The sequence below is a fragment of the Jannaschia sp. 2305UL9-9 genome (assembly GCF_041403465.1).
Taxonomy (GTDB): Bacteria; Pseudomonadota; Alphaproteobacteria; order Rhodobacterales; family Rhodobacteraceae; genus Jannaschia.
In genome coordinates this window covers 619,342-734,684 of the sequence record NZ_JBGEHM010000001.1, presented here as the reverse complement: position 1 = coordinate 734,684, position 115,343 = coordinate 619,342, and the positions used below count along the sequence as shown (strand labels likewise).

General features: G+C 63.5%; 97 protein-coding genes and 3 tRNA genes. 60 read left to right on the top strand and 40 right to left on the bottom strand.

What is annotated here, in order from left to right:
- Nucleotides 1-482: 482 nt before the first annotated feature.
- Nucleotides 483-572 (bottom strand) — tRNA-Ser (locus V6N07_RS03560).
- A 137-nt stretch (nucleotides 573-709) separates the two neighbouring features.
- Here V6N07_RS03560 and V6N07_RS03555 point away from each other — a divergent pair.
- Complete coding sequence (locus V6N07_RS03555) at nucleotides 710-1,183, top strand: DUF302 domain-containing protein (RefSeq protein ID WP_371154094.1); 474 nt, start codon at nucleotides 710-712, stop codon at nucleotides 1,181-1,183.
- Here the strand turns inward: V6N07_RS03555 and V6N07_RS03550 are convergent.
- Nucleotides 1,180-2,007 (bottom strand): LysR family transcriptional regulator, encoded by an 828-nt coding sequence (locus tag V6N07_RS03550; RefSeq protein ID WP_371154093.1) that lies wholly within the window; start codon nucleotides 2,005-2,007, stop codon nucleotides 1,180-1,182. The two genes, V6N07_RS03555 and V6N07_RS03550, sit on opposite strands and share 4 nt — an antisense overlap.
- 89 nt (nucleotides 2,008-2,096) lie before the next feature.
- On the opposite strand from V6N07_RS03550, the gene V6N07_RS03545 reads away from it, so the two are divergent.
- The 7 genes from V6N07_RS03545 to mdoH all read left to right on the top strand — a co-directional run bounded on the left by V6N07_RS03545 (nucleotide 2,097) and on the right by mdoH (nucleotide 12,231).
- Entirely contained in the window at nucleotides 2,097-3,242 is a 1,146-nt protein-coding gene (locus tag V6N07_RS03545) for an acyl-CoA dehydrogenase family protein (protein ID WP_371154092.1), read from the top strand.
- Nucleotides 3,239-4,843, top strand: a complete 1,605-nt coding sequence (locus V6N07_RS03540) for a thiamine pyrophosphate-binding protein (protein WP_371154090.1) — start codon at nucleotides 3,239-3,241, stop codon at nucleotides 4,841-4,843. Before V6N07_RS03545 ends, V6N07_RS03540 begins: the two co-directional genes overlap by 4 nt.
- Nucleotides 4,830-6,023 (top strand): CaiB/BaiF CoA transferase family protein, encoded by a 1,194-nt coding sequence (locus V6N07_RS03535; RefSeq protein ID WP_371154088.1) that lies wholly within the window; start codon nucleotides 4,830-4,832, stop codon nucleotides 6,021-6,023. Before V6N07_RS03540 ends, V6N07_RS03535 begins: the two co-directional genes overlap by 14 nt.
- A 161-nt stretch (nucleotides 6,024-6,184) precedes the next feature.
- On the top strand, nucleotides 6,185-7,546 hold the full coding sequence (locus V6N07_RS03530) for a tetratricopeptide repeat protein (RefSeq protein WP_371154086.1): 1,362 nt from the start codon (nucleotides 6,185-6,187) through the stop codon (nucleotides 7,544-7,546).
- Between the two features lie 28 nt (nucleotides 7,547-7,574).
- Entirely contained in the window at nucleotides 7,575-8,870 is a 1,296-nt protein-coding gene (locus V6N07_RS03525) for an OpgC family protein (protein ID WP_371154085.1), read from the top strand.
- Nucleotides 8,867-10,378 carry a glucan biosynthesis protein gene (locus V6N07_RS03520; protein ID WP_371154084.1) on the top strand — a complete coding sequence of 504 codons (1,512 nt, stop codon included), beginning with the start codon at nucleotides 8,867-8,869 and terminating at the stop codon, nucleotides 10,376-10,378. Before V6N07_RS03525 ends, V6N07_RS03520 begins: the two co-directional genes overlap by 4 nt.
- Entirely contained in the window at nucleotides 10,363-12,231 is a 1,869-nt protein-coding gene (gene mdoH, locus V6N07_RS03515) for a glucans biosynthesis glucosyltransferase MdoH (protein WP_371154082.1), read from the top strand. The genes V6N07_RS03520 and mdoH overlap by 16 nt, the downstream gene beginning before the upstream one ends.
- 119 nt (nucleotides 12,232-12,350) lie before the next feature.
- Here mdoH and V6N07_RS03510 read toward each other — a convergent pair whose 3' ends face one another.
- The 6 genes from V6N07_RS03510 to miaA form a co-directional block, all read right to left on the bottom strand.
- Nucleotides 12,351-14,441 (bottom strand): dipeptide ABC transporter ATP-binding protein, encoded by a 2,091-nt coding sequence (locus V6N07_RS03510; RefSeq protein WP_371154080.1) that lies wholly within the window; start codon nucleotides 14,439-14,441, stop codon nucleotides 12,351-12,353.
- Nucleotides 14,442-14,522: 81 nt separating this feature from the next.
- Nucleotides 14,523-15,980: an ABC transporter permease gene (locus tag V6N07_RS03505; RefSeq protein ID WP_371154079.1), complete on the bottom strand. Its 1,458-nt coding sequence runs from the start codon at nucleotides 15,978-15,980 to the stop codon at nucleotides 14,523-14,525.
- A 13-nt stretch (nucleotides 15,981-15,993) separates the two neighbouring features.
- On the bottom strand, nucleotides 15,994-17,040 hold the full coding sequence (locus V6N07_RS03500; RefSeq protein ID WP_371154077.1) for an ABC transporter permease: 1,047 nt from the start codon (nucleotides 17,038-17,040) through the stop codon (nucleotides 15,994-15,996).
- A 100-nt stretch (nucleotides 17,041-17,140) separates the two neighbouring features.
- A complete protein-coding gene (locus V6N07_RS03495) occupies nucleotides 17,141-18,811 on the bottom strand; it encodes an ABC transporter substrate-binding protein (RefSeq protein ID WP_371154075.1) in 1,671 nt (556 codons plus the stop codon).
- 218 nt (nucleotides 18,812-19,029) lie between these two features.
- Entirely contained in the window at nucleotides 19,030-19,872 is an 843-nt protein-coding gene (locus V6N07_RS03490) for an AraC family transcriptional regulator (protein WP_371154074.1), read from the bottom strand.
- Nucleotides 19,873-19,918: 46 nt separating this feature from the next.
- Nucleotides 19,919-20,803 (bottom strand): tRNA (adenosine(37)-N6)-dimethylallyltransferase MiaA, encoded by an 885-nt coding sequence (miaA, locus tag V6N07_RS03485; RefSeq protein ID WP_371155377.1) that lies wholly within the window; start codon nucleotides 20,801-20,803, stop codon nucleotides 19,919-19,921.
- A 101-nt stretch (nucleotides 20,804-20,904) separates the two neighbouring features.
- Between miaA and pyrH the strand changes: the two genes are divergently transcribed.
- From pyrH to V6N07_RS03415, 14 genes are all read left to right on the top strand, one after another.
- Entirely contained in the window at nucleotides 20,905-21,645 is a 741-nt protein-coding gene (gene pyrH, locus V6N07_RS03480) for a UMP kinase (RefSeq protein WP_371154073.1), read from the top strand.
- Between the two features lie 97 nt (nucleotides 21,646-21,742).
- A complete protein-coding gene (gene frr, locus V6N07_RS03475; protein ID WP_371154072.1) occupies nucleotides 21,743-22,297 on the top strand; it encodes a ribosome recycling factor in 555 nt (184 codons plus the stop codon).
- Between the two features lie 79 nt (nucleotides 22,298-22,376).
- Entirely contained in the window at nucleotides 22,377-23,093 is a 717-nt protein-coding gene (uppS, locus tag V6N07_RS03470; RefSeq protein WP_371154071.1) for a polyprenyl diphosphate synthase, read from the top strand.
- Nucleotides 23,090-23,974: a phosphatidate cytidylyltransferase gene (locus V6N07_RS03465; protein ID WP_371154070.1), complete on the top strand. Its 885-nt coding sequence runs from the start codon at nucleotides 23,090-23,092 to the stop codon at nucleotides 23,972-23,974. Before uppS ends, V6N07_RS03465 begins: the two co-directional genes overlap by 4 nt.
- Complete coding sequence (gene dxr / locus V6N07_RS03460; protein WP_371154068.1) at nucleotides 23,974-25,137, top strand: 1-deoxy-D-xylulose-5-phosphate reductoisomerase; 1,164 nt, start codon at nucleotides 23,974-23,976, stop codon at nucleotides 25,135-25,137. The genes V6N07_RS03465 and dxr overlap by 1 nt, the downstream gene beginning before the upstream one ends.
- A gap of 19 nt (nucleotides 25,138-25,156) precedes the next feature.
- Nucleotides 25,157-26,491 (top strand): RIP metalloprotease RseP, encoded by a 1,335-nt coding sequence (gene rseP, locus V6N07_RS03455; RefSeq protein ID WP_371154067.1) that lies wholly within the window; start codon nucleotides 25,157-25,159, stop codon nucleotides 26,489-26,491.
- Nucleotides 26,492-26,594: 103 nt separating this feature from the next.
- Nucleotides 26,595-26,720, top strand: coding sequence for a hypothetical protein (locus tag V6N07_RS03450; protein ID WP_371154065.1), 126 nt, complete (start codon nucleotides 26,595-26,597; stop codon nucleotides 26,718-26,720).
- A 190-nt stretch (nucleotides 26,721-26,910) separates the two neighbouring features.
- Complete coding sequence (gene bamA, locus V6N07_RS03445; RefSeq protein ID WP_371154064.1) at nucleotides 26,911-29,196, top strand: outer membrane protein assembly factor BamA; 2,286 nt, start codon at nucleotides 26,911-26,913, stop codon at nucleotides 29,194-29,196.
- Nucleotides 29,196-29,831: an OmpH family outer membrane protein gene (locus tag V6N07_RS03440; protein WP_371154063.1), complete on the top strand. Its 636-nt coding sequence runs from the start codon at nucleotides 29,196-29,198 to the stop codon at nucleotides 29,829-29,831. The genes bamA and V6N07_RS03440 overlap by 1 nt, the downstream gene beginning before the upstream one ends.
- 63 nt (nucleotides 29,832-29,894) lie before the next feature.
- Nucleotides 29,895-30,362, top strand: a complete 468-nt coding sequence (gene fabZ, locus V6N07_RS03435; protein WP_371154062.1) for a 3-hydroxyacyl-ACP dehydratase FabZ — start codon at nucleotides 29,895-29,897, stop codon at nucleotides 30,360-30,362.
- Nucleotides 30,359-31,156: an acyl-ACP--UDP-N-acetylglucosamine O-acyltransferase gene (lpxA, locus tag V6N07_RS03430; protein WP_371154061.1), complete on the top strand. Its 798-nt coding sequence runs from the start codon at nucleotides 30,359-30,361 to the stop codon at nucleotides 31,154-31,156. The genes fabZ and lpxA overlap by 4 nt, the downstream gene beginning before the upstream one ends.
- A complete protein-coding gene (locus tag V6N07_RS03425) occupies nucleotides 31,153-32,064 on the top strand; it encodes an LpxI family protein (protein ID WP_371154060.1) in 912 nt (303 codons plus the stop codon). The genes lpxA and V6N07_RS03425 overlap by 4 nt, the downstream gene beginning before the upstream one ends.
- Nucleotides 32,064-33,212, top strand: coding sequence for a lipid-A-disaccharide synthase (lpxB, locus tag V6N07_RS03420; protein WP_371154059.1), 1,149 nt, complete (start codon nucleotides 32,064-32,066; stop codon nucleotides 33,210-33,212). The genes V6N07_RS03425 and lpxB overlap by 1 nt, the downstream gene beginning before the upstream one ends.
- 39 nt (nucleotides 33,213-33,251) lie before the next feature.
- A tRNA-Arg gene (locus tag V6N07_RS03415) sits at nucleotides 33,252-33,328 on the top strand.
- Between the two features lie 76 nt (nucleotides 33,329-33,404).
- On the opposite strand, the gene V6N07_RS03410 is transcribed toward V6N07_RS03415, so the two are convergent.
- On the bottom strand, nucleotides 33,405-34,235 hold the full coding sequence (locus tag V6N07_RS03410) for a 3-keto-5-aminohexanoate cleavage protein (RefSeq protein WP_371154058.1): 831 nt from the start codon (nucleotides 34,233-34,235) through the stop codon (nucleotides 33,405-33,407).
- Between the two features lie 297 nt (nucleotides 34,236-34,532).
- Nucleotides 34,533-35,654: an aminotransferase class I/II-fold pyridoxal phosphate-dependent enzyme gene (locus V6N07_RS03405; protein ID WP_371154057.1), complete on the bottom strand. Its 1,122-nt coding sequence runs from the start codon at nucleotides 35,652-35,654 to the stop codon at nucleotides 34,533-34,535.
- A gap of 131 nt (nucleotides 35,655-35,785) precedes the next feature.
- Between V6N07_RS03405 and xylB the strand changes: the two genes are divergently transcribed.
- Nucleotides 35,786-37,252 carry a xylulokinase gene (gene xylB, locus V6N07_RS03400; RefSeq protein WP_371154056.1) on the top strand — a complete coding sequence of 489 codons (1,467 nt, stop codon included), beginning with the start codon at nucleotides 35,786-35,788 and terminating at the stop codon, nucleotides 37,250-37,252.
- 2 nt (nucleotides 37,253-37,254) lie between these two features.
- Here the strand turns inward: xylB and V6N07_RS03395 are convergent, their stop codons facing one another.
- Both V6N07_RS03395 and V6N07_RS03390 read right to left on the bottom strand, forming a co-directional pair.
- Nucleotides 37,255-38,502, bottom strand: coding sequence for an ROK family protein (locus V6N07_RS03395; protein ID WP_371154055.1), 1,248 nt, complete (start codon nucleotides 38,500-38,502; stop codon nucleotides 37,255-37,257).
- 218 nt (nucleotides 38,503-38,720) lie between these two features.
- Entirely contained in the window at nucleotides 38,721-40,172 is a 1,452-nt protein-coding gene (locus V6N07_RS03390) for a CRTAC1 family protein (RefSeq protein WP_371154053.1), read from the bottom strand.
- A gap of 362 nt (nucleotides 40,173-40,534) precedes the next feature.
- Between V6N07_RS03390 and xylF the strand changes: the two genes are divergently transcribed.
- From xylF to V6N07_RS03360, 6 genes are all read left to right on the top strand, one after another.
- Nucleotides 40,535-41,530 carry a D-xylose ABC transporter substrate-binding protein gene (gene xylF, locus V6N07_RS03385; RefSeq protein ID WP_371155376.1) on the top strand — a complete coding sequence of 332 codons (996 nt, stop codon included), beginning with the start codon at nucleotides 40,535-40,537 and terminating at the stop codon, nucleotides 41,528-41,530.
- A 106-nt stretch (nucleotides 41,531-41,636) separates the two neighbouring features.
- Nucleotides 41,637-42,902, top strand: a complete 1,266-nt coding sequence (locus V6N07_RS03380; RefSeq protein ID WP_371154051.1) for a sugar ABC transporter permease — start codon at nucleotides 41,637-41,639, stop codon at nucleotides 42,900-42,902.
- Nucleotides 42,902-43,660, top strand: a complete 759-nt coding sequence (locus V6N07_RS03375; RefSeq protein ID WP_371154050.1) for an ATP-binding cassette domain-containing protein — start codon at nucleotides 42,902-42,904, stop codon at nucleotides 43,658-43,660. The genes V6N07_RS03380 and V6N07_RS03375 overlap by 1 nt, the downstream gene beginning before the upstream one ends.
- A 96-nt stretch (nucleotides 43,661-43,756) precedes the next feature.
- A complete protein-coding gene (gene iolG / locus V6N07_RS03370; RefSeq protein ID WP_371154049.1) occupies nucleotides 43,757-44,764 on the top strand; it encodes an inositol 2-dehydrogenase in 1,008 nt (335 codons plus the stop codon).
- Nucleotides 44,764-44,949 (top strand): hypothetical protein, encoded by a 186-nt coding sequence (locus V6N07_RS03365; protein ID WP_371154047.1) that lies wholly within the window; start codon nucleotides 44,764-44,766, stop codon nucleotides 44,947-44,949. The genes iolG and V6N07_RS03365 overlap by 1 nt, the downstream gene beginning before the upstream one ends.
- A 60-nt stretch (nucleotides 44,950-45,009) precedes the next feature.
- Nucleotides 45,010-46,194: a polysaccharide pyruvyl transferase family protein gene (locus tag V6N07_RS03360; protein WP_371154045.1), complete on the top strand. Its 1,185-nt coding sequence runs from the start codon at nucleotides 45,010-45,012 to the stop codon at nucleotides 46,192-46,194.
- Here V6N07_RS03360 and V6N07_RS03355 read toward each other — a convergent pair.
- Nucleotides 46,172-47,824 (bottom strand): hypothetical protein, encoded by a 1,653-nt coding sequence (locus tag V6N07_RS03355; protein ID WP_371154044.1) that lies wholly within the window; start codon nucleotides 47,822-47,824, stop codon nucleotides 46,172-46,174. The two genes, V6N07_RS03360 and V6N07_RS03355, sit on opposite strands and share 23 nt — an antisense overlap.
- Before the next feature lie 70 nt (nucleotides 47,825-47,894).
- On the opposite strand from V6N07_RS03355, the gene V6N07_RS03350 reads away from it, so the two are divergent.
- The 4 genes from V6N07_RS03350 (at nucleotide 47,895) to V6N07_RS03335 (ending at nucleotide 53,605) form a co-directional block, all read left to right on the top strand.
- Nucleotides 47,895-49,313 (top strand): hypothetical protein, encoded by a 1,419-nt coding sequence (locus V6N07_RS03350; RefSeq protein WP_371154043.1) that lies wholly within the window; start codon nucleotides 47,895-47,897, stop codon nucleotides 49,311-49,313.
- A gap of 209 nt (nucleotides 49,314-49,522) precedes the next feature.
- Nucleotides 49,523-51,730 (top strand): GumC family protein, encoded by a 2,208-nt coding sequence (locus tag V6N07_RS03345; RefSeq protein ID WP_371154042.1) that lies wholly within the window; start codon nucleotides 49,523-49,525, stop codon nucleotides 51,728-51,730.
- Nucleotides 51,717-52,889 (top strand): glycosyltransferase, encoded by a 1,173-nt coding sequence (locus V6N07_RS03340; protein ID WP_371154040.1) that lies wholly within the window; start codon nucleotides 51,717-51,719, stop codon nucleotides 52,887-52,889. Before V6N07_RS03345 ends, V6N07_RS03340 begins: the two co-directional genes overlap by 14 nt.
- Nucleotides 52,886-53,605: a 4'-phosphopantetheinyl transferase superfamily protein gene (locus tag V6N07_RS03335; RefSeq protein ID WP_371154039.1), complete on the top strand. Its 720-nt coding sequence runs from the start codon at nucleotides 52,886-52,888 to the stop codon at nucleotides 53,603-53,605. Before V6N07_RS03340 ends, V6N07_RS03335 begins: the two co-directional genes overlap by 4 nt.
- On the opposite strand, the gene V6N07_RS03330 is transcribed toward V6N07_RS03335, so the two are convergent.
- The 4 genes from V6N07_RS03330 to V6N07_RS03315 all read right to left on the bottom strand — a co-directional run bounded on the left by V6N07_RS03330 (nucleotide 53,592) and on the right by V6N07_RS03315 (nucleotide 68,404).
- Complete coding sequence (locus V6N07_RS03330) at nucleotides 53,592-56,330, bottom strand: condensation domain-containing protein (protein ID WP_371154038.1); 2,739 nt, start codon at nucleotides 56,328-56,330, stop codon at nucleotides 53,592-53,594. The genes V6N07_RS03335 and V6N07_RS03330 overlap by 14 nt on opposite strands.
- Nucleotides 56,327-65,884 carry an amino acid adenylation domain-containing protein gene (locus V6N07_RS03325; protein ID WP_371154037.1) on the bottom strand — a complete coding sequence of 3,186 codons (9,558 nt, stop codon included), beginning with the start codon at nucleotides 65,882-65,884 and terminating at the stop codon, nucleotides 56,327-56,329. The genes V6N07_RS03330 and V6N07_RS03325 overlap by 4 nt, the downstream gene beginning before the upstream one ends.
- Before the next feature lie 289 nt (nucleotides 65,885-66,173).
- Nucleotides 66,174-66,962 (bottom strand): methyltransferase, TIGR04325 family, encoded by a 789-nt coding sequence (locus tag V6N07_RS03320; RefSeq protein ID WP_371154035.1) that lies wholly within the window; start codon nucleotides 66,960-66,962, stop codon nucleotides 66,174-66,176.
- Nucleotides 66,959-68,404 (bottom strand): oligosaccharide flippase family protein, encoded by a 1,446-nt coding sequence (locus tag V6N07_RS03315; RefSeq protein WP_371154034.1) that lies wholly within the window; start codon nucleotides 68,402-68,404, stop codon nucleotides 66,959-66,961. Before V6N07_RS03315 ends, V6N07_RS03320 begins: the two co-directional genes overlap by 4 nt.
- A 378-nt stretch (nucleotides 68,405-68,782) precedes the next feature.
- Here V6N07_RS03315 and V6N07_RS03310 point away from each other — a divergent pair, with 378 nt between their 5' ends.
- From V6N07_RS03310 to V6N07_RS03295, 4 genes are read left to right on the top strand one after another with little or no spacing between them, the layout of a single operon-like run.
- Entirely contained in the window at nucleotides 68,783-69,472 is a 690-nt protein-coding gene (locus V6N07_RS03310; protein ID WP_371154032.1) for a sugar transferase, read from the top strand.
- A 51-nt stretch (nucleotides 69,473-69,523) separates the two neighbouring features.
- Complete coding sequence (locus V6N07_RS03305; RefSeq protein ID WP_371154030.1) at nucleotides 69,524-70,396, top strand: glycosyltransferase family 2 protein; 873 nt, start codon at nucleotides 69,524-69,526, stop codon at nucleotides 70,394-70,396.
- Complete coding sequence (locus V6N07_RS03300) at nucleotides 70,396-71,646, top strand: glycosyltransferase family 4 protein (protein WP_371154028.1); 1,251 nt, start codon at nucleotides 70,396-70,398, stop codon at nucleotides 71,644-71,646. Before V6N07_RS03305 ends, V6N07_RS03300 begins: the two co-directional genes overlap by 1 nt.
- A 14-nt stretch (nucleotides 71,647-71,660) precedes the next feature.
- A complete protein-coding gene (locus V6N07_RS03295; protein WP_371154026.1) occupies nucleotides 71,661-72,728 on the top strand; it encodes an acyltransferase family protein in 1,068 nt (355 codons plus the stop codon).
- A 4-nt stretch (nucleotides 72,729-72,732) separates the two neighbouring features.
- On the opposite strand, the gene V6N07_RS03290 is transcribed toward V6N07_RS03295, so the two are convergent.
- Nucleotides 72,733-73,599 carry a PHB depolymerase family esterase gene (locus V6N07_RS03290; RefSeq protein ID WP_371154024.1) on the bottom strand — a complete coding sequence of 289 codons (867 nt, stop codon included), beginning with the start codon at nucleotides 73,597-73,599 and terminating at the stop codon, nucleotides 72,733-72,735.
- On the bottom strand, nucleotides 73,596-74,060 hold the full coding sequence (locus tag V6N07_RS03285) for a rhodanese-like domain-containing protein (protein WP_371154022.1): 465 nt from the start codon (nucleotides 74,058-74,060) through the stop codon (nucleotides 73,596-73,598). The genes V6N07_RS03290 and V6N07_RS03285 overlap by 4 nt, the downstream gene beginning before the upstream one ends.
- A gap of 194 nt (nucleotides 74,061-74,254) precedes the next feature.
- Here V6N07_RS03285 and V6N07_RS03280 point away from each other — a divergent pair, with 194 nt between their 5' ends.
- Nucleotides 74,255-74,803, top strand: a complete 549-nt coding sequence (locus V6N07_RS03280; RefSeq protein ID WP_371154020.1) for a chemotaxis protein CheD — start codon at nucleotides 74,255-74,257, stop codon at nucleotides 74,801-74,803.
- 177 nt (nucleotides 74,804-74,980) lie between these two features.
- On the top strand, nucleotides 74,981-76,147 hold the full coding sequence (locus V6N07_RS03275; RefSeq protein ID WP_371154018.1) for a M20 aminoacylase family protein: 1,167 nt from the start codon (nucleotides 74,981-74,983) through the stop codon (nucleotides 76,145-76,147).
- A gap of 67 nt (nucleotides 76,148-76,214) precedes the next feature.
- On the opposite strand, the gene V6N07_RS03270 is transcribed toward V6N07_RS03275, so the two are convergent.
- From V6N07_RS03270 to V6N07_RS03240, 7 genes are all read right to left on the bottom strand, one after another.
- Complete coding sequence (locus V6N07_RS03270) at nucleotides 76,215-76,748, bottom strand: ricin-type beta-trefoil lectin domain protein (protein ID WP_371154016.1); 534 nt, start codon at nucleotides 76,746-76,748, stop codon at nucleotides 76,215-76,217.
- Between the two features lie 43 nt (nucleotides 76,749-76,791).
- Nucleotides 76,792-77,754, bottom strand: a complete 963-nt coding sequence (locus tag V6N07_RS03265) for a YHYH protein (RefSeq protein ID WP_371154014.1) — start codon at nucleotides 77,752-77,754, stop codon at nucleotides 76,792-76,794.
- Nucleotides 77,755-77,961: 207 nt separating this feature from the next.
- The gene (locus V6N07_RS03260) at nucleotides 77,962-78,423 is read right to left on the bottom strand and encodes a hypothetical protein (protein WP_371154012.1); all 462 of its coding nucleotides are present in this window, start codon (nucleotides 78,421-78,423) and stop codon (nucleotides 77,962-77,964) included.
- Nucleotides 78,424-78,977: 554 nt separating this feature from the next.
- Nucleotides 78,978-79,835 carry a hypothetical protein gene (locus V6N07_RS03255; protein WP_371154010.1) on the bottom strand — a complete coding sequence of 286 codons (858 nt, stop codon included), beginning with the start codon at nucleotides 79,833-79,835 and terminating at the stop codon, nucleotides 78,978-78,980.
- Nucleotides 79,811-81,562, bottom strand: coding sequence for an ATP-binding protein (locus V6N07_RS03250; protein WP_371154008.1), 1,752 nt, complete (start codon nucleotides 81,560-81,562; stop codon nucleotides 79,811-79,813). Before V6N07_RS03250 ends, V6N07_RS03255 begins: the two co-directional genes overlap by 25 nt.
- Before the next feature lie 8 nt (nucleotides 81,563-81,570).
- On the bottom strand, nucleotides 81,571-82,608 hold the full coding sequence (locus tag V6N07_RS03245; RefSeq protein ID WP_371154007.1) for an SIR2 family protein: 1,038 nt from the start codon (nucleotides 82,606-82,608) through the stop codon (nucleotides 81,571-81,573).
- A 25-nt stretch (nucleotides 82,609-82,633) separates the two neighbouring features.
- The gene (locus tag V6N07_RS03240) at nucleotides 82,634-85,489 is read right to left on the bottom strand and encodes a class I SAM-dependent DNA methyltransferase (protein ID WP_371154006.1); all 2,856 of its coding nucleotides are present in this window, start codon (nucleotides 85,487-85,489) and stop codon (nucleotides 82,634-82,636) included.
- A gap of 85 nt (nucleotides 85,490-85,574) precedes the next feature.
- On the opposite strand from V6N07_RS03240, the gene V6N07_RS03235 reads away from it, so the two are divergent.
- The 3 genes from V6N07_RS03235 (at nucleotide 85,575) to V6N07_RS03225 (ending at nucleotide 86,348) form a co-directional block, all read left to right on the top strand.
- Nucleotides 85,575-85,838, top strand: a complete 264-nt coding sequence (locus tag V6N07_RS03235) for a BrnT family toxin (protein WP_371154005.1) — start codon at nucleotides 85,575-85,577, stop codon at nucleotides 85,836-85,838.
- Nucleotides 85,825-86,040 carry a type II toxin-antitoxin system BrnA family antitoxin gene (brnA, locus tag V6N07_RS03230; protein WP_371154004.1) on the top strand — a complete coding sequence of 72 codons (216 nt, stop codon included), beginning with the start codon at nucleotides 85,825-85,827 and terminating at the stop codon, nucleotides 86,038-86,040. The genes V6N07_RS03235 and brnA overlap by 14 nt, the downstream gene beginning before the upstream one ends.
- 113 nt (nucleotides 86,041-86,153) lie before the next feature.
- The gene (locus tag V6N07_RS03225; RefSeq protein ID WP_371154003.1) at nucleotides 86,154-86,348 is read left to right on the top strand and encodes a hypothetical protein; all 195 of its coding nucleotides are present in this window, start codon (nucleotides 86,154-86,156) and stop codon (nucleotides 86,346-86,348) included.
- 315 nt (nucleotides 86,349-86,663) lie between these two features.
- Here the strand turns inward: V6N07_RS03225 and V6N07_RS03220 are convergent, their stop codons facing one another.
- The 8 genes from V6N07_RS03220 to V6N07_RS03185 form a co-directional block, all read right to left on the bottom strand.
- Nucleotides 86,664-87,701, bottom strand: a complete 1,038-nt coding sequence (locus V6N07_RS03220; protein WP_371154001.1) for a type IV secretion system protein — start codon at nucleotides 87,699-87,701, stop codon at nucleotides 86,664-86,666.
- Nucleotides 87,702-87,703: 2 nt separating this feature from the next.
- On the bottom strand, nucleotides 87,704-88,210 hold the full coding sequence (locus V6N07_RS03215; RefSeq protein ID WP_371154000.1) for a hypothetical protein: 507 nt from the start codon (nucleotides 88,208-88,210) through the stop codon (nucleotides 87,704-87,706).
- 51 nt (nucleotides 88,211-88,261) lie between these two features.
- Complete coding sequence (locus V6N07_RS03210) at nucleotides 88,262-89,821, bottom strand: mobilization relaxase (RefSeq protein ID WP_371153998.1); 1,560 nt, start codon at nucleotides 89,819-89,821, stop codon at nucleotides 88,262-88,264.
- On the bottom strand, nucleotides 89,815-90,243 hold the full coding sequence (locus V6N07_RS03205; protein ID WP_371153996.1) for a plasmid mobilization relaxosome protein MobC: 429 nt from the start codon (nucleotides 90,241-90,243) through the stop codon (nucleotides 89,815-89,817). The genes V6N07_RS03210 and V6N07_RS03205 overlap by 7 nt, the downstream gene beginning before the upstream one ends.
- A gap of 34 nt (nucleotides 90,244-90,277) precedes the next feature.
- Nucleotides 90,278-91,015 (bottom strand): helix-turn-helix domain-containing protein, encoded by a 738-nt coding sequence (locus V6N07_RS03200; protein WP_371153995.1) that lies wholly within the window; start codon nucleotides 91,013-91,015, stop codon nucleotides 90,278-90,280.
- A gap of 361 nt (nucleotides 91,016-91,376) precedes the next feature.
- Entirely contained in the window at nucleotides 91,377-92,045 is a 669-nt protein-coding gene (locus tag V6N07_RS03195; protein ID WP_371153993.1) for a hypothetical protein, read from the bottom strand.
- Complete coding sequence (locus V6N07_RS03190) at nucleotides 92,042-93,217, bottom strand: tyrosine-type recombinase/integrase (protein ID WP_371153991.1); 1,176 nt, start codon at nucleotides 93,215-93,217, stop codon at nucleotides 92,042-92,044. The genes V6N07_RS03195 and V6N07_RS03190 overlap by 4 nt, the downstream gene beginning before the upstream one ends.
- Nucleotides 93,218-93,364: 147 nt before the next feature.
- Nucleotides 93,365-93,454: transfer RNA gene (locus V6N07_RS03185), tRNA-Ser, on the bottom strand.
- Nucleotides 93,455-93,609: 155 nt separating this feature from the next.
- On the opposite strand from V6N07_RS03185, the gene V6N07_RS03180 reads away from it, so the two are divergent.
- From V6N07_RS03180 to phoB, 17 genes are all read left to right on the top strand, one after another.
- A complete protein-coding gene (locus V6N07_RS03180) occupies nucleotides 93,610-94,470 on the top strand; it encodes a hypothetical protein (protein ID WP_371153989.1) in 861 nt (286 codons plus the stop codon).
- Nucleotides 94,471-94,689: 219 nt separating this feature from the next.
- A complete protein-coding gene (locus V6N07_RS03175; RefSeq protein ID WP_371153988.1) occupies nucleotides 94,690-95,400 on the top strand; it encodes a 50S ribosomal protein L21 in 711 nt (236 codons plus the stop codon).
- Between the two features lie 6 nt (nucleotides 95,401-95,406).
- Entirely contained in the window at nucleotides 95,407-95,676 is a 270-nt protein-coding gene (gene rpmA / locus V6N07_RS03170; RefSeq protein ID WP_371153986.1) for a 50S ribosomal protein L27, read from the top strand.
- Between the two features lie 80 nt (nucleotides 95,677-95,756).
- Entirely contained in the window at nucleotides 95,757-95,981 is a 225-nt protein-coding gene (locus tag V6N07_RS03165; RefSeq protein WP_371153984.1) for a hypothetical protein, read from the top strand.
- Nucleotides 95,978-96,580 (top strand): LysE family translocator, encoded by a 603-nt coding sequence (locus V6N07_RS03160; protein ID WP_371153983.1) that lies wholly within the window; start codon nucleotides 95,978-95,980, stop codon nucleotides 96,578-96,580. The genes V6N07_RS03165 and V6N07_RS03160 overlap by 4 nt, the downstream gene beginning before the upstream one ends.
- A complete protein-coding gene (locus V6N07_RS03155; RefSeq protein ID WP_371153982.1) occupies nucleotides 96,577-97,143 on the top strand; it encodes a GNAT family N-acetyltransferase in 567 nt (188 codons plus the stop codon). Before V6N07_RS03160 ends, V6N07_RS03155 begins: the two co-directional genes overlap by 4 nt.
- A 32-nt stretch (nucleotides 97,144-97,175) precedes the next feature.
- Nucleotides 97,176-98,216, top strand: a complete 1,041-nt coding sequence (gene obgE, locus V6N07_RS03150; protein WP_371153981.1) for a GTPase ObgE — start codon at nucleotides 97,176-97,178, stop codon at nucleotides 98,214-98,216.
- Nucleotides 98,201-99,310, top strand: coding sequence for a glutamate 5-kinase (proB, locus tag V6N07_RS03145; RefSeq protein WP_371153980.1), 1,110 nt, complete (start codon nucleotides 98,201-98,203; stop codon nucleotides 99,308-99,310). The genes obgE and proB overlap by 16 nt, the downstream gene beginning before the upstream one ends.
- Nucleotides 99,310-100,569: a glutamate-5-semialdehyde dehydrogenase gene (locus V6N07_RS03140; protein ID WP_371153979.1), complete on the top strand. Its 1,260-nt coding sequence runs from the start codon at nucleotides 99,310-99,312 to the stop codon at nucleotides 100,567-100,569. The genes proB and V6N07_RS03140 overlap by 1 nt, the downstream gene beginning before the upstream one ends.
- Nucleotides 100,570-100,593: 24 nt before the next feature.
- Nucleotides 100,594-101,778, top strand: a complete 1,185-nt coding sequence (locus V6N07_RS03135; RefSeq protein ID WP_371153978.1) for a PLP-dependent aspartate aminotransferase family protein — start codon at nucleotides 100,594-100,596, stop codon at nucleotides 101,776-101,778.
- 26 nt (nucleotides 101,779-101,804) lie between these two features.
- Nucleotides 101,805-102,893, top strand: a complete 1,089-nt coding sequence (locus V6N07_RS03130) for an ATP-binding protein (protein ID WP_371153977.1) — start codon at nucleotides 101,805-101,807, stop codon at nucleotides 102,891-102,893.
- A 106-nt stretch (nucleotides 102,894-102,999) separates the two neighbouring features.
- Nucleotides 103,000-104,040, top strand: a complete 1,041-nt coding sequence (locus tag V6N07_RS03125) for a PstS family phosphate ABC transporter substrate-binding protein (protein ID WP_371153976.1) — start codon at nucleotides 103,000-103,002, stop codon at nucleotides 104,038-104,040.
- 96 nt (nucleotides 104,041-104,136) lie between these two features.
- Nucleotides 104,137-105,606: a phosphate ABC transporter permease subunit PstC gene (gene pstC, locus V6N07_RS03120; RefSeq protein ID WP_371153975.1), complete on the top strand. Its 1,470-nt coding sequence runs from the start codon at nucleotides 104,137-104,139 to the stop codon at nucleotides 105,604-105,606.
- Nucleotides 105,603-106,955 (top strand): phosphate ABC transporter permease PstA, encoded by a 1,353-nt coding sequence (gene pstA / locus V6N07_RS03115; RefSeq protein ID WP_371153973.1) that lies wholly within the window; start codon nucleotides 105,603-105,605, stop codon nucleotides 106,953-106,955. The genes pstC and pstA overlap by 4 nt, the downstream gene beginning before the upstream one ends.
- A gap of 9 nt (nucleotides 106,956-106,964) precedes the next feature.
- Nucleotides 106,965-107,762 (top strand): phosphate ABC transporter ATP-binding protein PstB, encoded by a 798-nt coding sequence (gene pstB, locus V6N07_RS03110; protein ID WP_371153972.1) that lies wholly within the window; start codon nucleotides 106,965-106,967, stop codon nucleotides 107,760-107,762.
- Nucleotides 107,763-107,772: 10 nt separating this feature from the next.
- On the top strand, nucleotides 107,773-108,492 hold the full coding sequence (gene phoU, locus V6N07_RS03105) for a phosphate signaling complex protein PhoU (protein ID WP_371153971.1): 720 nt from the start codon (nucleotides 107,773-107,775) through the stop codon (nucleotides 108,490-108,492).
- Between the two features lies 1 nt (nucleotide 108,493).
- On the top strand, nucleotides 108,494-109,183 hold the full coding sequence (gene phoB, locus V6N07_RS03100) for a phosphate regulon transcriptional regulator PhoB (protein ID WP_371153970.1): 690 nt from the start codon (nucleotides 108,494-108,496) through the stop codon (nucleotides 109,181-109,183).
- Here phoB and choV read toward each other — a convergent pair.
- From choV to V6N07_RS03080, 4 genes are read right to left on the bottom strand one after another with little or no spacing between them, the layout of a single operon-like run.
- A complete protein-coding gene (gene choV / locus V6N07_RS03095; RefSeq protein WP_371153968.1) occupies nucleotides 109,168-110,217 on the bottom strand; it encodes a choline ABC transporter ATP-binding protein in 1,050 nt (349 codons plus the stop codon). The two genes, phoB and choV, sit on opposite strands and share 16 nt — an antisense overlap.
- Nucleotides 110,214-111,050 carry a choline ABC transporter permease subunit gene (gene choW, locus V6N07_RS03090; protein ID WP_371153966.1) on the bottom strand — a complete coding sequence of 279 codons (837 nt, stop codon included), beginning with the start codon at nucleotides 111,048-111,050 and terminating at the stop codon, nucleotides 110,214-110,216. The genes choV and choW overlap by 4 nt, the downstream gene beginning before the upstream one ends.
- A gap of 35 nt (nucleotides 111,051-111,085) precedes the next feature.
- Nucleotides 111,086-112,009 (bottom strand): choline ABC transporter substrate-binding protein, encoded by a 924-nt coding sequence (locus V6N07_RS03085; protein ID WP_371153964.1) that lies wholly within the window; start codon nucleotides 112,007-112,009, stop codon nucleotides 111,086-111,088.
- 59 nt (nucleotides 112,010-112,068) lie between these two features.
- Nucleotides 112,069-112,245, bottom strand: a complete 177-nt coding sequence (locus tag V6N07_RS03080) for a hypothetical protein (protein WP_371153963.1) — start codon at nucleotides 112,243-112,245, stop codon at nucleotides 112,069-112,071.
- A gap of 147 nt (nucleotides 112,246-112,392) precedes the next feature.
- Here V6N07_RS03080 and V6N07_RS03075 point away from each other — a divergent pair, with 147 nt between their 5' ends.
- Nucleotides 112,393-113,148: an autoinducer binding domain-containing protein gene (locus tag V6N07_RS03075; RefSeq protein WP_371153962.1), complete on the top strand. Its 756-nt coding sequence runs from the start codon at nucleotides 112,393-112,395 to the stop codon at nucleotides 113,146-113,148.
- A 346-nt stretch (nucleotides 113,149-113,494) separates the two neighbouring features.
- On the opposite strand, the gene tsf is transcribed toward V6N07_RS03075, so the two are convergent.
- Together tsf and rpsB are read right to left on the bottom strand one after the other, a co-directional pair.
- Nucleotides 113,495-114,370 (bottom strand): translation elongation factor Ts, encoded by an 876-nt coding sequence (gene tsf, locus V6N07_RS03070; protein WP_371153960.1) that lies wholly within the window; start codon nucleotides 114,368-114,370, stop codon nucleotides 113,495-113,497.
- 82 nt (nucleotides 114,371-114,452) lie between these two features.
- Complete coding sequence (gene rpsB, locus V6N07_RS03065) at nucleotides 114,453-115,244, bottom strand: 30S ribosomal protein S2 (RefSeq protein WP_371153958.1); 792 nt, start codon at nucleotides 115,242-115,244, stop codon at nucleotides 114,453-114,455.
- Nucleotides 115,245-115,343 lie beyond the last annotated feature (99 nt).

Here is a 115,343-nt window from a genome sequence, read left to right as displayed (position 1 = left end):
TCCAGAACCTACATGACGTCCTGCGTGCCTGTCTGAGGGGCGCGCAAGAGCGGCAAAGGTCGAACAGCGGCCAGTTGCAGCGACCAAAGCGCATAGTTCGAACAAGCCGTCAGTCTATATCGCCCCCCCCCCTTGGCAAACTTGTATCGAGGGTATGAGGTTTGACAAGTTCGCCGCGCTTTTCGTCGAACATACGGGGCAGGGACCTCAGCGCAGCAGTTGGTATTCAAGGACGGATCGAAGCCATGACACTGTTGCTGGGGATCTCGTTCCCGCTCGGGATCAGTTCACCCGGCTAGGACGGAGGTTGATGGAGCTTGCCGTTCCCCAATCTGCGAGATCCTGCTTGCCATGGAATCCGGCTGGACGACCCGAAACTGTCGACGACTTCCGCGGAACCCCGTGCGCGATGTTTCGCAACCTGCACAATCGTCCGAAAACAATCCTGACAAATCGTTCACATCGTACGTGCTGAAGAGGGGTGGCGGACAGACAGGGATTCGAACCCTGGAGACGGTCTCCCGCCTACACACTTTCCAGGCGTGCGCCTTCGACCACTCGGCCACCTGTCCGTGGGGCGCGATTTAGCTAAGCATGACCGGGCGCGCAAGGCCTTAGATGGCGGATATGTGAAGTTGCGGACGGTTGCCTGTTTGCCGACGGTGGGCGACCGTTGTCGCAACGATGTCCACAACGGGGGAAACGGGATATGTCGATCAAAGCTGGCCTTGCCGCCCTGATGCTTGCCGGTCCGGCCGTAGCACAGGATGTCGCGGATATGGCGCCGCGCGATGGCTGGGTGGTGATCGCGACCGACAAGCCCTTCGACGTCCTCGTTGACGACACGCGGGCAGGGGCCTCTGCCGGGGGGCTGGCGGTCGTCACGATGGCGGGCCCGACGGCGGCCGCCGCAAATCGGCGGATCACGATCCCCGGAAACCGGGTCATTGGCCTCTACAACAACGACTATGCGGTGCGTGTCCTGCGTCTGTCCACGGCCGCGATGATCGAGGCGCCGATGCGGGCCTATGTGACCGAGAATGCGGACGGCACCGCAACGCTCAGCTACAAGCAGCCGTCCGTGATATTGGCCCCCTATGTCGCCGACGCCCCCGGACTTGCCGACATCGGGCAGGAGCTGGATGCCGCCTTCGCGAAGGTGGCCGATGCCGCGACGGACTAGGCCAGCAGCAGTCGCGCAAGGGTTTCCGCCTCAGCATCCAGCGGAGATTCGCTGCGCGTGACGAGGACGAGGTCACGCCAGACCTGCAACGGGATCAGGTCGCAGGATTTTCGTGCGCGCCCGAGATCCACCTCGGGCAGGATGGTCGCGCCAAGACCCGCGTCAAGACAGGCCAGAATGGTGTCGACATGGTCCAGCACGATCCTCGGGGCATCCGACAGCCTTGCGTGGTGCGACGACTCTGCGGCGATGAGGCGACCAATGCCGGTGCCCGGCGCGAACTGAAGGAATGGCGGCCTGTCGTCCGCGCCCTTTGGCACGGCCAGCATCAGGCGATCGCGCGATATCCGAACGTGCCGCGTGCCGCCCATGGGCACCCCCGTCGCCGTTACCACCGCCGCGTCGAGCGCGCCGGAGGCAACCGCTGTCTCCAACGCCTCGGACAGGCCGGTGCGAACATCGAACCGTGCATGGGGCAGCGATGCAGGCGCGTTGGCAAGGAACGACGGCAGCAGGCGGGCCCCGGCACTGGCGACGATGCCAAGGCGGAATCGTCCTGTCAGCGGCACATCCGGTCCCGTCAGAGCGCGCAGCGCATCCTCGGCCACGAGGACATCTTTCGCGGCCTCGGCCACGCGCCGCCCAAGCGCGGTCAGGCGCGGGGGACGAACACTGCGGTCGAACAGCGACGCGTTCAGCGAGGCTTCAAGTGCCTTCATCTGCATGGAGACGGCAGAAAGCGTCATGTGCAGACGCTCCGCGGCACCTTGGAATGACCCGAGGCGCGCGATTTCACGCAAAGTGCGCAGGTCACGGTTCTGCATGTTCGGAAACCTTGAACTTGAAATGCATATTAATTCGATTGTCGTGTAGTAAGCGGTGTCCGATCATCTGTCCAACGACGGAGGGATGGATGACGGATGAGCTGACGCGGGCGCTGACCCTGCTGCCGCAACTCAGGGCCCGGGCCGCGACATGGGACCGAGAGCGTCGGTATTGCCATGACAACGTAGCGGATCTGACCGAGGCGGGGCTGATGGGCATGTCGATCCCGCCGCATCTTGGCGGGCCCGGTCTGTCGCTTGGGCAGATCATTCCCATCGTGGCGGCCGTTTCCGGGGCCTGCACACTGACGGGACGTATTCTTGTCGAGGGGAACATGGGCGCGCTGAGCGCGGTGATGGCCTATGGCACCCCCGCGCAACAGCAAAGGGCCGCGGCGCTGGTGCTTGCCGGTGACAAACCTGCGATCTGCATCACCGAACCGGGCGCCGGATCGGATGCCCGCTCGATGGTGACACGGGCCACGCGGGTGCGCGGCGGATGGCACCTGAACGGCGTCAAACACTGGATCACCGGGGGCGGGATATCGCGGCTGCACCTCGTGTTCGCACGGACGGAGGTCGGCATTCGCGGGTTTCTCGCGTTTCCGGGGCCGGGTTTGACCGTTGCGCGGTTGGAACGGACGATGGGCCTGTGCGGAATGCCGGAGGCGGAATTGCGGTTCACGGACCACTTCGTGCCGGATGACATGGCCCTCCCGAACGCGACCTTCGCGGACCTGATCGACGCCTACAACACACAGCGCGTCGGGGCGGCGACGATTGCCCTCGGCGTCGCGACGGAGGCGGCGCGCCTTGCAGCGGACTATCTGGGCGAGCGGAGGCAATTCGGCCGACCGCTTGCGGACTTTCAGGGGTTGCAGTGGATGCTGGCGGATATGGACACCGAATTGGCCGCCGCCCGTCTGTTGATCGAGGATGCCGCCGCTTCGGCCAATCCGTTCCCGGACCGGACCAAGGCCGCGCGGGCCAAGCTCCTCGCCTCGGAAACGGCAGTCCGCGTCGTCGACCGTGCGCTCCAGATGCATGGCGCCCGCGGCTATGGTGGGGAAACGCCGCTGGAACGGATGTACCGCGACGTGCGGATGTTCACCATTGGCGGCGGCACGACGCAGGTTCTGCGCACCCAGATCGCGGGTCACGTTCTCGGGAGGAAACTGCCCCAGACGCGCGACATGATTGACCCGCCCCGCCGGAATGATATGGCGGCTGAATGAGCACCATTCGCGCCGCCGACGCCCTTGCCCGTCGCCTTTACGCCGCCGGCTGTCGCCGTGCCTTCGGAATGCCGGGGGGCGAAGTTCTGACCCTCGTCGATGCCCTGCAGGATGCCGGGATCGAGTTCGTCCTGTGTCATCACGAAAATGCGGCGGGTTTCATGGCCGAAGGCGGTCATCATGTGGACGGCGCCCCTGCCATCTTGGTGGCGACCGTCGGTCCCGGCGCTATGAACGGGGTCAACGTCGTGGCCAACGCGGATCAGGACCGCGTGCCGATGATCGTGCTGACAGGTTGCGTCGATGCCGATGAGGCCGAGACCTATACACACCAGGTGCTGGACCACCGCGCCGTCTTTGCGCCGATCACGAAGGCGACGTTCACCCTGACGGCCAAGGCCGCGGCGGTGCAGGCCGACAAGGCGGTGCGGATCGCGACGGGCGGTGCCGGCGGGCGTGCGGGGCCGGTGCATGTCGATGTGCCCATTTCTGTCGCGGATGCCCCCGTCGCGGATGATTTCGTGATGTTGCCCGATACGGCACCCGGCTCGATCGGGGCTGGTGCGCTCGCGACCGCGCGCGACTGCCTGGCGCGCGCCGAGCGGCCGATCATGCTGGCTGGCCTCGACGCGGTTCGCGACGATGCGGGCGATGCGATCCGCGCCTTCTGCGAGGCGCATCAGGTGCCGCTGGTCACGACCTACAAGGCCAAGGGGCTCCTGCCCGAGGATCACGCGCTCGCCTTGGGTGGGGCCGGCCTGTCGCCATTGGCCGACCGGCATCTGCTGCCGCTTTTTCGTCAGGCCGACCTGATCATCCTTGCAGGCTATGACCCGATCGAGATGCGCACGGGGTGGCGCAACGTCTGGGATCCGGCGGAACAGCATGTCCTCGACATCAGCCATGCGCCGAATACGCACGGCATGCATCGCGCCGGCCTTGAGGTGGTCGCCCCGGTGGGGCAGGTGCTGGATGCGATGGCCGACGTGTCGCCGCGTCCGGTCTGGTCCGTCGCGGATGCGCGTGCCAACCTGCGGGCGGCGTTCGAAGCCGACGATTGGGGCCCCGATGCGGTCGTGGCCGTCAGTCGGGAGGTCGCGCCAAGGGGCACAATCGCGACGGCGGACAGCGGGGCCCACCGGATCCTGCTGTCGCAGATGTGGTCCTGTGACGGGCCACGGCAGTTGTTGCAGTCGTCTGGGCTCTGTACGATGGGCTGCGCCCTGCCGTTGGCGATCGGCGCGAAACGTGCGGCACCTGATCGTCCGGTCATCGCCTTCATGGGGGACGCCGGTTTCCTGATGGTCGCGGGTGAGCTGGCCTCTGCCGCTGCGTTCGGCCTGCCGGTGGTTTTCGTCGTGTTCGTCGACCGGTCGCTGGCCCTGATCGAGTTGAAGCAGAGACAGCGACAGATGAGCAATGCAGGCGTCGATTTCGGCCATTTCGACTATGCCGCCATCGCGCGCGCCTTTGGCGGACATGGCCGGACGGTCGGCGACCGCGCGGCGCTGCGGTCCGCAATGACAGAGGCGTTGGCGGCCGATACCTTCACCGTCATCGCCGCCGAGATCGACAGGAAAGCCTATGATGGACGCATCTGACGCCATGCCGAAAGGCCCCCTCACCGGGGTGCGCATTCTCGACCTCAGCCGAATTCTTGCCGGCCCGACCTGCACGCAGCTTCTGGGTGATCTGGGTGCCACGGTCCTGAAGGTCGAGAACCCCGGAACGGGTGGCGACGATACCCGCCAATGGGGGCCGCCCTACGTTAAGGACGGGTCGGAAGATACGGATTTGTCGGCATATTTCATGTGCGCAAACCGCAACAAGCTGTCCGTGGCAATCGATATCGCAACGCCCGAGGGACAGGCCGAGATACGCCGTCTCGCGGGGATGGCCGATATCTTCATCGAGAACTTCAAACCCGGTGGCCTTGCCAAATACGGGCTGGATCAGGCCAGTCTTGCAACGGAACACCCGCGCCTCGTCTATTGTTCGATCTCCGGCTATGGACAGACGGGACCGAACCGCGAAAAGCCGGGCTACGACCTGATGGCGCAGGGCTATGGCGGTATCATGTCGATCACGGGCGAACCGGACGGGGAACCGATGAAGGTCGGGGTCGGTATCGCGGACGTGATGTGCGGGATGTATGCGACCGTTGGCATCCTTGCTGCCCTGCGCCATGCGGAGGCGACGGGGCAGGGGCAGCATATCGATGTCGCCCTCGTCGATGCGCAGATCGCGTGGACGATCAACGAAGGCGTTAATACGCGCCTGACCGGCGAGGCGCCCCTGCGGCGCGGGAACGGCCATCCGAATATCGTGCCCTATGGCGTCTACGAGACGTCTGACGGCCATGTCATCATCGCGGTCGGAAACGACAGCCAGTTCCGCAGGTTCGTCGCCTTGTTCGGCTTGGACCATCTGGCAGATGATCCGCTGTTCGCGACCAACCCGGCGCGCATCGTCAACCGGGATGCGCTGGCCGATCATCTGGTTCCGGCGGTGCGCCGGAAATCCACGGACGACATGATCGCGATGCTGGAAGGCGCGCGCGTGCCCGTCGGACCGGTCCAGACGTTGCCACAGGTTTTCGCCTCTGATCAGGCGCAGGCGCGTGGGCTTGCGCTGGACATGACGTCAGATGGCCTGACACTGCCCCTGATCGGCAATCCCCTGCATCTGTCGCAGACGCCCGTGACCTATCGACGTCCCCCCCCGAGGTTCGGCGCGGACAACGCCCGCCTGGAGGCATCCGATCCTTTCTCAGAGGAGTGACGAGCGGGGCCTTGCCTGTTTCCGGGCCGGATGAGCGGCAACATGATCACCTGTCCCTGACGGGGGATAACGTGTCCGTCATATGGACCTTCGGCGTATAGGCGGACGGCGATCCCACGGCTAAGGCTGAAGCAACACTGCCAGCCCGCCGAGGATCCGCCATGACCCGCCATGATGTTTTCGACCAGCCGGTCACCCTGTCCGACGCGCATGCCGTGGCGGAATGGAATGCGATGTGTCTCGCGTTTCTTGCCCATGGCGCGGCCACGCCGGTCCACTTGGGAAAACTTCTCGAGGCGGCGCCCGAATATGCCGCGGGCCATGCGGTCAAGGGCTTGTTCTATGCACTGCTCGGGCGGCGCGAAACCCTTGCAGAGGCGACAAGCGCCTGTGCGAAGGCGCTGAGGCTGCCGCGGGGCAATACCCGTGAACAGGCGCTCGTGACCGCATTGCAGGCGATGCTCGCGCGCAGCCCCTCTCGTGCAATCGTTGCGTTGGAAGGCGTTCTGTCCCAAACGCCATCGGATACCCTTCTGATGAAGCTCAGCCATGCCCTGCGGTTCGTCATCGGCGACGCGCCCGGCATGCGTGCGTCGGTCGAACGGTCCCTGCCGGCCCATTCGCAGGATCATGCGGGGCGCGGGTTCCTGCTGGGGTGCCATGCTTTCGCGTTGGAGGAAACGGGCGACTACGCCGCCGCCGCCCGCGCGGGGCGGGCCGCGCTGGCCGCGACGCCGAACGATGCCTGGGGTCTGCATGCGGTGGCGCATGTTCACGACATGACCGGCGATGCCCCCGGTGGCCTTGAATGGCTGACCGGTCGCGAAGCAGCCTGGCAGCAGTGCAACAACTTTCGGTTCCACGTCTGGTGGCACAAGGCGCTGATGCTGCTGGATCTTGGGCGTCTGGACGAGGCGCTAGCCCTTTATGATGCTGAAATCAGGTCGGAAAAGACCGACGATTATCGCGACATCTCGAATGCGACCTCGCTGTTGTCACGGTTGCAACTGGAAGGCGTGGATATCGGTCACCGGTGGGAAGAACTGGCCGATCTGGCGGAGCATCGAACCGAGGACGGATGCCTGATTTTCGCTGATCTGCACTACCTTCTGGCGCTGACCGGCGATGGACGCGACGCCGCGATCGCACGGATGCTGGCACGGCTGTCGCGGGATGCCGAACGCGCGGGGGATGAGGTCGACGCCCGCATGGCCGTGCCCGGCCTCGCGGCGGCGCGGGGTCTCGAACATTTCGGCGAAGGGGAATATTCCGCGGCGTTCACCCACCTCGTTGCCGCACGCCCCGCGATGCAGGGGGCCGGCGGCAGCCACGCGCAACGCGACGTTTTCGAACGGATGACGATCGATGCAGGCATTCGGGCCGGTCGGCTGAGAGAGGCGGAACAGATTCTTGCCAGCCGAACAATTGCACGCGGCGGATACGAAGATGGCTATGCTGCGGCGCGGCAGCAGCTTATCGCACACGCAGCAACTATCGCTTGCCCGGATTCGGCAGGCGCGTAAGGCTGCACATGTTCAACAGGCTGATGCGATGACGACTACCTCTCCTTCGGCGGCTTACAGCCGCGCCCCGACTGCCCCTGTGACCGCCCCGGTCTCCTCAGCGCGCGATCCACGACTCGACTTTTTCCGCGGCATTGCAATGTTCATCATTCTTCTGGCTCATACGCCGGGGAACGCATGGACGCTGTGGATACCCGCCCGGTTCGGGTTTTCTGATGCGACGGAAATCTTCGTATTCTGCTCGGGAATGGCGTCCGCGATCGCATTCGGTCGGTCGTTCGACCGGTCATGGGCGATGGGCACCGCACGCATCGCGTTTCGCATCTGGCAGATCTACTGGGCGCATATCGGCATGTTCGTCGCGCTGGCCGCCATGCTTGCCGCGATCGATGCCTCGGGCTGGACGCCGGACAAGGTCTATATCGGCACGCTGAACCTGTGGAAGTTCTTCGCCGAACCCGCCCCCCAGCTGGTCGGCCTGATGACGCTGACCTATGTGCCGAACTATTTCGACATCCTGCCCATGTATATGGTCGTGCTGTTGTTCATGCCCGTCTACGTGGTGCTGGCGCGGGTGTCCGTGCTGGCGCTGGCCGTGGTCGTGGTTCTGGTCTGGCTGATGGCGCAGACCGCGCTGATGACGACGCTTGGCCTCGAACAGTTCCACCTCGCCTTCCCGGCCGAGCCCTGGTCCGACCGTGCCTGGTTCTTCAACCCCTTCGGCTGGCAACTTCTGTTCTTCACGGGGTTTGCCTTCATGCGCGGCTGGATTCCCGCGCCGCCGGTTCGTCCGTGGCTGCTGGGCCTTGCGTTGGCCGTGGTGATCGTCTCGTTCTTCCTGTCGTCGGTCGGGTTCCGCCTGTTCCAGACGGATCTGGTCAAGGGGATGTATATTGCCGCCACGGGTTGCGCCGAGACCGGCTTCGGCAGCTGCAACCCGGTCTTCGACTGGCGGCAGGACAACAAGGCCTGGTTCGACAAGTCCGATCACGCGATCCTGCACTATGTCCACTTCCTCGCGCTGGCCTACCTGTTCTGGGCCGCGGCGGGCGAGCATGGGCACCGTCTGGTTGCGAATGGTTCGGGATGGGCCGCGCGCATCTGGGATGAGTTCGTGACGATCGTGATGAAGGTCGGTCAGCAAAGCCTTGCCGTGTTTGTATTTTCCATGGTCCTTTCGCGGGTCAACGGCTTCCTTCTGGATGTCATCGGACGCACGGCCGGGACATGGGCCCTGATCAACTTGACGGGCTTCGGCCTTTTGGTGGCCTGTGCCTACGGGGCGGGCTGGTTCAAATCTCAACCATGGAGGGCGCGCAAATGAACCGTCGTGCGTTTCTGATGGCATCCGTTGCAATGGCGGCCCTGCCTGCGGCGGCTGACATGCCACGTTTCCTTTCGTCCGAACCGTTCGGTCCCGAAACCGTCGTCGAAATGGCCCGCGCGTTGTCGGCCACCCCGTTCGAGCTTCGCCCCTCGGTTCCCGAGGCATGGCGCGATCTGACGTATGACCAGTATCGCAAGATCTGGTTCAACACCTCCAAGGCAATCTGGGAGGGGTCCGATCTGCCCTTCCGGATGGACCTGTTCCACCCCGGTCTTTATTTCCCGCGCGCGGTCGAGGTGGACGTCGTTCAGGGGGACGAGGCGCATCGGTTGGCCTTCGACTATGCCCTGTTCGACAAGACGGATGACGCGCCGGACCTGCCTGTCGACGAGACGATGGGATATTCGGGCCTGCGCCTGCGCCACAAATACCCCGATGAAGCGAACTATCGGGAATTCGCGGTCTTTCAGGGCGCGAGTTATTTCCGGGCGATCGGTGCGGCCCAGAACTATGGCCTGTCGGCCCGTGGCCTCGCGCTGAGAACAGGCGATGCCGAGGGTGAGGAGTTTCCCGATTTCACCCGGATGTGGGTCGAGGAACCGGTCATGGGCGATGAGGCGATCGTCCTTCATGCCCTGCTGGACAGCCCCTCCGTTACCGGGGCCTATCGGTTTGTCATTCGTCCCGGCGCGGCCTGCACGATGGACGTGACGGCGACGATCTTTCCAAGGGTCGATCTGGACCATGTCGGCATTGCACCGCTGACATCGATGTTCCTCTACGATGAAACCAACCGGCCGCGGTTCGATGATTTCCGGCCTGCAATCCACGACAGCGATGGCCTGCTGATCTGGAACGGCAGGGGCGAGATGCTCTGGCGGCCGCTTGCCAACCCGGTGGAGTTGCAGGTCAGCAGTTTCGTCGACGACACGCCCCGCGGGTTCGGCCTGATGCAGCGTGCGGACAAGCTGTCCGACTTTGCGGATCTGGAGGCGCATTATCACGAGCGTCCGTCCCTTTGGGTCGAACCGGGCGAGGACTGGGGGCAGGGCGTCGTGCGCCTTGTCGAGATTCCGTCCGACAAGGAAATCTACGACAACATCGTGGCCTATTGGCGTCCGCGCACGCCCTTGGCCGCAGGGTCCGAGGCACAGTTCAGCTATCGTCTGTTCTGGGGGGATGCGGCCCCGCACCGGCGCGATGTCGCGCGCGTCCACAACACCCATATGGGCCGGAACTTCGACCGGGATCGCTGGCTGGCCGCCATCGATTTCGCCGCCCACCCGGCCCTCGACGGCGATCTGTCGGAACTGACGGTTCATGTCTCGTCGGGCACCGCCGACGTTTCCGAGGGGGTACTTCAACGTAACCCTGAAACCGGAGGGGCCCGAGTTGCGTTCACCTTTGATCCCGGCGACCGCCGCGCGGCGGAGATGCGGGTGCAACTGCTCAAGGACGGAACGACCGTCTCGGAGGTGTGGGTATATAGATGGACGGCTGTGTAAGAACGACGGATCCTTCTGCAACGATGCCACCGGCGTCCCCCTTGGCGCATCCCAAACAGGATCTGCGTCGGGGCTTTCGCGATATGGCCGCCCCGCACGGCGTGCGGGACGCTGCCGCCGCATATTGGCGCGGTGCCGTGTTCGCCCCCGCCGCGCTGGCTACCGCGGCGTTGTTGTGGGCCTTTCTGACGTGGTTCGCGACCGACGGCACGACCTGGGCCGAAGCCTTGCTGACCATGTTGATCGGCGTCGGTTTCTTCTGGATCGCCCTGACCTTCGTGACCGTTCTGGGCGGTGGCTTGTCGTTGACCCGGCCGACCTCCTCCGACGACGGAGAGGTCGCGCCGCTGGACGTTGCCCTGCTGATGCCCATCTACGAGGAGGATCCCTGGCAGGTCTTCGGCAACGCGGCCGCCATGATGGAAGCACTGACAAAGCGATCCGGTTGTCACCGCTATACCCTTTACATCCTGTCGGACACGCGCGGCCCCGACCGCGCACGCCAGGAAGAGGCCGCCTACGCCGCCATTCGGGATCGCCTGCCGGGCGTGCCGATCTGGTATCGGCGCCGGACCGAAAATACCGACCGCAAGGTCGGCAACCTTGCCCAGTGGGTCACGACCTGGGGCGGTGGACACGATGCGATGCTGGTTCTCGACGCGGACAGCCTCATGTCGGCCAGCGCGATCGGCGCCTTGTCGGATGCCTTGTCGCGCGATCCTTCTGCCGGCCTCATCCAATCCTTTCCTCAACTGATCGGCGCACGCACCCTGTTCGCCCGCAGTCAGCAATTCGCCAACGCGATCTATGGGGTGGCGCTGGCCGAGGGGTTGGCCCGATGGACCGGGCGCGAGGGGAATTACTGGGGACACAATGCGATCATCCGCACGGCGGCCTTTGCCTCCTCCGCCGGTCTGCCGCACATGCGCGGGCTGGGCGGCAAGCAGAACCTGATCCTGAGCCACGATTTCGTGGAGGCCGGTCTTCTGCGCAGGGCGGGCTGGTCGGTGCGTTTCCTGCCGCGTGTCCGTGGCAGCTATGAAGAGACACCGCCATCGCTGATCGATCATGTCCTGCGGGACCGTCGATGGTGTCGGGGGAACCTGCAACATCTGGGCCTGCTTGGAACACGCGGGTTCCACGCCCTGTCCCGTTTTCACCTGTTTCACGGTGCCGTGGGCTATCTGTTGTCGCCGCTGTGGTTCCTCCTCCTGACCCTCTGGGCGGCCATCGGCGTGTCCGAGGATCGTTCCGTCATCAACTACTTCTCGCCCGAGAATCCGACGCTGCCGAATTGGCCGGAAATGTCGCCGATCAACCATGTCTGGCTGATGGTGGTGCTTTACGGCCTGCTGCTGGCGCCGAAACTGATCGGCGCGGCGGCCCTGATCGGATCAGGCACCCCGCTTGCGCGACTGGGCGGCGGTTGGCAGTTTGCGGGATCCCTGCTGACCGAGATCGCTTTGTCCATCGCCTATGCGCCGATCATGATGGTGCAACAGACGCTTGCGGTGCTGGGCGCGCTGACCGGGCGGCACGTGGACTGGACCCCGCAAACGCGGTCCGGCGGGCAGTATGGCTGGCGCGTGCTTGCACGGTTCCATGCCGTCGAAACGGGCCTCGGTGCGCTTTTGCTGGTCGGAATGGTGACGGGATACATCTCGCTCTGGCTGTTGCCCGTGATGGCCAGCCTTATCCTGTCGGTCCCGCTATCGCGTCTGTCGTCGATGCCCTTCCCGTCGGGTCTTGCCACCCCTCAGGAAGTCCGGTCGCCGATCGTCGCGCGCCGTGCCGATCGCTGGCGGAGCGAGTTGCAGGCCGCCTTGCGGGCGGGTGTCACACCGGCGGAATAGGCCGCCACCGTTTATGTGACGGGGGCCGCCTTCTGGCCCCCGTCGTCATTTTCGTCAAACGATCCGAATGCAATTGGGCCGGCGCCATGAACCCATTGCGGGCCCATGGCAAAGCGCGGCTATTCGGCGGCGGTCACCTCGATGACAGGCTCCATCGCCGACAGGTCCGCGTCGGACAGGTGGCATTTGACCTGATGGCCCCCGGCAAGGCTGCGCATTGGCGGAACCTCCTGTTCGCACAGGTTGCCGGGCACCTTGTCCTTCCACCGGCAACGGGTCTGGAAAGGGCAACCGGGCGGCGGGTTCATCGCCGACGGAATATCGCCTTCCAGCACGATATGCTTCTTGGTGACCTTGGTGTCGGCAATCGGAACAGCGGACAGCAGGGCCTCCGTATATGGATGATACGGCGGGGCGAACACCTGATCCGTCGTACCCAGTTCGACGACGTGGCCAAGGTACATGACCATGACCCGGTCGCTGAGATACCGGACAATCGAAAGATCGTGCGAGATGAACAGAAGGGTTGTTTTCTGCTCGCGCTGGATTTCCATCAATAGGTCGGTCACCGCCGCCTGCACCGACACGTCCAGCGCGGACACGGGTTCATCCGCCACGACGATGCGGGCGTCACCGGCGAAGGCACGCGCGATACCGACGCGCTGCTTCTGACCGCCCGACAATTGTCGCGGCATCCTGTCCGCGAAGGCGCGCGGCAGCTTCACGAGGTCGAGCAGGTGCAGCATCCGCTCCCACCGGTCCTTGTCGCTGTCACCGTAGTCGAAGATTTCCAATGCGCGCACGATCTGTCGTCCGACCGTCATCGACGGGTTTAGCGTGTCGAAGGGGTTCTGGAACACCATCTGGATATCCGCGACCTGCTTGGTGCTGCGGCCTTCGATTGGCGTGCCCTGGATTTCCTGATTGTCCATCGTGATCGTGCCGTCGGTCGCTGTCTCCAACCCCATCAGCACCTTGGCAAGCGTGGACTTGCCGCAACCGGATTCACCCACGATGGCAAGCGTTTCGGATTCCCGCGCCTCGAACGACAGGGTCTCGTTGGCCTTGACGACCTTGTTGCCACCGCCACCGAACAGGGCGTTGGCCGCGACTTCGTAGTATTTCTTCAGGTTCTCGACCTTGAGGACAGGTGCGCCGATTTCCCGGCTGCCCTGTTCGATCACGGCGGCAAGGGGGGCGTTCCAGTCGATTTCCTCGAACCGCAGACACCGGGATTCATGCGTTCCAGCACCGTCCACGTCGCGCATGAAGATGTGACCCTGATCGCAACGTCCGGCCTCGAAATAATCGCAGCGCGGGCCGAAATTGCAGCCCGGCGGCCGTTCATGCGGCAGGGGGAAGTTGCCGGGGATCGCCACCAAGGGGCGGGAGTTCTTGTCCGCGCCGGGCAGGGGGATCGAGCGGAACAGGGCCTGCGTGTAGGGATGGCGCATCTTGTCGAACACGTCCGAGATCGATCCACGTTCGACCGCCTCGCCGGAATACATCACGCAGATCCGGTCACAGGTTTCGAGAACAAGACCCAGATTGTGCGAGATGAACAGCATCGAGGTGCCGTATTTCTTGCCAAGGTCCTTGACCAGATTGACGATACCCGCCTCGACCGTCACGTCGAGTGCGGTCGTCGGCTCATCGAGGATGAGAAGCGCAGGCTTCGACATCAGCGCCATGGCGATCACGATCCGCTGCTGCTGTCCGCCCGAAAGCTGGTGCGGATAGCTGTCGAGGATCCGGGCCGGGTCGGGCAGCTTGACGTCCGTGACGACCTGCAGCGCCATGTCGTAGGCATCCTTTTCGGATGCGTCGTCGTGCAGCATCGGCACTTCCATCAACTGGCGACCGATCTTCATCGCCGGATTGAGGGAGGCCATCGGCTCCTGATAGATCATTGCGATCTCGTTGCCGCGAATATCGCGCAATTCTTCCTGCGACATCTGGCTCAGGTCGCGGCCCTTGAACTTGATCGTGCCGCCGACGACGGCCCCGTTCTTTCCAAGGTCCTGCATCACGCCAAGCGCGACGGTCGACTTGCCGCAGCCGGATTCGCCGACAAGTCCGACGGCTTCGCCGGGGGCCACGTTCACGGAAAAATCCATTACGGCCGGGATTTCCCGCAAACGGGTGAAGAACGAGATCGAGAGCTTGTCGATCTCGAGGATCGGGCCGTCATAGTCAGGCGTCTTGTTCATGGGTCCGGTCCTTGTCTGTTAAGCAGGACCGGGGGTATCCCCCCGGTCCCCCAAGGTATGTTCATCAGGGTTCGGCGCGGATCAGTCGCGAAGGCTTTCTTCGCGCAAACCGTCCGCCAGCAGGTTCAGGCCAAGCACGAGGGACAGCAGCGCCAGCGCGGGTGCAATAGCCGGGTGCGGATACACCGACAGCAGTTTGCGTCCTTCGTTGATGGTCGATCCCCAGTCGGGGCTTTCGGGCGGAAGGCCGAGGCCGAAGAAGCCAAGGGTGCCCAGCAGGATGGTCGTGTATCCGATGCGCAGACAGAAATCGACGATCAGGGGGCCCCGCGCATTCGGCAGGATTTCCCAGAGCATGATGTACCACGGCGTCTCACCCCGCGTCTGACCCGCAGCAACATAATCGCGCGTCTTGATATCGAGGGTGAGGCCGCGAACGATGCGATACACCGTTGGCGAATTCACGAAGACCACGGACACGAAGACGATCAGGACCTGACCGGGAATGTCGAACAGATCGAGGAAACCGGGCCACAGGCGGAAGAACGCTATCTGCGAGGATTGATCCATGATCAGCGACATGTAGAGAAGCCCCCCGATCGCCATCGCGATCCCCAGATACAGGTTCCGCGTAGGCGGCTGCGTCCGGTAGCGGGAGTTGATCAGCACGCCAGCGAACACCAGCGGGAACATGAACAGCGCAAGCGCCATGTAGTTCGGCAGGCCGGTCGCCACGATTTCCGGCGTGACCAGCAGGTAGAACAGCAGGATGACAGGAAAGGCGAGGATCAGGTTCGCAAGGAACGACAGGATCGTGTCGAGACGGCCACCATAGTACCCGGCGGGCAGGCCCAGCGTGATGCCGACCATGAAGGCGAAGACGGTGGCCAGCGGGGCGATCTGCATCACGATGGTCGAGCCGAGGACCATGCGGCTGAAGACGTCACGCGCAAGGTTGTCGCCGCCCAGCAGGTAGAAAGGATATTCGCCTTCGTCCCCGGTATAGGGCGTTCCGGGCACCTTGTTCTTCATTCCCGACACCTGGGACAGCGGATCATGGGTCGAGATCAGGTCGAAGACCCCCGACCAGATGGCGGTGAACACCCAGAACATGACAAGGCCGAAACCGATCATCCCGATGGTCGAGTCGAAGAGCTTGCCATAGAGGCCGAGCTTGCGCTTGAACGCGAAGCTGACGACGAAGAGGACGACCAGCGATATCCAGACCGGCGTGAAGGCCCGCACCATTCCCCCGATGATGCCGCCGCCCTGCCAGCCGACGACGATACCGGTGACGATATAGGCGACGATGGTCGCAAGCACCGCCCACAACGCGTAGGTCTGGGCCTTCGTCAGCAGGCCGCCAAGGCCCGGTTGCGCCGCGATGGTTCCGTCGGCGTTGACGACGACGCGTTCGGACGTGGTGAAGAAGCTGACCACGATCGCGAGGATCGAGGTCACGATCAGCGCGGTCGCCGCGATCCCGAGAATGGGATCGAGCGTGTTGCCCATGGTGCCGGTCCAGGTGAGGGGTTCCATGTTCGTATACTCCTCAGGCGATGCGAATGCGCGGGTTCAGGAAGACGTAGCCGATATCAGACAGCAGCTGCGTGACGAGAACGACCACGACGGAAATGATGGAGACACCAAGCAGCAGATCGATGTCGTTGTTGCCCGCCGCCTGCACCAGCGTCCAGCCGAAGCCCTTGTAGTTGAACAGGGTCTCGACGATCACGACGCCGTTCAGAAGCCACGGAAACTGCAACATGATGACGGTGAATGGCGCGATCAGGGCGTTGCGCAAAGCATGGCGCAGGACGATCTGGTTGAACGCCACGCCCTTCAGTCGGGCGGTGCGGATGTATTGGGCGGTCATCACCTCGGTCATGGAGGCGCGCGTCATCCGCGCGATGTAGCCCATGCCATACAGTGCGATCGTCAGCACCGGCAGGGTGAAGTTCGCAAAAGTGATGTCGTCAATGGCCGAGGTCGCGGTGCCCTTGAACCATCGCAATCCAACGGCGGAAGAGGCAAAGACCGCGATGAAAATGACGCCCGAGACGTATTCGGGTGTGGCCGTCGTCGCGATCGACACGGTGGACAGCGAACGGTCGAGCTTGGACCCTTCGCGCATGCCCGCAAGCACACCCAGCAACAGCGCGCCGGGCACCATGACCAGCATCACGAACAGCATCAGCCACGCCGTCGCGTTGCCGCGCACGGCAAGAATGCTCAGCACGTCGTCCTGAAACACGGTCGACCAGCCCCATGACCCCTGCAGGACGCCACAGAACGATCCGGCTTCCTCAAGCGATGTGCCGGGGTTCGCACAGCGCGAGTAGACGACTTCGCCGCCTTCTTCGCGTGTGTAATGCGGCAATACACCCAGCCATCGGCCGTACTTGACGAGGACGGGATCGCTGTAGCCGCGGTTGTCCAACCACGACACGACCTGTTCGTCGGTCATCCGTGCGTTCGCCTGGTTCTTTGCCAGCTTCTCCAGGTTCGGAGACAGGTTGGTCAGAAAGAAGACGATGAACGTCAGACAGAGTGCCGTCAGGATCATCACGCCTATGCGACGCAGGATGAACATGGCCATGATTGAGTGCCCCCTGGTTTATCGTATCGCGCCCGATCTTTTGCGGACGTCGAAGAGGGGCCGCGCGAACGATGTCGCGCGGCCCGGATGCATCAGCCGATCAGGCGGCCTTGGCCCACTTGTAGAGCTGCGGCAGGTAGGCGATGTGCATGTCCAGACCGACCCAGCCGTCGCCGGTGTGACGGAAGAGCGAGCGCCAGTAGGGCTGGATCGTGACGCCTTCGTCGATGACGATTTCCTGGATCTTGCCCATCACTTCGCGACGCGCATCGGCGTCCGCGATGGAGTTCGCTTCGGCCAGCAGCGCATCGAACTCTTCGTTGCTGAACGCGAACTCATTCCAGGCCACGCCGGACTTGTAGGCAAGGCCAAGAACCTGCGTGCCAAGCGGACGGTGGTTCCAGTTGGTCGACGAGAACGGGTACTTCGTCCAGTCGTTCCAGAAGGTCGAACCGGGCAGGATGGTCCGCTTGACGGGGATGCCCGCATCACGGAGCTGTGCGGCGACGGCGTCACAGGTATTGCGGCGCCAGTCGTCGTCGATCGAGATCAGCTCATGCTCGAAATCGCCGAAGCCCGCTTCTTCCATCAGGGCCTTGGCCGCTGCCGGGTCGTAGGGGATGCGGTTGACCGTGTCGTTGTACTCGGGGTGGACCGGGCCGACGTGGCAGTTTTCGGCCGTCGATCCCTGACCAGCATAACCAAGCTCCAGCAGGACGGCGTTGTCGCATGCCATTGCAAGGGCCTGACGCACGCGCTTGTCGGCGTAGGGCTTCTGGCCATTGACCTCGGCGTCCTGGTTCGGACGGATGACGATGGTCGATCCGGTCACGACTTCGGACTTGGTCCAGCCGATGCCGTCGAAGATATCGACATATTCGCCAACGTTTTCATACAGGGCGTCGACTTCCTCCGACTCGGCGGCGGCAAGCCATGCAGAGGGGTCCGTGCCGTAATCGATGTACTCGATACGGTCGAGGAACGCGCCCCAACCTGCGTCGTAGCCCCACCAGTCGTGGTCTTCGTTGCGTACGAGGACGGATTTCACACCGACTTCGTGGCTTTCGTTCAGGTAGGGGCCGGTGCCCAGCTGATTGCCCAGCAGGTCGGTCGGATCCTGATCGGGGTGCAGAACGTGGGCCGGATAATCGGCAATGCCCGGGATCAGCGTGATGTCGGGTGCATTCAGCGTCAGGCGCACGGTCAGGTCGTCGATGACCTCGATGGCGCCTTCGGCGGCCATGTTCGTTTCCGGATCGACGATCGAGGTGACGCGCGCGGCCATCGAGTTGCCTTCGGCGTCGGCCTCGGCCCAGCGGCGGAAGTTGTAGGCGACATGCTCGGCGGTGAAGGCGTCGCCGTTGTTCCAGGTGACACCCGGACGCACGTTCAGGGTATAGACGGTGGCGTCGTCGTTGACGTCCCAGCTTTCCAGCAGCATGCCGCGGAAAGACCCGTCGGAGTTGTATTCCACGAGGCTTTCAAGCCACCCGGCCGCGACATAGGACATCTGCGTCCAGTCGAAGGTGCGCGGGTCCTTCAGGGCGCGCACTTCCATCTGCATGCGCAGCGTGCCGCCCTGTGCGGCGTGTCCGTCGGCCTTGGCCGGGGTCGCACCGATCAGAGCGTAGGCCGCCGGAACCGTCACGCCGAGCGCGGTCGCACGGGTCAGGAATTCGCGGCGGTCCATCTGACCGGCCTTGTGTTCGTCTGCATACATCAAGGCGCCGGGGTGAATGCCCTTGGTCAAGCCTTTGTCATGATGTGTCATGTTTGGTCGTCTCCCTGGTTATTTGTGCCGCCGGTTGTCCAGCGCGCGTTTGATGGTCTGGCCGGATCAGCGGCCTGCCGAGGTCATAGTGCCCCTTCCGGAGCAATGGTCAACGCGTCGCGATGATCCGCGATGCCGGAAAGCGACACGCCTCGAACGACGATGTCGCTTTTCGCACATCCCGCGTGGTAGTTCATCGATGACGCAGGGGAAAGCAGTTAGTTTGTCCTCATGCGGCCTTCGGATTGCCGAAACTGGGTTGGGGTTTTTCCGGTCGCCTTGCCAAAGGCGCGGGTGAAATAGGCCGCGGATCCGAACCCCAGCGACTGTGCGATGTTCGCCGCGCTGTGGTCGGTATCGGCAAGCCTGAGGCTGGCGGCATGGATGTGTCGGGCGGTCATGTATTGCGCCGCCGTCATATTGCAGGTCGCCCGCAGGGTCCGCGTCAGGTGGGTCGGTGTGACATCCAGCGCGTCGCCGATGACGGCGAGATTGTCGCCGTTTCCAAGACGCGCCTCCACCTCGCGGGCGAAGCGGCGGGCCAGTTTCGCGGGGCCGCTCGGCGTCTCTGGCGGCGCGTTGCGCGCCTGTCTCTCTATCAATGCCGAAATGAGGATGACCCGTGCGAGGGCCGCGCGCCCATTTGCCGCATCGGTCAGGTCGCCTGCCTGTCCCAACCGGTCCAGCAGGCCGGACAATTCGCTTTGTGCGCTGATGTCGGCCATCCGCAAACGGCGCGGGGTCGCGGGCAGGGGGGCCTCGAAGAGGTCGGGCAGGCAGACAAGCGTCCCCTCGGTCATCGGCGTCGGTTCGATCGAAAAGGCCGTGTTCGCAGGGATGACGATGCAGGATGTCGGTCCAAATCCGCGGGTCTGCGCGTCGATCATCACCCGACCCTGACCGCGCGCGATCCAGATCAGGACGGGCAGGTGTTCTGCGTGGGGCGTCTCCCGGCGCCAGCGGCCCGTTCGCGACAGCGGCGTTATCGGTTCCAGTCGCAGCCCGGCAAGACGTTCCGCCTCGGACAGGTCACGGGATTCGAAGAGACGGATTCGCGACATGTCAGGACCATTGAACAGTCCGGACTGTCTGTCAAAGATCCTGCGCTCAAAGGTCAGCGGCGTTTACGGGTCGCCACGTTTTCATGCGCGCCTTGAACGCGGTGCGCTGTCTTTTGGCATATCGGCGCGTTGCGATGATCGCCCGTTCCCGTGCGGCCGAAAGGGTCAGTTCGCCCTTGAGGTGGGCGATCAGCTCCGGCGCGCCGATGGCCTGCGACGAATTCAGGCCGGGCTGCCAATCCGCAAGGTTTGCCTGCGCCTCCTCCAACGCGCCGGCCGCCAGCATCATGTCGAAGCGCCGTTCGATCCGCGGGGTCAGCCAGTCCTTGGGTGCGTCAATCAGGAAGTGCGCACAGCTGGACAGGGGCAAAAGGGGCGGCGGCGTTTCGGCCTGCCACGCCCGGATGGACCGGCCGGTCGCGCGCGACACTTCCCACGCGCGCAGCACCCGCATGGGGTTGGCGGTATCGATGGTCTGCGCCACTTCGGCTTCCAACTCGGCCACCATCGCGGGCAGGCCGATCGCCTCCAACCTCTCGACGCTTTCGGCACGGATGGCGGGGGGAATCGGGGGGATGTCCGCCAACCCTTCGGTCAGGGCCCGGAAATACAGGGCGGTTCCGCCGACGATGATCGGACGCGGCCCCTCCGTCAAAAGCGGGGCAACATCGCGCAACCATGCGCCGACCGAGTAGCTGTCCGTCCTCGCGACGTGACCATAGAGGCTGTGCGGTGCGCGTCTCAGGTCATCCTCGGGGGGGCGCGCGGTCAGCACGGACCAGTTCGCGAAAACCTGCAACGCATCGGCGTTGATGATCCTGCCGCCACCCACCTCGGCGATTGCCAGGGCCAGCGCGGATTTTCCGCTGGCGGTCGGGCCCGCGATCAGAACAGGTTGGTCCGCAGGTATATTTCGTATCGGTTCCAGCATGTTGCGCGGAAATGTTCCCAGTTCTGCAAAGGCGGCGAGATCGGTTGCCGACACCGCCCTAATCTGGCAAGACGCCTGCGGCAACAGCGCAAGGGGACGTCATGCAGGATCACACGCAGTCAGAGGCCGCCCCGACCTACCGCAGGGTCATGCTCAAGATCAGCGGCGAGGCATTGATGGGCGATCAGGGCTATGGCCTGCATCCGCCGACCGTCGAACGCATTGCCAAGGAAATCCAATCCGTTCACGCCATGGGTGTGGAACTCTGCCTCGTCATTGGCGGCGGCAACATCTTTCGCGGGCTGCAAGGGTCCGCGCAGGGGATGGAGCGGACGACCGCCGATTACATGGGCATGCTGGCGACCGTCATGAATGCGCTTGCCATGCAGGGGGCCCTCGAAAGCCTCGGGCTGCATACCCGCGTCATCAGCGCCATTCCGATGGATCAGGTCTGCGAGCCCTATATCCGCCGACGCGCGGTGCGCCACCTCGAGAAGAAACGCGTCGTGATCTTCGCGGCCGGCACGGGCAACCCGTATTTCACTACCGACACGGCCGCCGCGTTGCGCGCGAACGAAATGGCCTGCGGCGCGATCCTGATGGGCAAGAACGGCGTCGATGGCGTCTATGACAAGGATCCGGCCAAGCACGACGACGCCGTCCGTTTCGACGCGATCACATATGACGATGTGCTTTCCAAGAACCTCAAGGTCATGGATGCCTCGGCCATCGCCTTGGCGCGGGAAAACAAGTTGCCGATCGTGGTCTTCTCGCTCGATGCGCCGGGCGGCTTCCGTTCCATCCTTGCGGGTGAGGGTGTCTCGACGCGCGTCGGCGGCTGAGATCCGGGAAAAACACCGAGAAAACCCGGCGATCTCCTGTCTTTCCTAGGCAAGGCGCAGGGGGTATAGCAGCCAAAAGCCACGCGGGAGAGATGAGATGGCCGAGGAATTCGAGCTCGATACCGATGATATGGAGCGGCGCATGGATGGCGCCCTCGCAAGCCTGCGCGTCGACTTTGCCAGTCTGCGGACGGGCCGGGCCAGTGCATCGATGCTGGAACCGGTGATGGTTGATGCCTACGGCAGCCCGACCCCGATCAACCAGGTCGGCACCGTGAACGTGCCGGAACCGCGCATGGTCACCATCAACGTCTGGGACAAGTCGATGGTCGGCAAGGTCGAGAAGGCCATTCGCGAATCCGGCCTCGGGATCAATCCACAGCTGAACGGCACGATCATCATGCTGCCGATCCCGGAACTGAACGAGGAACGGCGCCGCGAACTGACCAAGGTGGCGGGGCAATACGCCGAAGGCGCGCGCGTCTCGATCCGGAACATCCGCCGCGACGGCATGGATCAGATCAAGAAGGGCGACCCCCCCGAGGATGAGCGCAAGATGTGGGAGCAGGAGGTCCAGGAGATGACCGATCGTTCCATCAAGCGCGTTGACGAGGCGCTCGAAGCCAAACAGGCGGAGATCATGCAGGTCTGATACAGGAATGGTCCCCCTTATGCGGGCCGTTCTCAGCACCGGCATGCGCCCCGCCCGTCACCGGCGAGAGGAACGAGCCATGACAAGCCAAGGCAACGGCCCGCGCCATGTCGCCATCATCATGGATGGCAACGGCAGGTGGGCGCAGCAACGCGGTCGCCCCCGTCTGCTGGGGCACCGGGCCGGTGCCCGCCGCGTCCGCGAGATCATCGAGGCCTGCCCGGACAACAACGTCGAATACGTGACCGTCTTTGCGTTCTCGACCGAGAACTGGAAGCGGACACAGACAGAGGTGTCCGGCCTCATGAGCCTGTTTCGGCGCTATATCGAAAGCGAGGCGCAGACCCTTCTGAAGCAGGAAACGCGTGTCCGCTTCATCGGGGACCGTCTTCGGCTGGACGCGAAGCTTCAGAAGCTGATGAACTGGATCGAGGCGCTGACGGCGCACAACTCGCGCTGCAACCTCACGATCGCGCTGAACTATGGCGGGCGTGATGAAGTGGCGCGTGCGACCAAGCGTCTGTCCATCGACGTGGCAGAGGGGCGGCTCAAACCCGACGATGTGACCGCCGAAACACTGCCGCGGTATCTCGATACCCACGTCTTGCCGGACCCGGATCTGGTGATCCGGACCAGCGGCGAAGCGCGTATTTCGAACTTCCTGCTCTGGCAGTCGGCCTATGCCGAGTATGAATTCGTCGATACGCTCTGGCCGGACTTCACCCGCGACAAGTTCGAGGAAATCCTCGCGCGCTACGGCGGGCGGGATCGTCGATTTGGCGGGGTCAAGAAATGACCGATCCCTCAAGACCACCATACGAAGACCCGGTCGGGGAGGAGCAGGAGCCGCCCCTGTTCGACTTTTCCGACACCGCGCCGTTGGAGCCACAGCTCGCCGGGCGGTTTCAGGATCTGACCCCGCGCCTGATCACCGCTGTCCTGTTGATGATCGTCGGCGGCGTCGCGATCTGGGTTGGTGGTCTGGTCTTCGTGACCCTGATATCGATCTGCGTCGGATTGATGCTCTGGGAACTTGCGACGATGGTGCGCACGGGGCCCAAGCGGGCGCGCCTGATGGCGGTTGTCGGGGGCGGTGCCCTTTTTGCGGCCAGCGTTCTGCCTGTGGGGTTCGGCCTGCCGGTCCTGATGCTCGTGCCGATGATGGCCATTGCCGTGATCCGAAAGCACCGCCGCGTGATGGTCGGCTTTTCCGCCGCCATCGTCCTTGCCGGGCTCAGCCTGACGGAACACCTGACGCAATTCGGCCTGCCTTGGATGCTGTGGCTGATTGCCGTCGTGGTGATGTCGGATGTCGCGGGCTATTTCGCGGGGCGGATGTTGGGGGGGCCGAAATTCTGGCCCCGCGTCAGCCCCAAGAAGACATGGTCCGGCACCATCGCGGGCTGGATCGGCGCGGCCGTCGTCGGTTGGATCTGGGTCGTTTGGCAGAATGCCGGCTGGGAAACGATCGGGATTTCCGTCGCGCTCGCCATGATGGCGCAGATGGGTGACATCGCCGAGTCGGCAGTCAAACGGAAGATGGGCGTCAAGGACAGCTCCAACCTGCTGCCCGGTCACGGCGGCTTGTTCGACCGCTTCGACGCCATGCTGGGCGCCGCGCTGATGCTTCTGGTGATCGAGTCGCTGTCGGAGTTTCCGCCGGTTCCGGGTATCTGATGCGGCGCGTATCCGTCTTCGGTGCAACCGGCAGTATCGGGCAGAACACCCTCGATCTGATCGCGCGGGATGCACAGGCCTATGACGTTATCGCGCTGACCGGTGCGGGAAACATCGATCTGTTGGCGGCCGATGCCATCCGCCTGCGCGCGGAGGTCGCGGTAACGGCCGACGAAACCCGTCTTGGCCAGCTGAAGGACGCCCTGTCGGGCAGTGGGGTCGAAGCCGCAGCCGGCGCGGAGGCCCTGTTGCAGGCGGCGGACCGTCCGACCGATTGGTGCATGTCGGCCATCGTCGGGGCGGCCGGGCTGGCCCCCGGTTTGCGCGCGCTGCGCCACGGTGGCACGCTGGCGCTGGCGAACAAGGAGTCGCTGGTCTGCGCCGGTCCGATCCTGATGGCCGAGGCCGCAAGATACGGCGCGCGCATCCTGCCGGTCGACAGCGAACACTCCGCCGTTTTTCAGGCGCTGGTCGGAGAAGCGCCGGACGCGGTCGAAAAGATCATCATCACCGGGTCCGGCGGTGGCCTGCGCGACTGGCCGCTTGAGAGGCTGCCCTCCGCAAAACCCGAAGACGCAGGCAGTCACCCGAATTGGGACATGGGACAGCGGATCACGATCGACAGCGCGTCGATGTTCAACAAGGGCATGGAGCTGATCGAGACCAAGGAGTTCTTTGGAACGCCCCCCGGCGGGATCGAGACGGTCATTCACCCGCAAAGCCTGATGCATGCGCTGGTGCAGTTCCGCGATGGTGCGTTGATGGCGCATCTGGGTGCGCCGGACATGCGCCATGCGATCGGCTACGCGCTGCACTGGCCGGAACGCCGCGATCTGCCTGTCGCTCGGCTGGATCTTGCCACCGTGGGGCAGCTCGATTTCCTTGCCCCCGATCCCGCGCGCTATCCGGCAATCGGGCTGGCCTATGCCGTCATGCAGGGCGGGGGTCTGCGTGGCGCGGTGTTCAACGCGGCAAAAGAGGCCGCACTGGATCTTTTCCTCGACCGGCAGATCGCCTTCACCGACATGGCGAGACGTGTTGACGCGGTGTTGAACCACTACGAAGGACAGTCATGCCTTGATGCTGCCCCGATCACACTCGATATGGTGCAGGACATTGACCGCGAGGCGCGCGCGCTGACGCGTTCCGACCGTATGGCCTGACGCAGGAGCCCGAGACACGATGGACGCTAGTTTGATCCCGCAATTCGGAGGCCTGATCTGGACTCTTCTGGCCTTTGTCGTGGCCCTGTCCATCATCGTCGCGATCCATGAATACGGGCACTACATCGTCGGCCGCTGGTGCGGCATCAAGGCGGACGTCTTCTCGATCGGATTCGGTCCGATCATCTTCAAGCGGACAGACAGGCACGGGACGCAGTGGCAGTTGGCCGCGCTGCCGCTTGGCGGATATGTCAAGTTCCGCGGGGACGCCAATGCCTCCTCCGTCGGGGACGACGGAACGATTGCCCAGATGACAGCCGAGGAGCGGGCGCAAACGATGACGGGCGCGTCACTGTGGCGTCGGTCCGCGACCGTGGCTGCGGGGCCGGTCTTCAATTTCATCCTGTCCATCCTCGTGTTCGCGGCCTTCGTGGCGTTTTCCGGCACGGCGGTGGACACGCCGGTGGTCGGGCAGGTGAAGTCCATGCCGGCCGAGGTCGCCACCCTTCAGGAGGGCGATCGTGTCCTGGCCGTCGAAGGCACGCCGGTCGAGACGATGGCCGAACTCGGCTCCGTCTCCGGCGCTCTGCCGCCTGCTCCGACCGTGTCCTACGATGTCGAACGGGCAGGGCAGGAGATTACCGTCGACGCCGCCCTGCCGATGCCTGCCCGTATCGAAACCGTGCAGCCGCGGTCGGCTGCCTGGGATATCGGCTTGCGGCCCGACGACGTCATTCGCGCTATCGACGGTCAGGATCTGTATTCCTTCGGTCAGCTTCAGGGCGTCGTCGCCGCCGCCGAAGGCGCGCCCCTGACCCTCGATGTCTGGCGCGCTGGCGAGATGCTGGAATTCACACTCGTTCCCCGTCGCATGGATTTGCCGACACCGGATGGCGGGTTCGAGACGCGGTGGCTTCTGGGCATCACGGGGGCCCTGTTCTTCGATCCGGTCACCGAACGCGCCAGCCCGCTGGAGGCGGTCAGCTACGGCGTGAACCAGACGATCTTCATCGTTCAGTCGTCGTTGTCGGCCCTGTCGCACATCATCACCGGCCAGATCAGCACCTGCAACCTGTCCGGCCCGATCGGCATTGCCGAGGTGTCCGGCGCGGCGGCAAGTCAGGGCCTGGACCAGTTCATCTGGTTCATCGCGGTGCTGTCGACCGCCGTCGGTCTGCTCAACCTGTTCCCGATCCCGGTTCTCGATGGCGGACACCTCGTGTTTCACGCCTACGAGGCCGTGTCGGGCAAGCCCCCGTCGGACCGTAGCGTGCGGGTCCTGATGACGGTCGGCATCGGACTGATGGGCGCCCTGATGTTGTTCGCGTTGTTCAATGATCTCGTGTGTCCCTAATTGTCCACACATGGGGCAGGGCGGTCCAAAATCGCCCAAGGGGTGCCGCATTCCTGCCCCAAAGTGACGGCATCTGAACCTGAGCAGTCTTCAGGGTGTCGTCATGCAGCAAGTCAAGAACGGGTACAGGGGTCTTTCCATCTTCATGGGCCTCAACATTGATCGTTTCCTGTCGGTGTTCGCCATCCTTCTGGCGGTCATCCTTGCTGGCTGGATCAACTCCATCTGATCAGGGCGCCCCGATGTGACACGGCGCACCCAGCCCGGCTGTTTTGCGGGCGGCGCGCTTTGACATCATTCCGGCCCTCCGATAGAGATCGGCCCCAAGAAGATCGCAAATGGGGCGGATGACAATGAACGATCGCGGCGGTGCCTTTTTGCGGGCTGGTCGGGGGCTTTCCCCTCGTGTTCTGAACCTCTTGCGTCTTACGGCCCTGACGTGGCTATCGGTCGTGATCATGGCTGGCGCCGCGCAGGCCCAGAATTTCCGGTTCACATCCTTCGAGGTGCAGGGAAATACCCGCATCGAGACTGCGACGATCCTGACGAACCTTGGCGTGGCCCGGGGTGAGGCGATCAGCGCGGGCCGTTTGAACGACGGCTTTCAGCGGTTGCAGGCAACCGGCCTGTTCGAGCGGGTCGAGATCGTGCCGCAGGGGTCGAAGCTTCTGGTGATCGTCGACGAATATCCGATCATCAACAGGATCAACATCGAAGGGAACGACCGGCTCGACGACGAAGACCTGCTGACCGTCGTCACCAGCACGCCGCGCCGGACCTATTCCCCCGCACAGGCGGAGCGCGACGCCGCCGCGATCACCGAGGCCTATTCCCAGTCGGGTCGCCTGTCCGCGACCGTGGCGCCCAAGATCATCGAGCGGAGCGGCAACCGCGTCGACCTCGTGTTCGAAGTGGCCGAGGGCCGCGTTTCCGAGGTGGAGCGTATCAGTTTCGTCGGCAACCGCGAATTCTCCGATCGTCGCCTTCGCCGCGTGCTGGAAACCAGCCAGGCGGGCTTTTTCCGGCTTTTGATCGGCAGCGACACCTTCGTGGCCGACCGCATTGCCTTCGACGAGCAGTTGCTGCGCGATTTCTACCTGTCCCGCGGCTATGCCGATTTCCAGATCCTGTCGTCCACGCCCGAGCTGAGCCCGTCGCGCGACAGCTTTTTCATCACCTTCCAGGTCCAGGAAGGGCAGCAGTTCCGTTTCGGTGACGTGCGTGCGGTGTCCGACCTGCCCGAAATCGACGTCGCCCGCTATCAGTCGGAGATCAAGGTCGGTCAGGGCGACATCTTTTCACCGCAAGCGGTAGAGCGGACCATCGAGCGGCTGGAACTTCTGGCCACCCGCGATGGCCTGACCTTCATCCGTGCGACGCCGCGCATCACGCGCGATGATCGCGGCCTGTTGCTGGACGTCGATTTCGTCATCGAGAAAGGCGAGCGTCTGTTCGTCGAGCGGATCGACATCGAAGGCAACGCGACCACCCTCGACCGCGTCATCCGTCGTCAGTTCGATACCGTCGAGGGCGACCCCTTCAATCCGCGCGAAATCCGCGCCGCGTCCGAGCGTATCCGCGCCTTGGGTTATTTCTCGCAGGCCGAAGTGACGGCCCGCGAGGGCACCGCCAGCGACACGGTGATCGTCGACGTCGACGTCGAGGAACAGCTGACGGGCACCCTTGGTTTCGGCGTCAACTACTCGGTCGAATCCGGGGCGGGCGTCGCCGTCAGCTTCACGGAGCGCAATTTCCTTGGCCGTGGTCAGACCGTGGACGTGTCCATCGATACCGGGTCGGAAAACACGTCCTCCAACCTCACCTTCATCGAGCCGTTCTTCCTGAACCGTGATCTCGCCCTGTCCTTCGGCGCCTTCTATCAGGAGACATCCGATGACAGTCAGACCTTCGACACGCGCACGGTCGGGTTCCGCACGGGATTGGGTTTCCCGGTCGGTGAATACAGCCGCCTGAACGTTTCCTACAGCATTGCGGACGACAAGCTGACGGCACGCGATGCGACGGAACTGTCGCAGATCCTGTCCGCGGATCAGGGCAGCAACCTGACCTCGGCCGTGGGATACACCTATACCTTCAACACCATCGGCACCGGGCTCGACCCGACGCGGGGCGTGCGTCTTCAGTTCGGGCAGGAGTTCGCGGGCCTTGGCGGCGACACGGAATTCGTCAAGACGACGGCCCTTGCCGAAGCGCAGCGCACGATCGCCAACGACGAAATCACCCTCAAGGCAGAGATCGAGGCCGGTCTTCTGACATCTCTCGGGGACACGAACTCGCTTCAGGCCAACCGCTTCTTCAACCGGCCGGCGATCATTCGCGGGTTCGAGACGGCCGGCATCGGTCCGCGCGACCTGAATGCCGGTGATGATGCGCTTGGTGGCAACCGCTATTTCGCTGCGCGGGTCGAGGCACAGTTCCCGATCGGTTTCCTGCCCGAGGAATACGGCATCTCCGGCGCGGTCTTTGCAGATGTCGGCTCCGTGTGGGGCCTTGATGATACCGCCGGTGGCACCGCAGGCACGCAGGAGGTCGACGACGGCTTTTTCCTGAACTCCGCCGTCGGTGTCGGGATCCTGTGGGATACGCAGATCGGTCCGCTGCGGTTCAACTTCACCCGTGCGGTCAAGAAACGTACCTATGACCGGGTTCAGAACTTCGACCTGACCATCGAAACCCGCTTCTGATGCGCCGCGGGCTTTTCGGAGCCCTCCTGACGGCGGCCATGGCCATCGGAGGGGCGGCGCAGTCGCAGCAGGGCAGCACCCCGGCAATCGGGTTGCCCCAACGCGCTGTGGTCGTGCTCGACCGTGATGCACTGTTCGCGCAAAGTCAGTTCGGCCGCCGGGTGACGGCCGATATCGAGGATGCCAGTTCCGCATTGTCGGCCGAGAATCGGCGCATCGAGGCAGAACTCGAAAGCGAAGAGCAGGCCCTGACCGAACGACGCGAGACGGTGCCGACGGACGAATTCCGGCAGTTGGCATCCGCCTTCGACACCCGCGTGGTCGGCATCCGTCGTGCGCAGGATGCCAAGTCACGCGCCATCCAGCAGCAGTCGGACCGCGCGCAATCGCTGTTCTTCGAACAGGCAAGTCCGATCCTTGTCGCGCTTGCGCGTGAAATCGGGGCCCTCGTCATCCTGGACCGTCGCATCGTCATCGCCTCCGCGGATCAGGTCGATATCACCACGTTGGCCCTGTCCCGCATTGACGAGGCCTTGGGCGATGGCGCCGGTCTGATTCAGCCGCAGGCACCGGAACGCAGGCCCGACGTGCCTGCGCAGCAGCCGCAATCGGTGCCCGAAACCGACGCCGACTGACGGTTGCTTGCCTCCGACCTGCCGCGCGCGGTAAGTCGGTCGAACGAACAGATAGGGGACCCCATGTCGAGCGATGCGATCCAGGCCGAGGCCGATATCCACCTGATCCAGCGGATCATCCCGCACCGGTATCCGTTCCTTCTGGTCGATAAGGTGCGCGACATCGTGGCCAACACGTCGGCCACCGGCATCAAGAACGTGACCTTCAACGAGCCGCATTTCCAGGGTCATTTCCCCGGGACGCCGATCATGCCGGGCGTCACCATCATCGAGGCCATGGCCCAGACCGCTGCCGTGATGGTGGGCGTGTCCAACGACCTCGCGGACAAGGATTTCCTTGTCTATTTCATGGGGATCGACGCCTGCAAGTTCCGTCGCAAGGTAATTCCCGGCGACGTTCTGGAAATGCGCGTGACGGTGACGCGTGGCAAACCGGGCGCAAAGGTCTGGCGGTTCCGCGGTGAGGCGACGGTCGACGGTGAAATGGCGGCCGAGGCTGATTTCACGGCGATGATGGACCTGCCGAAGTGAGCGTCGACCCCTCCGCCGTCATTCATCCTCAGGCCCTGATCGAGGATGGCGCGACGATCGGCGCCGGTGCGTCGGTCGGCCCCTTTTCGATCATCGGGGCGGGTGTGACCCTTGGCCCGCGGGTGGAGGTAAAGTCCCACGTCGTCGTTACCGGCCACACGGATGTGGGCGAGGATACGGTGATCTTTCCCTTCGCATCGATTGGCGAGGTTCCGCAGGATCTCAAGTTCGATGGCGAGGAAACGCGCCTTCATATCGGGGCGCGCAACCGCATCCGGGAACACGTGACGATGAACACCGGCACGGCTGGCGGTGGCGGCGAAACCCGTGTCGGCGACGATGGTCTGTTCATGGCGGGCTGTCACGTCGCACATGACTGCATCATCGGTGATCGGGTAATCGTGGTGAACAACTCCGCGGTTGCCGGACACTGCCACGTCGAGGATGACGTCATCATCGGCGGTCTGTCCGGCATCCATCAATGGGTTCGCATTGGTCGTGGCGCGATCATCGGTGCCCTGTCGATGGTCACCAACGATGTCGTGCCCTATGGCCTCGTGACCGGTCCGCGCGCGGAACTGGACGGCCTGAACCTCGTCGGTCTCAAGCGCAAGGGCGTCGCGCGGGCGGATATTCAGGCTCTGCGCGTCGCGCTCCTGACCCTCAAGCAGGGGGAGGGCACCTTTCACGAACGGGCCGTGCGTCTGGGCGAGGAAACGCAGAGCGACTACGTCCGCCGCATGGTTGCCTTCATCACCGGCGCGACGGATCGATCGTTCCTGGTGCCCAAGTGAGCAAGCTGGCGCTGATCGCGGGGCAGGGCGCGCTGCCCGGTGTTCTGGCCAATGCCCTCGGGCACTCGGGGCGCGCGTGGTTCGCCTGTCATCTCGAAGGTGCGCCGCCCGTCGGTGTGGGCCAGTCGCGCGCCTTCCGGATCGAGCGCCTTGGCAGTTTCATCGCCGATCTGGTGGCACAGGGCGTGCGCGAGGTTTGCTTTGCCGGTGGCCTGTCGCGCCCGCCGCTTGATCCCGGTGCGGTGGATGCCGCCACGATGCCACTTGTTCCGCGCATGATGCAGGCCATTCAGGCGGGGGACGACGCGGCCCTTCGCATCGTCCTGTCGTTTTTCGAAGAAGCAGGTCTGACCGTCGTCGCGGCGCAGGACATCGCCCCCGAGCTGCTTCGGACCCCTGTCCGTGGCACGCCGACCGAACGGGATCGAAACGACATCGCCCGCGCCGCGGCCGTGCATGCGGCCATGGCCGGGGTCGATATCGGTCAGGGATGCGTCGTCGCAGGCGGTCAGGTTCTGGCGGTCGAGGCCACGCCGGGAACCGACTGGATGCTGGCAAGTCTGGCGCAGGCGCCGCCCGCCCCATCACGGCCTGCGCCGTCGGCTGGTCTGTTCGGCGGAGGTCTGCTGGATGACGCCGCCGACTGGCTTAGCGGTGGGGCGCGACCCGGGTCCACCTTGCCGGAGTTCGCGCGTCCGGAAGGGGGCGTCTTCTTCAAGGCAGCCAAGGCCACGCAGGACCGGCGCATCGACCTGCCCACGATCGGCCCGGAAACGATCCGCCGGGTCGCCGCCGCCGGACTGTCCGGCATCGCGATCGAGGACAGCAGCGTCCTCGTACTCCAGCAGGAGGAGGTTGCGGCGCAACTTGCGGCTCATGACCTGTTCCTGACCACCTGGAGCCGCTGATGCGGCTTTTCCTCATCGCCGGAGAGCCTTCGGGCGACAAGTTGGGCGCCGCCCTGATCCGGGGGCTGCGTCACCTCATGCCGCAGGTCGAGGTGCATGGCATCGGCGGTCCGGCGATGGAGGCCGAGGGGCTGGTCAGTCTTTTCCCGATGTCCGACCTTGCGGTAATGGGGCTGGCCGAGGTGTTGCCTCGCCTGCGTCATCTGTTCCGGCGGCGGGACGAGGCCGTGGCGGCCATCGCGCGTCTGGCCCCGGATGCCCTCGTGACGATCGACAGCCCGGATTTCTGTCTGCGCGTGGCGACCAAGGCCAAGGCCGCGCGGCCTGACCTGCCGGTCATTCACTATGTCGCCCCGTCCGTCTGGGCATGGCGGTCCGGGCGCGCCGCGAAGATGGCGCGCAGCGTCGATCACGTGCTGGCCCTCTTGCCGTTCGAGCCGCAGTACATGCGCGCGGTGGGGATGAGTTGCGATTTCGTGGGGCATCCCGTGGTGGCCGAGCCGATTGCCACGCCCGCGCAGGCCAATCTGTTTCGCGAACGCCACGGGGTGGAGGGTCCGCTCGCGCTGGTCCTGCCGGGGTCGCGCAGGGGCGAGGTCGGCCGCCTCGCCCCCATTTTCGGCGAGGCGTTGGAGCAATTGCCAAAGGATGCGCGCGTGGTGGTCCCCGCCGTCCCGCATCTGGCAGATACCGTGCGGCAGGCCGTGCAGACCTGGCCCGGTCGCCCGATCATCGTCACCGAAACGGCCGAGAAACAGGCCGCCTTCGGGGCTGCGACAGCGGCCTTGGCGGCGTCGGGCACGGTCAGTCTGGAACTGGCGGCAAACGGCGTTCCGATGATAATCGCCTATGACATGAACTGGATATCTCGTCAGATCATCGCCCATATGCTCAAGGTCGATACCGTTACCCTCGTCAATCTGGTCAGTGAAAGTCGCGCCGTCCCCGAGTTTCTGGGCGACGCCTGCAAACCCGGGCCAGTCGGGCGCACCTTCGCCGACCTTTTGCGCCTGCCGTCGCAGCGGGACCGACAGCAGCAGGCGCTGGATACCACGATGGATCGACTTGGTCGGGGGGGCGAGGCGCCAGGCCTGCGCGCGGCCCGGTCGGTCGTTATGGCGATTGAGGCGTTTCACGCACGGGAATGACTTGCGGGGGGCAAACCACTCGGCTATCCCGAGCCCAACGCACCCATAGCTCAGCTGGATAGAGCGCTGCCCTCCGAAGGCAGAGGTCTCAGGTTCGAATCCTGATGGGTGCGCCATTTCTCAAACGCCTGTCCAGGTCGCCCGCACCCCTTCGGCCCCGTTTCGGTTTGGCGTCAGGCGTCAGGCCCGCCTTCATGCAGGAGACAGCCCAAGTATAATCCGCGCTTCTTCGACGGTCGCCGGGCGACGATTGTGTTGGTGCAAGATGTCAACGGCCCGTTCGACGAGGGCTGCGTTCGATGGGGCCAGCGTATCACGATCCAGCCTTATGTTGTCTTCCAGCCCCGTGCGCAGATGCCCGCCCGCGGCAGCGGCCCAGTGGTTGACCTCCGACTGGTGCCGCCCGACGCCTGCGGCGCACCACGGCACCTCACCGAACAGGTGCTTGACCGTTTCGACATAGAAATCGAAGACGCGCCTTTCGGCCGGCATGGCGTTCTTCACGCCCATCACGAACTGAACATAGGGGGTGTCCGACAGTTCTCCGCGATCGTGCATCAGCTTGGCCTGATAGATATGGCTCAGGTCGAAGGCCTCGATCTCGGGCTTCACGCCGTGGATCCGCATCTCCGACGCCAGCCACGCGATCAGCTCGGGGGGATTCTCGTAGACGCGGGTCGGAAAATTGTTCGACCCCACCGACAAAGACGCCATGTCGGGCCGCAATGGCAGCATGCCGCCCCGCGCCTTTCCGGCCCCGGACCGTCCACCGGTGGACATCTGGATGACCATGCCCGGGCAGGCCTCCTCGATCCCCTCCTTCAAACGACGAAAGCGGTCCGGGTCCGAGGTCGGATGTCCATCGTCATCGCGTACGTGACAATGCGCAACGCTGGCCCCCGCCTTGAACGCGTCCAGCGTGCTGGCGATCTGTTCGGGGATGGTCACGGGTACGGCCGGGTTGTCGGCCTTTGTCGGAACGGACCCCGTGATCGCAACGCAGATGATTGCAGGATCAGACATCTGAGATCACCGTCCCCCCCCTTGGCCAATCGGTGCCGAAACCAACCGCCCATCCCCCTTGGCGGCTGTTGTCCGACTGTCGGGTCCGATCACGTCCAGAACAGGATCATAGGTGTGTCGACTTCGACCGTGCAAGCCGCGATGCGATGTATCCTGCCAGACGGTTTGCGGGATGGCCGCGCGGACCGGGTCGTCCGACGACGGCCGACGCTTGGCCCGTGCCTGCCATGAGCGGTAATCAGGCGCGCATTGACAGTGATGCTTTCGACTGGCGGTTCCTTGACGCCTGTGAACCCGTCACCGTTTGGCGCGCAGGAATTCCGACAGAAGCGGCAGGCCATCGCGCAGATCCTGCGTCCGATTGGCGAACCCGATCCGGAGCGTTCCCTCCGCCCCCATGACGCCACCGGGCGTCAGCAGGACGCCGGTCCTTTCCAGAAGGTCACGGCACAATTCCTCGGACGGCATGTCGAGATCGTAGTGCAGCAGGGCCGTCGTGCCCGCCGCGGGGCGCACCCATGAGATCCCCGGTTCGGCCGCGACCCAATCGGCAAGGATCGCAAGGTTTTCGCGGGTGATGGACGTGCTGCGTGCCAGGATCCGGTCGGCGTTTTCAAGGGCCAGCGCCGCAAGGTGATCGTCGACCATGCCGACCGAAATGGTCGTATAGTCGCGGTGATGGGACACGGCGTCCAGCACCGCACGCGGCGCCGTGATCCAGCCAAGGCGCAGACCGGCCAGGGAAAAGGCCTTGGACATGCCTGCGGTCGCGACCGCGCGCGGGCTCAGGTCGACGATGGAGGGGCTCTGCCCGTCGCCGTCCTGTGCCGTTCCGCGATAGACTTCGTCCGCCAGCACCGTGGCACCGACCGCGTCCGCAGCATCGATGATGGCCTGCAGCATGTCGGTCGGCATCAGGCTGCCACTTGGGTTGTTGGGGTTCGTGAAGGCGATCACCTTCGTATCTGGCCGGATCAACGTGCGCAGTTCGTCCAGATCGGGCAGATAGCCGTTTTCCGGTCGCAGGATCAGGGGGCTGACTTCTGCCCCGAGGCTTTCGGGAATTGAGACATGCTGCTGATATGTCGGCGTCAGGCTGATGACATGGTCACCCGGTCCGACAAGCGCGCGCCACGCAAGGTCATTGGCACCAATGGTGCCATGACAGACCATGATGTCCTCGGCGCTTCGGTCGGCATACAGCGCGGCAATCGCACGGCGCAGGCGTTCGGACCCTTCGATCGCGCCATAGCTCAGCGGTGTGTCGCGCAGGTCGGACAGCACGTCGCCGTTGCGCCCGGTCAGGGACAGAAGCTCGGACAGGGTCATGGCGGCGACGCAGGTTTCGGCCAGATTGCAGGTGCAGCGCGTCTCATAGGCGTTCATCCAGATTTCAACGCCGAACGGTTCGATTTTCATGCCGTGCCCTTGATCCTGCAGCTACGGCGGCAAGGTGGCCCGGTTCGCCCCTGTCGTCAATTCGCTAGACGGAACGGGCGGCTATGGCCTAGGTCACGGGGCGCACGGCCACAGCCATCAAAGGACACCGCATGTATCTCGGACTGGACCTCGGAACCTCGGGCTTGAAGGCAATTCTAGTGGACGGTGACGGGGCCGTCGTCGCGACGGCGGATGCGACCTATGACAACCCGCACCCGCATCCCGGTTGGTCCGAACAGGATCCGGCCGATTGGATCGCGGCCTGCGAGGCCGTCCTTGATCGTCTGCACGAAACGCATCCCGGTCCGCTGTCCGCCCTGCGCGGCATCGGTCTGTCGGGTCACATGCACGGTGCCACGCTGGTAGGGTCCGACGATCAGGTGCTGCGCCCCTGCATCCTGTGGAACGACACGCGATCGGCGGCGCAGGCGGCCCGGCTCGATGCCGCACCGGGCGTGCGCGCGGCAACGGGCAACATCGTCTTTCCGGGCTTCACGGCGCCCAAGCTGTTGTGGCTCGAGGAGAACGAGCCGGAGGTGTTCGCCAAGATCGCAAAGGTCCTGTTGCCCAAGGATTACCTGCGGCTTTGGCTGACGGGCGGGCATGTGGGCGACATGTCAGACAGCGCGGGCACCGCTTGGCTGGATGTCGGCGCACGCGATTGGTCGGCAACGTTGTTGGACGCGGGCCACATGCGCCGCGATCAGATGCCCGATCTGGTCGAGGGCAGCGAAGCCAGCGGCGACCTGCGCGACGCCTTGCGCAACCGATGGGGCATCGCGGGGCCCGTCGTCGTTGCAGGCGGGGCCGGCGACAATGCGGCGGCGGCATGCGGGGCCGGGTGCTTTGCCGAAGGGCAGGGGTTCGTATCTCTGGGCACTTCGGGCGTTCTGCTGTCGGCCAAGGACAGCTTCGCGCCCGACGCGGCATCGGCGGTTCATACGTTCTGTCATGCCGTGCCGGACCGCTGGTATCAGATGGGTGTCATCCTTGCCGCGACCGATTGCATGAACTGGCTTTCGCGTCAGGTCGGGCGGTCCGCGGGCGATCTGGCCGGGACGCTGCCCGACCGGATCGACGGGCCATCGTCGCTGACGTTCCTGCCCTACCTGTCCGGCGAGCGGACGCCGCACAACGATGCACAGGTCCGCGGGGCCCTGATCGGCCTCGATGTGGCCCACGGACATGCGGATCTGACACAGGCCGTCGTCGAAGGCGTGTCCTATGCGCTGCGCGATTGCCTTGCCGCGCTGCAGGGAACGGGGACGGAGCTGCGATCGATCATCGCGATGGGGGGCGGTGCCCGCTCCCGCTTCTGGTTGGAGACGCTGGCCAGCGTTCTGGAGCAACCCCTGTCGATCCCTACCGGGGGCGAATTCGGCGCGGCCCTCGGGGCGGCGCGCCTCGGGATCGCTGCGGCCACGGGGGAAAGCCTGTCCGCGATCATGACACCCCCCGCAATCGCCGAGGTCATCGACCCGCGCGCGGACCTGACCGAGCGGTATGCAAGCGGATGGCAGAGGTATCGCGGCCTTTATGGTGCGGTTCGTCCGACCCCGGACGAAGCGGCGGTCTGACCTCAGCCACGGCCCAGTTCGATGACGCTCAGATCGGAGATGCGTTCGATCCCGTAGGCGGCGGCGCCCTTGGCCCACATATGATCCCCCCAGTTGTGGACGGCGATATCGGGCAGCGGCGCATCGACCTGAATGGCGTGATCGGCCACCTGCGCCAGAACGCAGGGACGGCAGAGCGGATGCTGCCCCGCGGTTTCGACGGCGAGGATGATCAGCTCCGGGTCGAAGATATTGATCAGGTTGGCAAGGCCCAGAGCAAAATAATGCTCCGCCTCGCGCAGGATCCGGGCGGCGTGGCTGTGCTCGGTCCGGGCCGCCTGCAACAGTTGTGTCAGATCGGCGTAGGCGTGCGTGGTGTCGGCATTCGCCTTTCGCAGCAGGGCATATTCGCCGGCATAGGCCTCCAGGCAGCCATGCTGCCCGCACTGGCACAACGCGCCGCCGGCCGTGACCTTGGTGTGACCGAACTCCGCCCCGCATCCGCGTGCGCCGCGATACAGCTTGCCGTCGATGACGACGCCAAGGCCGATGCCATGCTGGATCGTCACCACGAGGAAATTCTGGACATCGCGCCCTTTGCCGAACAGCTGCTCGGCCTTGGCGACGAGGTTGGCGTCATTCTCGATGAACACGGGGCAGGGCGCGCGCGCCTGCAGGGCGGCGCCAAGGTCGACATTGCGTTCACGCAGTGCCGAGGACCAATGCACATGTGCCCGATGCCCGTCCACCTGTCCGGCAAGACCGATCCCGATGCCCGACACCTCGGCGCTGGCGCGACCGTGGGCGGCACAGGCGGCGTCGACGGCCTGCATGATCTGATCGGCAAGGGCGTCGCCTGTCGACTGGGCTTCGGGGCGCGGCATCTCGTGGCTGCCGATCTCGGCGCCCTCGAAATCGACCAGAAGGATGGTGATTGCCTGTTGTGATACCTTCACGCCTGCGACCAGCCGCGCCGCGCCGCGAATCTTCAAGGCCTCGCGCGGCCTGCCGCGTCCCTGTCCGCCAGTGGCCCCGTCCGGCAGGGTCCGCTCTATCAGGCCCTCCGACAGCAGCTCGGCGGTGATCGCGGTCACGGTGGCCGGGCTTATCCCCGCCTCGCGCGCGATATCGACGCGGGCAATCTGGCCCCTGTAGCGGATGGTGGCGAGCACGCGCGCCCGGCCGGATCGTTTCGGATCCAGGGTGCTGTCGCTCTGGGAACCGCCGGCCGGGATGAGGTCGCCTTGCAGCATCTCTGACTTCCTGATCATCCCGCCGACGTGCGGCACTATACTCGGGCAGGCTTTGTTGCCTGCGGTGGTTCGATATCTGCAACCTGTCCGAACGATCGGGGCATCGTTGCGATGACGACCGCCCCTACAATGCCGATCAGAACGGTTTCGGCAAGCAAGTGTCGGATCATCCCCGTTCCGCCGTGGCCCAGCGGCATGCCCGGCGGGGGCATTCACAGCGAAGGGTGGCGCGTCGTCTATCGATCACGGGCGATCCGTGCGGTCCGGTCCGCCTGCACCGAACGCCATGGCCCCACCGCCCCGTCGGGCCATGTCACGCGAACCTCGGCCCCGGTTGCCGACCCGATTCCGAAGTGCAGGGGCAGCAGGCTGCCGCTGACATGGCCACCGCCGACCGTCCGTTCGATCGTCTGCACCCCGGCTGCGGTGCGCAATTCGATGATAGCCCCGACCGCATCCCGGTTGCCCCCCGGCTGCACGAGGTCGACGGCAACCCAGTGTCCCGTGCCTTCGGTCACGTTCTGCCAGATCTCCATTGGTGCGCGACGGTTCACGACGACAAGGTCGAGCCGCCCGTCGCCATTCAGATCGGCAAACCCCGCGCCGCGCGACCGTTCCGTCGTGGCGATTCCGGCGGATGCGGCATGTTCGACAAAGCGCCCGTCATCCTGCTGCATCAGCAGGGTATTCGGGTCCAGCATCGCCATTCCGGGCATCTGATCGACATTGCCCTTTGCGATGAACAGGTCCGGCCGCCCGTCATTGTCGACGTCGCCGAACTCCGCATGCCAGCCGGTCGACGGGCGGCCATCGTCGCCGACATGGGGGCGGTGCGCGGTCGTCCCGACGTCGTAGCCGACGGGATCGAACCCCACGCCCGTGTTCGTCATCAAGAGCTGATCGCCCATGGAGGTCAGCATCACCTCGGGCAGGCCATCGCCGGTCAGATCACGGCTGGCAATGCCCATCCCCCAGATCATCGTCGCGGGCCATCCATCCTCGGTCGTCAACTCGCGCAGGGGGGACAGCGCCCACATCTGCTCCCGCCCGCCGCTGACGTAGTAGTGCCGGTCGTTGGACACGCGCAGCATCGCATCCCCGTGTCGGGTCCAGTCCGTGAACAGCATCGACAACGGGCAAAAGGACGGATCCAGCGACAGGGGCGGACCATAGGTGTCACCCTCGGGGCGCAGAAGGATGCTGTCGTCGCAGGTGCCGAACGGCCCCTCCGGGTCCGTCGCGTCGACGTAATTTCCGATCGCAAGGGTCGGACGGTCACGGCCTTCCTCCCACGTGGCGGAAAACGCGGTCGACCATCCTGTTCCGGGCGGGATGTTCCATGCGTCGTTGGCAACGTCGAATCGACAGTCGCCACGACCGCGCAAGGCAACGTTCGGGCCGTTCCGCAGGACGAACAGATCCCGCAAACCGTCGCCATCCAAGTCCAAGGGGTAGGCCCCGGTAACACCGGTCAATGCATCCATCTCCACCGGGGCAAACCGGATCGCGCCATCCGCGCCTGTCGTGTTGCGCATCAGGCGGGCGGGCCCGGCGCCCCCGGCCACGAACAGATCCGGCGCCGCGTCCCCGTCGCAGTCGAAGATCGCGACGCCCCCGCCGACGAAATGATCCCATCCGCCGGAATAGACATGCGCATGGGGCAGGGCGGCCGACCGGTCGATGAACAAGGGATCCGCCGAGGCTGACGCAGTCGAACACAGCAATGCTGCAATGCCTGCGATCAGGGAACGGGGCCCGGAATACCGATCGGAACCGCCTGCGCCCGGTCGCGAAGAATTGCACCCCATGTCGTCAGTCCCCCCGTTGCGCGATCACCGAACCTGCTGCCCGCACGACCGAACGGTGGCAGAAAAATGCGCATCGGGACAGCCCGGCGAAACGTAGCTTCGCGAAATATTTTTTTTGACAAATTAAATAACGCTGCTCATACAAGTGGGTGAGTGACCGACGTCTGGGAGGGCGTTTGAAGTCACATCATTCGGGAGGAAATACTGTGAACAGACGTTTTGTACTCGCCGCTGCTGCGGCGATGACTCTGCCCGTGACCGCGGTCTATGCCGACGGCCACGCCATGACCGTTGGCGTCAGCTGGTCCAACTTTCAGGAAGAGCGTTGGAAGACCGACGAAGCCGCCATTCAGGCTGCCTTGGAAGCAGCGGGCGCCAATTACCTGTCCGCCGACGCGCAGTCGTCGTCGACCAAGCAGCTGGCCGACATCGAGTCGCTGATCACCCAAGGCGTCGACAGCCTGATCATCCTTGCCCAGGACGGCGCGGCCATCGGCCCGGCGCTGGACGCCGCCGAGGCAGCGGGCATTCCCGTCATCGGTTATGACCGCCTGATCGAAGATCCGCGCGCCTTCTACCTGACGTTCGACAACGTCGAGGTTGGCCGCATGCAGGCCCGCGCCGTGTTCGAAGAGGCGCCGACCGGCAACTACGTCATGATCAAGGGCTCGCCCACGGATCCCAACTCCGACTTCCTGCGCGGTGGTCAGCAGGAGGTGATCCAGGCCGCCATCGACGCCGGTGACATCACCATCGTCGGCGAAAGCTATACCGACGCCTGGGCGCCCGCCAACGCACAGCGCAACATGGAGCAGATCCTGACCCAGAACGACAACAACGTCGATGCCGTGATCTCGTCGAACGACGGCATGGCCTCGGGCGTGGTTGCCGCGCTGACGGCGCAGGGCATGGACGGCATCCCGGTGTCCGGCCAGGATGGTGACCACGGCGCGCTGAACCGCGTGGCCAAGGGCACGCAGACTGTGTCCGTCTGGAAAGACAGCCGCGAGTTGGGCCGCAACGCCGGTGAGATCGCGGTCGCACTGGCCGGTGGCACCGCGATGGACGCCATCGAAGGTGCCGGCGAGTTCACCTCCCCCGGTGGTGTGACGGTCAACGCGATGCTGCTGGCCCCGCAGCCGATCACGCAGGACAACCTGAACCTCGTGCTGGACGCAGGCTGGATCCCCAAGGACGTGCTCTGCCAGGGCGTGAGCGGTCTGGCCGTCTGCGAATAATCGACGTCGATTGACAATCAGGGCCCCATCCTCGGCGACGGGGGTGGGGCCCTTTTCGATCGAGCGCCCGAAAAGCGGCGCGGATCAAACGGGGGAGGTATATCCGATGGGCAGTGGCCTGGGGAAATTCATCAAGACATTGCAACTGGATACGCGACTGCTGGGCATGATCGGCGCGTTTCTGTTGATTGCGATCGTCTTCAACATCGCGACGGGCGGCACGTTCCTGACGCCGCGCAACCTGTTCAACCTGACGCTGCAGACCGCATCGGTCGCCGTCATGGCGACGGGCATGGTCTTCGTGATCGTCACGCGCAACATCGACCTGTCCATCGGCTCCATTGTGGGCGTGGTCGGTATGGTGATGGGCTTGGTGCAGGCCTTCTGGCTGCCCGAGATCGTCGGCTTCGGAAGCCCGGTCATCGTGATCGTCACGGTTCTGGTCGGTATCGGCCTTGGGATGCTGATCGGCGGCCTGCAGGGCTGGATGATCGGATACCTGATGATCCCGTCCTTCATCGTGACGCTGGGCGGCCTGCTGATCTGGCGCGGCGCGGCGTGGTGGGTGACGCGGGGCACGACCGTATCACCGCTGGACCCGACGTTCGTGAAGCTGGGCGGCGCCTCCGGCACCATCGGCGTTACGGCCAGCTGGGCACTGGCCCTTTCCGGAATCGTCGCGACGATCTGGTTCCTGATCCACACGCGGCGCAAGCACATCAGCCACGATTTCGCGGTCAAGCCCGTCTGGGCGGAGTTCGCCTTGGGCGGCATCATGGTTGCGGCCATCGCGGGCATCACCGCCGTCATCAACGCCTACGAGGTTCCGACCCGTGTGTTGCAGCGCCGGTTCGAGCGCGCAGGCCTGGAAATGCCCGAAGGCTATACCGAGGCGTACGGATTTCCCATCTCGGTCCTGATCGTGATCGCGGTCGCCATTGCGATGACCATCGTGGCCCGAAAGACGCGATTCGGCCGCTATGTCTTTGCTATCGGTGGCAACCCGGATGCGGCGGAACTGTCCGGCATCAACACGCGGATGATGACGGTCAAGGTCTTCGTCCTGATGGGCGGCTTGGCCGGTGTCGCGGCTATCATCGCCTCGGCCCGTCTGGCGTCCGCTGGCAACGACCTTGGCACGCTGGACGAATTACGCGTCATCGCGGCGGCCGTCATCGGCGGCACGGCGCTGGCCGGTGGGGTCGGCACCATCTACGGTGCGATCCTCGGGGCGTTCATCATGCAGTCGCTGGTCAGCGGCATGGGCATGGTCGGCGTCGATGCGCCGTTCCAGAACATCATCGTGGGCGCGGTCCTCATCCTCGCCGTGTGGGTGGACATCGTCTACCGCCGCAAAACCGGAGAAGCCTGATGACCACACCCCTTCTGGAAATGCGCAATATCTCGATCCACTTCGGCGGGATCAAGGCCGTGGACGACGTCAGCGTCCATGTCATGCCCGGCGAGGTTGTAGGCCTGCTGGGCCACAACGGCGCGGGCAAATCGACCCTGATCAAGATCCTGTCCGGGGCCTACAAGAAGGACGCGGGCGAGATCTTCGTGGATGGCAGGAAGGTCGACATCCGCAGCCCTGCCGACGCGCGCAAGCACAACATCGAGACCATCTATCAGACGCTTGCGCTGTCCGATAACCTCGACGCGGCGTCGAACCTGTTCCTTGGCCGGGAAATCACGACCCCTCTCGGCCTGTTGGACGACACGAAGATGGAGAGCGAGAGCCGCAAGATCATGGCGCGGCTCAACCCCAACTTCAAACGCTTCTCGGAGCCGGTGCGCAAGTTGTCGGGGGGGCAGCGACAATCGGTGGCCATCGCGCGAGCCGTCTATTTCAACGCCCGCATCCTGATCATGGATGAGCCGACGGCGGCGTTGGGCGTGCATGAGACGGCGATGGTCGCGGACCTGATCAAGGAGTTGAAGGCACAAGGCCTCGGGATCTTCCTGATCAGCCATGACACGCGCGAGATGATGGACCTGTGCGACCGGGTCTCCGTTATGAAGAACGGCCAGATGATCGGCACCGAACGGGTCGAGGACGTCACCGAGGACGACATCCTCTCGATGATCATCATGGGCAAGAACCCCAAGCGCGAGCCCGTCACGGCCTGACGTATGGCGCCCCCGGATGTTCGGGGGCGCCAAGACCTATGGCATCCCGCAAATGCTTGTCGTAAGCGTATTGCAACCGGTTGCAGGGAGGCATTCATGACCGTCAGATTCGGAGTTCTGGGCGCGGGCCGCATCGGCCAAGTTCACGCCCGCGCCATTGCCGCGACGCCCGGCGCGGCGCTGATTGCGATCGCCGATCCGGTTGCCGCAGCGGCAGAGGCGGCACAAGCCGCGTTCGGGGGGGACATCCGCGACATCGACACCATCCTGTCGTCCGATGATGTGGATGCCATCGTGATCTGCACCCCGACCGATACCCACGCCGACTTGATTGAACGGGGCGCGCGGGCGGGGAAGGCGATCTTCTGCGAAAAGCCGATCGATCTCGATGTCGATCGTGTCGCGGCCTGTCTGAAGGTGGTCAGGGAAACCGACGCGACCCTCATGGTCGGGTTCAACCGCCGTTACGACCCGGATTTCATGGCACTGCGGGGGGTGATCGACGCCGGCACCCTTGGCCCCGTCGAAACCGTCACCATCACCAGCCGCGATCCCGGTCCCCCGCCGGGCAGCTATATCGAACGGTCGGGCGGGATGTTCCGCGACATGACCATCCACGATTTCGACGTCGCCCGCTGGATGCTGGGCGAGGAGGTCGAGAGCGTTTTCGCAACGGCCTCGAACCTCGTCGACCCCGAGATCGGGGCGCTTGGCGACGTGGATACCGCGACGCTGATCCTGCGCACGGCCAGCGGCAAGCAGGCCGTGATCATCAATTCCCGGCGGGCGGCATTTGGGTACGATCAACGGATCGAGGTCGCGGGCGCGCTCGGGGCCGCGTCGGCACAGAACCAGCATCTGGCCCGGATCGAGGTTGCAACGGCAGACGGCTTTACCCGGCCACCGTTGCAGGATTTCTTCATGACCCGCTACACCGCCGCCTATGCGGCCGAGATTGCCGAATTCGTTGCCGCCTTGTCCGAAGGTCGTGCACCCCGGACCAGCGGGCTCGACGGCCTGATGGCCCTGGCCCTGGCAGAGGCGGCGATGCGGTCGCTTGCGTCGGGCAGGGCCGTCGCGGTAGCCGATGTGGTCGGCGCCTGATGCTGGACGCGGATCATCCATTCTTCGCACAGGTCTGGCGGCGGTGGGCGGTCGTTGCCGTCTGCTTCGTCTGGTCCGGGTTCGAACTTTGGAACGGCGCAACGATCTGGGCGGCGGGTTTTGCGGCTTTGGGGGGCTATGCCCTCTGGGCCCTGATCATCAAGCCTTGGCGGGACGGGGCCTGACCGCCATTCTGTCGCCATGTTTCCCCCCGAAGAGGCGGGCAAGACGGAAGGGCGCAGCAGATGAAGATCACGCAGTTCGGCCTATGCTACAGCCCCAACCTCGGCGATGGGGTCATTGCCGAATGCCTTGCCCACGGATTGCGCATGCGCGAACCTTCGGCCGAAATCACGCATGTCGACCTGTCGGGCCGGCAGGCCTTCGGGGCCGTGACGATCGCCAACCGTGAAACGATCCTTGCCATCGTCGACCGGCTGCCCCTTTGGCTGCGACAGCGTTTGGCCCTTTGGAAACTGAACCATGTCGTGGACGGTGTCGAGGCCGATTGGCGAAAGGCGGCGCAGTGCGATCTGGCCGTGATCGGCGGCGGTCAGATCCTGTCGGATGCCAATCTCAACTTTCCGATCAAGGTCAGTCGCGCGGCGCGCCTGCTGTCCGAGACACGGGCACCGACGGCAATCTATGCCGTCGGCGTATCGCGGAACTGGACGCACCGGGGTGCTGCGCTTTTCGGTGATCTGCTGGGCACCGACCTGCGGCTTGTGGGGCCGCGCGACAACGCTTCGGCCGCTGCAATCACCGTCCAGCTGCCGGGCGCGCCCGAGGCGGAGGTGATCGCAGATCCGGGGCTGCTGGCCGCGGAATGCTATGGCCCGCAGGTGTCGGAAGCCGACCTCATCGGCGTTTGCGTGACGGATTTCACACTGCTCGGTCACCACGCGGACAGCGCGATTGCGGGGCAGGCGATTGGTGGCGCCCGGTTCTATTGCGATCTTGTCCGGGCCTTGCGCGCGCGGGGGCACCGTGTGCGGCTGTTCAGCAATGGCGCCGCCGAGGACCGTGACCTGCGACGGCGCGTGGCCGCGCAGGTTGCGGATGACGCGGGCGTCGACGTGCCGCCCGACGCGGAACGCCCTGCGACTCTCGTGGCACAGATTGCAGGCTGTTCCGCCGTCGTTGCGCATCGCCTGCACGCCTGCATCGTGGCGCATTCCTACGGGCGCGCAATTGTCGGGCTGGGGTGGGATCGCAAGCTGCAGTCCTTCTTCGAAGGTGTCGGGCTGTCGGCCAATTTCACCGGGGATCCGTCGATCGACGCGGATGGCATCGCGATACTTGTCGAGGGCGCGCTGACCGATATCGGCATGTTGCAGGCGATGGAGGGTCAGTCGCCGCCCGCCGTGGCCGATGCCTGGGCCGGGATTGATCGCCTGCTGGCCTGTGTCAGGGTGCGCTCCGAAGGGTGAAGCGATAGGCGGTCACATCGCCGGTCGCGGTCTTGCCGGGGCCGACGGCAATTTCCAGCACGTCGCCCGCGCGAAGGGACAGATCGTCGATCGACTGCGTATAGGCGCCCGTCACGTCGCGGTCGGTGATCGTATCACCCGCCAAGGTGACGGTCAGGCTGACGCCATCAAGGCTTCGCTCGGCCGGGCGCAGCATCAGGTCAAGGGACGCGACCATGTCGCGGTCGGCCGTGTATCTGTGCAGGATCTCTTCGGCAAATGCTTCGGTTCCGGCGGGCAGCAGGCTTCGTGACATCAGCCGCAGGTTCGGATTGCTCGCCACCCCGAGGTAGGGCGTCCACGGGACGCCGGGGCGATCCTGCCCGGGGCGGGTGGTCAGGGGCTGCGTTCCGTTCGGGGATCGGCCCAGACGGTCAAAGCCCGACGTCTCGTGCCAGCCGTCCTCCGGGTATGTGAAATCCAGAAACGTATCAGCCACAACATGATGCGGGCCGAACTTGATGTCGTTCCCGACGTCCAGATCGGATTTTCTGACGAGGATCGGATCGGTTTCGGAAAGGGTGAAGGGGGCCGTCAGAACCTGACCCGATGCGCGCGTGACCTGTGCTTCCCCTGCCACGCGGAGGGGGCGTTCGGCCCCCCAGACCACGAGGTGATCATCACCGAAAAGGCAGGCGGTGGTCTGGCGATCCGGCGACAAGTCGCGAACGGGCAGACCCGCCAGCCGCGATTGCAGGCGCAGGAAGGTCTTGCCCGTCGCCGTAACCGCCCCGTCCCGCGTCAGCAGGGGGACATATCCATCGCCGCGCGGGTGCAGCGGATACCACACGAGGCGACGGACCCCCGACAGGGCGGACTTGCACATCGCGCGCAACATAAGGCCCGGCGCGGCCGCGGCATCCTGTGTTCCGAACTCCGTCAATTCGATCGGCATGGTTTCAAGGCCGGGCAGGCGGCGCATGACGGCAATCTGACGGTCGAGCATGTCGATCGGCGTGTCGTAGGGGTGCAGGGCGATGGCATCCATGCGGTCGAAGAGACCCGCATCGCCCAGCAGGGCAAGATAGCCCGTGGGGATGGAATGCACGCCGCCGCCGATGATCCGCACATCGGGGCGCGCGGCGCGAACCTGTTCGGCCACGCTGTCGAACAGGGCGACATAGGCATCGGCGCGCGCCTTCAGACCCGCGTCCCGCAAGGGCCCCGAGACGAAGTTCGCGCTGTTGAACTCGTTCCCGATCTCGACCCCGTCAATCGCCGGAAACCGGGAAACGGTGCGCGCGGCATGGCGGCCAAAGGCGGCGACCGCGTCCGCGCCAAGCGGGGTCGCGCCATCTTCGTACAAGGGGTTACCGTTGTTGACGGTCAGCGACATCCCGGCACCGAATTGGTCCAACCGATCAGGGTAGCGCGCGGTCTGTCCACGAAAGCGGGCGCGCCCGTCCGCCCCTTCGACGTCGGCCCAGTAGACGGCATCCCGAAAATCGCGAATTCCGGCCCGGGTCGCGGCCTCCAGCAGGCCGCGAGGAACGCCCTGACCGAAATTCGACGCCACACCAAGGGTCGGCGCGCGCAGGTCCTGCGCGGATGCCATGCCGGTGCATAGCAGGATGGCGAAAATCCAACGCATGGCGATCCCCTCGACCGTGATCTCGTGAAAACACTTGACCCGCGGGGGCGATCTAAGGCCACCCCTGCCCATGCAATTCTTTCCGACCTCGCTCCTGATTGTCGCGGCGCTGGCCATCCTGATCACCAAGGGGCCACGGCGCGCCTTCTGGGCGTTCATGGTGCTGACGCCGCTGGCGGCGACGGCTGCGTTCAACTTGCCTGCAGTCGGGGGCGCATCGATCCTGTTGGCGGATGTCGCCGCGATGGCAATTTTTGCGTTGATCCTGTTTCGGCCACAGGGGCTTTCGATGTTGCTGGGCACGGTCAAGGTCGGGCAGCCGGGCTTCTGGCTGCTGTTGCTGACGATCTTCGCCGTCGTCGCGACGCTGATCTTTCCCACGCTGTTCCGCGGCGAAACGATGGTTTTCGGCGTGGCGCGCGACGGAAACGAGAACGGTATCGTGTCTTCGCCCCTTCGGCCGTCGACGGGGAACCTGACGCAATTGTTCCGTCATTTCCTTGGGATATGCGTCTTTCTTGCCGCCGCCACGCTGTTCCGGTTGCAACCCGATTCACGGCCCGCATTGTTCGCCGTGTCGGTGGCGACCATCCTGAACGTCATCCTCGGGTGGTTGGATGTCGCGACCTATGCCGCAGGCCTCAGCGCGTTGCTGGAGCCGATCCGGACCGCCAATTACGCCATCCTCTACGACGTGCGGATGGTCGGGCTGAAGCGGATGATCGGTGGTTTCCCCGAGGCGAGCAGTTTCGGGTATTATTCGCTCGGGCTGTTCGGTTTCTGGCTTCACTACTGGTTGAACCGGCGGGGCGACCGGCTGGGCGCGGTGATGGTGGCGCTGACCGCGATCTGCGTTCTGCGCGCGACATCCTCAGCGGCCTATGTGGGCATTGTCGCGTTCCTCGGGCTTTATGGCCTGTCCCTCATCGTCAGCAGTCTTGGGGGGCAGGTCACGCGTCGCGGCGCGCGGATTGCCGGGATGGCCGCGGTCGGCGTCTGGTCGGGCGCGGTCGCCATATTCGCGGCCTACGAGGTCGTGGAGCCGATCCAGGCATTCCTCGACAGGGCCCTGTTCAACAAGCTCGAGGGCGACTCGGGCGTCGAAAGGTTCAGCTGGAACGCGCAGGCCCTGACGAATTTCCGCGACACTTGGGGGCTTGGCGCGGGGCTGGGCAGTGTGCGCGCATCCAGTTGGCCGATTGCGGTTCTGGCCAGCCTCGGGATCGTCGGGGGCGTCTGCTACGCCTTGTTCCTTTTCTCGCTTCTGTTCGGGGCGGGGGCCTGGCGGCGGGACCTGCCGGACATGGTCGTCGCAGACAGCGCACGCGTCGGCTGTATCGCGTTCCTCGTGTCGGCGGTTCTGACAACGGCGACACCGGATCTGGGCCTGACGTTCTATGCCTTCGCCGGCATCGCGGCCGGCCTGTCGCGTGGGCGCATCCTGCAACGCCAAAGTGCGATGACGACCAAACCGGGGGCCGCCGCCTGACACGAACGACGTGAAACGGTCTTTTCCGAATTCCGTGCCAATACCGCCGGTTTTTTCATGTATCGGACGGGGTGTGGACCCGACCGGAGATATTTCGTATTTCCGGACAAGTTTTGCCTTTTTCAAGGGCTAGCCCTTTGGAACCGTGTCGTCCGGGGCCACATGACTGCCGAGCGCCACATCATCGAGGAACCCAAGGGTTGAGCCGAATGACCCATGACGTCAGCGATCAGAGCGGGCCCGCACGCGGGCTCGGCGCGCTTCGGCCCAATGCCGAAGAGCTGTTTGACGGTATCGACCCGAACGAAGTCATCCGCGGTATCTGGCAGGGGCGGTATATCATCCTGCTGTTCGCGTTTCTCGGGGCGGCCCTCGCCGCGATCATCGTATCTCAGATCACGCCGACCTACGCGTCGATGGCGAAGATCCTCCTCGACCCGCGGGAGCGCAGCTTCGTCAGTCAGGATCAGGTCGTTTCGGACCTGCGCCTGAACGATGAGGTCGTCGCCTCCGAAATATCGATCCTCTATTCCAATGTCCTTCTCGGAGAGGTCGCGCGCGAGATCAATGCGTCCCGCCCGGACCTTCTCGAGGAACTCGCGCCCACAACATCCGAACCGTCGCTTCTGTCGCGCATGGCAGGTGCCATCGGTCTTGGCGGCGAGGAGCCCCTGTCCCCCGAGGAGGAGGAACAGGCCTTCACCGACCGGCTGGACGGCCTCGTGTGGATCCTGCGGCAGGCCATCGATGTCTGGCGGGACGGCGATGCCTATATAATCTCGGTCCGGGCCGAGACGGAGAACCCGGTCCTGTCGGCGCTGATCGCGGAGACGGTGGTGTCCAAGTACATCGAGCAGCAGCTCGAGGGACGGCGCCAGACAGCAAATCAGGCCACCGCCCAGATCGAGGAACGCGTCGCCGCCCTGCGCGAACAGGTGCAGGCCGCCGAAGCGGCGGTCGAGGATTACCGCGACGAGACCATTCGGGAGAATGGAAGCAGCATCGAGATCCTTGCCCAGCGGCTTCTGGATCTGAACGCGGAGCTGGTGCAGGCCCGTATCGAACGCGGTGCCGCCGAAGCACGATATTCCGAGATGCAGCGCGCCATGACCGACGGCGGGATCGACGCGTTGTCGACGATGGTGACATCCGAGACGATCAACGACCTGACGAACCGTCGGTTGGAACTGCAGGCTTCGGATGCCGAATGGGCCGAACGGTTCGATGAAACGAACCCGGAGCGTCGCCGCATCCTTGGCCGGATCGCCGAGGTCGATCGTGCCTTGGCCGTCGAAATGGCCCGCGCGCTGGATGCGCAGCGAAACGAATGGCAGGTCGCCGTCGTTCGGGAGCGGACGATGCAGGAGGCCTTGGCCGACGTCGAAGCACGCTATCAGGAGGCGTCGCGCAGCGCGATCGGCTTGCGCCAGCTGGAGCGGGAGACCGAAGCGGTTCGCGACGTCTACAAGGAATTGCTGACCCGCGTCGCCCAGACCCGTACCCAGCAATCCTTTCAGGTGGCAGACGCCCGCGTGATCGAACGCGCGACCGTTCCCGGGTCGCCATCGGCGCCGCGCCCCAAACTGGTGACGATGCTGGGTCTGATCGTGGGTGCGGGCCTCGGCTTTGCGATTGTCCTGCTGCGCCGCCTTACCTCCCGGACGTTCCGGGACCTTGGGGAACTGGAACGCCTGAGCGGACAGCAGGTCGTCTCCGTCATGCCGGAGCAGCGGTGGAAGCGGACGGCACAGGCGCTCAAGGAACTGGGCGCGAACCCGATGGGCGCCACGGCGGAAAGCGTCCGTGCCCTGCGCAACCACCTCAACAGCGGGGCGCAGCGGTCCATGACCCGGTCGGTCAGCCTGCTGTCCCCCATGAGCGGTGACGGCAAGACCACCGCGACCCTTCTGCTGGCCTGTCTGGCCGAAAAGGCCGACGAGATGGTCGTCGTCGTCGATCTGGACCTGCGGCAGGATACCCTGTCCAAGGAATTGGGGCTGGGCCGTCGTCCGGGGGCAAGCGATGTGATGGCGGGCGAGGTGTCGCTTGATCAGGCGATCGTCAGTCTGGACGACTACGGCATCGATATCCTGACGGCCGGGGAAATCGGGGTGACCATCGCGGACGAGTTGCGCGTCGATACCATTCGCACGCTGCTCGATGATCTCAAGGAAACCTATGATCTGGTCCTCGTGAACAGCCCGGCGATGTTGCAGGTGCCGGACGCGACCCTGATCGCCAAGGCCGTCGATCAATGCGTGCTGCTCGTGCGCTACGACAGCACGCCGCGGTCCGCGGTCAAACGCTGTGTCGGGATCCTGCGGGCGCAGCGTGCCCCGCTCGAAGGGCTCGTGATGACCCGTGCCGATGCAGAGGCGATGCAGGACGGCTACCTCTACAGTTATGGCTATGCCTGAGGGTCGCGCGCCACGGGTGGCGATCATTCACTACTGGCTTACGGGCATGCGGGGCGGGGAAAAGGTTCTGGAATCCCTTTGCCGGATGTTTCCGCAGGCCGACATCTTTACCCATGTGGCGGATCCTCCGGCCCTGTCGGACACCCTGCGCAGGCACCGCATCACCGAGACGTTCATCGGCCGACTGCCTGCCGCCAAGCGTCTGTATCAGGCCTATCTGCCACTGATGCCGCGTGCCTTGGAAGGCGTGGACCTGACCGGCTATGACCTTGTGATTTCGTCCGAGGCGGGACCGGCCAAGGGGGTGATCGTACCGCCGGATGCGTTCCACCTGTGCTATTGTCACAGCCCGATGCGCTATCTCTGGGATCAGTATCACGTCTATCGCGATGGCACGGGGCCGGTGCAACGGGCCGCGATGTCGGTCTTTGCCCATGGCCTGCGGCAGTGGGACGTCACCTCTGCTGCGCGGGTCGATGCCTTTGCCGCGAACTCTCATCATGTTGCCGACCGTATCCGCAAGTATTGGCGGCGCGAGGCGTCGGTCGTCCACCCGCCTGTCGCGGTCGAGGATTTCGCCCCGGTCGCGCCCGATCAGGTCGGCAACGGGTATCTGTGGGCCGGAGAGCTTGCGCCCTACAAACGCCCCGACATCGCGATCGAGGCGTTCAACCGTCTTGGCCTGCCGCTGACCGTGATCGGCGGTCCGGAAAAGACCCGCGCCCGATTGGCCGAAACGGCCAGCGACAACATCACCTTTCTCGGCAAAACCTCGTTCGATGTGCTGCGCGATCATCTGGCCCGCTGTCGCGCCTTGATCTTTCCGGGGGAGGAGGATTTCGGCATCGTCCCGGTCGAGGCCATGGCCTCCGGTCGTCCGGTGATTGCCTATGGGCGCGGTGGCGCGCTGGACACGGTGATCGACGGGCAGACGGGATTGTTGTTCCCGGATCAGTCGGTCGATGACCTGATCGCGGCGGTTCGACGGTTCGAGGATGCGCGCCTGCATGAGGTCGAGGCAAGCCGCCTCGTGGCGCATGCCGCCGGCTTCGCCGAAACCGCGTTTCAACGCGGTATCATGGCCGAACTGCCCGAAGGTCTGCGCCATGCCGTCGCCGCGGACGTGCGTGACCGGATCGCGGGGTCGGTGGCGGCGTGAGGCCCGCCGACCCGATCGTTCTGTATCTCTGGCACCTTTCCGGGGTGGCCCCGTCCGATCTGACCGCTTTCGATGCCTGTCTGTCGGCCGAGGAACGAGCACGCGCCGACAGGTTTGTCCGTGCGGCGGATGGGCTGTCCTATCGCGTGGGGCGGGGGCGCATGCGCCAGATCCTTGCGCGGTGGGTTGGTGGCACGCCCGAGGTCCTGCGGTTTCGGACTGGCAGGATGGGCAAACCGTATCTGGAACGCGGCCCGATGTTCAACCTCAGCCATTCCGGCGGCTTGGCCTGCCTCGCCGTTCACCCGGATCGTCGTCTTGGCGTGGATATCGAGATGCCCCGCCCGGTCGAGGAGGGCGTCGCGCGGCGGTTCTTTTCCCCGCGCGAACATGCCGATCTGTCCAGCCTTTCCCCCGATGACTGGCAGGACGCTTTTTTCCGGTGCTGGACCCGGAAGGAGGCCGTGGTCAAGGCCACCGGGATCGGTATGGGCGCAAGGTTGGACGCCTTTGACGTGACGCTTCTGCCATCCGTATGCCCGCAGGTGACCCGCATGGATACGGGCGACACCCCCGCCTGGCAGCTGACCCACCTCGATATTCAGGCGCAGGACGGGCGCCGATGGTCGGGTGCGGTCGCCGTTCCGGACCCGAAGGGCCCCATGCCAGTCGAGATCGCGGAGCAGCCCGAAGACCTTCGGATCACTTGCGCCTGATGGGCCTGTCGATTCCGGCGTCTCGCAGGAAATCGTTCAGCGTCGTCGAGAAGGCATCCATACCGATCCGGGTGCTTTTCGACACGTAGACGCGCGGGATGCTCACCGTCGTCAGCGCCCCGGATACCACCACATCCTCCCATCCGATCGACGGTTTCCAGTTCGCCCCGCTCGGCGTTGCATTCGTGACGACATGCAGAACGGGAAAGGTGACGGGCGCGGGACGATACCGATCGCGTGCCCTCGACATGGCGGAGACGAAGCGTTCCTGCCCTTCCTCCAGGTCCGTGCGCCGTGCATGCCTGATCAGGCGCAGAGCGTGCAAGGCGCGCAGGATACCGGTCCGGTGGAAGATGCCGTAACTGCCCAGCAGGGCAGCGGTCGACAGCTCGCCCCCCCGCCAATCGCGCAGACGCACCTTCAGCATGTGCCTGCGATCCAACCGGCGCAGGGCGCGGTCTTCGTGAATGGCTGCGGCAAATTCCGGCTCCCACACGTCCTTCATGGCAACGGCGACCTTGGCGCCATCTGCCTGAAGCAATCGGGCCGTTTCCAGCGCAAGGTTGCCATGAACGCAGTTGCCATACAGAAGGTAGGGGCCCTCGGGCTGCAGACTCCGCACCTGCGTTTCGTAATGCCTTGCCACGTCGACGAAATCTGCATCTTCGGGCAGCTCCATTTCCGGCATGCGCACGCAGGACACGGGTCGGTCCTGATCCGGCAATGTCGACAGGGCCAGCGCGGTCGCGGCGTTGTTGATCGCGATGAACGGCTGTCCCGTGCCCTCGCGACGCAGGCGCAGAAGGCCGGGGTCGGACGCAGGCGTCGCGGTCTGCCCCCGGCGATCGGCTACGAGGCGGGCGAAATCCTGCAGGACGGGTGTCTCGTACAGTTCCGCCAGATCGATGCTGACGCCCCAACGGTCGCGCAGCCGGCCCAGCAGGCGCAGGACCAACAGGGAATGCCCCCCCATGTCGAAGAAATGCGCGGTTCCCGGCATGTCGGGCGCCTGTAACAGATCGCTCCAGTCCTGCCGAACCTGTGTCAGCGTTTCGCGCGCCGTGGTATCGTCGGGGGCCGACGCGCTGCGCGTTCGTGGCACGCGAAGGACGCTGCGGTTCGGCGCGCCGGTCGATGTCCTTGGCAGGGCTGCCAGAACGCTCAGCCCGGTAACCGTTCCGGGGGGCAAATCCGCCATGATCGCCGCAGGCAAAGATTCCAGCGGAAAGGCCCCGGTGTCCTTCGGGATGACGAAACCGTAGACACCGGCGCCATCGACGACGGCGACCGCCTCCTGAACCTGCGGATGCGCCGACAGGGCGCGTTCTGCTCCGGCCAGTGCCGCATCATGCCTTGCGTCATCGACTCGTGCGGTGCCCCGCACCTTGCCGCTTAGGGGAATGGCGGACAGCGGCGTCTCGGGCGCGTGAAAGGCGGTCGCAAAGCTGGCGACGAAGGTGTCGACGATCGCCTGGGCCGTCTCGGCGGTGAACAATTCCTCGGCGTATTCCAGCGTGATGCGCCAGCCCGTGGGCCGTTCCATCACCGCCATGTCGAGATCATAGAGCGCGCCGGGCGCATGGCTGGGCACCGACTTCATCGCCACGTCGCCATAGGTCCGCGTTTCCATGAAAACGCTTTGCAGGTTGAAGTTGATCGAAATCAGCGGCGTGCGCGACGGATCGCGCGGGGGGTTCAACGCCTCGACCAGTCGGTTGAACGGCAGGCTCTGATGGACCAGCGCGCCTTCGACCACGGGCTTGGCCGAGGCGACATGTTGCGACAGGGTTGCGTCGGGGTCGGCGGCAAAGCGCAGCACCAGATTGTTGATGAAGACGCCGATCAGCGGCTCCAGTTCCTCCTCCAACCGGCCCGCGATCTGGGTTCCGAAAAGGACGTCACGCCCGCCGGTCACCCGGTGCAGCGCGGCGGAGAATACCGCACATCCCAGCGCGAACTTGGACAGGCCCATCGATTGCGCGGTGGCTGACAGGCGGTCGCCGAACCCGTCGGGAAGGTCGGCATTCACATGTGCGACGCGACCATCCTTGCGGGCCGGGCGCGGCATGTCCGATGGGACCTCGAAATAGGCCGCATCGGCAAGCCGTGTCCGCCAGTAAGTCAGATCGTCTTCGATGACGCCGCTGGCGAAATACTCCTGCTGCCACAGCGCATAGTCGCCGTATTGCAGAGCCAGATCATCCTGGTCCTCGCCCGTCAGCGCCGCGCCGAGGTCGCGGCCAAGCACCCTGATCGAGAACCCGTCGAAACAGCTTTGGTGCACGACATAGCACAGGATCGCGCGGTCGCCCGACAGTCGGATCAGCGTGGCGCGGATCAGGCCGGGTTGCGACAGGTCGAACGGGGCGGCGGCCGTCTCGCGCGCGATGGCGTCCACGCGCGCCTCCTGATCGGCCGCGGGAACAGGGCGCAGATCGACGGTGCCCAACTGAAATGGCGCGGTTGCATGAACCCTCTGCACTGGGCCACCATCCGTTTCGGCAAAGGACGTGCGCAGGATCTCGTGCCGCGCGATCACCTTGCGAAAGGCATCCTCCAGATCGGCACTGGCGACGGGGCCGTCCAGTTGCCAGCGCACGGCAACGTTCAGGACGGTCGTGCCGGGCATCGCCTGATCGATGATCCAGCATCGGGTCTGTGACGCGCTCAGCGGGAATTCGGCCAGAATTTCGGGCAGGGGGGCGGATGACGGCGTCATGGTCATGCCGCCCCACCGGTTGCGCGCCGCCGCGCACCATTTCGAAATGCGCTCAGCTTCGGACGGGCCGGCGTCGGCGTATCGCCCCGCGCATCATGGAACGCCGCAAGGGCGCGGATGGAAGGATGTTCGAACAAATGCCGGGCCTCCAACTCCAGCCCCTCGGCCAATTGGCGCGCAGCCAGTCTGAAGATCGTCAGGCTGTCTGCCCCGAGATCCAGAAGGGTCGCGGTGACATCGCCCATATCGCGGCCCAGAACATCCGCCCAGATCGCCGCAAGGCGGTGTTCGGTGGGCGTTTGCGCCGGTGCGGCTGCCGCGACGGTCAGCGCGGGCGCCTCCGGCTGAGGCAGGGCCTTGCGGTCGAGTTTGCCGTTGGCCGTCTGCGGCAGCGCAGGCAGGCTCACCCACGCCGTCGGGATCATGTAATCGGGCAGATCGGCGGACAGTGCGCGCATCAGGGTCGGGGCGTCGATAGTGTCGCCAACGACATAGCCGACCAACTGCGGGTCGCCGTTCGCCCGCTGTCGCAGATCGACGGCGGCCTGACCGATCGCGGGTTGGGCGCGCAGTGCGGCCTCCACCTCACCCAGATCGATGCGGAACCCGCGCAGTTTGACCTGGCCGTCACGGCGCCCCAACAGCGTGATCCGGCCGTCGGCCAGCCGCCGTGCCATGTCACCCGTCGCATAAAGACGACGCGGCTGTCCGCCCAGCGAAACCTGCCGGAACGCATTTGCGGTCCGATCGGGCTGTCCGGCGTAGCCAAGGGCAAGGCCCGCACCGCCGATGTTCAGTTCGCCGACCACGCCGGGGGCGGTCGGTTGCCCGTTTGCATCCAGAACATGCAGTTCCGTGTGCGCGACCGGGTCGCCCAAGGTGATGGGGGCATCCGGCTCTACCCGCGCGACCGACGACCAGATCGTCGTCTCGGTCGGACCATAGAGGTTCCAGACCTCGGCCCCGTCCTTCGTCAGCCTGTCCGCCAGATCGCGGGCCAGAGGCTCCCCCCCGGTCCAGACACGGAACGGCGCGGCGGGGCCGAACCCCGCCTCGGTCAGGATGGACCACAGGGTCGGCGTGGCCTGCATGACGGTGATGTCGCCCGCCGCAAGGCGCGCGGCCAGTTTGAAACCGTCGACGACATCTTCGGCAGGGGCCACCACAACCGTGCCGCCGGCAAGGACCGGGCCGAACAGTTCGAGGATCGAGATATCGAACATCGCCGTCGTCACGGCCAACAGGCGATCATCGGCAGACAGCCCCGGCGTTCCGATCATAGAGGTCAGAAGGTTGACAAGCGCCCCATGCGGAACCTCGACCCCCTTTGGCGTGCCCGTGGACCCGGAGGTATAGATCACATAGGCCGGATCGCTGGCCGCGACATGAACGTCCTGCGGCGTTCCCGCGACCACCTCTGCTGGCGTCAGGCACGGCAACGTGAACCGGTCCAGATCATTGGCCACGATCAGGCGCGGCTGCGCATCGCTCAGGATCTTTTGCAGCCGGGCGTCCGGTTGACGCGGATCCAGAGGCACGAAAACCGCGCCCGCACGAAGGGTTCCCAACAGGGCCGGGACAAGGTCGACACCACGGGCAAGGTTGATCGCCACCCGGTCGCCACGCGTGACGCCGTGGCGTTGCAGTGCGGCGGCGAACGCGCCGCTGCGATCCCACAGCTGCGCATGGGTCAGGTTGCCATCGCTCGCTTCGATCGCCGTCCCGGTGCCGCGCGCCCTTGCAACATTGCCAAGGCAGGCAGGCAGGGGTGTCAGGTCTGCGCCATCTTTCGCGGGTGTCGTATCGGCGGAAACCATCGGCAGCCGTGCGATGGACGCCTCCGGCGTTGCGGCCATGGCGCGCAACAGACCCTCATAGCTGTGCACCCAGGCCGCGATGGTGGCGGCGTCGAACAGATCGCTTGCGTAATGTGTTTCGATCCGCAGGCCATCCTCGGTCGACACGAGGTTGAAGAACAGATCGAAGGTGACGGCGGCCTTCGCATTCGTTTCGAAGGACGCGGCAAGGGGGGCGGGCCAGCCCAGATCGCCCGGTTCCTCCAGGTTGAATTCCACCTCGGTCAGGGGCAGGCGGTCGAGACGTCGCGGAACCTGTGCGACGTCGAGGATTTCGCCGAATGTCAGGCCATCGTGGTCCAGCGCGGCGAAGACGGCGTCGCGCACGGTTTTCAGGTGATCGGTTACCGGCGCCTCCGGGTTTGCCGTGCTGCGGATCGGCAGGAAATTGACGCAATGGCCGACAAGGTTGCCGGGGGCGGCGGCCTGTTGTGCGGCTGTGGGCACGCCGATCACGATATCGGTCGCACCCGACAGCCGATGAATCAATGTCTGCATCGCCGCAAAGGTGGCCGTGAACAGGGTGCAGCCGTGCTTTGCGCCCACCTTCTTGACGGCGTCGACCACATCACGCGGAATCTCGTGGATCAGGGTCGCGCCGGGCCGATCCGCCTGCAGGTGACGCGGGCGGTCGGTCGGCAGGTCGGGCAGATCGGGCGCATCCGCGAAACGATCCTTCCAGAACGCCGCATGTGACGCGTCGCTTTCTGGGGGGCGTTGTGCGTGGCTGGCAAAGCTGGGTGCGGGCGGCAGGTCGGCCGTATCACCCGAAACTTCGGCCGCATAAAGCGCGGCGAGGTCATCGAGGATCAGGCCGAAGGACCAGCCGTCGAGCACGATATGGTGCGCGGTCACGACAAGGGCATGATGCTCCGCCCCCGTTCTGAACAGACGCAGGCGGATCGGTGCGTCCTGCGTCAGATCGAAAGGCCGGCGCGCATCTTCGGCCAGGATCGCATCCATTTCGTCGGTCGAGACGTCCTCGACCAGCAGATCGACCGGGGCCGCGTCATCGACCGTGAAAGACGCCCCGTCCCGCGCAAAGCGCAGGCGCAGGGCATCACGACGGGCAAGCGTCTGATCGATCGCCCGGCGCAGCGCATCCACATCCAGCGGCCCCTGCAACGTAAGCGTGCCGCTTTCGTTGAACGCGGCCGCAGCGAGGCCGCCCAACTGATGCCTCATCCAGATTTCCCGCTGACTCGCCGTCAGGGGCACCGGGCCGGCCACGGATCTGGTGACGGGGCCAGTGGCCACCTCGGCAAGGATGCCGACCGACAGCAACGTATCGAGCGCCTGCTCGAATGCAGCCACGACCCGGTCGACTTCGGCGGGCCCGTGTTCCGTCGTCAGGAACCAGCAGAAGCCGTCCATCACGTGCACACCCTGCAGACGCATCAGCGGATAGAGCAAGGTCGCCCGTGGATCCGCCTCTGTCAGGTCGACGACCAACCATGAGGAGTAATCCTCGATCACATCCGGCAGGCCGCGGTCGGACAGCGCGGCGCGCATGCGCTTCGCCATGTCGGACAGCAGTTTCGGCGTTTCGACCCAAAGCCGATCACCGTGCTGTGCCATGTGGTCGAGCGTCGCCTCGACACCCGCCAGCACGAGGGGGTGGCGCACGAAGGTGCCCGCAACGAAGGTCGGCATCGCCTCGGGGCGGCTGTCGTCCCCGAACGACCAGCTTCCGCCATCGAGGGCATCCATGTATTTCGCGTCACCGGCAACGACGCCGATGGGAAGACCCCCGCCGACCACCTTGCCATAGATCGCCATGTCACCCTGGAGCCCCCAGACGCCCTGCATCCCTCGGGCGTGGGTGCGAAAGCCTGTGACGACCTCGTCTATGATCAGGGCCGTGTGAACGTCGTCCGTTATCGCCTTGATATCGCGCACGAACTGTTCCGGGCGCGTGGCGGGATAGCGGCTGCGCACCGGTTCGATGACAACGGCGGCAAGGTCGTCGATATTGGCGCTGATATACTCCAGCGCCTCATCGCTGGCAAAGGGCAGGACGACGACATTGCCAAGGGCCCCGCGTGGAATGCCGGGGGCAGACGGCAGGGCCGTCGGCGCGCCCATGCCCGGTTTGACCAGCACCTCGTCATGCTGTCCGTGATAGGACTTGTCGAACAGGACGACCTTTTCCCGCCCCGATGCCGTGCGGGCTGCGCGAACGGCGGCGATGACCGCTTCGGTCCCCGTGTTGCAGAAGCTGACGCGTTCGTGCCCGACGGCCTTGGCGAACTTTTCGGCAAGGGGGCCTGCGCGTTCGGCTTGCGGGCCCAGCGCATAGCCCTTTTCCAACTGAGCCGCCACGGCGTCCGAGACGAAGGACGGCGCATGGCCGAACGCCGTCTGGCCGAACCCGTTGACGAGGTCGACCAGATCGTTGCCGTCCGGGTCATGGATATAGGCGCCCTTCGCGCGCTCCGCGACGATCGGAAAGGCCATCTCCTTCCAGTCGACGTGGAACCCGGCGGCGGTGCGCGGGTCGGCCAGAACGGGACGATACCTGTCGGTATAGGATTTGCTGCTTGGGAACTTGGCCGAATACCTGGCCGCAAGATCCCGTGCAAAGGCCTTCTGCGGATCGGTCAGCTCGGCGGTGGAGATCATCTTGATACGCCGACCCGAGGATGGCTTGGCGGCCGGGGCCGCTGCGGCTTCCGGAACCGTGGTCGGTGCCATCGATGGCGAAACGGCCGGGGCCGGGGGCGGCGTGACGGGTGCGATGGTCTGCGCCGGCGCAGTTGCCTGACCGCCCATCGCCGAAAGTTGCTGCGCGAACATCGCCTGCATCGCGGCCAGCTGCGCCTGTACGACCGCCCCCATGTCGCCGGATGCGACGGGCGTTGAACCCGCCGGGGCCGGGGGCGTCGCCATCGGTGCGGGTTCAGCCGCCGCCACGGCGGTCGGGGCAACCGTCACAGCGGGGGCGGCGGGTCCAGGGGCCGCGGAGGGGTTCTCGCTCAGGATATGGGCGGCGAGGGCCTCGGGCGTGCCGAGGTCCGACGTCAGGCGACGGAAGCCGAACTGCACCTTGAAGGTGCGCCCGATCTCTTGCGTCAACTGCCCTAGGAAGAGGGAGTCGAGGCCGAGTTCGAGGAATGAAACCTCCGCATCCTCGGGCGTCAGCTCCATCCCCGACATCTCGGACACGATGTCCAGAAGTTGCGGAAGGACGGTCGGTTTGGCAGCGGGGGATTCGGTCATGGGGGCACCTGTAATTGCAGGAGAAATCGGGGGGAGCGCCTGGCGGGGGCTGGCATCGATCCAGCACCTCTGCCGCGCAAACGGGTAGGATGGCAGAGAGGTCTTGCGCGCCCCTTCCGGCACACCGGCCGAAAGCGTCACGGGCAGACCCGCCTGCCACATGCGCAGGGTCGTCGTGGCGATCAGATCGGCCGCGCGGTCGGCTTGCGACGGGTCGGGTAGCGACGATTGCGCATCGCGATACTGATCCGTGGACAGGCATTGCGCCGTCAGGGCGGTCAAGGTGCGGCCCGGTCCGATTTCCAGCATCACGGGCGGCGCGCCCCGATCGGCCAGTTCGGACAGGGCAGCCCGGAAATCCACGCAGGCGCGTGCCTGCCGACCCCAATAGGTCGCATCGGTCGCCTGTTCCGCCGACAATTCGCGCCCCGTGACGGTCGAAAGGATCGGCCTGTCGGGTGCCTGCAAGGGGATCTCGCGGGCCAGATCGGTCAGGGATGCGATGACGGGGTCCATCATGCGCGAATGAAACGCATGAGAGGATCGCAGGCGCCGGAACGACACGCCGGCCTGTGTCAGGACGGTTTCGAAGTGATCGAGGGCCGAGGTCGGACCGGCCACCACCTGTTGTTCCGGCCCATTGCGCGCGGCAAGGTCGATATCGCCGGGCATCAGGTCCGCCAGTTCTCCGACCGTCGCGGAAACGGCGGTCATGCCGCCTGCGGCTTGCGCCTGCATCAGGTCACCGCGTCGCGATACGAAGCGGAGGGCATCGGCGAAGGCCATCACACCGGTCAGGACCGCGGCCGCGATTTCCCCGACCGAATGGCCGATATACAGATCCGGCGTCAGGCCGCGCGCGCGCCACATCCGGGCGGTTGCGACCTCTGTCAACAGCAACGCCGGCTGCGCGTTCCGTGTCTGGGCAAGGGTTGCGGCGTCGGCCTCGAAATCGGCGGGATCCTCCAGCAACAGGCGGCGAAGACGCGCTGCCTGCTCGGATGGCAGATGTGCCAATCCGGCGTCCATTTCCCGCCGGAAGGTCGCGTCCGTCCGGTAAGGCACCGCCGCCATTCCCGGATATTGAGCACCTTGCCCGGGCATCAGGCCCACAAGGGGGACGGAACCGTCCGACGCAACCGATGTCTTGCGCATCCGGCGCAGGCCCGCGACCGCCTCGGGCAGGTTGCGCGCCACGACGCCGCCTCGGTAGGACCAGACGCGACGCCCGGTCTGCAACGTGTGGGCCACATCCGGCAGGGGCACATCCTGCCGTTCCAGCCGGTCGGCCAGTTCGTTTGCCATCGCGGTCAGCCCCTCGGGCGTCTTGGCCGAAAGCGGCAGGATCAGGGGCGCATCGGTCGTGGGTGTCACGTCGCGCGCGGGCGCCTCTTCCAGAACCACATGCGCATTGCTGCCGCCGACGCCAAAGGCGCTGACCCCGGCGCGCCGGGGACCGTCGGACTGCCAGTCCGTTAGGGTGGTCGGCACCTCGAACCCGGCCTCACCCAGATCGATACGCGGGTTCAGGGTGCGGTGATGGGCCACCGGCGGGATCTTTGCATGGCGCAGCACAAGCACCGCCTTGATGAAGCCTGCGATGCCCGCAGCCGCATCCAGATGCCCGAGGTTGCCTTTGACGGCCCCCAAAGCGCGTTGCCCGGTGGCAGGACCGAAGGCCTGTTTGAGGCCCGCGATTTCGACCGGATCGCCCAGCGGTGTCGCGGTGCCGTGGCATTCCACATATCCGATGTCGGACGGTGTCAGGCCGGCGTCATGGATGGCTTCGGCAATCGCCTCGGCCTGTCCGGTGACCGACGGGGCGGTGTAGGACATGCCGCGCCCGCCATCGTTCGATTGCCCAAGACCTCGGACGACGGCGTGGATCGTATCGCCATCGGCCAAGGCATCGCTCAGCCGTTTGAGGACGACGATCCCGGCGCCGTCGCCGAAAACCGTGCCGTTCGCCTCGGCGTCGAAGGGGCGGCAGGTGCCATCCAGACTGACCATGCCGCCTTCCTGGGCGAGATAGCCGCGACGCTGCGGGAAGGTGATCGACACGCCGCCCGCCAGCGCGGCACCGATGCGTCCGGCACGCAGTGCCTCGCAGGCTTGGATCACCGCGACGAGGCCCGTCGAACAGGCGGTCGTCACAGACATCGCCGGGCCGGTCAGCCCGAGCTTTTGCGCGGTGCGGGCAGGAATGTCATCGCCGACGTTGCCGGCAAGGTTCGTGTAGTCGATCTGAAACCCTGAGGTGAAACTGTCGACCCCGTCCGCATCCCGCAAAAGGTTGCGCAGCAGGTAGGTGGACATGGAAGATCCCGCAAAGACGCCAACGCGTCCTTCGGCGCGGGTGGGATCGAGGCCTGCATCGTCGAGGGCCTGCTGAGCGAGTTCGAGGAAGATGCGCCCCTGCGGGTCTAGACGCGCGGCTTCTGCGGGCAGCATGCCGAAGAATTTCGGATCGAACTGATCGACGTTGTCGAGGATTGCACGGGCCGGGACGTAATCACTCCGTGCGCGGGTCGCCGCGTCGAAATCATCCTCGATCGTGTCGGCGTCGAAACGGCTGATCGTGCTGCGCCCCTCGGTGATCACGCGCCAGAAATCTTCAAGGGTATCGATGCCGGGCAGGCGTGCGGCCATGCCCACGACGGCAATGTCGTGACGGTCGTCGCGACCGGATGTCTGCTGTGCGGCGGGCTTGGCGGCGCTGCCTGACAGGCGTGCGGCAAGGTCCGACAGGCGCGGCGTGTCGAACATCAACGCAATATCGAACCGCGTTCCAAGCATGGCTTCGATCTTTGCATGTGCCTCGATCAGTTGCAGGGACGTGCCGCCGAGGTCGAAAAAGCTGTCCGAGGGCGCGGGGGCCGGTCCGCCGAGAACGTCCTGCCAGATCGCGGCAATGATGGCCGCGTGATCCGTAGGATTCGTGCGCTTTTCAGGCGTGTTGGCCGGGGCAATTCGCGTGGCCAGGGCGCGGCGATCCACCTTGCCGTTCCGGGTCAGAGGAAAGTCATCGCATAGGACAAGGTCACGCGGAAAGACGTGGGGGTGAATGTCGAGCGTTTCATCCGCCATCAGGTTGGCCCGCAGGTCACTGGCCGTTGCCGTCCCGTCGACAGGGATGACAAACGCCACGAGGCGCGCATGACCGTCACCGGGGGGCAGTTCGACAATTGCATCGGTGATCGCCGGATGGGCACGCAAGGCGGCTTCGATCCCGTCCAGTTCCACCCGGCGCCCCGCGATCTTCGTCTGCCGGTCCATGCGGCCGTGAAAATGGAACACGCCGTCCGGCGTTCGGGATGCGACGTCCCCGGTCAGATAGACCAAACCGTCGCGCCCGGCCCGCGGATCGGGCACGAAGGCGGCATCGCTCAGGTCCGCGCGGTCGTGATAGCCCAAGGCGAGCCCCGAACCCGCAATGGCAAGCTGGCCCTTGGTCCCGACCGATGCCGGCTGTCCCTCGGGCGTCAGGACGAAGGCGTCTTCGCCGCGAAGGGGCCGGCCGATGGGCATGGACCCGGCGGTCAGATCGCCACGGGTGACGATGTGGGCAAGGCTGGCACAGCAGGTTTCGGTGGGGCCGAATTCATTGATGATGGTGATGTCGGGCCAACGGTCCATCAGCGCGCGGGCGCGGGGGATCGACATCGCCTCACCCCCGATGGCCAACATGCGCACCGGGGCAAAGGCCTCGGGCCGGCTGTCTATGATCAGGTGGATCAGCCCGGCATATCCCGGCACCACGGTGACCTGCGCGGACAGGATGACGTCAGCCACGGCCGAGGCCGAAACGGGCGACGCCGTGACGATGGCGACAGACGCGCCACGGAGGATCGGGGTCACGACCTCGGCGATCATGCCGTCGCACGCCAAGGTGGATGCATGAAGGACGATGTCACCGGGGCCCACGGCATGCGCGCCCGGGCCCGTCTCCAATGATGCGGCGGCCCGGTGCGGCAGGATGACACCCTTGGGCGTTCCCGTGCTGCCGGAGGTATAGAGAAGAAAGGCCCGGTCCGATGGGAGTCGCGGCGGCAGGTCGACGAGGGGAGCCTCCGCCCCGTCGGGGGTGAACACGGCGGCTTGCCCCCCGAGGGCGGTGGCAGCGGCTGCGTCGTCCTGCGCGCAGACGATGACATCGACACCCGCGTCGCGTCTTATGAACTCCAGACGTTCTGCGGCGTAATCCGGATCGAGTGGCACGACCACGCCGCCCGCGCCCAGAATGCCGAAAAGACCGATGACGGCATCGGCGGATCGACCGCCGAACAGGCCTATGGCCTGACCGGGCACGACGCCCCCCTCGACCAGACGTGCGGCAAGGTGCCGGGCCTGCGCATGGAGGGTTGCGTAGGTGATCTGCGTTTCGCCGATAATCAGTGCCACGCTTTCGGGACGATCCTCTGCCTGCGCGGCAAGGGACGTGAAAAGATCGCGGTTGGCGATGCGGTCCAACTGGGCCGCAGGCATGTGCGTGGCGATGGGATCGGTCGGGGTCCGAGGATCGCCGGGAACTGATCGGGATGTCGGATTCTGGGGGGCCGTCATCTGGGTACTCGCTTTGACACATACAATCACCACGTCGCACACCGGGGAAATGGGCGTCTTGTGGTGGACGGGCACGATCCTGCACGCCCCGTTCCGATATACCCCGAATCTGGCGATTTTACGCCGTTGTCAGGGTCGCCGGATTGGCGATAACATATAAAAATTGTCTGACCGGATGTCATGGCGGCCCCGCGGCCGACCATTGGACAGCCTAGGTCGCGCGCCGCAGGGCAAAGCCCCAGCTTTCGCTGCGCCCCAGTCCGGGATGTGTCGGAATGACGTGGCCGAGGTCGGCAATCTGCCAGCGGTCCAGAACCTCGTAGCCAAGGGAGGCAAGCGTCTCCTCCCAGGTTGTCCAGCTGCGGATCTGATAGGGGACGCGCAGGGACCCGATACGTTCCAGCGTGTGCACGGTCGGCCCATGCCGCAAGGCAACCTTGTTGAGCAGAATTTGGTCCGGTCTCTCCGGCAGATGCGCAATCAGATCCGCAAGGGAAATGTCGAGATACTGCAACAAACCGGACGCGAGAAGCACATCAGAAGGGGGCAGGGCATCGAGCGTGTCGACAAAGGACAAGTCGGCCGGGACGCTGCCGTCCCCTTGTCTTCGCCGTGCGGCGGCGACGATGCTGGGCATGTCGTAGACGGTCCAGCGCACCTGTGAGAGGTCGAGAAGGTCGGCAAAGGCAATGTACTTCGTGCCCATGTGGCCGCCCGCATCAAGGACGCGGCTGCCCGGTTCGGTCATCCGCGACAGCCAGTGGATGACCGGATAGTCCCATGTTTCCCGTTGGCACATCTGCGGAAAGGACACGTCTGAGACGGCCGGGTCATCGTACCCGCGCGTATCCGTCGGCGGCAGCGCGGCGGCGGCCTCGGCGCGGGTCGGATATGCGCCGACAAAGCGCGGCGAACGGCCAAGTGCCATGCGCAATCGGGTGTTGGCGACGGTGCCTTTGTTGCGAAGCGAAGTCAGCCCGTGCTTCAGAAGTGCCTTCATGTCTGGACCTCGTTCACTGGCGGGACATGGCCACGGCCGATCAACTGGCGCAGTGTTGCACGCGCCAGAACGGCAAGGGCCGCTATGTAGATGCCGGTCGCGAACAGGGCCGACAGGACGGTCTGCAACAGGGGCGGGATCGGCGTGTAGATCGCAAGGGCATGATCCGCCAGAAGCAGCGCCGCGATGGCCACCGCCAACGGGGCCACGATGCCGCGTATGTCGAGGATGAACTCCAGCGGGGTGACCTTTGCGAAGCGGTGGAAGATGTACAGGGTCACGCCCAGCAACAGCAGGGCCCCCACGACCTGGGCCCAGGCAACGGCGTACAGACCGAAGGGCACGGCCAACAGGGTCGTGCCCACGGCAATCACCAGCATGGTCAGGGACAGGCGCGGCAGGATGCGGGACTGTCCGGTCAGGGACAGCAGAGGCTCCGTCGCGATGGCAGAGGTTGTCAGCAGGCGCGAGATGGCGAGCAGCGCGACAAGGGGCACGGCCGGCAACCACTCCGAAGACAGAAGGTCTTCGATCAGGACATCGCTCGTCACGATAAGCCAGACGAACAGGGGCACGCTGATGACCCAGAGCAACCGGATGAAGGACATCAGCTGTGTTTTCATGCGCGCCCCGCCGATGCCCGAGGTCGCGTCGCCATCGCGTGCGTCCTTCAGGACAGCCCAGCTGAGCAGCTGCGCGGGCACGGCGATCACCTCGCCCACCGCGCCGACGAGGCGTTCGGCCACGCGAAAGTACCCCACTTCGGTCGGACCCAATGCGCCACCGATGATGAAGGTGGCGGCATAAAGCTTGATGTTCGCCAACATCCGCGCAGCGAAGAAGTGGCGCGAAAAGACCCAGAGCTCTGTCAGCATCCGGGCCTCGAACCCCAGCGCGGGCCATGTCCGCGTGGCAAGAAAGGACAGCACGAGGTGCGTCGTCTGAAAGCTGAGCCTGCCAAATGCGATCGACAACACGCCCCAGCCCGACAGCAGCGTCGCAAGCGAGACGCACAGACCGACGATTTCGCCGGCGATTTCGCACAGGGCCGACAGGCGCAGTCGCTTCTGCCAGACCATCATGCCCTTCTGTGCCGAAGACAGGGTCGCGATCGCGACCCAGACGCTGAACAACTGGATAAGGATGACGATTTCCGCATCGATTCCCAGCGCCGCGACGACGCCGGATGCCGCAAGCCCGATGGCGCCGAAGACCACGCCACACCCCGCGGCAAGGGTCAGGACCTGTCGCGGAACAGCGGCATCGCCGGCCCAACTCATGATATAGGGGGCCCAGCCGACCTCGGACGCGCGCAAAAGCAGGATCGCGAAGGCGGACACGAGGGCGTAGGTGCCGAACTCCGCAGGGCCCAGCATCCGTGCCGCGACGATGAAGACGAAGAATTGGCAGAACTGCGCGATGACGCGTTCAGCCGCTGTCAAAGCCCCTGCACCGAAAAGCTTCGAAGAGGAACCGGCCGAGGGGGAAGAGAGGGGATTCGCCAAAGTCTCGCTCGATCAGGGTCGGCCCGTGCCAGAGCGTGGCACGGGATGTCCGCAGACGTCTACTGCAAGACTTGGAAAATGCCGATCAAAATCGCCATTGTTTCCGAATCAACGTCAACAAGCACGGATTTTCAGCATTGCCGCCGTAAACAGGCGTTTTGTTGGTTCTGATTTCGAAACACTGAGTTGTTAACGACACGTTAACTTTTTCTGGAAATTTGGCAAGAATCTGTCTTAAAAGTGGCTGCGGTAGAACGGTTTTGTTTTGAACGAGGGAGGGGATGCCCGGCATCCCTTTAGGTAATGTTGTCAAATTTGTCTGCTCAACCAGTTGATACCTATCGGCTGGAATCCACACCCCCTGCAAACCCTGCCGCAAAGCGCCGGCTCAAGCGGCCCGGTGTCATCAAGTCGTTTCTGGATCGTGTCTTCGTCGCGGCGGCCCTTCTGATGCTGCTGCCCCTGATTGCCGTCGTGGTGGTGGCCATCATGGTCACCGACGGCCGGCCCTTCTTTTTCGGTCACGAGCGTGTGGGCCGCGGCGGGCGGACCTTCAAATGCTGGAAATTCAGGACGATGGTCCGCGATGCCGAAGCGCGCCTTCAGGATGTGCTGAGCAAGGACCCGGAAGCCCTGGCCGAGTGGAACGAGACACACAAGCTGTCCAACGACCCCCGGATCCTGCCGTTTGGTCGCCTGCTGCGGAGCAGTTCGATCGATGAGTTGCCGCAACTGTGGAATGTTCTGTGCGGGGACATGTCGCTGGTCGGTCCGCGGCCCGTCACACGGACCGAACTGGTCCGCTACGGCACCGGCGCGACGGCCTACATGGCGGTGCGGCCCGGCCTGACCGGAATATGGCAGATCAGTGGCCGCAGCACCGTCAGCTTCGAAGAGCGCGTCGCGATGGATGTCAATTATGTGGCGACGCGGTCCCTTGCGGGCGACCTTGCCATCATCGCCAAAACCCCCGCCGTGGTATTTAAACGCTCCGGCGCGTGCTAGGAATCAGGTGCGCTCAGTGTCGGGCGTCCTGTTACGGTTGGGTCGAGTGTCATGCATGTCATCGTCGGAATAGCCTCCGCCGGGCGCGGGACGGTCGTGCGTCAGACCCTTTCGCATACCCTGTCACTGCGGGATCGGCCGGATGCGATCTGGGTCTGCCTGCCGGAAGATGACGATGGGCCCGACGGTCCGGCGATCTTCGGACCGGATGTCACGGTCATCAGGGGGCCGCGCGGTTCCTGCCCACAGCGAAACAGCATCATCGAAGCCGTGCCGGATGATACGATCATCCTGTTCCTCGACGATGATTTCCTTCTTGGCGACGGATCGATCACGGCCATCCGGGACCTGTTGTCGACGAACGCAGACATCGCCATGGCAACCGGCAAGGTGCTTGCTGATGGGATCGGCGGGCCCGGACTGAACCACGATGAAGGCACCCTGATTCTCGATCGTGCGGGACAGGCGGGCGGCACGCAGGTCGACCCGGTCTACAACGCCTATGGTTGCAACATGGTCGTGCGGGTCGATACGGCGCGGCGCCACGGCATTCGATTCGATACCGATCTGCCGATGTACGGCTGGCTGGAAGACGTCGATTTTTCCCGGCGGATGGCGAGCCACGGACGCATCGTCAAGTTCGACGGGCTGTTCGGCGTGCATCTCGGCACCAAGAAGGGACGCTCCCGCGGGGTGCCGCTTGGCTATTCGCAGATTGCGAATCCGGTTCACCTGATCCGCAACGGCACGATCACGCGGCGCAAGGCCTATCGCCTGATGACGCGCAACGTCTGCGCGAACCTCGGCAAGATGCTGTGGCCGGAGCCCTGGATAGATCGCAAGGGGCGACTGATGGGCAATTTGACGGCCTTTGCCGACGGGTTGCGCGGGCGCCTGACGCCCACGCGGGTGCGCGACCTGTGATGGCGGATCGCCCCGCGCCCCAGGCCATGCGTATCGTCATCATAAATGATGCCGGCGTCGCCCGTGGCGGCGCGACCGGTCTTGCCCTGTTGTCGGCGCGTCTGCTGCGCGCGAACGGATATGCGGTCACCTACATTTGCGGTGACGGGGGCGACGATGGCGCGTTGGAGGCGGAAGGGGTCGAGGTAATTCCCCTCGGCGGCGCGTCCCTGCGATCGCGCGGACGATTGAAGGTCATGCGACAGGGGCTTTACGATCAAGGCGTCCTTGACCGCGTATCCCGTATCATCGCCGAGACGGACACGCCCCGGACGGTCTATCATCTTCACGGTTGGGCACAGATCCTGTCACCATCGGTCATCGATGCATTGGCTCCGGTTGCGGCGCGGACCTTCATCCATGCGCACGACTTTTTCCTGGCCTGTCCGAACGGCGCATATTTCGACTTTGGCAGCGGCACGCCCTGCGCACGGACGCCATTGTCGGCCGCCTGTCTTGCGACGGCTTGCGACAAACGGTCCTTTGCCCAGAAGGCGTGGCGTGCCGCCCGGCAGGTCAGGGTCCGGCGCGTGTTGGGCGGTGGGCGAAACTGGGCCGGTATCCTGCAACTGCATGAGGGGATGACCGACGGTCTGGTGCGCGGGGGTGTGCCGGCGCAGTTGCTACGGACGGTGCGCAACCCGGCGACCGCGCTTCTGTCGGAACGGATCGAGGCAGAGCGCAACCAACGGTTCGTCTTTCTTGGCCGCACAGAGCCGGGTAAGGGCGTCGGACGTCTGTGCAAGGCGGCGCGGGCGGCGGGGGTGCCGCTGCGCATCGTCGGGTCGGTCGATGAACGTCCCGATCTCGTGCGCGACTACCCCGAGGTCGATTTTACAGGCTGGGTCGGCAAGGCCGACATGGCGCGCGTGCTGCGGGATTGCCGCGCACTGGTGATGCCATCCCGCTTTACGGAACCCTTCGGCCTCGTGGCACCCGAGGCAAGCCTGAGCGGCCTGCCGGTCGCGATCTCCTCCGTGGCGCTGCTGGCACGGGACATCAGCGATGCGGGGCTGGGCGTGTCGATCGATGTCGGCTCTACCGATGCCCTCGCTGCCGACCTGCGTCGGTTCGCGGCCCGTCCGAACGACGAGATCAGGGCCATGAGCATGGCGGGCTTTTCCGGTCGCAACAGTGTCGCGCAAACGCCCGACGCGTGGATCGATCAACTGCTGGGCCTGTATCACGCGGCCCTGGTATCGGCGGAATGAGGAAAGTGGGGCAGATGACCGAGAAAGACCGCTTTGCCGCCGTCGACGGATTGCGGATGGTCGCGATCCTGTGGGTCGCGATCTATCACTATGCCGTTTTCTGGACGCCCGCCGGAAAGGGCGACAACCTGATCCCCTATGGCGATGCCTTGGCCTGGATTCCGCTTGCTGCGGTCGGCGGTCTGGGTGTGTCCCTGTTCTTCATCATATCCGGGTTCGTCATCACGCTCAGCCTCGATCGCTGCGAAAACCTGCGCAGCTTCGCAGCCTTGCGCGTGCTGCGTCTCTGGCCGACGCTGTTCGTCTGTGCGACCCTGACTTTCGTGGTGACATCGCTGTTCGGCCCGGCGGAGCTGTCGCGCGATTGGGTCGAATACCTGATCAGCCTCACGTTCGTTCCGCCCCTGCATGCGGGCAAGATCATCGGCCTGTCAGACCTGCAGTGGTTGGACGGGGCCTACTGGTCCCTGTGGGTCGAGGTGCGGTTCTATGCGATCGCCGCTGTCCTTCATTTCGGGCTGCGCCGCCATTTTCTCGTGGGCTGGGCGTGTTTTGCGGGCGCGACGGCCATGCTGCACCTGTTCTTGCTTCCCGAAGGACACGCCGTATTGCGTCTGCTTTTCAGTCAGTATCAGCCGTTCTTCACGATGGGTATCGCCCTGGCTGCGGTGCGGGCCAACGGGGCCGGTCCCTTGCCCGTGGCACTGTTCGCGGCCGGGTTTCTGCAGGCGTTCGCCTATGCCGCCCCCTCGGCGGACGTTCTTGTCGGGCTGTCGCTTGTCTGTCTTGGCGCGCCTCTCGTCATCCTGTCTAGGCGGCGGATACCGGTGCTGTCTGCGACGCCCGTGGCGCGGGCGGGGCGGGCTTCCTACGCCTACTACCTGTTGCATCAGAATATCGGTCTGGCGTTGCTATTCGTGCTGGCCCCCGCTGATCCGGTGCTTGCGATCGGTGTCATGCTGACGACGCAGATTGCGATCCTCGCGTTTTCGGTCTGGTATACCGAAGTGATCGAGATGCCGCTGCTCCGACGATTGCGCGGCCGCGTTCGGCGACCGGATCATCGACCCGTGGCGGCATAGGGCGTCAGTCCGTCGTCCCGGCCTCTTCCGGGCTTGCGGTAACGGTCTCGAACCAGTCGAGGGCCATGTCGGCCCAACCCGCGGGCACGCCATGCCCCCCGGGGAACAGCGCGAATTCCAGGGCCGACCCCGGCTGGCATTCCCAGTATCGGCGCATGAACTGGTCCGTGCTGGCATATCCATCCGGATCGGGCCGCGCGCATCCGTTTGCCGCGCGCCAGATGCCCAGACCTTCGAAGATGTCACCTTGCAGCCATTGACCGGACTGAAGCGGTCGGCCTTCGAGCGGAACCGTCGAGTCGCGAAACCCGTGCGTATGCAACAGCTTGACCGGGCCCGCACAGTCGCTTGGATGCGGACGCCAGAACCCGCCCGAGATTGGCGCATAGGCCGCGAAAGCGTCCGGCGTTTCGCAGGCCAGGTAGTTGACCATGAAGCCACCGGCGGAAAACCCGGCCAGCAGAACCGCGTCCGGGTCGATTCCGTAACGCGCCTGCGCATCCGATATGACCTCGGCGAAAAAGGCGCCTTCATCGCGGCGCTGTTCGCGCTGCGCGTCGGGCAGAAAGGACCAGATGCCCCCGCGGCGTCCGGGTCGCCAAGGCAGGCCATCGGGCGCGATGACGGCATAGCCCCGGTCGGTGATCGCGTCGATCGTGCCCGTCATGCTAAGCGTTCCGCGACCGGTCCCGCCCGCGCCATGCAGGAACAGAACCGCAGGCAGATCCTGTCCCGGCACGTCGGGCAGGGCAATACGATAGCTGCCCATCGGCGTTTCACAGGCATCATCGTCGCGCCCGCAGGTCTGTGCCTGCGCCGAAAAGGGCAGGGTCACAAGACAGGCAACGATGACAGCGACCACCCCCTTCATGGTTGCACCACCGGCAGGCCACGCGCGACCCATCCCGGCCCGGCAGAGGAGCCGAGCATTCCTTCGGGGACATCGATGATACGTTCGAAGCCCGCCTGTCCCAGCCGTGCGCTCATCCGATCGGAACGCACGCCACGCGCACAGATCAGGGCAATGGGTCGGTCCCGCTCACCTTCCACAAGGGTGGCGAGGGCGTCGACGAAATCGTCGCGCCGCATGTCGAGGGGGTAGGCCCCTTCCGCGATGCCGGTCGCGGCCCATTCATCGGGGCGGCGGATGTCGATCATGGTCAATTCACCCGTCCGGATCGCGTCCAGTGCTGCGTCAGGCGAAATCTCTGCCCCGTCGAACCGGTCCCGTCGCCCGAAAACCGCGCCTGCACTGATGGCGGCAATCGCGGCTGCCGCGCCGGTCAGCAGGATACGCCGGGACGGTCTGGCAGGCAGGGAAAGGTCTGTCATCGGCATTTCTCCGGCAGAGATCTGCCTTCGGCTTAAGGGGCGGCGCGGATCCGACCAAGTCACGATCGGGTGAGATGTCGACCGTCACGGCGCGCTTAACCAAATCTTCAAACCCATGGTTCAGTTTGCGAGGAGCACAAACGACGCCATGCGGAATCGATGGCGCCGCACGCCACTATCTGACGGAGCACTGCATGGGTTTGCCCCAACGCGACACCCATGACGATTGCACCGCGCCAACCGTGACGCATCAGGTCGAGGTTGCGCAGGGTGCCATGCATGTGTCCGACGACCCCCGGCTGGAGCTGGTCGCAACGCTCGGCTCGTGCATCTCCGTCTGCCTGTTCGACCGCGCCGGTGGATGGGGCGGCATGAACCACATCTACAAGAACGTGACCGCCGGCCCGATGGGGCAGGCGGGTGTCATCGCGGATGTCGAAACGCTGGTGAACGGGTTGATGCGGCAGGGCGTATTGCGGTCCGAACTGGCCGCGCGCGTCACCGGCGGCGCGCAGGTGCTGTTGCGCGGGAAACGCCATGGTGACGCGATTGCCACGGCCTGTCTCGACTATCTGGATCGGGAGGGGATCCCCGTTCTGGGGGTCAGCGTCGGGGGCAACCGCGCGCGTCGCATCCGGTTCCACCCCACAAGCGGCCGCCTTGTGGTCGGAATACTTGAAAACACGCGCGTGACCGGCACACCCGCGCCGGAGACGAAGGGAAATGCGCCGGAGTTGTTCTGAGGATTGATTTTGGCCTTGGCTGAAGCCGGAAGGGGTGCGGGTCGATCCAACGACGATAGCCAAGCATTCACCGGGCATACGCACCGGGAACACGGCTTGCCCGCGGGGTCACCCCTTGCGCATCTTTCGTCGAGGCCGTGTTATGTCGAAAACCTTGAAAACACGCAAAGGTCTCGCATGCCCATCCGCAACCGTTTTGCCGAACGCCACGCCGAAATCACGGCCTGGCGTCAGGACTTTCATCGCCATCCGGAGCTTTTGTACGACACGCACCGCACGTCCGGCGTGGTTGCGGACAAGCTGCGCGCGTTCGGCTGCGATGAGGTGGTCGAGGGGATCGGTCGCACCGGTGTGGTCGGATTGATCCACGGCCAGGGCGGCGCAGGCGGCAGGACCATCGGCCTGCGCGCCGATATGGATGCCCTGCCAATACAGGAGGCGACCGGCGCCGAACATGCGTCGACCGTCGACGGAAAGATGCACGCATGTGGGCACGACGGTCATACGGCCATGCTGCTCGGGGCGGCCGAATACCTGTGTGAAACGCGGCGTTTCACCGGAACCGTCGCCGTGATCTTTCAACCGGCGGAGGAGGGCGGCGCGGGCGCGCAGGCCATGGTCGAGGACGGTTTGTTCGACAGGTTCGGCATTTCCGAGGTCTATGGCCTGCACAATTCGCCGCTTTTGGACTTCGGGCAATTCGCGTTGCGCGAAGGGGCGTTCTATGCGGCGGTCGACAGTTTCCGCATCGATGTCACGGGACGGGGCGGCCACGCCGCGCGCCCGCACAGGACGATCGACACCACGCTGGTCGGTTCGGCCATCGTCATGGCATTGCAGAGCATCGTGTCGCGCAACACCGATCCGCAGCAGCCGCTGGTCGTATCGGTTACATCATTCCAGACGGAATCCGACGCCTTCAACGTCATCCCCGAAACCGCGCGCCTGCGGGGCACCGTGCGGAGTTTCGACATGGGCGTGCGGGAAGAGACGATTGTGCGGATCAAGGACATCGTGCGCCTGACCGCCGAAAGTTATGGCGCCGAAGCCACGTTCGAAATGGCCGAAGTGCCCTATCCGGTCATGTCCAATCACGCGGAGAACGCGGCTTTCTGTGCCGACGTCGCGGATTCCGTGGCCGGCACCTGTGATCGCGCCGCGCCGCGCACCACGGGGGGGGAGGATTTCGCCTACATGCTGCAGGCCTGTCCGGGCGCGTACATTCAGCTTGGCATCGGCGAGGGGCCGGGGTTGCACCACCCCGAGTACGACTTCAACGATGAGATCATACCGCTCGGCTGTTCCTACTGGGTCGCCCTGGCCGAACAGAGGCTGGCAAGCTGATCCCACACCGGCAGTCCGGTCAGGGGGGCGACCGTCGAAGATCGGCCCCCTGACCGGAACAGTTGCGTCAGGGTGCGGTGCGGTTGCTCCAGGTCTGGCTGGCGGCCAGGTCGTCCGAGCAAGCCTGCAGGGACAGCTCTTTTATCTGGTTGGTGTCGCTGCGACCGAAACGCGTGTCGTCACCGACGGTGACGCACAGGTCAGCCGCCGAGGCGGGCACGATCGTGCCTTCGCCCGAGAACACGAACGTCTGCTCGGCGCTTTCGTCACAGGCGGCCAGACCGATCGCGGCCCCTTCCTGCAGCGCGGCAACCTCGGCGCAGACATCGAAGGACGGCATGTAGAGGGTGCCGTCGGCAAACCTTTCGGAGTCGAACCCCTGATCCACGAAGATCTCGCCCGAGGGGCTGTAGCATGTATGCGCCTGAAGCCCGTCGGCGGGGTCGGCCTGCGACCCTTGGCCGCCAGAAATATCCACGCAATAGCCGTCCTGAATATTGTCGAGCATGTCGACGAGGTTGATTTCGACGGTATCGGCATGGGCCGTTCCGGCGACCATCAGGGCGACGAAGGCGGAAGAGGCGAATGCGGTCTTGGTCATGCGTGTTTTCCTGTGCTGATCGGTTTGCGGCGACAAGTGCCCCTCAACGGCAGAATTGGCCAGTCTGTTCCCGTCCATCATTCGTGACCGTGCGGGTCTCGAAGTCGTAGCACCCTTCCGTTTCCGACGGCGCATAGCGGATGTAGTAGGCTTCGCCCTCGTAGGTGTAATCCATGCTCCGGCGTCCGGCGGCGTCCTGCGAAAACGTCAGATTCTCGACGCCACCCTGCGGCGGGCGACCGGGCGCCGCGCCACCACCATCGGCGGCCATCAGCGGTGAGACGCGGGGCAGGGCGTCGAAATCAGCCACGACGCCCATCAGGCACTGGACGATATAGGGCGCTTCGACGGAGCTGTGATAGCGATAGCCGAAGATGGCGTCCGGTTGTCCATTGCAGATGTCCAACGTGCCCGGCCCGATCTCGGACCCATCCGGGTTAAGGGCACCGTAGATCGGAAATCCGTCGAAGGCCCAGCCGATGATCGGGCTGCTGTCGGCATTTTCCATCTGCGCGATCATGCAGGTCGGCTCGGCGTGATAGTGATAGTCATCGCCCCGCCCGGCATGCCCGCCGCAGACGTCCAGTTGTCCGGTCTGCACGGTGTCGTGCTGGGCCTGATGATGGGCAAGATCGGCTTGGCTCATCTCACCGCCCCCCGTGTAGTCGTAGATCGGCACGCCATTCACGGCAACGCCAAGCGCGGCATCCCGCGTCAGTGGAATGTCCCCCATCCGCGGCGCAAGGATGACCGGGGCGGCATAGTCGCCCGGCACCGGCACCTGTTCGTTCGTGCCCGTGATGCCGGTCATCATTTCATAATCGGGATAGGTGTCCGACCGGATGATGGCGTGGGTGTCCGTGCAGGTCACGGCGACACGGTCGTCGAACCCGGCGGCAGAGACGGAATCAGCAACCGCCGTGCAATGATCCTCATGCGCGGCGGCTAAAAAGGGCACGCAGGCCGCCAGCAGGGTTGCGGTCGAAAGGCGGGGAAAGCGCATCATTCGGTGCCCCTCGTTCAGCGGCGGCTTCATTCGACGGTGACGCGGCAGAGGATGGAGTTGCTCTGTTCCAGATCGGGGCCACAGATGAAAGCGGCCTCCGGTGCCCATGTCACCCCGTCATAGCCACCCTTCGGGTCCACATCGGCGGCGGGAAAGACGCTTGCCGATGGCCAGTCGGAGGCATCGAAATCCGCCTCGTCCCAACCGTCAGGCTGGTCCGAGATCTCGAACCCGCAGGCGCCTTGGCTTGCTACCGGGTCGCTCTCGCTTTCGCAGGTCTTGTCGATCGGGGCCGTATGGATGACGAGGCATTGCCAGTCCGCATTGGTGACGGCCACCGTCGGCCCCGTCCGCGTCCGTGATCTGTGCAATGATGCCGCCATCCCCCATCTGCTGGCGCCGCGTTCCGATGTATTCGAGACCCGTGTCGTTTTCGATGAAGTCGCGGGCGAACAGACCGATGGTAAAGGGACGCTCTGCTTCGAAGGTGAAACTCTCGGCGTTGAAGGACCGTTCCGTGGTGATTGACACGCTGTCTTCGGCAACAAGTTGCCCGTCGATACGCATGTCGAACCAGTTGTCCGCCCAGACATCGGCGCTGAACGTTTCAGCGGCCAGCAGGGTCGGTAACAGGGCCAGCAGGGCCGTGGCGGAGAGCAGACGGGGCATGGATGAGTCCTTTTGGGCGGCGTCTCAAGGGATCCGGGGGCGCTTGCAAGTGACTGCATGGTTTCGAAAGCGGCAATCCGCGCAGCTCCGCCAGATCGGTGTCGGCACGAGAATAGAGCACATCCGGGGCAAAAACACGTGGTCTCATGCGGGTGGTGTCGGGGCGGCAGTTTAAGTCGACTGTCGTTTGCCACCCGAACCGAGCACGACAACCGATCGGTCGTGGCGACCCGAGCCTTCCGAGGCTGGCCGCAGAGGGGGCGCTTGCCCTGTGGGTTAGCAAGGCACGTATGGCGCGAGGTACTGTTTTGGCGTATTTTTCGACCCCAAAAAAATTCAAGGGGCAAGCCCTGCAGTCACGTATCGGGCTTGTGCGGCGGCTTGCGAGCCTGACCAACAGCGCGTCATCGATATAAGACGTAGGGATGATCGAAGGAGTATGTGGCGGAGAGACAGTCCTCCTTTATTTTATCGTAAATAACTAAAAAATAATAACTTTAAATCTTAAATTGCCAGTCATACCACAATTTATACCTCACGTTGGGCGGTCTCTATCAATCCTCTTCCTCATCGAGTGGAAAGATGTCGTGAACTTCCATGATGCGATACGCGCGTGGACTGCCGTTCACCATTTGCACATCCACATCCACGACGAAGCCAAGTTCATAGGGGTTCAGCTTATCATCGGACCAAGCGCCTTTGATTTTCTGCCCTGTCAGGTCCGAGGCATAGATCAACCGCCGTGGCTTCGGACTTATTGCCTCGATAACGCCCTTCTCGCCGCTCGATCTGTCCGGGACCGCTTCTGAAATGTTGGTTTGATAGAGGCGCATCAGGAGGCCGTTTTGCCTGTCTGCATCGCCGTCGCGGATTTCCCGCATCTGGGCGGCGGCGTTGTCTATCACCTTCTCTGCGTCTTTAGCTTTCCAGACCACCTTGGCGGCTACGCGCTTTTCCTCGGTCTCAGACAAGTAATACATGGCGAAGACTTCCGCTTCGCCCTTGCTATCACCGACGACCGTCGCTGCCATGCGTGTCATGTTTTCGAGTTCTTTGGCTGTCGTATCTTCTAGTCGGCCGCGGGGCTGTGCGAGTGCTCCCATTTTCGAGCCAAGCAGTTCGATGAACTGGCTGAATACCAGGACATTGTTCATGCCTTGGAACAGAGGCGCCATCGCGCCGACGAGCTCGATTACAATCGAGCCTTCCGTCACGCGCTGGACAAGTAGATCGGCCTCGTGCTCCTGCGCCTTGGGATGCTCCTTGCGGATAAACTTCTCGTACTCCGCACCCAAGGCCATCATCCCGAATGTCAGGTGCTCAAGTGACAGGGGTGTCTCGCGGTCGATCCGCAGAACGATCGAGTCTTGTTTGACGGAATGACCAATCATCGCGCGCTCTGCCGTCGCCAAGCAAGCACTGCTCCCGAAATATCCGATTCTGGGAGTTCTCCGGCCCAGCGATCCCAAAAATCGATGGTCGCGCTGTTGGGCTTGTATCGGGGCTCGCCCACGCGCACTCGTGTCGGCAGAAGACTCGCATCGCCAACGACCAGCGCCTCACCGACATCGAGGACGGGTAGCAAATCTCCGAAACCACCAAGGCTATCGGGCAGAAGCCTCCTGATCACAGATTGATCATCTCCGTTGGTCAACCGCATCGCTATGACATTGTTGCATTGGCTTAACACAGTGCGATTGACCTCAGACGGGCGTTGACTGATGACGACAAGCCCCACACCGTATTTCCGCCCTTCCTTGGCGATCCTTTCGAAGATGCCAACAGAAATATCATCGACACCATCGCCGCTCGATCTCTCAGGAATATAAAGATGCGCCTCGTCACAGAAAAGCGCGATTGGATGCCGCTTTTCGACCGCTGTCCACTGCGTAATATTGAAGACTAACCTTGCCATAAGGCTGACCATAAGCGGTAGAATATCTGATGGAACTTCGGAGAAATCGATTATTTTGATTCCGCCCTTTCTGTCACTTTGGTCCCCGCGGCTCGCCGTCAACATATGGGCCAACTTCGGCAGCCATTCCATATCCATACATTCTGTGTGGGGCTGAAAGAGAAAGCCGAGCCGACGATCCAAGTGCTTTGCCTCAAAACGAGCAATGAGGCGGCTAAGTTTACCGTTGAAATCTCCTGCTTTGTCGGTGTTCGCCTTTGCGCCCGGCACGCGTTCGGTATCTAGATGGCGTAGCTTGTCGAGTATGGCTTGAAGAGGAAACGGCACCGGACTATCGACGGTGAAGTTGGCCAATACCTCTGTATGGTCTCCGTCCTCCAGATACTTTCGCTTTGCGTCAGTGATGCTATTCGCCATGACCATCGCCTGATTAGGCGCGTTCTGGTCAGATCGATCCACGAACAGCGACACCATTGCTTCGTAGCCAAGAAGCCAATAGGGCAAGTACAGGACTCCTTTGTCGAGTCCTTGATCCTGATCTAGATCACCAGGGCCTGCCACGCGTAGATGGCGGAACTCTTCGCTGTCTAATGTGCTGTACTCTCCGTGAATATCAAACAGAATAGCGTTGGCCTGATCCAGAGCAGCAACTTGATCGAGCATCCGGGCGGTAGTGTACGATTTTCCCGAACCGGTACTACCTACTACTACTGCATGACGCTGGAACAGCCTGTTTCCGTTGAGAAATGCCGTAGCGTTTTCATCGAGAGTATATTGCCCAAGTTCCAGCTGGGGCCCATCGCCTGTTACGTTTGATATCACTTGCATAAAGTTGGTAAGGCGTTCACCTTCCAAAGCGAAGCAATTGGCATCTATCTCCGGCACAGTTTCTAAGGTCCGTCGAAAGATATTCTTCAGTAAACCTTGCTTGTCGATGAGCGTCCCGATCAGTGAGACACGAACCAAATTATTCTCCGGCAGTTCAATAATCTCATCTGTCGCTGTGTCGTTTTCGTCCGGTGTCACATCGAGTGCTTTACGCGTAATTCTTGACACAACACCGATCAAATGTTGCCCGGCTTTGCTGCTTTGTAAAGCAACTAGCCTGTTAACCTGAACGCGCTTAAGCCGTTCGAGTTCGTCCACTCTTACGACGACAACCGCCGTATCAACCGCGATGATCTTCCCCAGCGACTCGCTGTCATCATAGTCAAAAATCGACATTCAATTCCTCACAAAACCAATTCATTGAATTTTCCGAACTCCCATAGATCAGGTTTGGCAATGGTCACGCCGTCTGGATGCTCAGGCGAGAATACGCGCGTGCCTTCGTCTGCCATCTCGAGTCCGAGATAGTTTTGACCTGCATTACGTGAGAGAAATGTCTTGGCTTCATCCGTAAGGGTTCGTGCCAGAACCACTACAGGGACATTCTGTTGCCCGCACATTTCTTCGATCTTCGGCTGGATATGGCGATCCCGAAAACCGTACCCAACACATAGAAAGGATGCAGCACGGCTCAGAGCGTGGTCTGCGCCTTGAATTGCAGACCGAAATGGTTCGTCATGTGTTCGTTCATATTTACTGACGCCGGGAGTTACGATGAGAGGATCGAGGGCATCTGGCAGTGTCTCGGGAATTGGCAGCGATACGACACGACCTTGTGCGTCTGCAAACCAATCAAGCGAGCCGTGAACTTTCCAAATTCGGACGGTACGTCCAGGATGCGATCCCTTGTGGATTGATATCCGATCACCGCCCTCGCGGCGTCGAATGATTCCAGGTTCGAAGCCGGTGGCATGAAAGCAACCCGCCAGGTCAGCAGCATATTCCGCAACGCGATCGTAATTCGGTGTGACAATGTTCGCGACCATTTGATTGCTTCGGAACATCCCGCGAATCAGTTCGGACAAATGAAAATGCTCTTCGCCGTTGCTAGCCCGTGCCATCAGTGCGAGGTCGTCTGACGCAATCGCCTGCCATGTTAATCTGACGATCTTGGAAACGAGACTGGAAGGTGCAGCCGTTTTAAGAAGAGTTTCTTCAAGCCCATCACCCTGCGCGAGCGCAGTTCTAATAAGTAACCATGCGTCGGCCTCTTCGCCATCATTAGCGTCAACATTGTCTCTCAGGTATTGCGCCAAGTCGCCCATGCCTCGGAGGCCGTGAACGATTGATGCGCCGCTGCCCAGCACAAGAACAGGGTGATGCTGGAAGCAGGTCTGAGCTGCGACTGCGATCTTTTCTAGGATTTTGTTTTCGTCGCTCATTGCGAGGCTTCACTGTCCCGATTGCTCATGCGTTCGCTTTCTTTCTACGTCTGCCCTTCTTGGCGCTGTTGGACTTGTCCAGCGGGGCGACGGCCGCATCGAATAGCCCGAACAGGTGCTCGACGCGCTCGCGCTCGAAGCGGAAGCCTGAGCGGCGGTAGAGGCGGTCTACGGCCTTGTCCAAGTTCTCATGGGCCTTGCGGAGCAGCGGCGGCATGTTGTCGGCGTCGTAGAGGACTTCGAGCGTGTCATCCGGAAAGCTGGCGCGTGCATCCAGAACGGCTTGTGCCAGGCCTTCGATCTTCTTGGCTTTGGCGTCGGTCAGGTCCGGCCAAGGGAAAGCGTTGTAGACGGCGGGTGCGTAGCGGTAGTCGCTCTTCATCCGTCCTGCCACCGTCCGCATCCACCCCATGTGCATCGCAGAGGTGAGGAGGCCAAAATATAGCAGCGGCGCACCCACGATGATCCGAAGCTGGTTCGAGGCGATGACCTCCGGCGGTAAAATCGCCATCGGGATGTATTCGCGGGTTTCCGACGAAACCTCTGGCACGCCCAGATAGGCTTCGTCAGGCTGCCGATCCTGGGTGAACAGTGTTGGATATTTGGCAAACGCCTTGACGCTTGGCGTCGGACTTTCAAGGCGACCTTCGCGCACGCGGTCCAAGCGTTCCTGAACCGCCGGCGAGTTGCGGATTTCGGTCGGACTGGCGTCCTTGAGCCATAAGCACCAGCGCCAATCGCCAGAGATCAGCTCGTCTCCGCCGACATAGGGCCGCAACCATTTCGCGGCGTGGGGCTCGCGGGCCAGCAACTCGTCGCGGTTCTCCTTGTCGAGGATCAGATTGCTCAGAAGCGGAAAGTAACCGCCGCCCGGCTTGCGCCGCCGCGCTCCATCGGTCGGCTGACTGCCCTTGTGCATCTTGAGCCGCCCCTTCGGCGGCTGGGAGCGCGCGGGAACGGCATATTGTGGTCCCTCGATCAGATAGCCGTTGATGCGTGCGACAGGCGAGGCATGGGGATCACCGCGCACGTGGTCATATTCGTAAATCGTGCACTTGCGTGTCTCGTCCCGCGTCATGCCGACGATGACACAATGCACGGCGGCCGTCCCACGCGCTTCCGAGTTCCACTGGAAAGTGCGGTGGGTGAAGTGGATCGTCAGCCCCTGCGCGAACATCCAAGGCCATAGAATGCCGCATTGTTCGCCCTGGGTGATCGAGTTGGTCGACACGAGAGCCATGTCGATCTTGGGGTTCGCCGCCGAATACTCGGCAGCCTTCCGAAACCAGCACGTCACATAGTCGAGCCGGTTCACTTGCCCCTTCTTTCCCCAAACCCGCGCCATGTCGGCCTGCTGCTCCGCGGTGCGCCACTGATGACCACGAAAGGGCGGGTTGCCGAACAGGTAGGAGCACTCGGACGGGACTAGAACCTCGGCCCAATCAACTTCGAGCGCGTTTCCAACAGCGATATGCGGGGCGGTTTTCAGAGGGATGCGGGAGTAGTAGGGGCCGAACTCAAGGCTGAGCCTGTTGTTCATGATGTGATCCATCATCCACAGCGCCGTCTCCGCGATCCGCGCAGCAAACTCGCCGATCTCGATGCCGTAAAACTGGTCCACGTTGATCCGGGACAGGTTTGATACGTCGAGCGGCGCGCTGAACTCGCCCATCGCGTTGCGCTCGTAGTCGATCAGCTCGCGCACGACCTCGATTTCCAGAAGCCGCAGCTCCCGGTAAGCGATGATGAGGAAGTTGCCGCAGCCGCAAGCCGGGTCGAAAAAGGTCATCTCGCCTAAGCGGTCGCGGAACCGTTCAAGGTCTCGCTTCCGTGCCGTGGTCTTCTTTCGGGCCTTCATTCGCTCGAACTCTTCCCACAAAGCATCGAGGAAAAGCGGCTGGATCGTCTTCAGGATGTTGGTTTCGTTCGTGTAGTGCGCGCCCAATTCGCGGCGCTCGCCCTTGTTCATCACGGATTGGAACAGGCTGCCGAAGATCGCTGGCGAAATGTCGGACCAGTCGAAGCGGCAGGCATCCAGCAGCTTCTCACGCATCTCGGAGTTGAAGGACGGCAGGCGTAGAGTTTCCTTGAAAAGCGCGCCATTGACGTAGGGAAATGCGTCCAGGTCTTCGTCCAGCGTTTTCGGTCGTTGGCTTCCTTCTGGCGTGTCCAAGGTTTGAAAAAGCTGGGCGATCCATCCGCCGAGGTCGGAACCATCGACGTTCGTTCGACGCTCGACCAGATCCTCGAAAATGCCCCGTGGTTCGAAAATTCCAGTGTCATCTGCAAACAGGCAAAAGACGATCCGAACGAGGAAGCGTTCGAGGTCATGGCCGGTGTAGCCCGATTGCTCCAAGGCGTCGTGCAACGCGCCGACCAACTCTGCCGCTTCGATGTTGACCGGGTCTTGGTCCTTGAAAGTCTTTTTTTCCACCCCGGTGATGAAGCCGAATTTGTGCGTGTGCTTCGCGAAGTCTTCCAGAGGGAATTTCAGCTCGGCGTCGTCGGGATCGTCCGCTTCGAGGTCGTAGAGTTCGAACGTCTGGAAGTCGCTGGTCAGGACGTAGCGGGGAAGATCGTCGTCCTTCAGGCTGGGAAAGTAGTCGAGTGCCTGGGCCTTTGCCTTGATGAGATCCTGGCCTTTGCTCTTCTGTTCGACCAGCAGCTTTCCCTTCCAGAACAGATCAATGAACCCGCGTTTGCTGGTATCAGCGTGCTTGACGGATTCTTCGAAGGTAGCCACTCTGCGGACTGGGATACCGAACACATCGAAAAAATCGCGGTAGAAGAGCTGCGTCTGGCCCTTTTCGTATCCTTCGCCAGCCCAGTCGCGAGAGAATTTGGCGGCTCGGGATCGAATTTCGTTTGGAGATAGGGGCATTAAGCGTCCGGACCTGTACTTTTCTCCCACAGGTAGCAAGATCGTGTGGGGTTGAAAAGATATAATTTGTATACCATATCGAGCTATGAAGTTCGAGTATGACCCCGAAAAGAGTTTGGCGAACAAGGCCAAACACGGCATCGACTTCGATGAAGCGCAAGCATTGTGGGGCGATCCTTGGATGCTTGAGGCACCCGCCCGTACCGATGACGAGCCGCGCTTCTTCGTTGTCGGTAAGATCGGAAGCCGTCATTGGGCGGCCGTCTGCACCTATCGCGGCGATAACGTCAGGATCATCTCGGTCCGCCGCGCACGAAGACAGGAGATTGCGCATTATGAAAGCACGTGAGTTCGATCAGAAGTTCGACGCGGGCGAGGACGTGAGCGATGTTGTAGATTGGTCCAAGGCGCGCCGGACGAACACTGAGACCAAACGGGTCAACGTCGATTTTCCGTCCTGGGTTGTGTCCGGTTTGGATCAGCAGGCAAAACAACTCGGCGTTACCCGTCAGTCGCTCATCAAGCTGTGGATCGCTGAACGTCTCCAATGAGGCGAAAGCTAATAATTTGCGGCAAACCGCTGCGTTTGGATGCCGTAGCAAACCGGCTTCTTCGTGTGCGATAGCCTGCCGGGCAGTTCCAAGCCGGTGCGGAGGGTTGAGTGATGAAACGTCGAACACATCCGGACAGCCATGCCTTGGACGACTGGCCTCTGTATGGTCCTAAAAACCCTGAAATTGCCCGCTTGGTTGACTGCCTTGCTCACGATCACATGCTGCGAGTCAATGAGATTGAAGAGATCATCCTGACGGCATTGAAGAGCCGCTTAAAGAAAGCGGGGGCGGTAGGCTCCGACTGATCCGACCGGCCCGGGATGTTTGAGGGTCCAAGCCATGCTTTTACCGATAAAATGGATGGCCCAAGGTGAAACAATCAACCTGTTGCATCTTCGCTTGGAAAGGCCTCCAAAAGATCGAAGACGCCGCTCGATTCCATCCGCCGAACGGCGGCCACGAGAAGCAGCGCTCTTTCAATTTCAAAATTATTCTCCGACTCGTATGCGCTCGTTAGTAGGCTTTGTTGTGCAGCCGGATCACAAGCTAAACTCCTATTCAGAACTTGCTGTTTTTTCATAACTGAGCGGCTTTCTCGCTTACTCGACGACGGCATATGACTATTTTCTCCGTAGCCGAACGATTCGTTCAGACGCACGGTTTATTTGGGCGGCGCGAGAATTTGTCTGGTCTCGCGCATCCGGGCCGGCAGCTCGTTCGGAAGCGGCCGTATTCCCAGCGCCAATCGAATCTTTTGGCCTGATCTTTTTGTAGGCATAGTTACCCGCCATACCGGTAAGGCGACGGCCCATGCGGCCAAACCCTGACGTAACCAAATCCTGTAGGCCAATATTCCCTGTGATCGACGAAACGATCATTGGCACCATGCCAGCCAAAAGCGTCGACAAACACAACACGCCCAAGACCGGTGTCACCTGACCGATGGAAGTGATCATCTCTGGATCGCCGACCAGATCGAGTATGGCACCGAGAAGCCCGATGACCGTTGCGAAAACCGCTGCGATCACCACAGGGTAGAACGAAAACGCCACGACTGCACTCAGCCACCGTTCGAAGTAGTTCTTCGACCAGCTGAAGAGCGTGCACAATATCGCGAGGGGCGCCAGACCGATCAACAGCGTGATGACGATGCGCGAACCTACCATGAGCAGCGCCACAGCCGCCGAAAAAACCGCCATCAGGAACCAGACGATACCGTTGATGACCGACCCCAGAATATTCAGGCGTCCCGCCGTTACGTTGGCATAATCGGCGACGCGCGCAAGGATAGCGTCGAAAGAAGCCGCGAATGACTGCGGGCCACTCAAGGCATCGCCCGATCCGCTGACGACCGAGTTCACCAGCGCGGCTGAAACGCTGTCAAACAGGTCGAAGACGGCATTTGACACCGAGTTGAAGTGGCTCCAGTTTTGCAGAAATCCGGCGATCAGTACCAGCTTGACGCAAGTGATCAGGACGGTCTCTTGCGTCATCGGAACCGTCTGTGACCCGAGATTGATCAGCATGAGGATCACGGCGATCGTCGCCAGGATTTGCCCTGTCGAACCCAATTGCGCGGCCACCTGGCCGAACTGTTGTTCCGCAACTCCATCCAAGACGCCGATGACCGACGTGTAAATCTTTTCAACGAAGCCCACGCTCACTCTCCCATGATGATGGGACGGCAAATCTGCCTGAATTCAGATGCCATCGCGCGTTTCTCCTGCTGCAATTCGCGCTCGATATCGAGAACCAGCTGCCGTTGATCGGACGTAAATTGAGACGCGCTGGTATCTGGAAACCGCTCCAGAAACTGCTCCAGCTCGGGGCGCATGTCCTCCCAGGATGGAAACATCAGGTCACAGGAGCATTGGCCCTCTTCCACGACAGCACGGGTCCGCTTGAGATTATAGAATTCCTGTAGAATACCTGTTTTCCACTGATATCCGCGGGGCTGAACCATGACCCAACCGGGTCGAAAAGGGTGATCTGGACAAAATCGGCCGTTGATCTGCTGCATATCCACGTATGCCGACTGGCTATCCGTTGGCTTCGGAAACTCTGGGGCCATCAAATCAGGAAATTCCTGTCCGCATGCGTCTTGCGCTGCGGCTGTTATGGACAAAACCAGCGCCAGCATAGGCGGGAATACGGTTGTTAGCTTCATGGCAGGCGTCCTCATCAGCAGGGCATTGGGTATGTCGAGTAGGGGCGGCAGTCACCGGCTCCGGCCATCGGAACGGGACAGTTCACGGGCCGCGTCTAGGGCTTGCTCAGCTGCTTCTCTGCGGCCTTCAGTAAGCTCAAGCTGGTCTTCAACTGACCGCTGGCTTCGTTGAAATTCGATTCCGCGTTCAACAAGTCTTGTAACGCTGTCATTGATGCCTCTTGCGACCGAATGAGCACCGACAAGCAGGCGGCCAAGCCATCCATCCGGTTCTGCATCCCATCGGTCGAGCGTTCCTCTAATCCGCTCAAGTCTTCTGTCAAACTCTCGCAAGCCATCACCAACCGCTCGACGAATACGAGCAAGTCGTTTTCCAATGCTGTCAGGGCCATCAACGTCTATCTCTCCTTGATTTTGAGGCACATCACTGGCGCGTTCGCCAGCGTGCAGGTTTGCAATTCTGTCCGGTAGGGGTCCATGATCAGCCACGTATGGTTGTCCCGCACGATCCGGCTCAATCCCATCTGCTCGATCTCCGATCGCGTCATAATCGCCGCCCAGAACATGCTCGCCACCATCATCATTGCGATCCCAGCCAATGCGATCCAAAGGATCAGCCAAGGCGATGTCGTCACGCAGTCTTTGGTCTGACGGGTCAGGTCTTGGAGCCAGTTCCTGTTCTGCTCCACGAACTGCCGGGTATCGGTCTCGATTGTATTCTGCGCGCTTCGTGCAATGTTGATCATATCGGCCCTGAAGCTCTCCAACTGTGAACCCATCAAGTCGGCGTGCTCCTGTCGAATTGCGTCCACGTCCGCGTTCAGCTTCTCGCTCAGACGTGTCGGCTTGCCAGGTTTCATGGAATATTTCTCCTTTCAGACGCCAGCGCTCGCCGTTGTCGGGATCTTGGGCAGTGAGATAGGCTTTGCCCGCGCGCGGTATTTCAAAACCTGCGTCGGTGAGCGCGTCGATCATGGACGCGCGATCGCCGATGAGGCCGACGCTGACTTGATCCAAAATCCAAGCGTGCAGTTCGTCGCGGCCTTGGGCGCGGTGCGTGGCTTCGGTGGGGCCACGCACCTCTTGCGCGCGTTCCAGTTCCATTGGGTCGGCCCAGCCGTGCGTCTTGTTCATCAGATCGCGCAGACTGTCGAACGCGTTCTGATAGCCGGGGGGAGCGATGTTCAGGCTTCGGCCCGAGGTCAGTTCCAAACGGGGGGTGCAGAAGTGCAGCTCAACGCGGTTCTCGTGGGTGTGCCGAACCCAGAGCATGTCATATTGCTCGGCTTCCAATCCCGCAAAAGCCAGACGCTCGAAGGCGTCCATGACTTCGGTTTGCTGTACTTCGTCAGGCGCGTCGGCGGTAGCAAAGCTGATCACACCCGCGCGGTATGTCCAGTGGTTGCGGCTGGCGTCGATCAGCGCTTCGGTGCGCGTCGGATCGCCCCGCAAGACTTCGGGCCGGGGGTCGCGGGTGACAGACATCGGCTCGCCATCCGCATCGCGGATCAGGTCGCGGTTCTCGTCGTAGGCAAGAACCGTGTCCGAGACGAGATAGCCGACAGGACCAGCGCCCGCGCCTTTGCCGTTGCTGAAGAACTTGATCAGCATCGGCGCGCGGCCTCTACAAGCTGAGCGAGCTGGCGCTCGATGGTCAGCAGATGGCGCGCAACGGTCAGGCCATCGACGTTGACCCGGCCCGCCAGCATCTCCCGGTTCAGCCAACGGGCGACTTGGTTGAGGTTACCGCCGATGCGCCCGACAGCAAGCACCAGCGCGGGGTCGACGCGGGGCATCGGCTTGCGACGGCGCGCCTCGGTCAGGCCCAGGGCTTCGCGCATTAGGGCGGCGGCAGACAGTCCGGCGGCGTCGGCTTTGGCGCGCAGCTGAGCCTTCTCTGCCGCTGTGCAGCGAAAGACGAAGGTCTCGGTCAGCGGCTCTTTGGTGCGGGCTTTGCCCGTGCCGGTGGGGTTCGAAGGGGAGGCTTGCCACCCCTCGCAAGGTCCCGTGTCAGCAGCGCCAGCGTATGACATGGGTCGCCTTGCTGTTTGTTCGGATATGCTCACCTTACGCCGTCCTTTCCTCTTCAGGATGCGAAGCCAGTTCTTCGATGCGTAGGAGTTGATCGTGCAATTCGGCACTTCCTGAACGGGCCGGCCAAGTGGCGGGCAGCCAGTAGCCTCGCCTCTTTTCATGCCTTATTTCTTTGAGGAGACGCCGAAGTTCGGGACGACCGGACCTATCTAGGCGATCGTTCCACTCCCGCTCGAATACGCTACCTCCACCGGGAACGAAGACCAGAGACGGGCCTTTCACCGGGCTAGGCTTCCCTACAGTCGTGTTGTTTTTGTTTTTGCTTATACTGTTTGAGTGACAATCTCGTCGCCGTTTCTGCGACAGCGATGTCACCTCGTTGCGACGCTCCTGCCAGGGTTTGACGATGGAAAGGATGACAGCACCGTCATCCTTTTTTGCGTGCGCTTCTCTTCTCACCTGATCTGCGATCTCAATTGACTCATCGGTGACGTAGTAATTGGAGGACCGGGTGCGGCCGCTTCCACGGTCTGTATGAAACCATCCCAAACGTTCCAGGCTGTTGATTGCTCGCTGGACGGTCCGAGGCTCGACGCTCATGTCACGCGCTATGGTTGCCACCGAAGGGTTCAGTTGCCCGCTCGTCCAGTTCAACCTGACGTTTGTGAAGTAGGCCGCGAGCGCCTTTTCGAACCCGGACAAGAGGGGGCTGGAGAAAAGTGCCCTGTGCCATTGGATGCGAACAGCCTTGAAGCGTTTGAGATCGGTCATGCGGGGGCCTGCCTTTCAGTAAGCTAGCCAGCTTCCAACGGCTGACGTTGGGCTAGCCGTACTGACGAGACTCATCGCAGGTCGTCGCCACTCGGTTGCGTTTGATCCATGAGTTGAGATCAGCACCGTGATACTTCACGCGCCGACCAAACTTCAGAAATGCGGGGCCAACCCGTCGGTGCCGCCATTGTGCACGTTTCGATCTAGGCGCAATCAGATCGAGTTCGCTGTCTGTATCATCATACAGTCGCTGCTCTTCGAAGATTTCGTGTTGCATCGGTCAACTCCCAACAAATCCCGTTGATACCGATATTCATTCACTTCCGATGACTGAAGGATAGCGACACTGGCGTGGCGGAAACTAGAAAAAGCGCAGCTCAGTCCACGGCGCAAGATCGGGCCGCCGCGTTTTCGCGCCCGCAAACAGCTTGTGACGGAGTTCCGTTCCTATGGCTTCCAGGTCGGCGGCGTGGGGCGCTGGTTTTTCAAAGATAAGTGCCCTCTGCCGAAGGTAGATCAGCAGGACGTGGGGTAGGACCGTTTGATATTGCGCCCACCTGCGCTCCAGGGTTCGAATACTCACGTCTTTCATTGCTTTAGGAAAGCGTTCCTCTTGCTTCGGATCTACGTGACGCCGTAGGCTTTTCCCATAAGCGGCTTGCTCGGCCAGAGCGTCTGCTTTCGACATGCCGTCATGCCAGATCAAAGAAATTGCCCGACCCAGCGGTGACACTCCTTCACTGAACACTTGATCAACATCTGTCATTAAGTCCCTGGCCCTTAACCTCCATTCGTCAAGTTTCAGAACGCGGGTCAGTGTTTTTGATCGCTCAGCCTCGGATAAATCTTTGTGGTGATCTTTAAGCCATTCAAGGTATCGTTGGGCTAGAATTCCTGCAAAAAGAGGTGTGAATTGCGATCCGTTTCCGATCGAGATTACAAGCGCTTCGATTGCCAGCCAAGATGCTGTTTCTTCGTCTAGAAAGGGTAGTCCCTTCGTCTTTGCAAGATAGATCTTTTCGGCTTTCATCGGCCGCTCTCTACAAAGAGGGACCATGCAGCCATTAAATTTCTGCGCTTTTCTAGAAGATCTGATCGTGCATATGCCCTTTCAACCTCCGTACCGATCGTGTGCGCCAAGCTGAGTTCGGCCACTTCACGAGCAATTCCCGGTTGTTCTGCAGCCCAATCGCGAAAAGCCGACCGGAAACCGTGGACCGTTGCGCTTTCGACTTTCATTCGACGCAACAACATCAACATGGCCATGTTTGACATTGGGCGATGGCGTTTCTGGCCTTCGAAAACAACTTCCGACCGAAGTGCCTTGAGTGGTTCGGTTATCGCGAGCATCTGTTCTGTCAAAGGAACTCGGTGCTCCCGATCGGCCTTCATTCGTTCGGCCGGTATCGTCCAAAGCTGCTCGTCGGAATCGAACTCTTCCCATTTTGCTTTCAAAACCTCACTGGTGCGGCTGGCGGTCAGACAGGTGAACATCAACGCCTTCGCAGCCATAGCATCTTTCGTCGACAGCTCGGCATAGAACGCAGGTACATCCTGCCAATGCATCGCCTTATGGTGCTGCACCTTTTGCTTAACGGTCGGCAAGACGCGGGCATCGCGGATCGTCGTCACGGGATTTTCGCCCTCGCGAAAGCCCTTGGACTTTGCCACGTCCAGCACCGCCTTCATCCGCTGTGCGACCCGCTTCGCGGTTTCGGGTTTCGCGGTCCAGATCGGAAGCAGCACCTGCAACACTTCGGGCTGGTCGATCTCGGACACCGGCAGGCGGCCGATCTTCGGGAAGGCATACTCGGCCAGCGTGTTGATCCACTGCTGGCCATGCTTGGGGTTCTTCCATGTCGGCAGGCGCTCGATGTGAACCTGACGGGCGATCTCTTCGAAGCAGGGGATTTCTTGACGCGCGTTGTAGCGCGGGTTGATGCCCTGCTTGGCCATCCGCCGATACTCAAGGGCGCGATCGCGGGCTTGGTTCAGCGTGACGATGTCTGCGCCGCCGAGGCCAAAGTCGGTGCGGAGCGGTTTGCCTTCGCGGTTTCGCTGACCCTTCACGGTCACGCGAACGATCCAGCGCCGCGCACCGGACGGATCGACTACAAGATAAAGTCCGTTCCCGTCGCCGTGCCGCCCAGGACCAAGCGTTCGCACCAGATTCTTGGTCAGCTTGCCGCCATGCAGAGCCATAAAAGTACCACGTTTCCTACCACGCAATGAACAGAAACGAGTGTAATCGAAGAAATCTTAATGGCAACAATGAATACAGATAAGCCAACAAAAACAGCCCTGTAAGGGGCTGAACGGCAACGAGCAGGACTGAGTGAAATTGGTAGCTGGCGGAGAGACAGGGATTCGAACCCTGGGTAGACTTGCATCCACAACGGTTTTCGAAACCGTCCCGTTCGACCACTCCGGCACCTCTCCGCACCAGTGGTGGCGCGTCTTTAGGCAGGTTGCTCAGGTGGTGCAAGGGGATGCGGCCCGATTTCATCACCTGCTTACCAAAAATGCGGACGGGCCCTTCTCAAACCGGATTTCAATTGTTCTTTGTGGGGGCACAAAATAACAGGAGCAGCCCCATGACCAGAACCGCAAGACTTGCTGCCATGACCTTTGCTGTTGCGCTCGGCTTCGGGCAGGGGGCGCAGGCAGAGGGGGGCGCGCCGACCGGGACGGCATCGATCCCGTCGCACCAGACGCTTGCCGAGATGGTCCATATCGGCCCCCTGATGCAGGTGGTCGCGACAGAAGGGGCGCGTCACGGTCGATCGCTGGAGGGGCAGCTGTTTCCGGGCAAGGGCGGGGCCGACTGGGATCGGACGGTGGCCCGCATCCAAAGCCCCGCACGGTTGGAACACCTCGTGCGTGAAAGCCTGAACACCATGCTGCGCGAGGATGACAGGACGGCCGCGCGCGCGTTCTTCGAGAGCAAGCTGGGCCAACGCATCGCCGCGCGGGAGGTCGATGCCCGTCGGGCAATGCTGGATCAGGATGTCGAGGGTGGCGCGCGACTCGCCTCGACTGCCCTGCACGATCAGCTGACCCCCCGGGCCGTCCTGATCGAGGATCTGATCGAAGGACTGGATCTGTTGTCGGCGAACGTCTCGGGCGGGCTGAACGCCAACCTCGCCTTTTACCGGGGTCTGCTCGACGGCGGCGCGATGAGCGATGACATGGACGAGGCGGGGCTTCTTTCGCTGGTCCTGTCGCAGGAAGACGACATTCGCGCGGCAACCCAGACATGGTTGCGGGCCTATATGATGCTGGCCTATGCGCCTTTGTCGGATGACGAACTCGGCGCCTATCTGGCATTCGGTCAGACGGATGCAGGCCGGCGGTTCAATGCGGCCATGTTCGAAGGGTTCGGCCGCGTGTTCGAGGCGACGTCCTACGATCTGGGGCGCGAAGCTGCGCGGATCATGGTGCGCACAGACATCTGAGGCGGCGAAAACCGATACCGGCGGGCCGCTTGACTTGTGCGGGCGTCCCTGAAATACGCCGCCGCAGGACGCGTAAACCTGCGCGGGCCTATCTTTTCGAGTCGCCAGCCGGCGACGTAACATAGCCCCTCATATGGGCCGCTGTCCGAGGTGACCCGTCAGGGTCGCAAACGCCCCGACCGGGGGACCGCAGGATGCGACAGATCAAGGAGAGAGCGGATGTTTGCCGTTCTGAAGACCGGAGGCAAGCAGTACCGGGTCGCCACAGGTGACGTGCTGCGTGTCGAAAAGCTGGCTTGCGAAGCTGGTGAGAAAATCCAATTCAACGACGTGCTGATGCTGGGTGGCGATAGTGTCACGATCGGCGCACCGACCGTTGATGGGGCCGCCGTGCAGGCCGACGTGATCGATCAGATCAAGGGTGAGAAGCTCATCCACTTCGTCAAGCGTCGTCGTAAGCACTCGTCCAAGCGCACCAAGGGCCACCGTCAGAAGCTGACGCTGATCCGCGTGACCGACATCCTTGCATCCGGCGCCGACGCGACCGGTGTGAAGGCTGCCGTGGGTGCGGGCTCCGTGTCCTCTGCTGCTGTCGAGGTCGCCCCCAAGAAGGCATCGGCCAAGAAGAAGGCCGCTCCTGCGCAGGCGGCGGACAACGCTGCATCCGGGGCCGAGCTTGCCGGTTCCAAGCCGAGCAACCTGATGAAGGAAGCGCGCGAGGGCGGTGCCGACGATCTGAAGCGGATCTCGGGTGTCGGTCCCAAGCTTGAAGGCACGCTGCACGAGATCGGTGTCTTCCATTTCGACCAGATCGCCGCTTGGGGTCCGGAAGAAATCGCCTATATGGATGACAAGCTGTCGTTCAAAGGTCGCATCGACCGCGACAACTGGATCGAACAGGCGGCCACGTTCGCCGCTGAAAAGGAGTAAGGACAAATGGCACACAAAAAAGCCGGTGGCTCCTCTCGTAACGGCCGCGACTCTGCTGGTCGCCGCCTTGGCGTGAAACTCTACGGCGGTCAGGCCGCTATCCCGGGCAACATCATCGTGCGTCAGCGCGGCAACAAGTGGTGGCCGGGTGAAGGCGTTGGTCAGGGCAAGGATCACACCATCTTTGCAACCGCCGAAGGCGCCGTGACGTTCCGCAAGGGTTTCAAGGGTCGCACCTATATTTCCGTTCTCCCCGTGGCCGAGGCTGCGGAGTAAGCCGGACCCGAATAGGTTTGAAATCTTAGGGGACCGGTGCAAGCCGGTCCCCTTTCTCGTTCTTTCGCCCGGAGTCCGCCATGACGGATGCGGCCCTTTTCCCGGATCATTGGTCCCCGCGCGCCCTGTCGGGGGTTATCGCGGCGCGCCTTGCCGGAAGCGGTGAGGAACCGCGGGCCCGTGGCTGGACAGGCTCCGCGCCGGCGCGATCGCGCGACGGGGGTTTGCCCTTGGGCGTGATGGGGCAGGCGGGCCACATGCGTGATCGCAAAAAGGCCTTCACCAACAGCGCAGGTGCCGCATGAGCGTCGCTGTCCTGTCCTTTGCGATCTTTGCCGCCAGTCAGGTCGGCACGCCCGGTCCGGCCAACATGGCCTTGATGGCCACGGGCGCGCGCTTTGGCTTTCGGGCGGCCCTGCCGTTCGTGGCGGGCGTCGCCCTTGGCAAGCAACTCATCATCTGGCCCATCGGGTTCGGCCTGATGGAGTTGGCGGCCCGCGCGCCGGTCCTGTTCGAGGCGCTGAAATGGGCGTCTGCGGCCTACATCATCTTCCTTGCATGGAAGGTGGCGAACCTGCGGTTGGGCGACGGCGGAACGGCAAAGGCACCCGGCTTTGCCGCGGGCCTTATCGTGCACCCGTTGAATCCCAAGGCTTGGGCCATGATCACCGGCGGGTTTACCGCCTTCGTCACCCCCGGAACGCCGTCGTTGGAGGCGACGGCGACCATTGCGGCCGTGCTGCTGGCTTGCCAGTTGCTGATGCACCCGCTCTGGACCTGGGGAGGGAGCCTCGTGGCGCGCACCCTGCGTGGCAAGCCCGGGGAACGTTATCTGATGTGGACATTGGCGGCTTTGACCGTTGCCAGCGTCCTGTTCGTGCTGTTCGGAGGAGGAACGACATGACACCACAATCTGCACCCTTTCGGTCGGATCAGGTCGGGACGTCCGGCCAGATGATCGTGCGCAGCGATCGCCTTGTCCTGCGTCCTCTGCGGCGCTCGGACATGGGGCTTATCGAACAATACGCGGGCACCAGGCAGGTCGCCGAGATGACGACGTCCATCCCCCATCCGCTGCCCCCCGGGGCAACGGATGCGTTCGTCACCCGCTGCCTCAAGGCGGCGCCGGACGAAACCGTCTGGGCGCTGGATGCCGGTTCGGCAGGTCTGGGCGAACTCGTGGGCCTGATGAGCCTCGATCAGATGGATCGTGGGCAGGCCGAGATCGGATACTGGGTCGCACCGGTCGCCTGGAACACGGGCCTCGCGACCGAGGCGCTGCGCGCCCTGATGCAGGCGAATCCCATGAAGAACAGCCATGTGTTCGGCAAGGTATTTCAGGACAATCCCGCCTCGGCACGCGTTCTGACCAATGCGGGCTTCGATTATATCGGCGATGCAGAGGCATATTGCATCGCGCGCGGTGCCATTGTTCCGCAATGGACGTATATCCGGCAGATGGCTTGAGGCTGCGCCTCTGCGGGCGTAAGGGCTGACCTATGAAATTTCTCGATCTAGCCAAAGTATACATCCGCTCCGGCGGCGGTGGGTCCGGTGCGGTATCGTTCCGGCGCGAAAAGTACATCGAATACGGTGGACCCGACGGCGGTGATGGCGGGCGGGGCGGCGATGTCATCGTCGAGACGGTCGAGGGCCTGAACACCCTCATCGACTTCCGCTACCAGCAGCACTTCTTCGCCAAGTCGGGGCAGGGCGGCATGGGCAAGCAGCGCACCGGCAAGGACGGCGAAGGCATCCTGTTGCGCGTGCCCGTCGGCACCGAGATCCTCGACGAGGATGAGGAGACCGTGATCGCCGACATGACCGAGGTCGGTCAGCGTCTCGTCCTTGCCAAGGGCGGAAACGGCGGATTCGGGAACCTGCACTTCAAGTCCGCCACCAACCAGGCACCGCGCCGCGCCAATCCCGGTCAGCCGGGCGTCGAGCGGACGATCTGGCTGCGCCTGAAGCTGATCGCGGATGTCGGTCTGCTGGGTCTGCCCAACGCGGGCAAGTCCACGTTTCTTGCCGCCACATCCAATGCGCGTCCCAAGATCGCGGATTATCCGTTCACGACACTGGTGCCGAACCTTGGTGTGGTTGCCGTCGACGGGGTGGAATTCGTGGTCGCCGACATTCCCGGTCTGATCGAGGGCGCCCACGAGGGGCGCGGGATCGGGGATCGGTTCCTCGGGCATGTGGAACGCTCGGGGGCTTTGCTGCATCTGGTCGATGGCACATCGTCAGATGTTGTCGAAGATTACCGCACGATCGTGACCGAGTTGGAGATGTATGGCGGTGGCCTCGTGGACAAGCCGCGCCTGACCGTCCTCAACAAGACGGACGCCCTCTCGCAGGAAGATCTGGAGGAGCGCCGCGCGGCCTTGTCCGAGGCCGCGGGAACGGAGGTGATGTCCATGTCCGGCGTGTCGGGCGATGGCGTGACCGAGGTGCTGCGTGCCCTTCGTATGCTGATCAAGAAGGAAGCGGCGGACGTCGAGACGACGTCGTCGTCGGATGAGCCGTGGTCGCCCGTGTAAGCCTGACAACGGCGCAACGGATCGTCGTCAAGATCGGGTCCGCCCTTCTGGTCGAATCCGGCACCGGGAAGGTCCGGTCCCATTGGTTGCATGGCCTCGCTCAGGATGTGGCCGATTTGCGGGCGCGGGGATGCGACGTGATCCTCGTGTCATCCGGGTCGATCGCTCTGGGGCGCAGTGTTCTGTCGCTACGACCGCCGCTCTCGCTGGAGCAGAGCCAGGCGGCCGCGGCTGTCGGACAGATCCGTCTCGCCGCCGCCTATGACAGCGTGTTGGCGCCCTTGGGCGTCACGACGGCGCAGGTCCTGCTGACACTGGACGATAGCGAGGATCGCCGCCGCTATCTCAACATGCGATCCACCTTCGAGATGCTTCTGGGCCTCGGCGTCGTGCCGGTCGTCAACGAAAACGACACCATCGCAACCGACGAGATCCGGTTCGGCGACAACGACAGGCTTGCCGCGCAGGTGGCCGCCATGGCTGGCGCTGATGCCTGTGTCCTGCTGTCAGATGTTGACGGGCTTTATACGGCCAATCCCAACACGGATCCCACCGCCCGACACCTGCCCGAGGTGCCGGAGATTACCGCCGAGATCGAGGCGATGGCGGGCGAGGGCGTATCCGGCCTGTCCAAGGGGGGCATGATTACCAAGGTGATGGCCGCCCGCCGCGCGACCGAGGCGGGCTGTGCCCTTGCCATCACATTGGGCGGGGATCGTCCGCTGAGCGCGCTGGCTGATGGCGCGCGGGCGACGTGGTTTCTGGCCAAGGACGATCCGCAGACGGCGCGCAAGCGTTGGATCGGGTCGATGAAGCCGCGCGGGACGATCGCGGTCGACAGCGGGGCCGCCAAGGCCCTGCGCGACGGCAAGTCCCTGTTGCCGGCCGGCGTCACATTCGTTGGCGGCGGCTTCGGGCGGGGCGAGCCGGTGACCATCGAGGGCCCGGACGGCCATGCCATGGGGCAGGGCCTGATCCGCTACACCGGCGACGAAGCGCGGCAGATCAAGGGGTTGCGATCTGGCGACATAGAGACGACCCTCGGCTATCCGGGACGGGCAGCCTTAATCCACAGGGACGACATGGTGATCTGATGAAAGATGCAGCAGACGATATTCCGGCAGTGATGAAACGGATCGGCGACGCCGCGCGCGCCGCCTCCGCAGAGCTTGGCTATGCCTCGCCAGAGGCCAAGTCGAAGGCTTTGATGACCGCAGCCGATGTCCTGTGGGCCAACCGTGACGAGGTTCTGTCCGCCAATGCCGCCGACATGGACTTTGGCCGCAAGAAGGGCCTGTCCCCCGCAATGCTGGATCGTCTGTTGCTGGACGAGGGGCGCATCCGGTCGATCTGCGACAGCCTGCGGGCGATTGCGGATCAGGATGATCCGGTCGGACGTGTGCTGGCGGAATGGGAGCGTCCGAACGGCCTGACCATTCAACGGGTTGCCACGCCGCTGGGCGTGATCGGCGTGATCTACGAAAGCCGCCCGAATGTGACCGCCGATGCCGGGGCGCTGTGCCTGAAGGCGGGCAATGCGGTCATCCTGCGCGGTGGTTCGGAGTCGTTTCATTCATCGCAAGCGATTCACGCCGCAATGGTGGCAGGGCTGAAGGCCGCCGATTTGCCCGAAGCGGCCATCCAGTTGGTGCCGACGCGCGACCGCGCCGCCGTAACCGCAATGCTGACGGCGATCGACCATATCGACGTGATCGTTCCGCGTGGTGGCAAGGGGCTTGTCGGTCTCGTTCAGCGCGAGGCACGCGTTCCCGTATTCGCGCATCTGGAGGGGATCGTTCACATCTATGTCGATGCCTCGGCCGACCCAGACATAGCACGCGAGGTCATCCTGAACGCCAAGACCCGCCGCACGGGTATCTGCGGCAGCGCCGAATGTCTTCTGATTCATCGCGATGTGGCCGAAACCATCGGACAGGACGTGCTGAACACCCTGATGCAGGCCGGTGTCGAGGTTCGCGCGGGATCCGGCCTTGCCGGGACTGTCGAGGCCACGGACGAGGATTGGGGGACGGAGTTCCTCGACATGAAGATCGCGGCAAAAGTCGTTGATAACGTTGACGAGGCGATTGCGCATATTCGACGGTACGGGTCAAATCACACCGATTGCATCTTGGCCGAGGATGCCGCCCCGGTTGCGCGCTTCTTCGAGCGACTGGATAGCGCGATCCTGATGCACAATGCCTCCACGCAGTTCGCCGACGGCGGAGAGTTCGGGATGGGCGCGGAGATCGGCATCGCGACCGGCAAGATGCACGCCCGCGGGCCCGTCGGTGCCGAGCAACTGACCAGCTTCAAGTACCTGGTTCGCGCCGACGGCGCGATCCGTTCCTGATCAGATAATTACGAGGCGACGTTGATGTCCGACTCCCCGAATCTCGTGCGCCGCACGCCGTTTCCATCCTCGGTCAGCCGCGCCGTCGCGACGCCTCTGCAACCCTCTGTCGTCTACAGCTCGCCCGATCCGGATGCGCTGGACGATCAGTACGAGGGCCGGGCGAAGGGCTATACCTACGGGCGCGAGGGGCATCCGAATGCCGATGTTCTGGCGCAGATGATCGACCGGATGGAGGGTGGCGAAGGTGGGATCATCACCGGGTCCGGCATGTCGGCTGTCACGGCAACCATTCTGGGGCTGCTTGGGCAGGGCGATCACATCGTTGGCGGCAATCAGCTTTACGGCCGCAGCCTGCGGATGATGGCGCAGGACCTGCCGAAATGGGGCATCACGTCAACACTGGCCGATCCGACCGACATCAATGCAATGGCCGCCGCGATCACGCCGGCCACGCGCATGATCCTGATCGAGGTGGTGTCGAACCCGACCCTGCGCATCGCGGATATGGAGGGGATCGAAGCACTTGCCCGCGATCGCGGCCTGATCCTCGTGGTCGACAACACGTTTACCACGCCCTACGGCTTTCCCGCCTATGCGCGGGGCGCCGACGTCGTCATCCATTCGGTGACCAAGCTGTTGGCGGGGCACAGCGATGTCACGCTGGGCTATGTGCTGGCCCGCGACGCAGGTCAGCGCAAGGCGATCTATGATACGGTGGTCACGCTTGGCCTGACGCCCAGCCCATGGGATTGCTGGATGGCGGAACGGGGGCTCTATACCTTCGACATGCGGTTCGAGCGGGCGCAGGCCAATGCCGCCGCGCTGGCGGACATGATCGCCGAGCATCCGGCGGTCGAGATGGTGCTATATCCCGGACGACGCGATCACCCGGACCACAATCGCGCGGCGACCTTGTTGGGCGACCGGCCCGGCAACATGCTGTCGTTTCGGCTTCGGGGCGGGCGCAATGCGGCGAACGCGTTGACCCGCGCAGCGCCAGAGGTCGCCTTTGCACCGACGTTGGGGGATGTCGGAACGACCCTGTCGCACCCCGCGTCGTCAAGCCACCGGGGCCTGACACCCGGAGGTCGCGCCGCACTGGGCATCACCGAAGGGTTTTTCCGCGTCTCTGTCGGCTGTGAACCCATAGAATTGTTACACCGTGACTTCAGCAAGGCCTTGGACGCGGTTTCCGCGCTCGGGTAGCCGAAACGATCTTGGGGGCGCATCGGATGGCAGGGAACGAAAGTCAGTCGACGCGCGACATCCAGATCCTTTCGGCGTTGGAAGAGCCCGCCCTGCTGCTGGATGCGAACGGACGGGTCTTTCATGCAAATGACGCGGCGCATGAATACTTCGGCGCGTGGATCGACGGGCAATCCTACGTCAGTGTCCTGCGTCAGCCGGATCTGCTGGCCCCGGTGGAATCGGCCTTCGCGCGAAAGGCCCATGGAACGGCGCGTTTCTCGCATTCGTCGGGCGCGGTCGAAACCCTGTTCGATGTGACGGTGTCGCCCCTGTCTTCGGGCAAGGGCCGGCCCTTCGTCCTTCTGGTCTTTCGCGATGTGTCGGCCCTGCGCAACGAGGAATCGATGCGCAGGGATTTCGTCGCCAACGTCAGTCACGAACTCAAGACGCCCCTGACGGCGATCATGGGATTCATCGAGACGCTGCAGGGACCGGCCCGACGCGACCCCAAGGCGCAGGCGCGGTTTCTGGGCCTGATGGCGCAGGAAACGGGGCGAATGAACCGGCTGGTGACGGATCTGCTGGCGCTCAGCCGGTTGGAGGGTCTGGCACGCCGCAAACCCACCGATGCCGTCGATCTGCGCGCCGTGATCGGTGCGGCGGTCGATGCGTTGCGCCCGATTGCGGACGGGGTTGGTGTCACGCTCCACATCGATGCGCCGGACAGCGCACTGGTGACCGGGGATCATGACCAGTTGGTACAGATTGCGGTCAATCTGATCGAGAACGGAATAAAATATGGTGCGCAGCCCGGCACGGTGACCGTCTGCCTGACACCCATCAAGCGGGAGCCCGTCCTGCGCAGTGCCGCATGGCGGTGCGAGGTGCGTGACAACGGCCCCGGTATTCCCCCCGAACATCTGCCGCGCCTGACCGAACGATTCTACCGGGTCGACACGGGTCGGTCCCGTGAACAGGGTGGCACGGGGCTTGGCCTGTCCATCGTCAAGCATATCGTGAATCGCCACCGTGGACGCCTGCGGATCGACAGCCGTGAAGGGCAGGGGACGGTAATGACCATCACGCTGCCCCGGCACGAAAAACAATCCGCGGATTCCGGTCGCCTGTCATAAAACCGTTACGTAGCTGTCACAAAAGCCCAGCACAGCGCCCCTAGTTGCGGCGACAAGTGGATGCCCAGGGGGGGTGTTCATGGTTTGACAGAGATCAGGAGTTACCATGTCTCTCAACAAGACCGCCGTTTCGGCACTGGCCATTGCCGCTGTTTCCGCCACCGCCGCAGTGGCCCAAAGCCGCGACAACGTGCAGGTTGCCGGTTCGTCCACCGTGCTGCCCTATGCCGCCATCGTGGCCGAGGCCTTTGGCGAAAACTTCGACTTCCCGACGCCCGTCGTCGAATCCGGTGGCTCCTCCGCTGGTCTGCGCCGCTTCTGTGAAGGTGTGGGCGAGAACACCATCGACATCGCCAACGCCTCCCGCGCGATCCGCTCGGGCGAGATCGAAGCCTGTGCCGCCAACGGCGTCGATGACATCATCGAAGTCCGCATCGGCTATGACGGCATCGTCTTCGCCTCGCAGCAGTCGGGCCCGGATTTCAGCGCGTTCACCCCTTCCGACCTGTTCAACGCCCTGGGCGCAAAGGTTCTGGTCGACGGAGAACTGGTCGACAACCCCCACACCCAGTGGTCGGACTTCAACGCCGATCTGCCTTCCGTCGACATCTCGGCCTTCATCCCCGGCACCAACCACGGCACCCGTGAAGTGTTCGAAGAGCAGGTCATCGCGGCCGGCTGCGAAGCCACCGGCGCATTCGAGGCCATGATGGCGGCCGGCATGTCCGAGGACGACGCCGAAGACGCCTGCCTCGACGTGCGGTCCGACGGTGTGTCGGTCGACATCACCGGCGACTACACCGAGACGCTGGCCCGCATCGACTCCAACCCCGATGGCATCGGCGTGTTCGGCCTGTCGTTCTACGAGAACAACACCGACGTCCTGAAGGTCGCGACGATGAACGGCGTCTCGCCGTCGACCGAGACCATCGCCTCGGGCGAGTACCCGGTTTCGCGTCCGCTGTACTTCTACATCAAGGGTGCCCACATCGGCGTCATCCCCGGCCTGAAGGAATACGCGTCCTTCTTCGTCAGCGACGACATCGCCGGCCCCTACGGCCCCCTCGCCGAGTATGGCCTGGTGTCCGACCCCGAGCTGGCCACCGTTCAGGCCAACATCGAGAACGAAGTCGACATGACCGAGTAAGATCCTTTCGGATCGACAACGTGGCGGGGCCTCCGGGTCCCGCCGCTGCCTTGGGTCCTGCGCGAGGGGCCCCTTCAATTCCGACGGAGCGCTATGATGAGTGTTTTCTGGCTGTTGGTCATCATCGGCGTGCTGGCAATGGTTGGCCTGGCCCTTGGTCGCCGCAAAGCCATCGCATCCGCCTCTGGCGATGCCCGCGATCTTCATTCCCTTCCTGCCTATTACGGTGTGAACGTTGCGCTTTTCGTGGCTGCCCCCGCCCTTTTGGTGATGGCGGCCTGGATGGTGTTGCAGCCCATGCTGGTCGAAAGCCGGGCGGCAGTGACGATTCCCGAAACCTCCTACAGCAGCGTGGGCGAACTTAGCCTGCTGATGGCCGATGTTCGCCGGGTGGCGAATGGCTTGAACGTGGCTGTCGAGCGCGGGATCATCTCGGCGGACGATGCGCGCAACATGGACGTCGATGCGACCAACGTCCGCGAGCAATTGGCCGACGTCGGTGTTGCCATCGGAACCGAGGTCGACGCCATCACCCTGACGGCCGCGCAACGATATCGGAACATCGACGCCCGCGGTGATGTGGCCATGACGATCGTCGTCCTGTTGCTGGCGGTCGGCGGGTTTGCCCTGACCTACATGCGGACGAACAAGGACTACCGCGCGCGCAACTCGGTCGAGACCGCGATCCTTGCCTTGCTGATCGCGGCCTCGACGATCGCGATCCTGACGACGGTGGGCATCATCCTGTCGATGCTGTTCGAGACTCTGAACTTCTTCGAGCAATACCCCGCGTCTGAGTTCTTCTTTTCGACAACCTGGAACCCCAGCTTCTCCGGCCGCGGCGGATCGTCCGAACTGGGTCTGCTGCCGCTTCTGTGGGGCACCCTGTATATCTCGCTGATCGCACTTCTGTTCGCTGTGCCGATCGGGTTGTTCTCCGCGATCTATCTGTCGGAATACGCCAACAAGCGGTTCCGCAGCATCGCCAAGCCACTGCTGGAGGTTCTGGCCGGTATCCCGACCATCGTCTACGGCCTGTTCGCCCTGATCACGGTCGGTCCGCTGTTGCGCGATGCGATCGCCTCGCCATTGGGCCTTGGCAACAACGCGTCTTCCGTCATGACAGCGGGCCTCGTGATGGGCATCATGCTGATCCCCTTCGTATCCTCGCTGTCGGACGACATCATCAACGCGGTGCCGCAAGCGATGCGCGACGGTTCCTACGGCCTGGGTGCCACGCAGTCCGAAACGATCCGCCAGGTCATCGTGCCGGCCGCCTTGCCGGGGATCGTCGGCGCAATCCTGCTGGCCGCATCCCGCGCCATCGGTGAGACGATGATTGTCGTCCTCGGGGCAGGGGCCGCGGCCAAGATCGATGTGAACCCGTTCGAGGCCATGACCACGGTCACGGTCAAGATCGTCAGCCAGCTGACCGGTGACACGGACTTTTCGTCGCCTGAAACGCTGGTCGCCTTCGCCCTTGGCCTGACCCTCTTCGTCATCACGCTGGGACTGAACGTCCTCGCCCTCTTTATCGTCCGCCGCTACCGGGAGCAGTACGAATGACCGACGCGACAGCCGAGACCCCGCGCGAGGGGCCGAGTGTTGGCTCCTTGATGCGGGCCGACGCGCATACTTCGAAACGAAATGCACGTGAGAAGCGGTTCCGCATGTACGGCCTGATCGCGGTATGCAGCGGCATTCTGATGTTGCTCCTGCTGATGAGTTCGATCCTGACGGCGGGACTGGGCGCGTTCTTCCAGACGACGATCGAGATCGAGGTCACGCTGGATGCAGATCGCCTCGACCCTGTCGGCAACCGCGACCGGGCCGACATGTCCAAGGTCACCACGTTCGGTTACGCGCCCCTGCTGCGGGACGGCCTGGCCGAAACCGTCGCACGGGCCGGGATCGAGACGGAGCTTTCGGGCCGCGACATCGCCGACCTCGTCTCCGACGAAAGCGTCGCGCAGCTGCGCAGCTACGTCCTCGATAACCCGCAACTCCTTGGTCAGACGGTCCCGGTCGAGGTTCTGGCCAGCGGACGGATCGACGGCTTTTTCAAGGGCCGCGTGACCTATGAAACCGCCGAGCTGGACAAGAACATCTCACCCGCCCAGCTACGGCTTGCCGAAGCGCTGGAGGAGGCGGACCTGCTGGAAACCGGGTTCAACTGGAACTTTATCACCTGGCCCGATGCCTCGACCACCCGGCCCGAGGCCGCGGGCCTTGGCGTCGCGATCCTGGGCAGCTTTTACATGATGCTGATCGTGCTGGTCCTCGCCCTGCCAATCGGTGTGGCCGCGTCGATCTACCTTGAAGAATTCGCGCCGAAGAACAAGCTGACGGACCTGATCGAGGTCAATATCTCGAACCTCGCCGCCGTGCCGTCCATCGTGTTCGGCATCCTCGGCCTGGCCATCTTTATCAACTTCGCAGGTCTGCCACAGTCGGCGCCGATCGTGGGGGGGCTCGTGCTGACGTTGATGACACTGCCGACGATCATCATCGCCACGCGCGCCTCGCTCAAATCCGTGCCACCGTCGATCCGGGATGCGGCGCTTGGCCTTGGCGCGTCCAAGATGCAGTCGGTGTTCCACCATGTTCTGCCGCTGGCCATGCCGGGCATCCTGACGGGCACGATCCTCGGGCTTGCACAGGCCCTGGGCGAGACCGCGCCGCTCCTTCTGATCGGTATGGTGGCCTTCGTGCGCGAATATCCCGATGCCCCGTGGGAGGGTGGCCTGTTCGACCCGGCCACGGCCCTTCCGGTGCAGGTCTACAACTTCACCCAGCGGTCGGACCCCGCTTTCGTCGAGCGAGCCTCCGGTGCGATCATCGTGCTGCTGGTCTTCCTCCTCGTCATGAACCTCGCGGCCATCTATCTTCGCCGCAAATTCGAACGCCGCTGGTAGGGGGGCGACATGAACGACATGCGATTTACGGAGAGAGCCGTGGACAACCAAGAGACCAAGATCACCGCAAAAGGCGTGCAGGTCTATTACGGCGACACCCATGCAATCAAGGACGTCGACGTCGAGATCGCGGACCGGACGGTCACCGCCTTCATCGGGCCTTCGGGTTGCGGCAAGTCGACGTTCCTGCGCTGTATCAACCGGATGAACGATACCATTTCGGCCGCGCGGGTCGAGGGCGACATCCGCATCGACGGTGAGGACATCTATGACAAGCGCGTCGACCCGGTGCAGCTGCGTGCCAAGGTCGGGATGGTGTTCCAGAAACCGAACCCGTTCCCCAAGTCGATCTACGACAATGTCGCCTATGGCCCCCGGATCCACGGCCTGTCGACGGACAAGGCCGACCTCGACAACATCGTCGAAAGCGCGCTGCGCCGGGCGGCCCTTTGGGACGAAGCCAAGGATCGCCTGAACCAGCCGGGCACCGGCCTTTCGGGTGGTCAGCAACAGCGCCTGTGCATCGCGCGCGCCGTCGCGACCTCGCCCGAGGTTCTTCTGATGGATGAACCCTGCTCGGCCCTCGACCCGATCGCCACGGCACAGGTCGAGGAACTGATCGACGAATTGCGGCAAAGCTACTCGGTCGTGATCGTCACGCACTCCATGCAGCAGGCCGCACGGGTGTCCCAACGCACGGCATTCTTCCACCTGGGGCATCTGGTGGAATACGGCGAGACCGGCAAGATCTTCACCTCGCCCGAGGATCCCCGGACCGAAAGCTATATTTCCGGCCGTATCGGCTGAGGAGGATATCATGATCCAGTCCAACCATATCGTCACGGGCTTCGACCGTGATCTGGAGGCGATCCAGGCGCTTATCATGAAGATGGGCGGTCAGGTCGAGGATTCCATCGGCAAGGCGACGATCGCCTTGATCGAGGGGGATGCCGAACTGGCGCAGGCCATCCGACGCGGCGACAAGGCGATCGACGCCCTTGAGGTTCAGGTCAACGAGGAAGCCGCCCGCATCATCGCGCTGCGCCAGCCGACCGCCACGGACCTGCGCACCGTTCTGTCCGTGTTCCGCATTTCCGCCGCGTTGGAGCGGATCGGCGATTATTCCAAGAACATGGCCAAGCGCACCGAGATCCTGATGGAGCTGCACCCGGTAGAGGGTGCGACGGCCTCGCTCCGGCGGATGTCCAAATCCGTGCAACTCATGCTGAAGGATGCGCTGGACGCCTATATTCAGCGCGACTCCGACCTCGCCGCCGATGTCCGCGCGCGGGACGAGGAAGTGGACCAGATGTATAACGGCCTGTTCCGTGAATACCTGACCCACATGATGGAAGACCCGCGCAACATCACGGCCTGCATGCACCTGCATTTCATGGCCAAGAACATCGAACGGATGGGGGATCTGGTGACCAACATCGCCGAGCAGGTCATCTACCTCGTGGACGGCGAAATCCCCGACGATGATCGCAACAAGGCCGACCTCACAAGCTCGACCAAAGGTGGTCAGGTAGGCTGACATGGGCAATCAACCCGCCGTTCTGGTGGTAGAGGACGAGGCACCGCAACGCGAAGTCCTCGTCTACAACCTCGAAGCCGAAGGATACCTTGTCCAACAGGCCACGTCAGGCGATGCGGCGCTGGAACTGGCGCGGGAAGACGCGCCCGACCTGATCCTGCTCGACTGGATGTTGCCCGAAGTGTCCGGGATCGAAGTCTGCCGGCAGTTGAAGTCGCGCGCCGAGACTCGTGCCATCCCGGTCATCATGTTGTCCGCGCGGTCGGAGGAAGTCGACCGCGTTCGCGGGCTGGAAACCGGCGCCGACGACTATATCGTCAAGCCGTATTCGGTCGTCGAACTGATGGCACGTATTCGCACGCAACTGCGCCGTGTCCGCCCGGCATCCGTCGGGGAGCTGCTGGAGTTCGACGATATCTCGGTCAATACCGAAGAGCATCGTGTCTTCCGTCATGGCAACGAGCTCCACCTAGGGCCCACGGAATTCCGCCTCCTGACGACCTTCATGGAACGTCCGGGCCGTGTCTGGTCGCGCGATCAACTGCTCGACCGGGTGTGGGGCCGCGACATCTATGTCGACAGCCGCACGGTCGACGTCCACGTCGGTCGCCTTCGCAAGGCCCTTCGAAACGCCAGCGGGTCGGATGATCCGATCCGCACGGTGCGCGGCGCGGGTTATGCCTTGGGGTGATCCCCTTCGCTGCGCTGCGTCAAGCGGCGCAGCACGTCGTCCTGTGCAATGACGCCACGGGCCTGACCATCCTGCATGACGGTGACCGGGCCATCCGCCTTCAGAAGGGCTGTCATCACGTCTTCCAGCGGGGTGTCATGCGCGAGGGCCTCTGCCGGCATCGTGGCGGGTAAGGGCGTCGAGGCCATGACGTCCTCGGCCGTCAGGACCGACAGCGGGTTCATATGCGCCACGAAATCCGCGACGTAGTCGCTGGCCGGGTTAGCGATGATTTCCTGCGGGGTCCCGCATTGCACGATGCGACCGCCATCCATGATCGCAATCCGGTTGCCGATCTTGAATGCCTCATCAAGGTCGTGACTGACGAAGATGATCGTGCGTTTCAGACTTGCCTGAAGGGCCAGCAGCTCATCCTGCAGGCGTGCGCGGATCAACGGGTCGAGGGCCGAGAAAGGCTCATCCATCAGCAGGATAGGGGCTTCGGTCACGAAGGCGCGGGCCAGTCCGACACGCTGTTGCATGCCGCCCGACAACTCCTGCACCTTGCGGTCGGCCCAATCGGACAATCCGACCAGCGCCAGCTGCTCATCCACGCGCCGTGCGATGTCGGCGGCCCCGATGTTGGCCAGTTCGAGGCCCAGCCCGACGTTGTCGCGGACGCTGCGCCAAGGCAGCAGGCCGAATTGCTGAAACACCATCGACACGCATTCGCGGCGCAGCCGCCGCAGGTCCGTGGCGGAACAGCCGGGCAGGGTGCAGGACCAGTTTCCGTCGCTGACGGTCACGGATCCGCGCACGATCGGGTTCAACCCGTTGACGGCGCGCAGGAGTGTGGACTTGCCGGACCCCGAAAGCCCCATAAGGACAAGGATCTCACCTTCGTCCACGGCAAGGCTGCAATCGTGGACGCCCAGGACCTGACCGGTCCGGGTCTGTATCTCGGCCCGGTCCTGCATGTCATCCATCAGGGGCAGGGCGGTCTGTGGCCTGTCACCGAACACGATGGACACGGCGTCGAAGGTTACCGCGGTCATTTTGCGCCTCCTCGGCCCAGCATGCGGTCCAGCATGATCGCGACGACCACGATGACAAAGCCGCTTTCGAACCCCAGCGATGTGTTCACCTGGTTCAGGGCCCGCACCACCGGCACGCCAAGCCCATCTGCGCCGACCAGCGCGGCGATCACCACCATGGACAGCGACAACATGATGGTCTGTGTCAGGCCGACCATGATCTGCGGCAGGGCGTAGGGCAGTTCCACCTTCCACAGGACCTGGCCGGGCGTGGCCCCGAAGGCGCGGGCGGCCTCCAGCAAGGGCGTGGGGGTCGAGGATACACCCAGACAGGTCAGCCGGATCGGCGCCGGCAGGACGAAGATCACCGTCGCAATCAGGCCGGGCACCATGCCGATGCCGAAAAAGACGATCGCGGGGATCAGGTAGACGAAGGTCGGAAGGGTCTGCATCAAGTCCAGCACCGGACGCATTGCGGCGTAAAGGCGCGGCCGATGGGCCGCCGCAATCCCGATAGGCACGCCGATCGCCATGCAGACGACGCAAGCGGACAGGACAAGCGTCAGGCTTTCGGTCGTTTCCTCCCAGTAGCCCTGGTTCACGACGAACAGAAACCCAAGCGCCACGAACAGGCAGGTTTTCCAGTTACGGTTCAGAACCCACGTCAGGGCGACGAAGGCCGCAATGACCAGCAATGGGTGCGGTGTTTGCAGCACCCAGAGGATCGCGTCGATCATGGCCTCCATGAACACCGCGATCGCGTCGAAGCCCCAGGCGAAATTCGCCTGAAGCCAATCGAACCCGGCCGCGGCAATCTTGCCGACGGGGATCTTCGTATCGGTAAGCCAGTCCATTCAGGGGCAGGGGGCGGACATGCCGCCCCATATGCTTACTGCAGGGCTTCGGTCACGGCCGCAGTGGCGTCGCCACCACCATCGATCGTGGTCACACCGTCCAGCCAAGCGTCGAGAACGCCGGTGTTCGCGGCCAGCCAACTGCGCGCCGCATCTTCCGGGTCGGTCCCGTCATTGAGGATCGCGCCCATGATCTCGTTTTCCATGGCAAGCGAGAAGGACATGTTCGACAACAGCGCACCGACGTTCGGGCATTCGTCGACGTAGCCGGAGCGCGTGTTGGTATAGACCGTCGCGCCCCCGAGGTTCGGCCCGAAGAAGTCGTCGCCACCCTCGAGATACGTCAGGTCGAAGTTCGCATTCATCGGATGCGGTTCCCAGCCAAGGAAGACGATCGGCTCCTCCCGACGGGTCAGACGGTCAACCTGGGCCAGCATTCCCTGTTCCGAGGATTCCGCGACCTCGAAATCCGACAAGCCGAAGGCGTTTTCGTCGATCATCGACTGGATCAGGCGGTTGCCATCGTTGCCCGGCTCGATGCCATAGATCTTTCCATCAAGGGCACCGGCATAGGCCGCGATGTCACCAAAGGAAGCGATTCCAAGGGCTTTTGCAGCGTCGTTCACAGCCAGCGTATATTTCGCGCCTTCCAGATTGGCGCGTACGGTATCGACGGTGCCGGCCTCGCGATACGGGGCGATGTCCGCCTCCATCGTGGGCATCCAGTTGCCGAGGAACACATCGATGTCGCCAGCCGCCATCGACGTATAGGTGACCGGAACGGACAGCAGCTTGGTATCGGTTTCATACCCCAAGGCTTCCAGAACGACGGAGGCGGTCGCGGTCGTGGCGGTGATATCGGTCCATCCGACGTCTGCAAAAACGACTTCGTCGCAAGCCGCATGCGACATGGTCGCCGTCAGGGCCAAGGCGGATGCTGTGAGGGTCAGTCTGATCATTGCGTCGCTCCAAATCTGTTGTGCGCATTAGACGCGATCGGGTTTACGGACGCAACCGATCAGGGGTGATCGTCGCCGTCGTCGAAGGGGCCGGCATTCCGGTCCGTCGGGTCCGACCGGTTCCACGGGCGCGTCCACATTTCCCGCAGGGCCTTCGGCAGAGAGAACAGCCCGAACAACGCCAGACCGATCACGATCCAGCCGAACAATCCGAGAGAGGCGAAGAACTCAGTCATCCTTGCACACAGATTTCACTGTATCTGATCGTCATAATCATAGTTATGTAAAATATAGAACACTGGACAGGTTTCATTCCTGAACTTACCTTCTTTCATAAGGTTATGCGCAGATCCTCTTTTCCTATACGTGTGCGGGCACCGGCCATGACTGAACTCGAAAGCTACCTGTTGTCCATCACGCAGGTAACCAGCCTTGAAATCCTGTGGGACATGCATCAACGCAGGATGGCGACCTACGGCTTCGATTGCATACTTTACGCCGCCACGCGCCTGCGCACCAAGAATGGCATGGGCGACGTCCGTGATGCCCTGATCCTGTCGACCTATCCTGATGACTTCAATGCTGAGTATCTGGATGGCGGATTGTTCCGTGATGCGCCCATGGTCCGTTGGGCCATGTCAAACGTCGGCAGCCGAAGCTGGTCCGAGATAGCAGCGGATTATCAGGAAGGCCGCCTGACCGCCGGTGAACGGCGCGTGTGCGAGTTCAATCGCCGGCACGGAATAGTCGCGGGCTACGGCATCAGCTTTCCCCGAACATCGGAACGATCCGGTCACGGCATCGGTCTTGCCGCACGCAACATGACGCAGGCGGGGGTCGATGAACTCTGGTCCCGCAAAGGACAGGAGATCGAGCTTCTCAACCTCGTGACACATCTGACCATACTGTCCCTGCCCTACGGCACCCATGGCCGCCCCTTGACGGCGCGCCAGCGAGAGGTTCTGGAACTGGTCGCAGACGGCAAGACGGTGCAGGACGTGGCCCATGTGCTCGGGCGAAACCCTGCAACCATCGAAAAGCACCTGCGCCTCGCGCGTGAGGCGCTGGATGTCGACACGACGGCTCAGGCGATTCTGAAGGCCAGCGTTCAGAACCAGTTCTATCGGTATGAGGCATGACGATACCCCCCCGAAATGGGGTGGATCCCGGTCGAATTATTCGACTGTTTGACCAATGGTAAGGAAAACCAGACTACCTGACCCGGCGTTAAGGTGCGATCCTGTCAAAGTCTTGTGAGTGATGGCAATTGCGCCTTGGACTATTCAGGACCAAAGGCGACCGGAGCGTTCCCCGGTCTTTGGTCTTGTGTCGTGAGTTTCGGCACCGCGAGGTGTCCCGGAGTATTGTCTTCGGGGCCCCGCATCATTGAGGGGCTGTTTCATCCCCGGATCCAACCCCAATGAAAAAGCGGCGCCGAGACTTCCCCTCGGCGCCGCTTCGCGGTCTTGCATATGATCGGTGGCGTCAGCCTTTGACGGCCTTGGCGACTTCGGCTGCAAAGTCTTCCTTGACGACTTCGATGCCTTCGCCAACTTCGAGGCGCACGAACCCGAGGATTTCAACACCGGCTTCCTCGGCGGCCTTGCCGACGGTCAGATCGGGGTTCACGACGAAGTCCTGGTTCAGCAGGGTCACCTCGGACATGAACTTCTTCATGCGGCCGACGATCATCTTTTCGATCACGGCCTCGGGCTTGCCGGACTCGCGCGCGATATCGATCTGGACCTGACGCTCTTTCTCGACCACCGACGGGTCAAGGTCAGCCTCGGACAGCGACGCGGGGTTCACGGCTGCGACGTGCATCGCAACCTGCTTGCCGAAGGCGTCGTTGTCGGCGGACAGGGCAACCAGAACGCCGATCTTGCCCATGCCGGGTGCCGCAGCGTTGTGCACATAGGACACGACGGATGCACCGGACAGCTTGGCCATGCGACGCACGGACATGTTCTCGCCGATGGTCGCGATCTTGTCGGTCACGACTTCGGAGACCGGCTTGCCGCCCATGTCGGCCGCGTTCAGCGCCTCGACGTTGTCGACGGTCAGCGCGACATCCGCGATGCCTTTGACCATGCTCTGGAATTCGGCGTTCTTGCCGACGAAGTCCGTCTCGGAGTTAACTTCGACTGCAACCGCGGTGCCCTGCTCCACGGCGACGGCCACAAGGCCCTCGGCGGCGGTGCGGCCGGACTTCTTGGCGGCTTTCGCCAGACCCTTGGTGCGCAGCCAATCGACGGCCGCTTCCATGTCGCCAGCGGTCTCGGTCAGTGCCTTCTTGGCGTCCATCATGCCTGCGCCGGTCGTGTCGCGCAGTTCTTTCACCATGCTCGCGGTGATGGCCATGATCCTGTCTCCTTTGAAATGGGGTCTGGGCGCGGCCTTAGCCGCGCCCTGTAACCGATTGATGACCTTGGGCCGTACAGGCTCAGGCGGTCGTCTCTTCGGCGGCGGGCTCGACGGCCTCGCCGGGATCAACGGTCTCGTCGATGCCATCTTCCAGCGCGCCGATGTCGACACCTGCGGCGCCGAGCTGATCGCTCATGCCGTCGAGGGCCGCACGGGACACCAGATCGCAGTACAGCGCGATCGCGCGGGCCGCGTCGTCGTTGCCGGGGATGACGTAGTCGACACCATCGGGCGAACAGTTGGTATCCACGACCGCGATGACCGGGATGCCCAGCTTCTTGGCTTCGAGGATGGCCAGGTCTTCCTTGTTCACGTCGATGATGAACAGAAGGTCGGGCAGACCGCCCATTTCACGGATCCCGCCGAGCGAAGCCTGCAGCTTCTCCTGGTCCCGCTCCATGCCCAGACGCTCTTTCTTGGTCAGGCCTTCGAAACCGGATTCCATCGCTTCGTCGATGGATTTCAGACGGTTGATCGAGTTCGAAACCGTCTTCCAATTGGTCAGCGTGCCGCCCAGCCAACGGTGGTTCATGTAGTACTGCGCACAACGCTCGGCGGCTTCGGCGACGGGCTTCTGGGCCTGGCGCTTGGTGCCGACGAACAGGACGCGGCCGCCACGGGCGACGGTGTCACGCACGGCCTGCAGGGCCTGATCCAGCATCGGTACAGTCTGCGTCAGGTCGAGGATGTGGATGCCGTTCTTGGCGCCGTAGATGTACGGACCCATACGGGGGTTCCAGCGCTGCGTCTGGTGACCAAAGTGAACGCCGGCTTCGAGCAGCTGGCGCAGGGAGAAATCAGGCACTGCCATGTTTCTTGTCCTTTCCGGTTTGAACCTTGGCGGGGGATCAGAGCGTCATGCTCAACCGGTGGACCGTTCGGGGATGTCTCCCCCGAGGGCCCGCCCCCG

Excerpts from the sequence above, each read along its gene's own strand:
- V6N07_RS03555 (WP_371154094.1), top strand. The coding sequence starts at position 710 with ATGTCGATCAAAGCTGGCCTTGCCGCCCTGATGCTTGCCGGTCCGGCC.
- V6N07_RS03550 (WP_371154093.1), bottom strand. The coding sequence starts at position 2,007 with ATGCAGAACCGTGACCTGCGCACTTTGCGTGAAATCGCGCGCCTCGGG.
- V6N07_RS03545 (WP_371154092.1), top strand. The coding sequence starts at position 2,097 with ATGACGGATGAGCTGACGCGGGCGCTGACCCTGCTGCCGCAACTCAGG.
- V6N07_RS03540 (WP_371154090.1), top strand. The coding sequence starts at position 3,239 with ATGAGCACCATTCGCGCCGCCGACGCCCTTGCCCGTCGCCTTTACGCC.
- V6N07_RS03535 (WP_371154088.1), top strand. The coding sequence starts at position 4,830 with ATGGACGCATCTGACGCCATGCCGAAAGGCCCCCTCACCGGGGTGCGC.
- V6N07_RS03530 (WP_371154086.1), top strand. The coding sequence starts at position 6,185 with ATGACCCGCCATGATGTTTTCGACCAGCCGGTCACCCTGTCCGACGCG.
- V6N07_RS03525 (WP_371154085.1), top strand. The coding sequence starts at position 7,575 with ATGACGACTACCTCTCCTTCGGCGGCTTACAGCCGCGCCCCGACTGCC.
- V6N07_RS03520 (WP_371154084.1), top strand. The coding sequence starts at position 8,867 with ATGAACCGTCGTGCGTTTCTGATGGCATCCGTTGCAATGGCGGCCCTG.
- mdoH (WP_371154082.1), top strand. The coding sequence starts at position 10,363 with ATGGACGGCTGTGTAAGAACGACGGATCCTTCTGCAACGATGCCACCG.
- V6N07_RS03510 (WP_371154080.1), bottom strand. The coding sequence starts at position 14,441 with ATGAACAAGACGCCTGACTATGACGGCCCGATCCTCGAGATCGACAAG.
- V6N07_RS03505 (WP_371154079.1), bottom strand. The coding sequence starts at position 15,980 with ATGGAACCCCTCACCTGGACCGGCACCATGGGCAACACGCTCGATCCC.
- V6N07_RS03500 (WP_371154077.1), bottom strand. The coding sequence starts at position 17,040 with ATGGCCATGTTCATCCTGCGTCGCATAGGCGTGATGATCCTGACGGCA.
- V6N07_RS03495 (WP_371154075.1), bottom strand. The coding sequence starts at position 18,811 with ATGACACATCATGACAAAGGCTTGACCAAGGGCATTCACCCCGGCGCC.
- V6N07_RS03490 (WP_371154074.1), bottom strand. The coding sequence starts at position 19,872 with ATGTCGCGAATCCGTCTCTTCGAATCCCGTGACCTGTCCGAGGCGGAA.
- miaA (WP_371155377.1), bottom strand. The coding sequence starts at position 20,803 with ATGCTGGAACCGATACGAAATATACCTGCGGACCAACCTGTTCTGATC.
- pyrH (WP_371154073.1), top strand. The coding sequence starts at position 20,905 with ATGCAGGATCACACGCAGTCAGAGGCCGCCCCGACCTACCGCAGGGTC.
- frr (WP_371154072.1), top strand. The coding sequence starts at position 21,743 with ATGGCCGAGGAATTCGAGCTCGATACCGATGATATGGAGCGGCGCATG.
- uppS (WP_371154071.1), top strand. The coding sequence starts at position 22,377 with ATGACAAGCCAAGGCAACGGCCCGCGCCATGTCGCCATCATCATGGAT.
- V6N07_RS03465 (WP_371154070.1), top strand. The coding sequence starts at position 23,090 with ATGACCGATCCCTCAAGACCACCATACGAAGACCCGGTCGGGGAGGAG.
- dxr (WP_371154068.1), top strand. The coding sequence starts at position 23,974 with ATGCGGCGCGTATCCGTCTTCGGTGCAACCGGCAGTATCGGGCAGAAC.
- rseP (WP_371154067.1), top strand. The coding sequence starts at position 25,157 with ATGGACGCTAGTTTGATCCCGCAATTCGGAGGCCTGATCTGGACTCTT.
- V6N07_RS03450 (WP_371154065.1), top strand. The coding sequence starts at position 26,595 with ATGCAGCAAGTCAAGAACGGGTACAGGGGTCTTTCCATCTTCATGGGC.
- V6N07_RS03440 (WP_371154063.1), top strand. The coding sequence starts at position 29,196 with ATGCGCCGCGGGCTTTTCGGAGCCCTCCTGACGGCGGCCATGGCCATC.
- fabZ (WP_371154062.1), top strand. The coding sequence starts at position 29,895 with ATGTCGAGCGATGCGATCCAGGCCGAGGCCGATATCCACCTGATCCAG.
- lpxB (WP_371154059.1), top strand. The coding sequence starts at position 32,064 with ATGCGGCTTTTCCTCATCGCCGGAGAGCCTTCGGGCGACAAGTTGGGC.
- V6N07_RS03410 (WP_371154058.1), bottom strand. The coding sequence starts at position 34,235 with ATGTCTGATCCTGCAATCATCTGCGTTGCGATCACGGGGTCCGTTCCG.
- V6N07_RS03405 (WP_371154057.1), bottom strand. The coding sequence starts at position 35,654 with ATGAAAATCGAACCGTTCGGCGTTGAAATCTGGATGAACGCCTATGAG.
- xylB (WP_371154056.1), top strand. The coding sequence starts at position 35,786 with ATGTATCTCGGACTGGACCTCGGAACCTCGGGCTTGAAGGCAATTCTA.
- V6N07_RS03395 (WP_371154055.1), bottom strand. The coding sequence starts at position 38,502 with ATGATCAGGAAGTCAGAGATGCTGCAAGGCGACCTCATCCCGGCCGGC.
- xylF (WP_371155376.1), top strand. The coding sequence starts at position 40,535 with ATGACTCTGCCCGTGACCGCGGTCTATGCCGACGGCCACGCCATGACC.
- V6N07_RS03380 (WP_371154051.1), top strand. The coding sequence starts at position 41,637 with ATGGGCAGTGGCCTGGGGAAATTCATCAAGACATTGCAACTGGATACG.
- V6N07_RS03375 (WP_371154050.1), top strand. The coding sequence starts at position 42,902 with ATGACCACACCCCTTCTGGAAATGCGCAATATCTCGATCCACTTCGGC.
- iolG (WP_371154049.1), top strand. The coding sequence starts at position 43,757 with ATGACCGTCAGATTCGGAGTTCTGGGCGCGGGCCGCATCGGCCAAGTT.
- V6N07_RS03365 (WP_371154047.1), top strand. The coding sequence starts at position 44,764 with ATGCTGGACGCGGATCATCCATTCTTCGCACAGGTCTGGCGGCGGTGG.
- V6N07_RS03360 (WP_371154045.1), top strand. The coding sequence starts at position 45,010 with ATGAAGATCACGCAGTTCGGCCTATGCTACAGCCCCAACCTCGGCGAT.
- V6N07_RS03355 (WP_371154044.1), bottom strand. The coding sequence starts at position 47,824 with ATGCGTTGGATTTTCGCCATCCTGCTATGCACCGGCATGGCATCCGCG.
- V6N07_RS03350 (WP_371154043.1), top strand. The coding sequence starts at position 47,895 with ATGCAATTCTTTCCGACCTCGCTCCTGATTGTCGCGGCGCTGGCCATC.
- V6N07_RS03345 (WP_371154042.1), top strand. The coding sequence starts at position 49,523 with ATGACCCATGACGTCAGCGATCAGAGCGGGCCCGCACGCGGGCTCGGC.
- V6N07_RS03340 (WP_371154040.1), top strand. The coding sequence starts at position 51,717 with ATGGCTATGCCTGAGGGTCGCGCGCCACGGGTGGCGATCATTCACTAC.
- V6N07_RS03330 (WP_371154038.1), bottom strand. The coding sequence starts at position 56,330 with ATGACCATGACGCCGTCATCCGCCCCCCTGCCCGAAATTCTGGCCGAA.
- V6N07_RS03325 (WP_371154037.1), bottom strand. The coding sequence starts at position 65,884 with ATGCCTGCGGCCCAGTTGGACCGCATCGCCAACCGCGATCTTTTCACG.
- V6N07_RS03320 (WP_371154035.1), bottom strand. The coding sequence starts at position 66,962 with ATGAAGGCACTTCTGAAGCACGGGCTGACTTCGCTTCGCAACAAAGGC.
- V6N07_RS03305 (WP_371154030.1), top strand. The coding sequence starts at position 69,524 with ATGCATGTCATCGTCGGAATAGCCTCCGCCGGGCGCGGGACGGTCGTG.
- V6N07_RS03300 (WP_371154028.1), top strand. The coding sequence starts at position 70,396 with ATGGCGGATCGCCCCGCGCCCCAGGCCATGCGTATCGTCATCATAAAT.
- V6N07_RS03295 (WP_371154026.1), top strand. The coding sequence starts at position 71,661 with ATGACCGAGAAAGACCGCTTTGCCGCCGTCGACGGATTGCGGATGGTC.
- V6N07_RS03290 (WP_371154024.1), bottom strand. The coding sequence starts at position 73,599 with ATGAAGGGGGTGGTCGCTGTCATCGTTGCCTGTCTTGTGACCCTGCCC.
- V6N07_RS03285 (WP_371154022.1), bottom strand. The coding sequence starts at position 74,060 with ATGACAGACCTTTCCCTGCCTGCCAGACCGTCCCGGCGTATCCTGCTG.
- V6N07_RS03280 (WP_371154020.1), top strand. The coding sequence starts at position 74,255 with ATGGGTTTGCCCCAACGCGACACCCATGACGATTGCACCGCGCCAACC.
- V6N07_RS03275 (WP_371154018.1), top strand. The coding sequence starts at position 74,981 with ATGCCCATCCGCAACCGTTTTGCCGAACGCCACGCCGAAATCACGGCC.
- V6N07_RS03270 (WP_371154016.1), bottom strand. The coding sequence starts at position 76,748 with ATGACCAAGACCGCATTCGCCTCTTCCGCCTTCGTCGCCCTGATGGTC.
- V6N07_RS03265 (WP_371154014.1), bottom strand. The coding sequence starts at position 77,754 with ATGATGCGCTTTCCCCGCCTTTCGACCGCAACCCTGCTGGCGGCCTGC.
- V6N07_RS03260 (WP_371154012.1), bottom strand. The coding sequence starts at position 78,423 with ATGCCCCGTCTGCTCTCCGCCACGGCCCTGCTGGCCCTGTTACCGACC.
- V6N07_RS03250 (WP_371154008.1), bottom strand. The coding sequence starts at position 81,562 with ATGTCGATTTTTGACTATGATGACAGCGAGTCGCTGGGGAAGATCATC.
- V6N07_RS03245 (WP_371154007.1), bottom strand. The coding sequence starts at position 82,608 with ATGAGCGACGAAAACAAAATCCTAGAAAAGATCGCAGTCGCAGCTCAG.
- V6N07_RS03240 (WP_371154006.1), bottom strand. The coding sequence starts at position 85,489 with ATGCCCCTATCTCCAAACGAAATTCGATCCCGAGCCGCCAAATTCTCT.
- V6N07_RS03235 (WP_371154005.1), top strand. The coding sequence starts at position 85,575 with ATGAAGTTCGAGTATGACCCCGAAAAGAGTTTGGCGAACAAGGCCAAA.
- brnA (WP_371154004.1), top strand. The coding sequence starts at position 85,825 with ATGAAAGCACGTGAGTTCGATCAGAAGTTCGACGCGGGCGAGGACGTG.
- V6N07_RS03225 (WP_371154003.1), top strand. The coding sequence starts at position 86,154 with ATGAAACGTCGAACACATCCGGACAGCCATGCCTTGGACGACTGGCCT.
- V6N07_RS03215 (WP_371154000.1), bottom strand. The coding sequence starts at position 88,210 with ATGAAGCTAACAACCGTATTCCCGCCTATGCTGGCGCTGGTTTTGTCC.
- V6N07_RS03210 (WP_371153998.1), bottom strand. The coding sequence starts at position 89,821 with ATGCTGATCAAGTTCTTCAGCAACGGCAAAGGCGCGGGCGCTGGTCCT.
- V6N07_RS03205 (WP_371153996.1), bottom strand. The coding sequence starts at position 90,243 with ATGTCATACGCTGGCGCTGCTGACACGGGACCTTGCGAGGGGTGGCAA.
- V6N07_RS03200 (WP_371153995.1), bottom strand. The coding sequence starts at position 91,015 with ATGACCGATCTCAAACGCTTCAAGGCTGTTCGCATCCAATGGCACAGG.
- V6N07_RS03195 (WP_371153993.1), bottom strand. The coding sequence starts at position 92,045 with ATGAAAGCCGAAAAGATCTATCTTGCAAAGACGAAGGGACTACCCTTT.
- V6N07_RS03190 (WP_371153991.1), bottom strand. The coding sequence starts at position 93,217 with ATGGCTCTGCATGGCGGCAAGCTGACCAAGAATCTGGTGCGAACGCTT.
- V6N07_RS03180 (WP_371153989.1), top strand. The coding sequence starts at position 93,610 with ATGACCAGAACCGCAAGACTTGCTGCCATGACCTTTGCTGTTGCGCTC.
- V6N07_RS03175 (WP_371153988.1), top strand. The coding sequence starts at position 94,690 with ATGTTTGCCGTTCTGAAGACCGGAGGCAAGCAGTACCGGGTCGCCACA.
- rpmA (WP_371153986.1), top strand. The coding sequence starts at position 95,407 with ATGGCACACAAAAAAGCCGGTGGCTCCTCTCGTAACGGCCGCGACTCT.
- V6N07_RS03165 (WP_371153984.1), top strand. The coding sequence starts at position 95,757 with ATGACGGATGCGGCCCTTTTCCCGGATCATTGGTCCCCGCGCGCCCTG.
- V6N07_RS03160 (WP_371153983.1), top strand. The coding sequence starts at position 95,978 with ATGAGCGTCGCTGTCCTGTCCTTTGCGATCTTTGCCGCCAGTCAGGTC.
- V6N07_RS03155 (WP_371153982.1), top strand. The coding sequence starts at position 96,577 with ATGACACCACAATCTGCACCCTTTCGGTCGGATCAGGTCGGGACGTCC.
- obgE (WP_371153981.1), top strand. The coding sequence starts at position 97,176 with ATGAAATTTCTCGATCTAGCCAAAGTATACATCCGCTCCGGCGGCGGT.
- V6N07_RS03140 (WP_371153979.1), top strand. The coding sequence starts at position 99,310 with ATGAAAGATGCAGCAGACGATATTCCGGCAGTGATGAAACGGATCGGC.
- V6N07_RS03135 (WP_371153978.1), top strand. The coding sequence starts at position 100,594 with ATGTCCGACTCCCCGAATCTCGTGCGCCGCACGCCGTTTCCATCCTCG.
- V6N07_RS03130 (WP_371153977.1), top strand. The coding sequence starts at position 101,805 with ATGGCAGGGAACGAAAGTCAGTCGACGCGCGACATCCAGATCCTTTCG.
- V6N07_RS03125 (WP_371153976.1), top strand. The coding sequence starts at position 103,000 with ATGTCTCTCAACAAGACCGCCGTTTCGGCACTGGCCATTGCCGCTGTT.
- pstC (WP_371153975.1), top strand. The coding sequence starts at position 104,137 with ATGAGTGTTTTCTGGCTGTTGGTCATCATCGGCGTGCTGGCAATGGTT.
- pstA (WP_371153973.1), top strand. The coding sequence starts at position 105,603 with ATGACCGACGCGACAGCCGAGACCCCGCGCGAGGGGCCGAGTGTTGGC.
- pstB (WP_371153972.1), top strand. The coding sequence starts at position 106,965 with ATGAACGACATGCGATTTACGGAGAGAGCCGTGGACAACCAAGAGACC.
- phoU (WP_371153971.1), top strand. The coding sequence starts at position 107,773 with ATGATCCAGTCCAACCATATCGTCACGGGCTTCGACCGTGATCTGGAG.
- phoB (WP_371153970.1), top strand. The coding sequence starts at position 108,494 with ATGGGCAATCAACCCGCCGTTCTGGTGGTAGAGGACGAGGCACCGCAA.
- choV (WP_371153968.1), bottom strand. The coding sequence starts at position 110,217 with ATGACCGCGGTAACCTTCGACGCCGTGTCCATCGTGTTCGGTGACAGG.
- choW (WP_371153966.1), bottom strand. The coding sequence starts at position 111,050 with ATGGACTGGCTTACCGATACGAAGATCCCCGTCGGCAAGATTGCCGCG.
- V6N07_RS03085 (WP_371153964.1), bottom strand. The coding sequence starts at position 112,009 with ATGATCAGACTGACCCTCACAGCATCCGCCTTGGCCCTGACGGCGACC.
- V6N07_RS03080 (WP_371153963.1), bottom strand. The coding sequence starts at position 112,245 with ATGACTGAGTTCTTCGCCTCTCTCGGATTGTTCGGCTGGATCGTGATC.
- V6N07_RS03075 (WP_371153962.1), top strand. The coding sequence starts at position 112,393 with ATGACTGAACTCGAAAGCTACCTGTTGTCCATCACGCAGGTAACCAGC.
- tsf (WP_371153960.1), bottom strand. The coding sequence starts at position 114,370 with ATGGCCATCACCGCGAGCATGGTGAAAGAACTGCGCGACACGACCGGC.
- rpsB (WP_371153958.1), bottom strand. The coding sequence starts at position 115,244 with ATGGCAGTGCCTGATTTCTCCCTGCGCCAGCTGCTCGAAGCCGGCGTT.